The organism is Halobacterium sp. MBLA0001 (assembly GCF_049705385.1).
GTDB classification, from domain to species: domain Archaea; phylum Halobacteriota; class Halobacteria; order Halobacteriales; family Halobacteriaceae; genus Halobacterium; species Halobacterium salinarum.
The window spans coordinates 1000673-1109648 of record NZ_JBNAMQ010000007.1 but is presented as its reverse complement, the minus strand read 5'-3'; the positions used below and the strand labels follow the sequence as shown (position 1 = coordinate 1109648).

Annotated in this window: 113 protein-coding genes and 1 pseudogene (2 of these 114 cut by a window edge); 60 read left to right on the top strand and 54 right to left on the bottom strand. The window is 69.4% G+C overall.

Features of this window, described 5'->3' with window-relative positions:
• On the bottom strand, positions 1–102 hold the start of the coding sequence (gene gfcR / locus ACOZ32_RS06945) for a transcriptional regulator GfcR (protein ID WP_205251498.1). It extends 537 nt beyond the left edge of the window; only the first 102 of its 639 coding nucleotides appear in the window; it begins with the start codon at positions 100–102; its stop codon lies off the left edge, out of view.
• A complete protein-coding gene (locus ACOZ32_RS06940; protein WP_010902286.1) occupies positions 99–1169 on the bottom strand; it encodes a glucose 1-dehydrogenase in 1071 nt (356 codons plus the stop codon). The genes gfcR and ACOZ32_RS06940 overlap by 4 nt, the downstream gene beginning before the upstream one ends.
• 87 nt (positions 1170–1256) lie before the next feature.
• Between ACOZ32_RS06940 and ACOZ32_RS06935 the strand changes: the two genes are divergently transcribed.
• Genes ACOZ32_RS06935 through ACOZ32_RS06925 form a run of 3 tightly spaced genes read left to right on the top strand, consistent with a single transcriptional unit; the run spans position 1257 to position 4704 of the window.
• Positions 1257–2465: an HAD family hydrolase gene (locus ACOZ32_RS06935; protein ID WP_285271493.1), complete on the top strand. Its 1209-nt coding sequence runs from the start codon at positions 1257–1259 to the stop codon at positions 2463–2465.
• Between the two features lie 48 nt (positions 2466–2513).
• Positions 2514–3428, top strand: a complete 915-nt coding sequence (locus tag ACOZ32_RS06930; protein WP_205251496.1) for a dihydrodipicolinate synthase family protein — start codon at positions 2514–2516, stop codon at positions 3426–3428.
• Positions 3429–3465: 37 nt separating this feature from the next.
• On the top strand, positions 3466–4704 hold the full coding sequence (locus tag ACOZ32_RS06925; RefSeq protein WP_424335102.1) for a mandelate racemase/muconate lactonizing enzyme family protein: 1239 nt from the start codon (positions 3466–3468) through the stop codon (positions 4702–4704).
• Positions 4705–4726: 22 nt separating this feature from the next.
• Here the strand turns inward: ACOZ32_RS06925 and ACOZ32_RS06920 are convergent, their stop codons facing one another.
• Positions 4727–5362 carry a rubrerythrin family protein gene (locus ACOZ32_RS06920; protein ID WP_424335101.1) on the bottom strand — a complete coding sequence of 212 codons (636 nt, stop codon included), beginning with the start codon at positions 5360–5362 and terminating at the stop codon, positions 4727–4729.
• Between the two features lie 59 nt (positions 5363–5421).
• Between ACOZ32_RS06920 and ACOZ32_RS06915 the strand changes: the two genes are divergently transcribed.
• Positions 5422–6552, top strand: a complete 1131-nt coding sequence (locus tag ACOZ32_RS06915) for an MBL fold metallo-hydrolase (protein WP_424335100.1) — start codon at positions 5422–5424, stop codon at positions 6550–6552.
• A gap of 2 nt (positions 6553–6554) precedes the next feature.
• Here ACOZ32_RS06915 and ACOZ32_RS06910 read toward each other — a convergent pair whose 3' ends face one another.
• On the bottom strand, positions 6555–6884 hold the full coding sequence (locus tag ACOZ32_RS06910; RefSeq protein WP_205251493.1) for a 2Fe-2S iron-sulfur cluster-binding protein: 330 nt from the start codon (positions 6882–6884) through the stop codon (positions 6555–6557).
• Positions 6885–6989: 105 nt separating this feature from the next.
• On the opposite strand from ACOZ32_RS06910, the gene ACOZ32_RS06905 reads away from it, so the two are divergent.
• Positions 6990–8360 carry a geranylgeranyl reductase family protein gene (locus tag ACOZ32_RS06905; protein ID WP_010902279.1) on the top strand — a complete coding sequence of 457 codons (1371 nt, stop codon included), beginning with the start codon at positions 6990–6992 and terminating at the stop codon, positions 8358–8360.
• 9 nt (positions 8361–8369) lie between these two features.
• Here the strand turns inward: ACOZ32_RS06905 and ACOZ32_RS06900 are convergent, their stop codons facing one another.
• Complete coding sequence (locus tag ACOZ32_RS06900) at positions 8370–9650, bottom strand: amidohydrolase (RefSeq protein WP_424335099.1); 1281 nt, start codon at positions 9648–9650, stop codon at positions 8370–8372.
• Positions 9651–9746: 96 nt separating this feature from the next.
• Between ACOZ32_RS06900 and ACOZ32_RS06895 the strand changes: the two genes are divergently transcribed.
• Positions 9747–11312 carry a Na+/H+ antiporter NhaC family protein gene (locus ACOZ32_RS06895; protein WP_010902277.1) on the top strand — a complete coding sequence of 522 codons (1566 nt, stop codon included), beginning with the start codon at positions 9747–9749 and terminating at the stop codon, positions 11310–11312.
• A complete protein-coding gene (locus ACOZ32_RS06890; RefSeq protein WP_010902276.1) occupies positions 11309–11575 on the top strand; it encodes a DUF7513 family protein in 267 nt (88 codons plus the stop codon). The genes ACOZ32_RS06895 and ACOZ32_RS06890 overlap by 4 nt, the downstream gene beginning before the upstream one ends.
• A gap of 94 nt (positions 11576–11669) precedes the next feature.
• Here ACOZ32_RS06890 and ACOZ32_RS06885 read toward each other — a convergent pair whose 3' ends face one another.
• Entirely contained in the window at positions 11670–12005 is a 336-nt protein-coding gene (locus ACOZ32_RS06885) for an uS10/mL48 family ribosomal protein (protein WP_205251491.1), read from the bottom strand.
• Positions 12006–12128: 123 nt separating this feature from the next.
• Between ACOZ32_RS06885 and ACOZ32_RS06880 the strand changes: the two genes are divergently transcribed.
• Both ACOZ32_RS06880 and ACOZ32_RS06875 read left to right on the top strand, forming a co-directional pair.
• On the top strand, positions 12129–12557 hold the full coding sequence (locus ACOZ32_RS06880) for a bis(5'-nucleosyl)-tetraphosphatase (RefSeq protein ID WP_010902274.1): 429 nt from the start codon (positions 12129–12131) through the stop codon (positions 12555–12557).
• A gap of 102 nt (positions 12558–12659) precedes the next feature.
• The gene (locus tag ACOZ32_RS06875) at positions 12660–13685 is read left to right on the top strand and encodes a DUF5787 family protein (protein WP_205251490.1); all 1026 of its coding nucleotides are present in this window, start codon (positions 12660–12662) and stop codon (positions 13683–13685) included.
• A 6-nt stretch (positions 13686–13691) separates the two neighbouring features.
• On the opposite strand, the gene ACOZ32_RS06870 is transcribed toward ACOZ32_RS06875, so the two are convergent.
• Positions 13692–14177 (bottom strand): DUF5797 family protein, encoded by a 486-nt coding sequence (locus ACOZ32_RS06870; RefSeq protein WP_205251489.1) that lies wholly within the window; start codon positions 14175–14177, stop codon positions 13692–13694.
• A gap of 83 nt (positions 14178–14260) precedes the next feature.
• Between ACOZ32_RS06870 and ACOZ32_RS06865 the strand changes: the two genes are divergently transcribed.
• Positions 14261–15031: an enoyl-CoA hydratase/isomerase family protein gene (locus tag ACOZ32_RS06865; protein ID WP_010902271.1), complete on the top strand. Its 771-nt coding sequence runs from the start codon at positions 14261–14263 to the stop codon at positions 15029–15031.
• Here the strand turns inward: ACOZ32_RS06865 and ACOZ32_RS06860 are convergent, their stop codons facing one another.
• Positions 15032–16294, bottom strand: a complete 1263-nt coding sequence (locus tag ACOZ32_RS06860; RefSeq protein ID WP_010902270.1) for an MFS transporter — start codon at positions 16292–16294, stop codon at positions 15032–15034.
• A 111-nt stretch (positions 16295–16405) separates the two neighbouring features.
• On the opposite strand from ACOZ32_RS06860, the gene ACOZ32_RS06855 reads away from it, so the two are divergent.
• Entirely contained in the window at positions 16406–16720 is a 315-nt protein-coding gene (locus tag ACOZ32_RS06855; protein ID WP_205251488.1) for a transcription factor S, read from the top strand.
• Between the two features lie 129 nt (positions 16721–16849).
• Here ACOZ32_RS06855 and ACOZ32_RS06850 read toward each other — a convergent pair whose 3' ends face one another.
• The gene (locus tag ACOZ32_RS06850) at positions 16850–17569 is read right to left on the bottom strand and encodes a methyltransferase domain-containing protein (RefSeq protein ID WP_173362408.1); all 720 of its coding nucleotides are present in this window, start codon (positions 17567–17569) and stop codon (positions 16850–16852) included.
• Positions 17566–17958, bottom strand: coding sequence for a nascent polypeptide-associated complex protein (locus tag ACOZ32_RS06845; protein ID WP_424335098.1), 393 nt, complete (start codon positions 17956–17958; stop codon positions 17566–17568). The genes ACOZ32_RS06850 and ACOZ32_RS06845 overlap by 4 nt, the downstream gene beginning before the upstream one ends.
• Positions 17959–18074: 116 nt before the next feature.
• On the opposite strand from ACOZ32_RS06845, the gene ACOZ32_RS06840 reads away from it, so the two are divergent.
• Positions 18075–19418: a cytochrome P450 gene (locus ACOZ32_RS06840; protein ID WP_205251486.1), complete on the top strand. Its 1344-nt coding sequence runs from the start codon at positions 18075–18077 to the stop codon at positions 19416–19418.
• A 7-nt stretch (positions 19419–19425) separates the two neighbouring features.
• Here the strand turns inward: ACOZ32_RS06840 and ACOZ32_RS06835 are convergent, their stop codons facing one another.
• A complete protein-coding gene (locus ACOZ32_RS06835) occupies positions 19426–19905 on the bottom strand; it encodes a PUA domain-containing protein (RefSeq protein WP_205251485.1) in 480 nt (159 codons plus the stop codon).
• A gap of 83 nt (positions 19906–19988) precedes the next feature.
• On the opposite strand from ACOZ32_RS06835, the gene ACOZ32_RS06830 reads away from it, so the two are divergent.
• Positions 19989–20177 carry a hypothetical protein gene (locus ACOZ32_RS06830; protein WP_010902264.1) on the top strand — a complete coding sequence of 63 codons (189 nt, stop codon included), beginning with the start codon at positions 19989–19991 and terminating at the stop codon, positions 20175–20177.
• Here the strand turns inward: ACOZ32_RS06830 and ACOZ32_RS06825 are convergent, their stop codons facing one another.
• The 3 genes from ACOZ32_RS06825 to purB all read right to left on the bottom strand — a co-directional run bounded on the left by ACOZ32_RS06825 (position 20178) and on the right by purB (position 22794).
• Positions 20178–20675 (bottom strand): NYN domain-containing protein, encoded by a 498-nt coding sequence (locus tag ACOZ32_RS06825; protein ID WP_010902263.1) that lies wholly within the window; start codon positions 20673–20675, stop codon positions 20178–20180.
• 36 nt (positions 20676–20711) lie between these two features.
• Positions 20712–21353 (bottom strand): metallophosphoesterase family protein, encoded by a 642-nt coding sequence (locus tag ACOZ32_RS06820; protein WP_010902262.1) that lies wholly within the window; start codon positions 21351–21353, stop codon positions 20712–20714.
• Between the two features lie 64 nt (positions 21354–21417).
• The gene (purB, locus tag ACOZ32_RS06815; RefSeq protein ID WP_205251484.1) at positions 21418–22794 is read right to left on the bottom strand and encodes an adenylosuccinate lyase; all 1377 of its coding nucleotides are present in this window, start codon (positions 22792–22794) and stop codon (positions 21418–21420) included.
• A gap of 169 nt (positions 22795–22963) precedes the next feature.
• Here purB and ACOZ32_RS06810 point away from each other — a divergent pair, with 169 nt between their 5' ends.
• Positions 22964–24580 (top strand): formyltransferase family protein, encoded by a 1617-nt coding sequence (locus tag ACOZ32_RS06810; RefSeq protein WP_205252439.1) that lies wholly within the window; start codon positions 22964–22966, stop codon positions 24578–24580.
• Positions 24581–24628: 48 nt separating this feature from the next.
• Positions 24629–27076 (top strand): dihydropteroate synthase, encoded by a 2448-nt coding sequence (gene folP, locus ACOZ32_RS06805; RefSeq protein WP_205251482.1) that lies wholly within the window; start codon positions 24629–24631, stop codon positions 27074–27076.
• 21 nt (positions 27077–27097) lie between these two features.
• Here the strand turns inward: folP and ACOZ32_RS06800 are convergent, their stop codons facing one another.
• Positions 27098–28165 (bottom strand): glycosyltransferase family 4 protein, encoded by a 1068-nt coding sequence (locus ACOZ32_RS06800; protein ID WP_205251481.1) that lies wholly within the window; start codon positions 28163–28165, stop codon positions 27098–27100.
• A gap of 102 nt (positions 28166–28267) precedes the next feature.
• Between ACOZ32_RS06800 and ACOZ32_RS06795 the strand changes: the two genes are divergently transcribed.
• The 3 genes from ACOZ32_RS06795 to ACOZ32_RS06785 all read left to right on the top strand — a co-directional run bounded on the left by ACOZ32_RS06795 (position 28268) and on the right by ACOZ32_RS06785 (position 32217).
• Positions 28268–30064 (top strand): S9 family peptidase, encoded by a 1797-nt coding sequence (locus ACOZ32_RS06795; RefSeq protein WP_205251480.1) that lies wholly within the window; start codon positions 28268–28270, stop codon positions 30062–30064.
• A 5-nt stretch (positions 30065–30069) separates the two neighbouring features.
• The gene (locus tag ACOZ32_RS06790; RefSeq protein WP_235157745.1) at positions 30070–31167 is read left to right on the top strand and encodes a M48 family metalloprotease; all 1098 of its coding nucleotides are present in this window, start codon (positions 30070–30072) and stop codon (positions 31165–31167) included.
• Between the two features lie 81 nt (positions 31168–31248).
• A complete protein-coding gene (locus ACOZ32_RS06785; protein WP_205251478.1) occupies positions 31249–32217 on the top strand; it encodes a lysylphosphatidylglycerol synthase domain-containing protein in 969 nt (322 codons plus the stop codon).
• On the opposite strand, the gene ACOZ32_RS06780 is transcribed toward ACOZ32_RS06785, so the two are convergent.
• From ACOZ32_RS06780 to proS, 4 genes are all read right to left on the bottom strand, one after another.
• Entirely contained in the window at positions 32210–33268 is a 1059-nt protein-coding gene (locus tag ACOZ32_RS06780) for an NAD(P)-dependent glycerol-1-phosphate dehydrogenase (protein WP_424335097.1), read from the bottom strand. The two genes, ACOZ32_RS06785 and ACOZ32_RS06780, sit on opposite strands and share 8 nt — an antisense overlap.
• A gap of 158 nt (positions 33269–33426) precedes the next feature.
• On the bottom strand, positions 33427–34416 hold the full coding sequence (locus tag ACOZ32_RS06775; protein WP_010902253.1) for an SDR family oxidoreductase: 990 nt from the start codon (positions 34414–34416) through the stop codon (positions 33427–33429).
• 35 nt (positions 34417–34451) lie between these two features.
• Complete coding sequence (locus tag ACOZ32_RS06770; RefSeq protein ID WP_424335096.1) at positions 34452–34982, bottom strand: hypothetical protein; 531 nt, start codon at positions 34980–34982, stop codon at positions 34452–34454.
• An 82-nt stretch (positions 34983–35064) separates the two neighbouring features.
• Positions 35065–36570, bottom strand: coding sequence for a proline--tRNA ligase (gene proS, locus ACOZ32_RS06765; RefSeq protein ID WP_424335095.1), 1506 nt, complete (start codon positions 36568–36570; stop codon positions 35065–35067).
• A gap of 121 nt (positions 36571–36691) precedes the next feature.
• Between proS and ACOZ32_RS06760 the strand changes: the two genes are divergently transcribed.
• The 3 genes from ACOZ32_RS06760 to ACOZ32_RS06750 all read left to right on the top strand — a co-directional run bounded on the left by ACOZ32_RS06760 (position 36692) and on the right by ACOZ32_RS06750 (position 39676).
• Positions 36692–36844: a hypothetical protein gene (locus tag ACOZ32_RS06760; protein WP_010902250.1), complete on the top strand. Its 153-nt coding sequence runs from the start codon at positions 36692–36694 to the stop codon at positions 36842–36844.
• 317 nt (positions 36845–37161) lie between these two features.
• Complete coding sequence (locus ACOZ32_RS06755) at positions 37162–39087, top strand: beta-CASP ribonuclease aCPSF1 (protein WP_205251474.1); 1926 nt, start codon at positions 37162–37164, stop codon at positions 39085–39087.
• 91 nt (positions 39088–39178) lie between these two features.
• The gene (locus ACOZ32_RS06750; RefSeq protein WP_229373392.1) at positions 39179–39676 is read left to right on the top strand and encodes a DUF7332 family protein; all 498 of its coding nucleotides are present in this window, start codon (positions 39179–39181) and stop codon (positions 39674–39676) included.
• A gap of 1 nt (position 39677) precedes the next feature.
• On the opposite strand, the gene ACOZ32_RS06745 is transcribed toward ACOZ32_RS06750, so the two are convergent.
• On the bottom strand, positions 39678–40475 hold the full coding sequence (locus ACOZ32_RS06745) for an endonuclease III domain-containing protein (RefSeq protein ID WP_424335094.1): 798 nt from the start codon (positions 40473–40475) through the stop codon (positions 39678–39680).
• A 57-nt stretch (positions 40476–40532) separates the two neighbouring features.
• The gene (locus ACOZ32_RS06740) at positions 40533–40946 is read right to left on the bottom strand and encodes a DUF371 domain-containing protein (RefSeq protein ID WP_205251472.1); all 414 of its coding nucleotides are present in this window, start codon (positions 40944–40946) and stop codon (positions 40533–40535) included.
• A 274-nt stretch (positions 40947–41220) separates the two neighbouring features.
• Here ACOZ32_RS06740 and ACOZ32_RS06735 point away from each other — a divergent pair, with 274 nt between their 5' ends.
• The 3 genes from ACOZ32_RS06735 (at position 41221) to ACOZ32_RS06725 (ending at position 44114) form a co-directional block, all read left to right on the top strand.
• Positions 41221–42123: a coiled-coil protein gene (locus ACOZ32_RS06735; RefSeq protein ID WP_010902245.1), complete on the top strand. Its 903-nt coding sequence runs from the start codon at positions 41221–41223 to the stop codon at positions 42121–42123.
• Positions 42124–42196: 73 nt separating this feature from the next.
• Positions 42197–43345 carry a DUF373 family protein gene (locus tag ACOZ32_RS06730; protein WP_205252431.1) on the top strand — a complete coding sequence of 383 codons (1149 nt, stop codon included), beginning with the start codon at positions 42197–42199 and terminating at the stop codon, positions 43343–43345.
• Positions 43346–43391: 46 nt separating this feature from the next.
• Positions 43392–44114: a diphthine--ammonia ligase gene (locus ACOZ32_RS06725; RefSeq protein WP_424335093.1), complete on the top strand. Its 723-nt coding sequence runs from the start codon at positions 43392–43394 to the stop codon at positions 44112–44114.
• Here ACOZ32_RS06725 and ACOZ32_RS06720 read toward each other — a convergent pair whose 3' ends face one another.
• Positions 44115–45104, bottom strand: a complete 990-nt coding sequence (locus ACOZ32_RS06720) for a sugar phosphate nucleotidyltransferase (RefSeq protein ID WP_424335092.1) — start codon at positions 45102–45104, stop codon at positions 44115–44117.
• A 58-nt stretch (positions 45105–45162) separates the two neighbouring features.
• On the opposite strand from ACOZ32_RS06720, the gene ACOZ32_RS06715 reads away from it, so the two are divergent.
• Positions 45163–45453, top strand: a complete 291-nt coding sequence (locus tag ACOZ32_RS06715) for a transcriptional regulator (RefSeq protein WP_205251468.1) — start codon at positions 45163–45165, stop codon at positions 45451–45453.
• On the opposite strand, the gene ACOZ32_RS06710 is transcribed toward ACOZ32_RS06715, so the two are convergent.
• From ACOZ32_RS06710 to ACOZ32_RS06685, 6 genes are read right to left on the bottom strand one after another with little or no spacing between them, the layout of a single operon-like run.
• Positions 45450–45920 carry a Rieske (2Fe-2S) protein gene (locus tag ACOZ32_RS06710; RefSeq protein WP_010902240.1) on the bottom strand — a complete coding sequence of 157 codons (471 nt, stop codon included), beginning with the start codon at positions 45918–45920 and terminating at the stop codon, positions 45450–45452. The genes ACOZ32_RS06715 and ACOZ32_RS06710 overlap by 4 nt on opposite strands.
• A 45-nt stretch (positions 45921–45965) precedes the next feature.
• The gene (locus ACOZ32_RS06705) at positions 45966–46823 is read right to left on the bottom strand and encodes an aminotransferase class IV (RefSeq protein ID WP_205251467.1); all 858 of its coding nucleotides are present in this window, start codon (positions 46821–46823) and stop codon (positions 45966–45968) included.
• Positions 46808–47383, bottom strand: coding sequence for an anthranilate synthase component II (locus tag ACOZ32_RS06700; protein WP_205251466.1), 576 nt, complete (start codon positions 47381–47383; stop codon positions 46808–46810). Before ACOZ32_RS06700 ends, ACOZ32_RS06705 begins: the two co-directional genes overlap by 16 nt.
• Entirely contained in the window at positions 47380–48846 is a 1467-nt protein-coding gene (gene pabB / locus ACOZ32_RS06695) for an aminodeoxychorismate synthase, component I (RefSeq protein ID WP_205251465.1), read from the bottom strand. Before pabB ends, ACOZ32_RS06700 begins: the two co-directional genes overlap by 4 nt.
• A gap of 14 nt (positions 48847–48860) precedes the next feature.
• Positions 48861–49220: a helix-hairpin-helix domain-containing protein gene (locus ACOZ32_RS06690; RefSeq protein WP_012289149.1), complete on the bottom strand. Its 360-nt coding sequence runs from the start codon at positions 49218–49220 to the stop codon at positions 48861–48863.
• A 26-nt stretch (positions 49221–49246) separates the two neighbouring features.
• Positions 49247–50047: a shikimate dehydrogenase gene (locus tag ACOZ32_RS06685; protein ID WP_205251464.1), complete on the bottom strand. Its 801-nt coding sequence runs from the start codon at positions 50045–50047 to the stop codon at positions 49247–49249.
• Between the two features lie 77 nt (positions 50048–50124).
• Here ACOZ32_RS06685 and ACOZ32_RS06680 point away from each other — a divergent pair, with 77 nt between their 5' ends.
• The 5 genes from ACOZ32_RS06680 to ACOZ32_RS06660 all read left to right on the top strand — a co-directional run bounded on the left by ACOZ32_RS06680 (position 50125) and on the right by ACOZ32_RS06660 (position 54394).
• Positions 50125–51078 (top strand): calcium/sodium antiporter, encoded by a 954-nt coding sequence (locus ACOZ32_RS06680; protein ID WP_205251463.1) that lies wholly within the window; start codon positions 50125–50127, stop codon positions 51076–51078.
• A 60-nt stretch (positions 51079–51138) separates the two neighbouring features.
• Positions 51139–52500 carry a D-aminoacyl-tRNA deacylase gene (locus ACOZ32_RS06675; protein WP_205251462.1) on the top strand — a complete coding sequence of 454 codons (1362 nt, stop codon included), beginning with the start codon at positions 51139–51141 and terminating at the stop codon, positions 52498–52500.
• A gap of 27 nt (positions 52501–52527) precedes the next feature.
• Positions 52528–53718 carry a cell division protein FtsZ gene (gene ftsZ, locus ACOZ32_RS06670; RefSeq protein WP_010902232.1) on the top strand — a complete coding sequence of 397 codons (1191 nt, stop codon included), beginning with the start codon at positions 52528–52530 and terminating at the stop codon, positions 53716–53718.
• 63 nt (positions 53719–53781) lie between these two features.
• On the top strand, positions 53782–53955 hold the full coding sequence (locus ACOZ32_RS06665) for a protein translocase SEC61 complex subunit gamma (RefSeq protein ID WP_205251461.1): 174 nt from the start codon (positions 53782–53784) through the stop codon (positions 53953–53955).
• A 1-nt stretch (position 53956) separates the two neighbouring features.
• On the top strand, positions 53957–54394 hold the full coding sequence (locus tag ACOZ32_RS06660; RefSeq protein WP_010902230.1) for a transcription elongation factor Spt5: 438 nt from the start codon (positions 53957–53959) through the stop codon (positions 54392–54394).
• A 9-nt stretch (positions 54395–54403) separates the two neighbouring features.
• On the opposite strand, the gene ACOZ32_RS06655 is transcribed toward ACOZ32_RS06660, so the two are convergent.
• Both ACOZ32_RS06655 and ACOZ32_RS06650 read right to left on the bottom strand, forming a co-directional pair.
• Positions 54404–54745, bottom strand: a complete 342-nt coding sequence (locus ACOZ32_RS06655) for a DUF7565 family protein (RefSeq protein ID WP_012289147.1) — start codon at positions 54743–54745, stop codon at positions 54404–54406.
• A gap of 103 nt (positions 54746–54848) precedes the next feature.
• Entirely contained in the window at positions 54849–56009 is a 1161-nt protein-coding gene (locus ACOZ32_RS06650) for an acyl-CoA dehydrogenase family protein (protein ID WP_012289146.1), read from the bottom strand.
• Between the two features lie 108 nt (positions 56010–56117).
• On the opposite strand from ACOZ32_RS06650, the gene ACOZ32_RS06645 reads away from it, so the two are divergent.
• The gene (locus ACOZ32_RS06645; protein ID WP_205251459.1) at positions 56118–56873 is read left to right on the top strand and encodes a PHP-associated domain-containing protein; all 756 of its coding nucleotides are present in this window, start codon (positions 56118–56120) and stop codon (positions 56871–56873) included.
• A 1-nt stretch (position 56874) separates the two neighbouring features.
• Here ACOZ32_RS06645 and ACOZ32_RS06640 read toward each other — a convergent pair whose 3' ends face one another.
• From ACOZ32_RS06640 to ACOZ32_RS06630, 3 genes are read right to left on the bottom strand one after another with little or no spacing between them, the layout of a single operon-like run.
• The gene (locus tag ACOZ32_RS06640) at positions 56875–57357 is read right to left on the bottom strand and encodes a metal-dependent hydrolase (protein WP_424335091.1); all 483 of its coding nucleotides are present in this window, start codon (positions 57355–57357) and stop codon (positions 56875–56877) included.
• 21 nt (positions 57358–57378) lie between these two features.
• Positions 57379–57894, bottom strand: coding sequence for a CinA family protein (locus ACOZ32_RS06635; protein WP_285253145.1), 516 nt, complete (start codon positions 57892–57894; stop codon positions 57379–57381).
• 45 nt (positions 57895–57939) lie between these two features.
• Positions 57940–58284, bottom strand: coding sequence for a nuclear transport factor 2 family protein (locus ACOZ32_RS06630; RefSeq protein WP_010902225.1), 345 nt, complete (start codon positions 58282–58284; stop codon positions 57940–57942).
• Positions 58285–58373: 89 nt separating this feature from the next.
• On the opposite strand from ACOZ32_RS06630, the gene ACOZ32_RS06625 reads away from it, so the two are divergent.
• Positions 58374–59417, top strand: coding sequence for an ArsA family ATPase (locus ACOZ32_RS06625; protein ID WP_205251456.1), 1044 nt, complete (start codon positions 58374–58376; stop codon positions 59415–59417).
• Between the two features lie 15 nt (positions 59418–59432).
• Here the strand turns inward: ACOZ32_RS06625 and ACOZ32_RS06620 are convergent, their stop codons facing one another.
• From ACOZ32_RS06620 to ACOZ32_RS06610, 3 genes and pseudogenes are all read right to left on the bottom strand, one after another.
• Positions 59433–60254, bottom strand: a complete 822-nt coding sequence (locus ACOZ32_RS06620) for an SDR family oxidoreductase (protein ID WP_424335090.1) — start codon at positions 60252–60254, stop codon at positions 59433–59435.
• 58 nt (positions 60255–60312) lie between these two features.
• Positions 60313–60492: pseudogene (locus ACOZ32_RS06615) on the bottom strand (endonuclease V); the annotation flags it as partial.
• Between the two features lie 55 nt (positions 60493–60547).
• On the bottom strand, positions 60548–61540 hold the full coding sequence (locus tag ACOZ32_RS06610) for a rhomboid family intramembrane serine protease (protein WP_424335089.1): 993 nt from the start codon (positions 61538–61540) through the stop codon (positions 60548–60550).
• Positions 61541–61634: 94 nt separating this feature from the next.
• On the opposite strand from ACOZ32_RS06610, the gene ACOZ32_RS06605 reads away from it, so the two are divergent.
• Positions 61635–62048 carry a DUF5788 family protein gene (locus tag ACOZ32_RS06605; RefSeq protein WP_012289143.1) on the top strand — a complete coding sequence of 138 codons (414 nt, stop codon included), beginning with the start codon at positions 61635–61637 and terminating at the stop codon, positions 62046–62048.
• 38 nt (positions 62049–62086) lie between these two features.
• Here the strand turns inward: ACOZ32_RS06605 and ACOZ32_RS06600 are convergent, their stop codons facing one another.
• The gene (locus tag ACOZ32_RS06600; protein ID WP_424335088.1) at positions 62087–62989 is read right to left on the bottom strand and encodes a DUF7139 domain-containing protein; all 903 of its coding nucleotides are present in this window, start codon (positions 62987–62989) and stop codon (positions 62087–62089) included.
• Between the two features lie 90 nt (positions 62990–63079).
• Between ACOZ32_RS06600 and ACOZ32_RS06595 the strand changes: the two genes are divergently transcribed.
• On the top strand, positions 63080–63361 hold the full coding sequence (locus tag ACOZ32_RS06595; protein ID WP_012289142.1) for a DUF5789 family protein: 282 nt from the start codon (positions 63080–63082) through the stop codon (positions 63359–63361).
• Between the two features lie 80 nt (positions 63362–63441).
• Positions 63442–65325 carry a chemotaxis signal transducer protein MpcT gene (mpcT, locus tag ACOZ32_RS06590; protein WP_424335087.1) on the top strand — a complete coding sequence of 628 codons (1884 nt, stop codon included), beginning with the start codon at positions 63442–63444 and terminating at the stop codon, positions 65323–65325.
• Between the two features lie 12 nt (positions 65326–65337).
• On the opposite strand, the gene ACOZ32_RS06585 is transcribed toward mpcT, so the two are convergent.
• From ACOZ32_RS06585 to ACOZ32_RS06570, 4 genes are all read right to left on the bottom strand, one after another.
• Positions 65338–66108 carry a CPBP family intramembrane glutamic endopeptidase gene (locus tag ACOZ32_RS06585; protein ID WP_205251452.1) on the bottom strand — a complete coding sequence of 257 codons (771 nt, stop codon included), beginning with the start codon at positions 66106–66108 and terminating at the stop codon, positions 65338–65340.
• 38 nt (positions 66109–66146) lie between these two features.
• Positions 66147–66365 carry a hypothetical protein gene (locus ACOZ32_RS06580; RefSeq protein WP_010902215.1) on the bottom strand — a complete coding sequence of 73 codons (219 nt, stop codon included), beginning with the start codon at positions 66363–66365 and terminating at the stop codon, positions 66147–66149.
• Between the two features lie 33 nt (positions 66366–66398).
• The gene (gene nreA / locus ACOZ32_RS06575; protein ID WP_205252756.1) at positions 66399–67667 is read right to left on the bottom strand and encodes a DNA repair protein NreA; all 1269 of its coding nucleotides are present in this window, start codon (positions 67665–67667) and stop codon (positions 66399–66401) included.
• Between the two features lie 160 nt (positions 67668–67827).
• Positions 67828–70317 carry a DNA topoisomerase I gene (locus ACOZ32_RS06570; RefSeq protein WP_424335086.1) on the bottom strand — a complete coding sequence of 830 codons (2490 nt, stop codon included), beginning with the start codon at positions 70315–70317 and terminating at the stop codon, positions 67828–67830.
• Between the two features lie 222 nt (positions 70318–70539).
• Here ACOZ32_RS06570 and ACOZ32_RS06565 point away from each other — a divergent pair, with 222 nt between their 5' ends.
• Complete coding sequence (locus ACOZ32_RS06565) at positions 70540–70920, top strand: hypothetical protein (RefSeq protein WP_229373391.1); 381 nt, start codon at positions 70540–70542, stop codon at positions 70918–70920.
• A 58-nt stretch (positions 70921–70978) separates the two neighbouring features.
• On the top strand, positions 70979–71371 hold the full coding sequence (locus ACOZ32_RS06560) for a hypothetical protein (RefSeq protein WP_285253148.1): 393 nt from the start codon (positions 70979–70981) through the stop codon (positions 71369–71371).
• A gap of 45 nt (positions 71372–71416) precedes the next feature.
• On the opposite strand, the gene gatB is transcribed toward ACOZ32_RS06560, so the two are convergent.
• On the bottom strand, positions 71417–72904 hold the full coding sequence (gatB, locus tag ACOZ32_RS06555; RefSeq protein WP_205251448.1) for an Asp-tRNA(Asn)/Glu-tRNA(Gln) amidotransferase subunit GatB: 1488 nt from the start codon (positions 72902–72904) through the stop codon (positions 71417–71419).
• Between the two features lie 129 nt (positions 72905–73033).
• Between gatB and ACOZ32_RS06550 the strand changes: the two genes are divergently transcribed.
• From ACOZ32_RS06550 to ACOZ32_RS06540, 3 genes are read left to right on the top strand one after another with little or no spacing between them, the layout of a single operon-like run.
• A complete protein-coding gene (locus tag ACOZ32_RS06550; protein WP_285253149.1) occupies positions 73034–73318 on the top strand; it encodes a DUF7518 family protein in 285 nt (94 codons plus the stop codon).
• A gap of 21 nt (positions 73319–73339) precedes the next feature.
• A complete protein-coding gene (gene smc, locus ACOZ32_RS06545) occupies positions 73340–76912 on the top strand; it encodes a chromosome segregation protein SMC (protein WP_285254624.1) in 3573 nt (1190 codons plus the stop codon).
• Complete coding sequence (locus tag ACOZ32_RS06540; protein WP_285254625.1) at positions 76905–77765, top strand: segregation and condensation protein A; 861 nt, start codon at positions 76905–76907, stop codon at positions 77763–77765. Before smc ends, ACOZ32_RS06540 begins: the two co-directional genes overlap by 8 nt.
• 4 nt (positions 77766–77769) lie before the next feature.
• On the opposite strand, the gene ACOZ32_RS06535 is transcribed toward ACOZ32_RS06540, so the two are convergent.
• The 3 genes from ACOZ32_RS06535 to ACOZ32_RS06525 form a co-directional block, all read right to left on the bottom strand.
• The gene (locus ACOZ32_RS06535) at positions 77770–78471 is read right to left on the bottom strand and encodes a DUF7504 family protein (protein WP_235168140.1); all 702 of its coding nucleotides are present in this window, start codon (positions 78469–78471) and stop codon (positions 77770–77772) included.
• 72 nt (positions 78472–78543) lie between these two features.
• Positions 78544–79398, bottom strand: coding sequence for an S-methyl-5'-thioadenosine phosphorylase (gene mtnP, locus ACOZ32_RS06530; protein ID WP_136361089.1), 855 nt, complete (start codon positions 79396–79398; stop codon positions 78544–78546).
• Between the two features lie 54 nt (positions 79399–79452).
• Entirely contained in the window at positions 79453–80145 is a 693-nt protein-coding gene (locus ACOZ32_RS06525; RefSeq protein WP_010902203.1) for a phosphoribosyltransferase, read from the bottom strand.
• A gap of 278 nt (positions 80146–80423) precedes the next feature.
• On the opposite strand from ACOZ32_RS06525, the gene ACOZ32_RS06520 reads away from it, so the two are divergent.
• Entirely contained in the window at positions 80424–81329 is a 906-nt protein-coding gene (locus ACOZ32_RS06520; protein WP_010902202.1) for a PhzF family phenazine biosynthesis protein, read from the top strand.
• Here ACOZ32_RS06520 and ACOZ32_RS06515 read toward each other — a convergent pair whose 3' ends face one another.
• Positions 81330–81719, bottom strand: coding sequence for a hypothetical protein (locus tag ACOZ32_RS06515; protein WP_010902201.1), 390 nt, complete (start codon positions 81717–81719; stop codon positions 81330–81332). It abuts the gene before it with no gap.
• Positions 81720–81852: 133 nt separating this feature from the next.
• On the opposite strand from ACOZ32_RS06515, the gene ppsA reads away from it, so the two are divergent.
• From ppsA to ACOZ32_RS06470, 9 genes are all read left to right on the top strand, one after another.
• Positions 81853–84117 (top strand): pyruvate, water dikinase, encoded by a 2265-nt coding sequence (gene ppsA, locus ACOZ32_RS06510; RefSeq protein WP_285254626.1) that lies wholly within the window; start codon positions 81853–81855, stop codon positions 84115–84117.
• 39 nt (positions 84118–84156) lie between these two features.
• Positions 84157–85443, top strand: a complete 1287-nt coding sequence (locus tag ACOZ32_RS06505; RefSeq protein WP_285254627.1) for a M48 family metallopeptidase — start codon at positions 84157–84159, stop codon at positions 85441–85443.
• Positions 85444–85468: 25 nt separating this feature from the next.
• Positions 85469–86536 (top strand): tyrosine decarboxylase MfnA, encoded by a 1068-nt coding sequence (mfnA, locus tag ACOZ32_RS06500; RefSeq protein ID WP_205251439.1) that lies wholly within the window; start codon positions 85469–85471, stop codon positions 86534–86536.
• 60 nt (positions 86537–86596) lie between these two features.
• The gene (metG, locus tag ACOZ32_RS06495; protein ID WP_205252416.1) at positions 86597–88666 is read left to right on the top strand and encodes a methionine--tRNA ligase; all 2070 of its coding nucleotides are present in this window, start codon (positions 86597–86599) and stop codon (positions 88664–88666) included.
• 88 nt (positions 88667–88754) lie between these two features.
• Complete coding sequence (pyk, locus tag ACOZ32_RS06490) at positions 88755–90494, top strand: pyruvate kinase (RefSeq protein ID WP_010902196.1); 1740 nt, start codon at positions 88755–88757, stop codon at positions 90492–90494.
• Between the two features lie 37 nt (positions 90495–90531).
• Positions 90532–90708 carry a DUF7312 domain-containing protein gene (locus tag ACOZ32_RS06485; protein ID WP_010902195.1) on the top strand — a complete coding sequence of 59 codons (177 nt, stop codon included), beginning with the start codon at positions 90532–90534 and terminating at the stop codon, positions 90706–90708.
• Between the two features lie 32 nt (positions 90709–90740).
• The gene (locus ACOZ32_RS06480; protein WP_010902194.1) at positions 90741–91250 is read left to right on the top strand and encodes an NfeD family protein; all 510 of its coding nucleotides are present in this window, start codon (positions 90741–90743) and stop codon (positions 91248–91250) included.
• A 39-nt stretch (positions 91251–91289) separates the two neighbouring features.
• Complete coding sequence (locus tag ACOZ32_RS06475) at positions 91290–92468, top strand: SPFH domain-containing protein (protein WP_285254628.1); 1179 nt, start codon at positions 91290–91292, stop codon at positions 92466–92468.
• Positions 92469–92523: 55 nt separating this feature from the next.
• Positions 92524–93135, top strand: a complete 612-nt coding sequence (locus ACOZ32_RS06470; protein ID WP_285254629.1) for a winged helix-turn-helix transcriptional regulator — start codon at positions 92524–92526, stop codon at positions 93133–93135.
• A 9-nt stretch (positions 93136–93144) separates the two neighbouring features.
• Here the strand turns inward: ACOZ32_RS06470 and ACOZ32_RS06465 are convergent, their stop codons facing one another.
• Positions 93145–93387, bottom strand: a complete 243-nt coding sequence (locus ACOZ32_RS06465; protein ID WP_010902191.1) for a DUF7123 family protein — start codon at positions 93385–93387, stop codon at positions 93145–93147.
• Between the two features lie 203 nt (positions 93388–93590).
• Here ACOZ32_RS06465 and ACOZ32_RS06460 point away from each other — a divergent pair, with 203 nt between their 5' ends.
• A complete protein-coding gene (locus ACOZ32_RS06460; protein ID WP_285254630.1) occupies positions 93591–95435 on the top strand; it encodes a flippase-like domain-containing protein in 1845 nt (614 codons plus the stop codon).
• A gap of 1 nt (position 95436) precedes the next feature.
• Here ACOZ32_RS06460 and ACOZ32_RS06455 read toward each other — a convergent pair whose 3' ends face one another.
• Positions 95437–96150 (bottom strand): cobalamin-binding protein, encoded by a 714-nt coding sequence (locus tag ACOZ32_RS06455; protein WP_424335085.1) that lies wholly within the window; start codon positions 96148–96150, stop codon positions 95437–95439.
• Positions 96151–96440: 290 nt separating this feature from the next.
• On the opposite strand from ACOZ32_RS06455, the gene ACOZ32_RS06450 reads away from it, so the two are divergent.
• Genes ACOZ32_RS06450 through ACOZ32_RS06440 form a run of 3 tightly spaced genes read left to right on the top strand, consistent with a single transcriptional unit; the run spans position 96441 to position 98599 of the window.
• A complete protein-coding gene (locus tag ACOZ32_RS06450) occupies positions 96441–97400 on the top strand; it encodes a transcription initiation factor IIB (RefSeq protein ID WP_010902188.1) in 960 nt (319 codons plus the stop codon).
• Positions 97401–97460: 60 nt separating this feature from the next.
• Complete coding sequence (locus ACOZ32_RS06445; RefSeq protein ID WP_012289139.1) at positions 97461–98141, top strand: type I 3-dehydroquinate dehydratase; 681 nt, start codon at positions 97461–97463, stop codon at positions 98139–98141.
• Between the two features lie 47 nt (positions 98142–98188).
• A complete protein-coding gene (locus ACOZ32_RS06440) occupies positions 98189–98599 on the top strand; it encodes a DUF7575 domain-containing protein (protein ID WP_012289138.1) in 411 nt (136 codons plus the stop codon).
• 6 nt (positions 98600–98605) lie between these two features.
• On the opposite strand, the gene ACOZ32_RS06435 is transcribed toward ACOZ32_RS06440, so the two are convergent.
• Positions 98606–99769 carry a 3-dehydroquinate synthase II gene (locus ACOZ32_RS06435; protein WP_010902185.1) on the bottom strand — a complete coding sequence of 388 codons (1164 nt, stop codon included), beginning with the start codon at positions 99767–99769 and terminating at the stop codon, positions 98606–98608.
• Positions 99770–99871: 102 nt separating this feature from the next.
• On the opposite strand from ACOZ32_RS06435, the gene ACOZ32_RS06430 reads away from it, so the two are divergent.
• Positions 99872–100177, top strand: coding sequence for a hypothetical protein (locus ACOZ32_RS06430; protein ID WP_012289137.1), 306 nt, complete (start codon positions 99872–99874; stop codon positions 100175–100177).
• Here the strand turns inward: ACOZ32_RS06430 and ACOZ32_RS06425 are convergent.
• The 4 genes from ACOZ32_RS06425 to trpC are packed head-to-tail and all read right to left on the bottom strand — an operon-like array spanning position 100174 to position 103867.
• The gene (locus ACOZ32_RS06425; RefSeq protein WP_285254990.1) at positions 100174–100971 is read right to left on the bottom strand and encodes a 2-amino-3,7-dideoxy-D-threo-hept-6-ulosonate synthase; all 798 of its coding nucleotides are present in this window, start codon (positions 100969–100971) and stop codon (positions 100174–100176) included. The genes ACOZ32_RS06430 and ACOZ32_RS06425 overlap by 4 nt on opposite strands.
• Before the next feature lie 24 nt (positions 100972–100995).
• On the bottom strand, positions 100996–101826 hold the full coding sequence (gene trpA / locus ACOZ32_RS06420) for a tryptophan synthase subunit alpha (protein ID WP_285254991.1): 831 nt from the start codon (positions 101824–101826) through the stop codon (positions 100996–100998).
• The gene (trpB, locus tag ACOZ32_RS06415) at positions 101823–103115 is read right to left on the bottom strand and encodes a tryptophan synthase subunit beta (RefSeq protein WP_010902181.1); all 1293 of its coding nucleotides are present in this window, start codon (positions 103113–103115) and stop codon (positions 101823–101825) included. Before trpB ends, trpA begins: the two co-directional genes overlap by 4 nt.
• Positions 103112–103867, bottom strand: a complete 756-nt coding sequence (trpC, locus tag ACOZ32_RS06410) for an indole-3-glycerol phosphate synthase (RefSeq protein ID WP_235263164.1) — start codon at positions 103865–103867, stop codon at positions 103112–103114. Before trpC ends, trpB begins: the two co-directional genes overlap by 4 nt.
• An 84-nt stretch (positions 103868–103951) precedes the next feature.
• Between trpC and ACOZ32_RS06405 the strand changes: the two genes are divergently transcribed.
• Entirely contained in the window at positions 103952–104404 is a 453-nt protein-coding gene (locus ACOZ32_RS06405) for an MGMT family protein (RefSeq protein WP_285254992.1), read from the top strand.
• 55 nt (positions 104405–104459) lie between these two features.
• On the opposite strand, the gene lonB is transcribed toward ACOZ32_RS06405, so the two are convergent.
• Positions 104460–106568 (bottom strand): ATP-dependent protease LonB, encoded by a 2109-nt coding sequence (lonB, locus tag ACOZ32_RS06400; RefSeq protein ID WP_285254993.1) that lies wholly within the window; start codon positions 106566–106568, stop codon positions 104460–104462.
• Between the two features lie 176 nt (positions 106569–106744).
• Here lonB and ACOZ32_RS06395 point away from each other — a divergent pair, with 176 nt between their 5' ends.
• From ACOZ32_RS06395 to ACOZ32_RS06380, 4 genes are all read left to right on the top strand, one after another.
• Positions 106745–107278: a nicotinamide-nucleotide adenylyltransferase gene (locus ACOZ32_RS06395; RefSeq protein ID WP_205251430.1), complete on the top strand. Its 534-nt coding sequence runs from the start codon at positions 106745–106747 to the stop codon at positions 107276–107278.
• A 50-nt stretch (positions 107279–107328) separates the two neighbouring features.
• Complete coding sequence (locus ACOZ32_RS06390; RefSeq protein WP_424335084.1) at positions 107329–108093, top strand: SAM hydrolase/SAM-dependent halogenase family protein; 765 nt, start codon at positions 107329–107331, stop codon at positions 108091–108093.
• Positions 108094–108107: 14 nt separating this feature from the next.
• Positions 108108–108653 (top strand): trimeric intracellular cation channel family protein, encoded by a 546-nt coding sequence (locus tag ACOZ32_RS06385; RefSeq protein WP_424335259.1) that lies wholly within the window; start codon positions 108108–108110, stop codon positions 108651–108653.
• A 71-nt stretch (positions 108654–108724) separates the two neighbouring features.
• Positions 108725–108976: the start of an amidohydrolase family protein gene (locus ACOZ32_RS06380; protein ID WP_010902174.1), read on the top strand. It continues 567 nt past the right edge of the window; the window shows 252 of its 819 coding nt (coding positions 1–252); its start codon is at positions 108725–108727; the stop codon falls past the right edge of the window.

Genomic DNA, 108976 nt, shown 5'->3' with positions numbered 1-108976 from the left:
GGTTTCCCGGGAGACGTTGAGTTCGTCGGCGATTTCGCCGCGGGAGAGGCCGCGGTCCGCGAGCGCTGCTGCGTCGTCGATGAGGTCGTCGACGTTCTTCATCGGGTGTCGAATTGAACGGCCGTCTTGATGGAGGTTTCGCCGTCCCGGAACGCGTCCGCGAACGCTGCGGTGTCGTGGACGCCGGTGACGATGGCGTCACACAGCCAGTCGGGGAGGGCGGCCAGCGTGTCGGCGGCGGCGCGGAAGTGGCGGGCGTTGGAGTTGACGCTGCCGACCACCGCCTTGTTCTCCAGGACGAGGCTGCGGTGGAGGTCGCTGCCCGGGACTTCGAACGTCCAGCCGGCGGCGGGAACGCCGAGGAGGGCAGCGACGCCGGCGGGGGCGAGCGCGTCGATGGCGTCGAAGGCGTGTTTCGCGTGTCCGGTGGCTTCGTACACCATGTCGACGGGCTGGTGGGCGGCGGGGATGTCGGCGACCGGCGTGGTGCGGGAGTCGATGTAGGTCGCGCCGAGTCGCTCGATGATGTCGATCGTCGGGTCGGGGCGGCTGCGGCGGCCGAGACAGTAGAGCGTCTCGGTGTCGTCGCGGGCGGCGAGGATGGCGAGCGTGAGCAGGCCGAGCGAGCCGTTGCCCAACACGAGCGCGGAGTCCGGCCGCCAGTCGAACGCCGACCGCGAAGCGAGCGCGAGTTCGATCGCTTTCTCGGCGACCGACACCGGTTCCGTGAGGAAGCCGTGGGCGGCAAGCGAGTCGGGGAGCGCGACGAGCGCGTCCGCGGGGCTGGTGAAGTAGTCGGCCATGAACCCGTCGGCGCCGTCGATGCCGCGCTCGACGTACGTGCCGGGGGCCGCCATGTCGGGTTGGCCGCGGTCGAACTGCGGGGTGGGGTCGCCCCGCGGTCGGCGCACGGTCGGCGCGACGAGTTGGCCCGCGGAAAACCGGGTGTCGGTCGGATCCGCGACGACGCCGATGGCTTCGTGGCCGAGCACGAGCTCGTCGGCGTCCTCGGGGAAGCCGCCGTGGGTGCCGGCGATCACTTCGTGGTCGGTGCCGTCGACGCCGACGCGGAGCGTGCGCACGAGCACCGAGCCGGGTGTTGGGTCCGGACGGGGCCGGTCGACCAGCCGTGGTGTGCGGTCGGCCTTCGAGACGACGATTGCGTCCATGGTGGGTGTGTTCTCCGTGGACGAATTAAACGGGTGGGACTGTGGGCGGCGGCGGGGGTTGAAGTGGACCCCAGCCCTCGGTCCGGCATGCAGCTGCACGACCGGTTGTACACGCTCTACGACGAGTTCGACACCGAGAGCCTGCGCGCCCACCAGGAGTTCGTGGACCTCGCGCCGCCAGTCGATTCGCCGGTTGCACTGCAGTACTGGGAGTCAGCAAGCGACGAGCTGGCGGCGCACAAAGACGAGATCAGGGCGGCGTTCCCGGCCCACGACGCGTTCGCCGACGTGGCGGCGCGGGCCACCCGCGACCAGGCGTTCACCGCCCTGGACCTCTACGGCAAGTACGGGCGGGCGGTCAACGTGCTGGTCTTGGACGTCGACGAGACGCTGCGGTCGGCGGGCAGCACGGACAACGAGATCCCGCGGGCCACGCTGCATCTGCTCACGGAGTTCCACGAGGCGGGCGTCCCCATCGTCATCTGCACGGGGCAGACGCTGGAAAACGTCAAGGGGTTTTTGAGCCAGGGGTTGGGCAACGAGCTCGTGCATTCCGGGCGGCTGTCGGTGGTGTACGAGGCCGGGACGGGCGTGTTCACGCCGGGCCACGGCGCGGACACGAAGCGGCTGCTGTACGAGGACCTCGGCGACGACGTGCGGGGCGTGTTCGACGACGTGCGCTCGCGGGTGCACACGGCGGCCCCCGAGGACATCCGGCGGGGGTGTCACCTCCAGGGCAACGAGTTCAACGTCACGCTCAAGCCGAACTACGAGACCGGCAGCGAGCGCGCCCGCGCGCTCATCGACAGCGCGCTCGTGCATCTGTTGGGGTTGCTGGCGGACTGCGTGGGCGCGGACCCGGCGGCCGTGCGGGCGTACTACGCGGACGCCGACCCCGAGATCGCGGCGGTCGTCGCGGCGTCCTCGGCCGCCGTCGGCGACGCCGACGCGCTCGGCGAGGCGGCGGCCGAAACGCTGTCGCGGATCGACGTGGGGTATTACGAGGGGGACGCCGCCGAGATCGCGTCCCGGGAACTGAACAAGGTGGTTGGGGTGCAGGCGGCCCTGGACGTGCTCGGGGTGGCGGATCCGTTCGCGCTCGTGATGGGGGATTCGAAAAGCGACCTGCGGGTGATGGAGCACGTCGACGACCACGACAGCGGCATCGCTGCCGCACCCGAGCACGCCTCGACGCGCGTGCTGGAGCACGTGGCGACGACCGACGAACTCGTCTTCGACGCCGGCGCGGCGGACGAAATCCTCCGGACGGCGTGGGCGCTGGCGCAGTTCGCGTAGCGGGCGTGGCCCGCGGCGCTTATGCTGGTCGCCGCACACCACACACGCATGCCAACGCACGCGCCGGCCCCGGGCAGCGGGGACCCACTGGGACTGCATGGCGTCGTTCCGCCGGTTGTAACCGCCTTCGACGCGGACGAGAGCCTCGACGCCGACACCACCGCCGACCACGCCCGCATGGTCGTGGATGCGGGCGTACATGGGGTGTTCCCGCTGGGGACGAACGGCGAGTTCCCGCTGTTGACCCCGAGTGAGCGCGACCGCGTCGTGACTGCGGTCGTCGACGAGGTCGGGGGCGAGGTGCCGGTCATCGCGGGCGTCGGCGCGCCGTCCACGCGCCAGACGGTCGCCCACGCCGAACACGCCGCGTCGGTCGGTGCCGACGGGGTCGTGGTCGTGACGCCGTTCTACTACCCGCTGGACGGTACGGCCGCCGTCGAACACTACCGGCGGGTGGCGGCGGCCGTCGACTGCCCGGTGTACGTCTACCACATCCCGTCGAAGACGGGCAACGAGCTGTCCCTGGAGACGCTGGCGGCGCTGGCGGAGATCGACGCCCTGGCGGGGGTCAAAGACTCCTCGAAGGACGTGCCGTGGCTGGGGCAGGCCGTCGACGCCCACCCCGAGTTGACGTTCCTGGCGGGCTCGGACTCCCTGCTTGCGCCGGGCTTGGACGTGGGCTGTGCGGGGCTGGTGTCGGCCGTCGCCAACGTCGCCCCGGAGCTGGTGGTGGGGCTGTACGAGGCCTACGACGAGGGCGACCGCGAGCGCGCCAGGGCGCGCCAGTCCACCGTCTACGAGGTGCGGGCAGCGCTCAAGCGCGGCCCCTACATGGCGGGCGTGAAGGCCGCCCTGGGGCTGCGGGGGTTCGACGCCGGGCCGCTGCGGTCGCCGCTGCGCGGGCTGGACGACGACGACCGGGCGGCGCTCGAAGCGGACCTCGCCGACCTGGGGCTGCTGTGAGCAGGAGTTTTACACCGTGGCGGGCGAACGCGCAGCCATGAGCGAGGACTACGCGGACCTCCACGATCCGAACGCGGAGTACACCATGCGCGAGCTGTCCGCCGAGACGATGGGCGCGGACAGCGGTCGGCCCGCACCGCGGGATCTCGAAATCACGGACGTCCAGACCACGATGGTGGACGGGAACTTCCCGTGGACGCTGGTGCGCGTCTACACCGACGCGGGCGTCGTCGGGACAGGGGAAGCCTACTGGGGGGCCGGCGTCCCCGAGCTCATCGAGCGCATGACGCCGTTCGTCGTGGGCGAGAACCCCCTGGACATCGACCGGCTGTTCGAGCACCTCGTCCAGAAGATGAGCGGTGAGGGCTCCGTGGAAGGCGTCACGGTGACCGCGATCTCGGGCATCGAGGTCGCGCTCCACGACCTCGCCGGGAAGGTCCTGGGCGTCCCCGCCTACCAGCTGCTCGGCGGGAAATACCGCGACGAGGTGCGGGTGTACTGTGACTGCCACACGGCGGCGGAGGCCGACCCCGAGGCGTGCGCCGACGAGGCCGAGCGCGTGGTCGACGATCTCGGCTACGACGCCCTCAAGTTCGACCTGGACGTCCCCAGCGGGCTGGAGAAGGACCGCGCGAACCGCCACCTGCGCCCGGGCGAGATCCGGCACAAGGCCGACATCGTGGCGGCGGTCACGGAGCGCGTGAAAGACCGGGCTGACGTTGCCTTCGACTGCCACTGGACGTTCTCCGGCGGGAGCGCCAAGCGCCTCGCGGCGGAGCTTGAGGCGTACGACGTGTGGTGGCTCGAAGACCCGGTACCCCCCGAGAACCTCGACGTCCAGGCGTCCGTAACCGAGTCCACGGCGACGCCCATCGCGGTCGGGGAGAACCGGTATCGCGTGACGGAGGCGCGCCGCCTCATCGAGAACCAGGCCGTCGACATCGTCGCGCCCGACCTCCCGAAGGTCGGTGGGATGCGGGAGACGCGGAAGATCGCGGACGTGGCGAACCAGTATTACGTTCCGGTGGCGATGCACAACGTCGCCTCGCCGGTGGCGACGATGGCGAGCGCGCACGTCGGGGCCGCCATCCCGAACGCGCTGGCCGTCGAGTACCACTCCTACGAACTGGGCTGGTGGAGCGATCTCGTCGCAGAGGACGTCATCGAGGACGGCTCCATCGAGGTGCCCGAACGGCCGGGGCTGGGCATCACCCTGGACATGGACGCCGTCGAGGAACACATGGTCGACGGCGAAACCCTGTTCGACGAGGCGTGACCGCGGCGCGCCGGGACAGCGATCAGCAGACCGACTTGGCGTCGACGCCCATCCCGTTGAGGGCGGCGACGTACTCCTGGTAGGCGGCGTCGACGGCGTCGGCGGCGGCATCGGCGGCGCGCGCCCAGTCGTCGTCGCCGTCGCAACACGACGCCAGCGCGGCGGCGGCGTCGGCGGTGTCGGCGCTGGTGTCGCGTCTGAGGTCACGGAACAGGTCCGCGCGGTCGTGGGCGGCGTCGTTGACGAAAAAGCCCACGAACTGCGCGAGCGTGCGGTCGGCGACCAGCCCGCGGCCGACCACCGCGCCGAGGCGGGTGGTGTCGTCGGGCCGCTCGCGGAGGTAGTCGTGGACCGCGCCCGGGTCGGCCGCCGTGTCGGCGTCGTCGGCGTCGAGCGCCGCCGTGACCCGGTCGTAGTGGTCCCGTTCGGTGGCGGCAAACGAGTCGCAGGCGGCGGCTGCGGCGTCGGTGTCGGCGGCGGCGGCGAGCGCGTCGAAGGTGTCGGCGGCGGCGGCCTCGCTGGCGGCGGCGCGCGCGAGCACCGTCGGCGTGGTGAGGTCCGCGCCCGTGATCGCAACCAGGCGCTTGGATGACCCCAGGCGGTCGAGGGCGGTGCGTGTGCGGTCCGCGACTGCGTCCGGGAAACGCTCGGCGTTCATGGGGTGGGTTGGTCGCCGGTGAACGTGAGCTTTTGCCCCCAGGCGATGTAGGGGCGCGTATGCCTGCACCCACGGTGTCGGTTCGTGATCTCTACAACTGGCTCCAGGCGGACCGCGAGGTAGACGTGCTCGACGTTCGTGACCGCGCGGAGTTCGACGCGTGGTGCGTCGACGGCCCCGGCGTGACGGCGCGACACACTCCCTACATGGAGGTCGTTGCCGCCGGTGTCAGCGGCGACGCAGCGAGCGTGGTTCCGGACGGTCTCAGGGAGCCGGTGGTCGTTGTCTGTGCGGTCGGTGAGGCCAGCGCGGAGGTCGCCGAATCCCTCCGCGCGGAGGGCGTCGACGCCGTGAACCTGGAGGGCGGAATGGACGCCTGGGGGGCGTTCGTCACCAGCCACGACCTCGGCAACGGCGTGGTGCAGTTCGAACGCCCGTCGAGTGGCTGCCTGTCGTACCTGCTCGTGGACGGCGACGCGGCGGCGGTCGTGGATCCGCTGGCGGCGGCCGTCGACGCCTACGTCGAGGCGGCGGCCGCCCGCGACGCGACGATCACACACGCCATCGACTCGCACGTGCACGCCGACCACGTGTCGGGCGTGAGGGGGGTGGCCGATGCGACGGCCGCCGCGCGCGTGCTCCCGGCCGGCGCGACCGAGCGCGGCCTGGCGGTGGACGCCGACGTGCTCGCGACCGACGGGGACGAGATCGCGGTCGGCGACCGCACGCTCGGGGTCACGCACGCCCCCGGACACACGTCCGAACACCTCGTGTTCTCGTGGGGCGACGACCTCCTGACGGGGGACTGCCTGTTCTTGGACGGTGTCGGCCGCCCCGACCTGGAGGACGCCGACGCGGCCCGCGAGCTCGCGGGCCGCCAGTACGACACGCTCGGGGCGCTGACCGCGACCGCGGACGAGCGGCGGGTGATGCCCGGCCACGTCACCCCATCGACGACCCACGACGGACGCGACGGCGGGGTGGTGGGGTCGCTGGCGGCCGTTGCGGCGGAGCTGTCGATGCTGGATCTGGATCGAGCGGCGTTCGTCGATCACGTGACCACCGGGCTGCCGCCGCGGCCCGCGAACGACGAGGCGATCGTGGCGGTGAACCTCGGCGAGACGGCGATCGACGAGGACACCCTGGCGTTGGAGCGGGGGCCGAACAACTGCGCGGTGTCGGGTGACTGAGCTCAGTCGTCGTCGGCGGCGGCCTGGTCGGCGACCGCAGCCTCCTCCTCGATGCTGGGCGGGTACTTCCCGCGGTCGAGTACGAGATCCGTCTGTGGGCGCGCCATACACGTCAGGGCGTACTCGTCGGCTTCCGCGTCGGTGAGGCCGCGGGCGGCCGGCTGGGTGACATCGCCCGATTCGATTTTCGCGGAGCACGCCAGACACATGCCGACCCGACAGGAGTACTCCTGGGCGATGCCCTCCCGCAGACACGCCTTCAGGATCGTTTCGGTGTCCGACACCTCGATGGTTTCGCCGGTGCCGGCGAACTCCACGGTGTACTCGGTCATACGGCCCACGCTTGCAGGAGTGTGGACAAAACGCTTTCCACCCTGCGAGCGCGGGCCGTCGGTGTCGTCATAAAGAGTTTTGCTCGCGGACGGCAACTCGCGAGTATGCCTGCTCACGAGTACGACGTCGTCGTTGTTGGCGCTGGAACCGCTGGCTGCTATGCCGCGGCGACGGTCGCCGACGCGGGCTACGACGTCGTCGTTGTCGAGCGGAAATCGGCGTCGGAAGCCGGGCACATCGCGTGTGGGGACGCCCTCAAGGGCGCGGACAACTTCCCCGATGTGATCCCGAAATCCCAACTCGAACCCGCGTTCACGAACACCGGCGTCGACCACGGCCGGTTCGAGATCCCCCGCGAGGACACCGTCCTCAACATCCCCGTCCCGGGGGAGCTTGCGGTCATCGACCGCCGGGAGTACGGCCGGTGCGTGATCGACGGTGCCGAGCGCACCGGTGTCACGTTCAGCTACGACACCGTCGTGGAGTCGGTCATCCAGGACGACGACGGCCGGGTCACGGGCGTCACTGGCATCCGTGACGGGCGCGGCCACGAGTTCACCGGCGACATCGTGATCGACGCCGCGGGGTCGCTGTCGATCCTCCAGGACAAAGTCGACGTGTCGGGGGCGACCTTCGACACGAACGTCTCGTACTCGCAGTTCTGTTCGGCGTACCGGGAGATCGTGGAGGTGCCCGAGCCCGTCGAGTGGGACGACGCGCTCGTGTTCAAGCCGACGGATCGCGCCGCCGGCTACCTCTGGTATTTCCCGCGCACGGACACGGAGATCAACGCCGGGCTGGGGTTCCAGATGACCGAGGAGCCGATGACGCTGGTCGACGACCTGAAGGCCGACCTCCAGCAGCGCCCCGAGTTCGAGGGGGCTGAAGTCACCGACAAGCTCGGGGCGGCGCTGCCGACGCGGCGGCCCTACGACTCCGCGACGGCACCCGGGTTCATGGCGGTCGGGGACGCCGCGGGTCACGTCAACCCGACGACCGGCGGCGGCATCGCGGGCGCGGCGTACGCCGGCACCTACGCCGGCGAGCGCGCGATCCGCGCCGCCGAAACCGGCGACGTGTCCGAATCGATGCTGTGGGAGTACAACGAGCACGTCATGGACCACTTCGGCGCGCGGTACGCCGCCCTGGACGTCTACAACATCATGTCGACGGCCATCGACGTCGACGACCTGATGGGGCTGTTGGCGGCGCTGCCCGGCCAGAAGCTGGCCGAAGCGCTCTACGACGGCAGCACCCAGTTCGGGCTCAAGCTCAAGCTGGTGACGGCGCTGAAGTCCTTCGGGTACTGGTCGGAGATCATGGATTTCTACCGCGCGAAACAGCAGGCCGACCGGCTGCTCGATCACTACCGGGCGTATCCGAGTTCCCCCGACGGGCTCGCCGACTGGCAGGCCCGCCGCGACGACATCATGCAGTCAGTGTACGACGTGACGGGCGCGGACGCCAAATACTGACAGGGGGCGTCAGGGCCGCGTCTCCGCGACCCGCGTGATCGCGGTGGCGAGCGCGCCGACGCCGATCCGAAGCGACTGCTCGTCGACGTCGAACGTCGGCGTGTGGTGGCCGCCGGGGTGGTCGGTGCCGACACAGACGTAGCACGCCATGCCGCCCGTGTTCTGGACGCGACGCATGAGGTAGGTGGCGTCCTCGCTGCCGCCGAGGGCGTCGCTGTCGAGGACGGAATCAACGCCGGCCCGGTCGGCAGCGACCGCCCCGAAGCAGGCTGCGAGCTCGCGGTCGCTTTCCGCGCTCGGGGCTTGCCCCTCGGTCGCCGTTTCGACGGTGCAGTCGTGCATCTCCGCCGCCGACCGGACGACGCGGTCGGCGTGTGATTTCATGTACTCCATCAGCGCCGTCGTTTCCCCGCGCACCTCCCCCTCCAGGAAGGCGCTGTTGGGGACGATGTTGGGTGCCGTGCCGCCACCGGCGCGGCCCGCGTTCACGCGGGTTGCGCCGCCGTCGTGGCGCGGGATCGCGTGGAGGTTCTGGATCGCCGTCGCCATCGCCTGGATGGCGTTGCGGCCGTCCTCGGGGTGGGAGCCGGCGTGTGCGCCGGCCCCGGTGAAGTCGGCGCGCAGGTGGCTGACCGCGAGGAAGCCGTCGACGCCGGCAACCACCTCCCCGGTGGGGTGATCCAGGCCCAGGTGCACGGCGTACAGATAGTCGACGTCGTCGAGGTGGCCGCTCTCGGCGATTGGTTTGCCGCCGCCGGCGCGCTCCTCGGCGGGCTGGAAGACGACCTTCAGCGTGCCCTGGAAGTCGCTGTCGGCGACCGCCGCGAGCACGCCGACGCCGATGGTGGCGTGGCCGTCGTGGCCGCAGGCGTGCATGCAGCCGTCGTGCTCGGATCGAAACCCCGCGGCCGCGGGGTGGTGGTCGTCAGCCTCGCTTTCCGTGACGTACAGCGCGTCGATGTCCACGCGCAGCCCCACTGTCGGGCCTTCGCCGCGGTCGAGGACCGCGATCGCGCCCGTGTGGCCGCCCGCCATCGAGTCGAGCAGCGCCTCGTCGACGCCCGCGTCCCGGGCGGTTGCCCGCCAGTCGGCGAGCGTGTCGTCGTCCGGCACCGCCATGCGCGCGTCGGACGCCACGGCCTGCGGGCCGACGTGGAGTGTGTCGACGCCGATGTCCTCGCAGGCGTCGACGACGCGAGCGGTCGTCTGGAACTCACACCACGCCGGCTCGGGGATCCCGTGGAGGTCGCGTCGGAGTCGAGTCAGCACCGCAGGATCAGTGTAGTCCATACGGTATGTGGCGTCCGGTGACAGTTTAAATGTGGGAGTCGCTCAGAGGCCCAGTAACATATTTCCCGCTGCCAGGGAATTAGCAACCGTAGCAGAATGAGTACTGACCAGACGGACGGGTTCGATGGGGGAGTGTCTGCGGGGGACGACTCCGAGCCCGAAATCGACTTCTACGGCGGCAAACTGGCGAGCGCGTTCCCGCTCGTCTTCTTTGTTGTATGGGCGATCGTACAGAGCGGCGTGCTCCGAGTCAGCGACACCACAGGACTCGTGGCGGGAATGCTGGTGGCGCTCATCTTCGGCATGTTCCTCGTGAAGGGATCGTGGGCCGGATACGCGAACACGATCTTCGCGGGGATGACCCAGCGGGTCGCGGCCACCGCGATCGTCGCGTGGCTGTGGGCGGGCATGTTCGCCGAAACCATCCAGACGGGACAGTTCGTCTCCGGGCTGGTGTGGGCCGCGGAGGCGGCCGGCATCGGCGGCGCGGTGTTCCCGGCAGCGACGTTCATCCTTGCGGGGCTGCTGGCGACCGGCATCGGCTCCGGGTACGGGACCACCGTCGCGTTCACCGCGCTGTTCTTCCCGGCGGGGGTCGCACTCGGCGCGAACCCCGCGTTGCTGTTCGGGGCGATCCTCTCCGGCGCGGTCTTCGGGGACAACCTCGCGCCGGTCAGCGACACCACCATCGTATCGGCGGTCACGCAGGACGCCGACATCGGCGGTGTGGTGGCGTCCCGATTCAAGTACGCGGGCGTCGCAGCCGTGCTGTCGTTTGCCGCGTACCTGGGTGCCGGCGCGGTGATGGACGGCATCTCGGTTGCGGGCGACGCGAGCGCCATCCTGGGGTCGAACGTCGGGCCCACTGGCCTCCTGCACCTGCTGTCGATGGCCACGGTCATCGGCACCGCCATCGCCGGCCGCCACATCGTCGAAGCGATCTCCTGGGGGATCGTCGTGGCGTTCGTGTTGAACGTCGTGTTCGGGCTGGCGGACGTCTCGGAGATGCTGGTGTTCCGCGCCAGCGACAGCCTCTGGATCGCACGCGAGCTCTCCGTGCTGCCGTTCGTCGAAGCCATCAACACCAGCCCCGAGGGCGTCACCAGCAGCGTCGGTGGCAGCCTGTACGCTGGTGCGCAGGGGTTTTTCCCCCTGATCGTGCTCGTGTTGCTAATCGTGGCCGGCGCACAGATCATGATCCGCGGGGGCGGCTTCCGCGCGATCCAGGACTTCCTGCTTGAGTCGGTGGCGACGACGGTGCGACGCGCCGAACTCACGATGGTGCTTGGCACCGCGTTCGTGAACTCCATGATCACGATCAACACCGCCGCCGAGATCGCGATCGCGCCGTACATCGCGCGCCTCGGCGAACGATTCAACATCAACAGCTACCGGCGTGCGAACATCCTGGACGCGAACACGAGCGCGCTCGGGTACATCTTCCCGTGGTCGGGTGGCGTGCTCGTCGGCTACGCAGCGCTGGCGGACCTGCCCACCAAGTACGACTGGTTCACCCGGGGAATGGTGGTCGACCCCACTGAAGTCGTGCCGTTCGTCTTCCACGGGTGGCTGCTCGTGGGGGTGTTCGTGTTCTCGGCGCTGACTGGCTTCGGCCTGGAGTACATCAGTGACCGCGAGAGCGAGGAGGTGGCGCGCGCATGAGCATCCTCGAGAAGTACCTGGCGGGGTTGACGTTCCGGTCGAACACGCCGCGCTTCGATGCCGGCGACGAACTGGAGCTGTTCGTCACGGGGCGCGCGGACGGCGCGCACGTCGTGCGCGTCGGTGATTCGACACTGCGGTTGGACGGCGCGCCCGCGGACGCGCTCGACACGAAGGTACGACTACGGGTCACGGGCTTCGACACCGACGACCACGTCGGCGAGGCCGACTACCTCGAAACGGTCGGCGAGAGCGCGTTCTAAGCGGCGCGTTTCTTTTTTCGGGCGGCCCGAAGACCGAACGCCGGCCAGCGCTGCCGCTGGTCGAGTGGAACAACGGGAACCAAGGCGGGCGGCCTCAGACGGAGGACCCGAGTGGCTCGATGCGCTCGACTTCGGCCTCAACGTGGACGCTGGCCGGGAAGTCCCGCTCCATGATGTCGCGGGCGAGGTCGTCGTGGCCGTGCAGTTCGACGCGGCGTCGGTAGACCGTGTACTGCCAGTCGTTGGTTTTCTCCGCGGGATCGCCGCCGAGACGGGCGTACAGCGGCACGCGGATCTCGGCCGGAGCGTCGGAGTGTGGGCCCTTGAGTCGAGCGCCTTTTCGTCGACACGTTTCCTTGATGTCGGAGACGACGGCGTCGAGCGCCGTTCGGTCCCCGCTTTCCAGAGAGAGTTTTGTAACGAAGGTCATCGCTGGGGGTGCTACCCCTGAGTGAGGTGACCCACCGTGTTAAACCGTGTGTTTGATCGTGGCGGCGTGCGAGCCACCCCCACTCCGACATTGACTTAACCGCCGCTGCACTACCGGACCGTAATGACGGTCGAAGCGACCAGCGCCGGCGCGATCCTGTTCCGCGACACGCGGGACCGGCGCGAGTACCTCCTCCTGAAGAGCCGTCCCGGGGACTGGGAGTTCCCGAAAGGCGGCGTGGAGGGGGACGAGGAGCTCCAGCAGACGGCGATTCGAGAGGTACAGGAGGAAGCCGGGATCGAGGATTTCCGCCTCGTTGACGGCTTCCGCGACGAGTACGACTACGTGTTCGAGGCCAACGGTGACCGGATCCACAAGACGGTGCATCTGTTCATCGCGAAGTCCTTCGAGGCCAGCGCGGAGCTGTCCAACGAACACTCGGACCTGCAGTGGCGCGACTACGACCAGGCGGTCAACACCATCACCCAAGATGGCCCCCGGGAGATCCTCGAAGACGCCCACGTGTTCATCGACGAGGACGCCGACATCTGACCGCCGCCCGGCGGTCGGCCGACGCACAGTCCGGACAGCGACCAGCCGCGGGGCCGCCGGCGCGCCGAAAGACAGACGCCGGTCCGCGACCGCAGTCCAGCCGTGACAGTCGGCCACGAGTTCGGCTTCGAGCTGCGAGTGTGCGCGTGGGCGGAGGCGTGTTGGCGGCCCGAGCGCGACGGCGCGCCACGGATCGTCGCGCGCCAGCTCGGGACGAAGCGGCGGCGCTGGGACACGATCATCCTGGAGGTCGACCCCGAGGGACTCCGCCGGCGCGCGCAGTTCGGCGCGCAGCGCCTCGACGCCGACCTCCTGCACGTCGTCCGGCACGCGCCGACGGACTGGGCGTTCTACCGGGACGCGCTCCCCACGCCGGAGTATCCGTGGCGGTACGTGCGGGAGGCCGTCCACCGGGCGAGCGACCGCGGCATCCTGGAGACCCGACGGGACGGCAACAAAATCGAGATCCGGCGGGCGATGGCGTACCCGGAGTGGGTGCGCCGGATCGTCGCCATCGAGAACAAGCCGGACCTCGACGCGTCGGCGGCGGACGCGCTGACCACACAGCTCCGGCGGGACGTGGCGCTGGGGCTCGCCGACGAGGTGTGGGTGGCGACGGCCGACGACGCGGCGGGCGGCGTCCAGCGCGCGCTGCTGGCGGACCTCCCGGTGGAGGCCGGGATCCTGGTGTTCGACGACGACTGGACGGCGACGGTGGAGTGGCTGCCCCACGGGCTGGCCACGGCGGCGTCGGGCACGCGGCTCACCAGCCGGCCGGCCGACGGTGCCGACCGGCCGGCCACCGGCTTCGAGTACGTCGATGCCGACTGGAAGGCACACACGCGCCTGGCGATCGCGGAGCGCGCCTTCGAGCGCGGCTGGCGGTCGTACGTCGACACGATGCGGCCGGACTGCCGGCAGTTCCGGCTTGTCGACGGCGCGCACGGCTACGTGCCGGCGTGCGCGGCGAAAGCCCGCGAGCAGTCGGCGGCCGAATGCGGGGGGTCGTGTGCCGACTACGAGCCGGAGCCGCCGGGGTGGCGCCAGCACGGCTGGCCGATCGAGGGCGGGCCTGGGGCGACGGTGCAGGCGGTGCTCGCCGACCGGCGGCAGCGCCGCCGCGAGTGACCGGCGTCAGTCGTCGGCGATGGTGACCTCCTGGCGGGGGACGGCCAGCCGGAAGGTCGGCACGGTTCGGTTCTCCACCTCGATGATGCCTTTGCGCTTGAGCGTCTGGAGCGCGCGCCGCACACCCCCGGCGTCGAGGCCGTCGGCGTCCGCGCCGTGTTCGTCCTGGACGGCGTGGAGCACCGAGACGACGCTCTGGGAGCGGTCCTCGGGGCCGGCGATGACGTCGAACACGAGGCGCTCGGTGTCGGACATGTGGACGGCGGGCGCCTCGTCGGCGTCGTCGTCGCCCACGAGCGTCGACGCTTCGGCGGTCGCGCGGATCATCGAGTCCTCGTCGCGGTAGTAGTACTCCCGCAGGTGGGATTCGAGGTATTGGTGGACGGCGCTGCCGGAGTCCAACCCCCAGCGGTCCTGGAGGTCGCTGTTTTTCGTTGGCTGGAGCGCCACGAGGTCCGCCAGGCGCTCGTGGGCCTCCGCGGAGAGTGTCATGTGGCGTCGTTCGGGCAGCCGGTATATTGGATTTGCGAACCGGACCCCGGAGCCTTTTGCCCGGGGGCCGCGTGCCCACTGTCATGAGCGACACCGTTGCGCTTGCGGTCGACGACGGCGTTGCAACGATCACGATCAGCCGCCCGGACAGCCTGAACGCGTTGAACGTGGCGACGCTGCACGCGCTGCGTGACACCCTCGACACCGCCGAGTCGGAGGGCGCGCGCGCCGTCGTGCTCACCAGCGCCGGCGACGACGCGTTCATCGCGGGCGCGGACATCTCATACATGGTGGAGATGGACACCGCGGAGGCGCAGGCGTACGCCGAACTCGGGCACAGCGTCGCCGACGCCATCGAGTCGTTCCCGGCACCGGTCGTCGCCGCGATCGACGGGTACGCGTTCGGCGGCGGCATGGAGCTGGCGCTGGCCTGCGATCTGCGGGTTGCGAGCGAGGACGCGATCCTCGGGCAGACCGAGATCGACATCGGCATCATCCCCGGCTGGGGGGGCACCCAGCGCCTGCCCCGGATCGTCGGCGACGAGACCGCGCGCCGCATGATCTACTTCGGCGACCGGCTGAGCGCCGCGGACGCCAGCGAGCACGGCCTCGTCGGCGAGGTCGTGCCGGCGGCGGAGATCGACGACCACGTGGCGTCGCTGGCGCGCGATCTCGCCGCCCAACCCGCGGCGGCGATGCGCGCCGCCAAGGACGCCATCAACACCAGCCACGAAACGACCCTGTCGGCGGGCCTGGAGTTCGAGGCGCGGACCTGGGCGGGCCTGTTCGGGAGCCACGACCAACAGGAGGGCATGCAGGCGTTCCTCGAAGACCGCGATCCCGACTTCGAGTAGTCAGTCACCCGTCGATGCCGAGACCGCCGTGGCGTCCGGGACGGTTTCGTACACCTGCGTGTAGACGACGGCTAGCGCGAGCGCCGCCAGCACGCCCCCGATGAGGAACGGTGTCGCGAGGCCGTACGCGGCGAGGAACCCCGACGCCAGCGGCCCGATCGCGGTGCCGAGTCCGAACCCCATCGTGAGCACCGCCAGCGTGCTCCCGGATTCGCCGGCGCCCGCGAGGTCGCCCGCGACCGCAAGCGACGGCGCGAACACCGCCGCGACGGCGATCCCCTGCACGAAGCGCGCGAGGATCATGGTGGCGGGGGTCGGCGCGTAGCCCTGCGCGATCGTGGCGGGGATCAGGATGATGAACCCCGCGATGATGAACGGCCGGCGGCCGTAGGTGTCGCTGGCGGTGCCGATGGGCACCTGGAACATGACGTTGGCGAGCGTGACTGCGCCGAACTCCGCGCCGAACAGGATCGACGACTGGTCGAGTTTGCCGTTGATCTTGGCTTCGAGGGTTGCGAACATCGCGATGCAGATCCCCATGGCGACGGTGGCGATGCCGAGCGCGAACACGGGGTCGAGGACGGCGTCGTCGCCACGCACCGCGATCGAGAGGTCGTCGCCGGCGTCCGCGCCGTCGGTGTCGGGTTCGTCGACGGTGAGCTCGACGAGCACGAAGCTCGTGAGCGCGCCGGCGGCGGCGACGCCGAACGCGGCGTTGAAGCTGAACACTTCGAGCACCACGCCGGCGATGATGGGGCCGAACCCGAACCCGATCAGGCGGAAGGTGTTGAACACGCCGAAGTTGCTGCCGCGGGTCTCGGTGGTGCCGAGTTCGCTGACCAGCGCGACCGTGGCGGGCACCGTGAGCGCCGCGCCGATGCCCTGGAGCGCGCGCAACACCAACAGGAGCCGGTAGTCGGAGACGAACGCGTACGCGCCGGACGCGAGCGCGAGCAACACCAGGCCGCCGAGAATGAACGGCTTTCGAACGCCCGTGCGGTCCGAGAGCCGGCCGGTGAACGGTTGCAGGAAGCTGTTCAGGAAGCCGAACGTCGACAGCACGATCCCGATGAGGAGCGCCGGCGTGACCGTCAGCACGGAGACCCCGGCGACCGACAGCGGCCCGGTCAGCGAGTCGACGGCGACGTATCCTTCGCCGATGTACGCCGGCAGTAAGACGATGAGAAACGAGTTCCCGAGCGCGTCGGCCATGCGTGCGAGTGCGAGCGTGAGCACGCGCCGATCCGTATCCAACAATCCCATTGTGCGTGTACTCGGGTTCCCGGCGTTTGATGCTTCGGGACCGGGCAGGCAGCGTGTCTGGTCGGCGCTGAAACACGACGCTTAACTGACCCGCGGTGCTAGCCGGGGAGCATGGAGTTCTGCGACGACTGCGGCTCGATGATGAAAGCCGACGACGAGCTGTGGGTATGCAGCAGCTGCGGGCACAAGCAACCCAAGGACCCGTCGGCGAGTTTCGTCGTCACCGAAGGCCAGGAGGAGACCGAGGTCGTCGACGTCAGCGACGCCCAGGACCGCGGCCTGCCGACGACGAGCGTCGTCTGCCCGGACTGTGGCAACGACGAAGCCCACTGGTATATGCAGCAGATCCGGTCGGCCGACGAGTCCGAGACGCGGTTTTTCATCTGCACGGAGTGCGAGCACCGCTGGCGCGAAGACGACAACTAGGCGGCCGTTGTGTGGCTAGTTTTTCGACGACGAAACACGCGCCCAACAGCGCCACCGGCCGACCCCACCGCCACCAGGCCGGCTTGACCCCGCGGGATTGGTGGCGTGGGTCAGCGCCCGGAACGACCGCTACGGGTTCCGGGCGAACAACAGGTAGCCGGTGTGACCGACGCCCGCGGTCGACGGGCGGCTTCCGCGGTCGTCGAAGTCCATGCGGCGCTGGATCGTCTCCATGGCGTCGATGTCCACGAGGCCGGCGTCGCGGGCGGCCTGGGTCGTGGCGCGCGCGTTCTCCACGAACGGCGAGTAGACGGCGACCTGGCCGCCGGACACCAGAAGGTCGTCGGCGTGCGCGACAACGTCGGGGGCGTCCTGGGTGTCCAGCGTGAGCACGTCGAACGTGCCGAGCGCGTCGAGGTCCGCGGTGACATCGCCGGCGCGCACCGAGACGGCGTCCGAAACGCCGGCAAGCGACATGTTCTCGCGGGCGACGGCCGCGAAATCGGCGTCCTGCTCGTAGGTCGTGACGTCCGCCCCGGCGCGCCCGAGGTACGCCGCCAGCACGCCCGTTCCCGTGCCGGCGTCGAGCACGCGATCCGCGCCCGAGACGCCCGTGTGGCCCATGACGAGGCCGATGTCCTTGGGCATCATCGGCGCGCCCGTGCGCTCGAAGTGGTTGAACAGGTCGGGGCCGCGAAGCTCCCGGACCGTGAACGGTTCGCCGAGATGCGTCTCGACGGTCTCCCCGGGGGTGGGGTCGTCGGGGGCCTCGATGACGCCGAGGTCCGTGTGCAGCTCCTCGCCGGGGGCAACGAGGAACTCGCGGTCCCCCCGCACCAGCAACATCACTCGTCTACGTGGTCGATGGCGGCCGCTAGATCGCCGTCGGCGGCGTCGAGCGCTTCGCGCGCCTCGTCTTCGGGGACGCCCGCCCGCTGCACGACGATGTCAACGTCGCCCTGCGGGATGGCGTCATCGTCGTCGGTGTCGTCGCTGTCGTCGGCGGGGGCGGCCTCGATGGCGTCGGCGGCGTCGCGCTCGACCGGGTCGCCGAGCACCTGGTAGGTTTCCTGCCCGCGGGCGTCCATCTTCGTCACGTCGGGGTCCGAGAACACGACCTCGGTGCCGTCGTCGAGCGAGATGACGACCTCCGTGGCGTCGAGCTCGTCGACGTCGATGCCCATTTGTTCCATCATCTGCTGCATCTTCCGGGGGTTCATGCCGCCGCCTCCAAACATGGGTAGACGCTCGCGGCGCGGGATCAAAAACCCCACGCAGTTGTCGCGGCCAGCGGGGCTGTGTGTCGGATCGGCTGGGCCGTGTGGCTTTGGTGGTGTAGCCCGAACCCACGGGCGTGAACGACACACCACCCGGGCCACGCGGGGACCCAGTGTTCGGAAGCAGCCGCCAGTACGCCGACGACCCGACGGCGTTTCTGGAGGGCGTCGAGCGCGCCTACGACGGGATCGCGGCCTTCGACATGGGACCCATGGAGACGTACGTGGTGACCGAGCCCGCGCTCGTCGAGCGGCTGCTCGTGAGCGACGCCGCCGAGTTCCGGAAGCCGGAGTTCCAGGCCGACGCCATCGACGACCTGCTCGGGGACGGCCTGCTGTTGAGCGAGGGCGAATCGTGGCGCGAGCAGCGCGGCCGCGCCAATCCGGCGTTCTCGATGGCGCGCGTCGCCGGGTTCGACGCGGACATCGCCGCCCACGCCGCCGACAGGGTCGACGACTGGCCGGTCGGCGACACCGTCGACGTGGAGGCGGCGATGACACACATCACCCTGGACGTGATCCTGGACGTGATGCTTGGCGTGTCGCTGCCCGAGGCGCGCGTGGACGCCATCGGGGACGCCCTGGAGCCGGTGGGCGCGCGTTTCGAGCCGGACCCCGTGCGGTTCGCAGTGCCGGAGTGGCTGCCGATGCCCGACGACCGGGAGTACGCGGCGGCGGTCGCGACGCTTGACGATCTCGTCGACGACATCGTCGCTGCGCGCGAGGGGACCGCCAGCGGGGGCGACGGGGACGATCCCATGGACTTGTTGTCGGTGTTGTTGCGCGCCCGCGACCGCGGCGAGCAGTCCCTGGATCGGCTCCGCGACGAGGTGATGACGACGCTGCTGGCGGGCCACGACACGACCGCGTTGACCCTGACGTACACGTGGTTCCTGCTGTCCGAGCATCCCGACGTGGAGGCACGGCTGCACGCCGAACTGGACGACGCGCTCGACGACGGCGCACAGCCCACCGTCGCGCAGCTCCAGGATCTCGACTACCTTGAGTGGGTGCTCCAGGAGTCGATGCGGCTGTATCCGCCCGTCTACAACGTCTTTCGAACGCCGATCGAGCCGGTCGAGCTGGCCGGCTCGGAGGTGCCGGCCGGCGCGCCCATCATGCTCCCGCAGTGGGCGATCCACCGCTCCCCGGACCACTGGGACGACCCCGAGGCGTTCGACCCCGAACGCTGGCGGCCCGAGCGCCGCGCCGACCGCCCGCGGTTCGCGTACTTCCCGTTCGGCGGCGGCCCGCGTCACTGCATCGGCAAACAGCTGGCGCTGCTGGAAGCGAAACTCATCGTGGCGACCGTCGCCAGCGACTACCGGCTGCGGTACGAGGGCGACACCCCGTTGTCGTTCGTGCCGTCGCTGACGATCCACCCCGAACAGGAGATGCGGATGCGGGTCGAGCCGCGGTAGCCCGCCGTTACGCGTCGGTCGCGGGAACGCCGGCCCGCACCGACACCGCCATCCCGGTCTCGAAGTCCCGCATCGACGCGGCGTCGAGTTCGGCGCGCCCGACCGCGAGCAGGCGGCCGTCCTCGTGCACCACCGCGAGCTCGTCGCCCTGGCGGGCGTCGTCGTCGACATCGGTGACGAACTTCGCGAACACGTTCTTGCCGTCGCGCACGAACGGCTCGCTCTCGTCGCCGACGACGACGCGAGCCCGGGGGTGTGCGAGCGCGTCGATCAGTCGCTGGCCGCCGGCGGGGCCAAGCGTGAGGCGGCCGTCGAGCCCGACGGAGACGAGGCGCGCGCCGTCGTCGCGGTGGATCTGCTGGGGGCGACCGGTGCTGGACCGCTGCACGTGGTGGGGTTTGTCTTCGGGGAACAGCGCCCGCCCGGCCGCCGCCCCATACTGGTAGGCAGCGACGGTGCGAAGCGCCGGAATGCCGGCATCCTGCATGTCTGGGCGTGCGTGGGCCGCGCGTAAAGCGGCTTCGAGACCGAGTGAACGCGTTTATGTGGGCTGGCCTGTAACGAACGCGCATGAACGACACCGCGAAGATCGCCGTTGCGGGCGTGCTGTTGCTCGCAAGCGCCGCGATACTCTTCTGGACGAGCCAGACGCCGACCACGTCGACGGTGGTGCTCGTGGCTGCCGGAACCGGAACGCTTGGGCTCGCGTTGGGCTCGATCCTGATGGGGATGACGGGCACCGACGGCCGGGTCGTGTAGCTACAGCAGGAACGTCTCGGTGCGCTCGCTGAGATCGACAAACGAGTCCGCGGCGTCGACGAGTTCCGTCGCCGCCGACTCTTCGAAAGCCATCACTTCGACGCGAACCCCCTCGTGGCGGAGGTGGCGACACAGCCGGGAGAAGTCACCGTCGCCGGTGCAAAGCACGATGGTGTCGATGTGATCGGCCAGCGACACCGCATCGAGGCTCATGCCGACGTCCCAGTCGGCTTTCTTCGAGCCGTCGCCGAACGTCTTGATGGCCTTGATCTTCGTCTCGAAGCCGATGTCCCGGAGCGCGTCGAAAAACCGGTCTTCGTCCTCGGATTGGGCGCGAATCACGTACGCGATGGCGCGCGTGAGTTCGCGGTCCTGAACGCCTTTGTCCAGCAGGGCAGCGTAGTCGATGTTCTGAGAGTAAACGCTCTGTGCGGAGTGATAGAGGTTCTGTGAGTCAGCGAGTACAGCGACCCGCTGGGCGGGCTGAAGCGGCGGCATGGATCTACCTCGGTGGCGCACGGTCTTGAATGTACGTCAGGCGGGCGGCGTGTCGTGGCGGGTGACGGCGAGCGTGTCGGGGTCGACGACGTAGTACGACTCCCAGGCCGGCTCCAGGCCGACGACGTGGGTGTCGCCGTAGTCGCATTCGGCGTGTTGGTGGTGGTGGCCGACCAGACACAGCGACGGTTGGAGGGCATCCAGGATGTCGTCGATGTGCTGGCAGCCCACGTCGTAGTCCTCCTCGACGGGGAGCCCGTTGGGGGCTTCGTGTGCCACGAAGATGTCGATGTCGTCGAGGTCCATGACCGCCTCGACGTCGCTGCGGACGAAATGCCGGCGGCGGTCGCCGCGCAACACCGCCCGGGGTTTGTCGAACTGGGTCGGCGCGTAGTTCCCGGTGAGGCCGGCGACCCGGCGGCCGTCGACGGTTGCGGCGGTGCTGTTCAGCAGCGTGGCGTTGGCGACGTCGTCGCTCTCGACGCGGCCGTTGCGGAGGGCGTCGATGGCGTCGAAGTCTTCGTTGTTGCCGCCGATGAAATACGTCTGCACCGGGAGGTCGTAGTACATGAGGTCGCCAGCCTGCACGGCGACGGACTCGTTGGCCGCGCGATACGCGGCGAACAGTGCCCGGCGCCGTCCGGGGGTTGTGGCGTGCGCGTCTCCGAGGACCAGCATTCGGACGCCGGTACGGGACACGCGGCAAAAAACCCGCGGAACCGGCGACGCCAACGGCGGCGCGTCAGGCGTCGCGCGCGATGTCGGCGGCGACGCCGACGTAGCGCTCGGGGGTCAACGCGAGCAGTTCGTCGCGGGTGTCGGCGTCGATGTCGAGGCTGGCAAACAGCTCCTGGAAGTCGTCCAGGGAGACGCGTTCGCCCCGCGTGAGTGCTTTCACGCGCTCGTAGGCGTCGTCGTGGCCTTCCCGCCGGAGGATCGTCTGGACGGCCTCCCCGATGATTTCGGGGTTGGCGCGCAGGTCCTCCCGGAGCACCGCCTCGTTGGGGGTGACTGCGTCGAGGCCGTCCCCGAGCTTGCGGTAGGCGAGCAGGCAGTGCGCGAACGCCGCGCCGATGTTGCGTTTCACCGTCGAATCCGAGAGGTCCCGCTGGAGGCGACTGGTGGTGAGCGAGTCACCGAGGAACCCGAGGTCGCTGTTGGCTTTCGCGAGGTTGCCTTCGGCGTTCTCGAAGTCGATGGGGTTGACCTTGTGTGGCATCGTCGAGGAGCCGGTTTCGCCGTCGGCGGCGTCCTGGCCGAGGTAGCGCTGGGAGACGTACAGCCACGCGTCGACCGCGAGGTCTTCGAGGACGCCGTTCGCGCCCGCGACCGCGTCGAACACCGCCGCGAGGTCGTCGCAGGGGTTGACCTGCGTGGTTGGTTCGGCGTACGCCAGCCCCAGGGAGTCCACGAACCGCGCAGCGAACGACCGCCAGTCCACGTCCGGGAACGCCGCGGTGTGGGCCGCCCAGGTGCCGGAGGCACCGGCGAGCTTGCCCGTGAGTCCGTCGACGGCGTCGGTGATGCGGGCGAGCGCGCGCCCGAGTCGGGCGGCGTAGACGGCCATCTCCTTGCCGAACGTCGTCGGGGTGGCGGGCTGGCCGTGGGTGCGCGCGAGCATCGGGAGGTCGGCGTAGTCGTGTGCGAACGACACGAGGTCGTCGCGGAGGCCGCGCAACTCGGGCGTGAGGACGGCGGTGATCGCGCCGTCGACGAGCAGCCGGTACGCGAGGTTGTTGACGTCCTCGCTGGTGAGCCCGAAGTGGATCCAGGAGTGAGCGCGCGCCGGGGCGTGCTCGCGCAGGAAGTACTCGACGGCTTTCACGTCGTGGTTGGTGGCGGCGTGGCCGAGCGCGCCCTCGGTCTCGATGCGCTTGACGAGGTCGGCGTCGGCTGCGTCGAAGGTCTTGTAGGCGTCCCGGAGCGCGGTGCGTTCGTCGCCAACGAGTTCGAGCGGGACGGCGTCGAGGTCCGCGAGCGCGAGCACGTACTCGGCTTCGACTTCGACGCGCGCCCGCATGAGCGCCGCCTCGCTGACGTACGGCGCGAGCGCGTCGGTGCGGCCGCTGTACCGGCCGTCGAGTGGCGACACCGCGTACAGGGCGTGGTCGTCGGTCATGCCACCGACTGGCGGTGCTCGCCGCAAAAGCCTACCGATCCCGCCGACGCACAGGGATGTACATTTCCCGGCAACGGACGCCCGAAACACGCCGTTAGTATGCGAATTCATGGATACTCGGTCGTGTGGAACCACAACGGCTTTGCGGGAGGCGGCGGGTGTAGTCAGTATGTCCACCATCGCTGGTCTGGCCAGCAACCGTGGCCGAAACCTCCTGCATCTCGCCGACCAACAGCCCGGCGGTGCCGACCTCGGCGTCGTCGTGTCGAACCACGCCGACGCGCCCGTACTCGACGCCGCCGCCGACCGCGACATCCCCACCGTGGTCGTCGAGCGCCGCGCCGAGGAGTCGCGGCGGGACCACGAGCGCCGCGTCGTCGCGGCGCTCGACGACTACGACATCGACGTGGTGTGTCTGGACGGCTACATGCGGGTGCTCTCGGAGGTGTTCCTCGACGCGATGCCCACCACGCTGAACGTTCACCCGAGCCTGCTGCCGGCGTTCCCGGGGCGCAACGCCCACGAACAGGTGCTCGACGCCGGCGTGTCGGTCTCGGGGTGTACCGTCCACGTCGTCACGAACGCCGTCGCCGAGGACGGCAGCGTGCGCACCGGGGACGTCGACGGCGGCCCGATCGTGACCCAGGAGTCGGTGCCCGTCTTCGAGGACGACACGGCCGCCACGCTCAAGACGCGTGTGCGACAGGACGCGGAGTTCGAGGCGTACCCGCGGGCGATCCGCCAGTTCGCCGCCGGCGAACTCGACGCCACCACGGACGGCGTTTCGCGCGCCGACAGCGACGACGCAGCCACGTTTCCCGCCCGCCGGCTCACCGGGACGACCCGCGAGGACGTGTTGCGGTACGGCGAGAACCCCCACCAGGACGCCGCCGTCTACCGTGACAACACGCACGCGGCCGCCAGCGTGGTGCACGCCGACCAACTGAACCCGGACGCGAAAGCGCTCTCGTACAACAACTACAACGACGCCGACGCCGCGCTCGCGCTCGTCAGGGAGTTCGACGACGGGCCGGCGGCGGCCGTCATCAAACACACCAACCCCGCTGGCTGCGCGACCGCGGACACGCTGGCCGACGCCTACAGCGACGCGCTGTCCACGGACGCCAAGAGCGCGTTCGGGGGGATCGTCGCGCTCAACCGGGAGTGCGACGCCGAGACCGCAACGCGGGTGGCGGACTCGTTCAAGGAGGTCGTGGTCGCGCCCGGCTACACCGACGACGCCGTGGACGTGCTCACGGCGAAGTCGAACCTCCGAGTGCTCGATGTGGGCACACTCGACGGCACGCCCGCACCCGTTACGGAGACGCCGCTGGTCGGCGGCCGCCTCGTCCAGGAGCGCAACACGTGGGCGCCGACCGCCGACGACCTGGAGGTCGTCACCGAGCGCGAACCCACGGCCGCGGAGGTCGAGACGATGCTGTTCGCGTGGCGCGTGCTCACGCACGTGAAATCCAACGGCATCCTGTTCGCGGCCGGCACCGAGACGGTGGGGCTGGGCGTCGGCCAGGTGTCCCGCGTCGACGCCGTCGAGATCGCGGCCAAAAAGGCCGAGCGCGACGCCGACGGCAAGACCGCCGACGGCGCGGTGATGGCGTCGGACGCGTTCTTCCCGTTCCCGGACGGCATCGCGGCCGCCGCCGAGGCGGGCATCGAGGCCGTGATCCAGCCCGGCGGCTCGAAAAACGACGACCAGGTCATCGAGGCCGCCAACGAGCACGGCATGGCGATGGTGTTCACCGGCCACCGGGCGTTCCGCCACGACTAGGGCGGCGGCTCCGACAGCCTGATACTGGCAGCGTGGCTGGGCTGGTGTATGCGCTACGACGAAGCGGCGAACTTCCTGCTGGACCTCCGGCGGTACGGGCCGAAACCGGGGACCGAGTCGACGGCGGACCTGCTTGCCAGCCTCGGCGACCCACACCAGGACGGCCCCGACTACGTGCAGATCGCGGGGTCCAACGGGAAGGGATCGACCGCACGGTTCACGGAGTCCATCCTCCGGGCGGCCGGCCTGGACGTGGGGCTGTACACGTCGCCGCATTTCGACGACGTGCGCGAGCGGGTGACCGTCAACGGCCGCCGCATGTCGAAGGCGGCGCTGACGACGTTCATCGAGACGATCACGCCGTACGTGACCGAGCGCGCGGCCGACGGGGCCGCGCCGACGTACTTCGAGGTCGTGACCGCGATGGCGCTGTGGCAGTTCAGCCGCGCGGACGTGGACGTGGCGGTGCTTGAGGTCGGGATCGGCGGCCGCCTGGACGCGACCAGTGTGGTGGACCCGTCGGCGAGCGCCGTCACGTCGGTGACCCTCGAACACACCGACGTGCTCGGGGAAACGATCCCCGAGATCGCGCGGGACAAAGCCCACGTCGCGCCGGCGGGCGATACGCCGCTGGTGACCGCGACCACCGACGATGCGCTGGCGGCCGTGCGCGACCACGCGGGTGCCGTCCGCACTGTCGGCGACACCGCGGAGCGCGACGTGACCGCGACCTACGAGGGGCGCACCAACCACACCGAGGCCGCGGTCTCGATCACCGGCGACGACTGGTCGGTGGCCGCCGAGATCCCGCTGCTGGGCGACCACCAGGCCGAGAACGCGGGCGTCGCGGCGGCGCTGGCGCGACAGACGGCGGGCGTCGACGACGACGCCATCGCGCGCGGGCTGCGGAGCGCGCACTGGCCGGGGCGCTTCGAGGTGATGGGGGCCGACCCCGTGGTGGTGTTGGACGGCGCGCACAACCCGGGGGCGTGTGGTGCCGTCGCGGAGACGGTCGCCGAGTTCGACTACGACCGCCTGCTGACCGTGTTCGGCGCGATGCACGACAAGGATCACGGGGCGATGGCGGCCACGCTCCCGACGCCCGACCACGTGTGGGCGTGCGAGCCGGTGCCCGACCGTGCGGAGGACGCCGACGTGCTCGCGGCGGTGTTCGAGGACGCCGGCGCGGGAGCCGTGAGCGTGACGCGGGCCGTGGAGTCGGCGGTCGCGGACGCGATCGCGGAGGCGACCGCGGACGACCTCGTGCTCGTCGCGGGATCGCTGTTCGCGGTCGCGGAAGCCCGGACCCGGTGGACGCGCACGTTCGCGGAGACCGACGTCGACAGCCTCGACGACGCGCGGGACGCGCTTGAGCGCGCGCACGTGACGCCGCCGGGGGTGTGGCGGATGCGCGGGAAGGGCGTCCACCGCGTGGTGAAAACCAGGGTGCAGACGCGGCAGGCCCAGTACCTCAAAGAGGAGCTGTTGAGCCTCGGCGGGGAGTGTTCGGTGTCGGGGCTGAACGCGCAGTCCGGGGCGATGGTTGACGCCGTCATGATGGCGACGATGGCGCAGTTCAAGCGCCTCTGTGAGAAACTCGACGGGCAGCCCTACGGCCTCAGCGAGGTCGGCGCGGACCTCCGGGAGTCGCTGGGCATCCAGGCGGCACCGGCCACGCATGGCTACCCCTGGGAGGGCGAGCGCACCGCCGTGATGGGCATCCTGAACGTCACGCCGGACAGCTTCCACGACGGCGGCGAGTACGGCGCCCTCGAAGACGCGGTCGCGCGCGCCGAGTCGATGGCCGAAAACGGCGTCGACGTCATCGACATCGGCGGGGAGTCCACGCGCCCCGGTGCCGACGCCGTCAGCGTCGCCGACGAACTCGATCGGGTGCTCCCGGTGATCGAGCGGATCAGCGACCTGGACGTGTTGCTGTCGGTGGACACCCGGAAAGCCGAGGTCGCGCGGCAGGCCCTGGAGGCGGGGGCGGACATCCTCAACGACGTGACCGGGTTGGACGACCCCGAGATGCGGTTCGTGGCCGCCGAGTACGACGCGCCGATCGTCGTGATGCATTCGATCGACGCGCCGGTCGACCCCGACAGCGATCCCGACTACGACGACGTGGTCGACGACGTCATCGCGGAGCTCACCGAGCGCGTGCTGCTCGCCGAGAAGGCCGGCGTCCCCCGCGAGCGGATCATCGTCGACCCCGGGCTCGGGTTCGGCAAAAGCGCCGCCGAGGGCTTCGAGTTGCTGGACCGCGCCGACGAGTTCCACGCGCTCGGCGGCCCCGTGCTGGTCGGGCACAGCCACAAGTCGATGTTCGGCGCGGTCGACCGCTACCCGGACGAAGGCGGGTACGCGACCGCGGCCGCGTCGGCGCTGGCGGCCGACCGCGGCGCGGACATCGTGCGCGTCCACGACGTGCCCGAGAACGTCGCCGCCGTCCGGGTCGCCGAGGCAACCCGGACCGGTGCGGACGCGGAGTGACGCGGCGGGCAGCGCCCGCCCTCAGAACAGTCCGGTCGCGGCCTGTGCGTCCGCGTACGCCGTGAGGTAGGTGTCGAGGAACTGCTCGTGGTCGTGCTCGGCGAACGACTCGTCAACGGCCTTGCGTTCGAGGTCGCCCGCCTGCACCAGGCATTCGGTGATCTCCTCGTCGCTGGTCGCGCGGAACCCACGCGGGTACGTCTCGATGAGCTCGTGGGCCGACGACTCGGCGTGGTACTCGACGATCCCGACGCAGCCACACGCCAGCGCCCGCAGCAGGTCGTGCGCGAACGGCGTTTTCTCGGCGGTGTGAACGTAGACGTGAGCGTTTTTGAATATCTCGACGCGCTCGTCGACCGTGCAGTCCCCGACGAAATCAACGCGGTCGGCGATCCGGAGGTCGCGGGCCTGGCGCTCGTAGTCGGCGCGAGCCGGGCCGTCGCCGACGATGGTGCAGTTCCAGTCGTACTCGCGGAACTCCGCGAGCGCGAGGAACAGGGATTCGACGTTGGCGTCGCCGTCGAGGCGGCGGCTGCAGACGATGTCGCCGCCGCCACCGGGGACGGCGTGCCGGATGCGGTCCATGTCGATCCCCGTGGGGAGGACGCGGATCGCGTCGGTGCGCCCGCCGTGCTCGCGAACCGCCGTTTTGACCGTTCGGGACGGCGTCACGACGACCGCGGGCTTGCGGGCGGCGTAGCCGTACGCGCGCCCCGTCAGGCCGCCGTGCGCCTCGGGGGTGTCGTACCAGTCGACGACGAGGGGCGCGCCGGCCAGCAACGCCCCCCAGCGCGCGCCGTAGACGTGGCCGGGCGTTCGGCTGGTCGCGTGCACCACGTCGGGGCCGAGCGTGCGCACCATGCCGGCGGCTTTGGGCGCGAACCACCGCTGGCCGTGGTCGGGCGTCACCGCGTGGTACGTCACCCCGTCGTAGTCGAAGACGTCGGGCTGGCCGTCCCACCACTGCGCACAGCAGACGTGGACGTCGTGGCCGCGGTCGAGCAGGCAGTCCGCGAGCAACGCGAGCCGGTCGAGGTCGTCGCCGTGCTCGTGGTGGGTGGTTGTCTCCGAGACGAACGCCACGCGCATACTCTCGGGGACGAAACACGGCGATAAAAACCGTTCCGTTCGGGGCCGCCAGCGGGCTGCCGGAACCCGAACGGATAACTCGTGGCCCCGAGACGCGTGCGTATGGCATACGACATCGAGCGGTATCTCGACATTCGGGGGGCCGGCGACCCGACGTACGGGCCGACGGGCGAGTTGGCGTTCACACTGGGCACGACCGGGACCGCACAAGTGTGGGCTCTCGGTGCCCCCGGGGCGTGGCCGACACAGCTGACGTTTCACGACGAGCGCGTGCAGTGGGCGTCGTTCTCACCGACCCGCGAGGAGCTCGCCTACGGGATGGACACGGGCGGCGACGAGTTCACGCAACTGCATCGGGTGTCCGGCGACGGCAGCGAGGACGTGCAGTTGACCGCGTTCCCGGACGCGAAACACGACTGGGGTGGCTGGAGCCACGACGGCGACCGGATCGCGTACACCGCCAACCGCCGTGACGCCAGTCGATTCGACGTGTACGTCCAGGGGCGCGACGAGGCGGGTGCCAACGCCGACTGCGTGCGCGTGGGGGACGCGTTCGACCTGCCGTCGGTCGTGGGGTGGAGTCCCAGCGACGACCGCCTGCTGGTCGTCGACACGCACTCGAATTTCGACCAGGACGTTGCCGTGCTGGACGTGGACACGGGCGAGATCACGCGCGCAACCGCGGGGCTCGACGCCGACACGCGGTTCTCATGGGTGGCGTGGGCACCCGACGGCGGCGGCGTCTACGTCACCACCGACCACGACGCCGACACCCGGTATCTGGGGCTGCTCGACCCCGAGACGGGGGCCATCTCGCGGGTGGCTGACGGCGGCGACTGGCCGATCGAGGCGGTCGTCACGGCCCACGACGCCGGCCGGCTGGCGTACGTTCGGAACCGTGACGGGTACAGCGAACTCACCATCGCCGACGCCGCCGGAACCACCCTCACCGAGCAGCCCACCCCGGAACTCCCCGACGGCGTGATCAGGGGGCTTTCCTGGGGGCCGGACGGTGAGACGCTCGCCGTCGTGGTTTCGGCCGCCACCGAGAACCCGAACGTCTTCGTGGTCGATGTCGCCACCGGCGCCGCCACACAGTGGACGAACGCGGCCACGGCCGGCATCCCGAAGTCGACGTTCCGCGAGCCGGAGTTGGTCCGCTACGAGACGTTCGACGGCCGCGAGATCCCGGCGCTGTTCACGCGCCCCGACGGCGACGGCCCGCACCCGGTCATCGTGGACTTCCACGGCGGCCCCGAGGGCCAGCGCCGCCCCTCGTTCCTGTCGCTGCGCCAGTACTTCGTGGACAACGGCTACGCCGTCTTCGAGCCGAACGTGCGCGGGTCGTCGGGCTACGGGGCGACGTACATGAACCTCGACAACGTCCGCAACCGGATGGACGCCGTCGCCGACGGGAAGGCGGGCGTCGAGTGGCTCACCGCCCGCACCGACATCGACGCGGACCGCGTGGTCGCGTACGGCGGCTCCTACGGCGGGTTCATGGTGTTGGCGTCGCTGACCGAATACCCCGAGCTGTGGGCGGCCGGCGTCGACATCGTGGGGATCGCCAACTTCGTGACGTTCCTGGAGAACACCGGCGACTGGCGGCGCGAACACCGCGAGTCGGAGTACGGCAGCCTCGACGCGGACCGCGAGTTCCTCGAATCCATCAGCCCGACGAACAACGCCGACCGGATCCGCGCCCCGTTGCTCGTGTTACACGGCGCCAACGACCCCCGGGTGCCGGTGGGGGAGGCCGAACGCATCGTCGAGCAGGCAAGCGCCCACGTCCCCGTCGAGAAGCACGTCTTCGACGACGAGGGCCACGGGTTCAGCAAGCGTGCGAACAAGCAGGCGGCCTACCGGGCGGTCGTGGACTTCCTCGACGACCACGCATAGCTTTAGTGGTCCGGGAGCGACACACCGACGTGATGCATGCGGTCGTGCTCGGCGTGCTGCCCGGCCTCTCGTACGCCGTTGGCCGCCTGGCGGCGCGCGCCGCCATCCGCCGGCCCGGCCGAGCGGCCGCCACGGCGCGGCTGCGGCGCGCGAACCGCGCCCTCCAGGCGGTCGCTGCGCTGACCGGGCTGGCCGTCGCCATGGAGTCGCTGCTCGCGGACGCCGTCCCCGCAGCCGTCCCCGGTCCCCCGGGAGGTGGCGTGCTCGTCGGCCTCGCGAGCATGGTGGCTGTCGGGGGTGTGGGGCCCGCGCTGGCGGTTCACTTGGGCACCCGGCCGGCGTGGGCGACGATCACACGGACGGCCGTGGACTACCGCCGCACCGTCCGCCGGTATCTCCTCGTCGTGTGCGCGGTGGCGCTGCCGGCGTTCGCGGTGGTTGCCGCGTGGGTCGCAGCCCCGGCGGGCCTCCCGAGGCTCGCCGCGATCCTGGCGGCGGCGGTCGGGATCGCGGCCGTCGGCCCCGTACTCGCCGGGGGGCATCCCGCCGTTGGCACCCCGACCGAGCGCGAGCGAGCGTGCGTGCCGGCATGCGCGCGAGACCTCCGCCTCCGCGTCGTGGATGCGTCGGGCGGCCTCGGCCCGAACGCGGTCGCGACCGGTGTGGTGCCCGGTTTCCGGTGTGTGTTCGTCACGGCGGCGGTGTTCGAGCGCCTCGACGACGGCGCGGCGGCGGCGGTGATCGCCCACGAGGCCGGCCACCACCATCGCGGCCACCTCGGGCTGCGGCTGCTCGCCGTTGTGACGGCGCTGGCACCGCTGCTGTGCGTCGCCAGCAGCGCCGTCGCCGTGGGCGCGGGTGGCGCAGCGGTGGCGTCGGCCGTGCTCCTGGTTGCGGTCGGCCCCGTCATCCGGTGGACGGAGTTCGACGCGGACGCGTACGCTGCCCGGCACGTCACGGCGGTGGCGATGGCGCGCGCGCTGGCGGCGGTCGCACCACGGGACGCCGCGGCGGCGGAGCGCGGGCGGGTGGCCGGCGCGCTCGCGCTTCACCCGTCGGTCAGCGCCCGGCGGCGCCGCCTCAGCGACCACAACGCTCATTGACCGACGGCGTGACCCACGCGTGTGGCTGGTTTCCGTCGCCGCACAGCGTCCCGTTGGCGCCGCGCAGTCGCCAGGTTCGTGGTGGCTGGCAGTGCAGTCGCCGGGCTGCTGTACGCCGTCGGCTGGCGACAGGTGGCCGCGGGCCTGGCGAGCGCCGAGCCGGCGGTCGTCGCGCTCGCCGTGCTGGCGTCGCTTGCGGGAACGGCCGTCAGCGCTGACGGGGTCCGGGTTGCGATGGGCGTGTCCCGGGTTGCTCCCGATCGGCGGCTGGCGTGCCGGGCCGCGGTCGGCGGCATGTTCGTGGGCGCTGTGCTGCCCGCCGGCGGCCTCGGGAAGGCTGCGTTCACTGCGTACGTGGTGGGGCGAAGCGACGCCGCCACCACGGCGCAGGCTGTCGGCGGCGTCACCGGCTGGGAGGTGGCGAAGATGGCTGCGTCGGCGACGGTGGCGGTGGCTGGGGTGGCCGGCGTGCTCGCGGCGGGCGGGGCCGTCGAAACCGCGGGACTGGTGGCCGCCGCGTTCGGCGGCGTGTGTGTGACTGGCGTGGCTGCGGGGGCGCTCGTGGTTCGGCGGCGACGCCTCGTGGTCGGCCTCGCGGTGTGGCTGCTGGCGGGCGTCGCGCGCGTGCTCCCTGGGCGCTGGGAGCCACCCCCGCGGGAGCGCGTCCGCGCCGGGCTGGACGCCGCCCTCGAAAGCGTCGGCGTGCTCGCGCGAACCCCACAGCGGCTCGCCGCCGTGACCGGGGCGGCGCACGCGGCGTGGCTGTGCAGCGCGCTGGCGCTGGTGTTGTGCCTCCACGCGGTGGGGTTGTGGGTGTCGCCGGCGGTGGCGCTGGTGGCGCTCCCGGTTGCGGGGTTCGCGCACGTCGTCCCCGTGCCGGGCGGTCTGGGTCCGGTTGACGCCGCGCTGGGCGGCGTCATCGCGGCACTCACCGGGCACGCGCTGGCGACGTTGGCGTCGGCGCTCGTGTTGTTCCGGGTGGCGACGTACGGCACGCGCGTGGTCGTCGGCGGGGTGGCGCTGTGGCGGCTGCGCGCCGCGCTCAGATGACGCCCGTGCGGCTGGCGGCCTCGCGGGCGGCCACCTCGCTGATGCCGCCCCCGAGGATCGTGTATCGGTCCCGGATCTCGTGGGCGGAGGTGAGTGCCGCCAGTACCTCGTCGTCGGCGACGCCGAGCTCGTCGGCGGTCGTCGGCGCGTCCAGGCTCGCCAGCGCGTCCCGGACCGCCATCCACTGCCCCTCCTGGCCGGAGTGGAGGTACTCCGCGAGGATGGAGCCGACGCCCACCTGGTGGCCGTGGAGGGCTTTCCCGGGCGCGATGCGGTCGAGTTGGTGGCTGAACAGGTGCTCGCTGCCCGACGCGGGCCGCGAGGAGTCCGCGATCGACATCGCGACGCCCGAGGACACCAGTGCCTTCACCACGACCCACGCCGACTCCTCGAGTTCGGGCTTGATGTTGGCGGCGTTGTCCACGAGCATCTCGGCGGTCATCTGGGAGAGCGCGCCGGCGTACTCGCTGTACGGGACGTGCTGGAGGCGGTTGGCCAGCCGCCAGTCTTTGACCGCGGTGTAGTTCGAAATGATGTCCGCACAGCCGGCCGTCGTCAGCTCCCAGGGCGCGTCGGCGATGACGCCGGTGTCAGCGATGACCGCCAGCGGCGGGGCGGCCGACACCGAGTGGCGGGTGTCGCCCTCGGGGACCGACCCCCGACCGGAGACGATGCCGTCGTGGCTCGCCGCCGTCGGCACGCTCACGAACCCGACGTTCAGGTGGTCGCTGGCCAGCTTCGCGATGTCGATCGCTTTCCCGCCGCCGACCCCCACGAGGTAGCCGGGGTCGACGGCCTCGGCCTCACCGAGCACGCGCTCGACGGAGTCAAACGTCGCCTCCTCGACGACCACGACGGCCGGGTCGTCGCCGACGGCTTCGAACTGCGCGACGACGTTCTCCGCGGCCACCGTCTTCGGCGTCGGACTCGTCACCACGAGTGGCCGCCCCGTCAGGTGGGTGTCGCGGACGACCTCCACCGCGTCGTCGAGCACGCCGTGCCCGACGACGACGTTCCGCGGGAGCCGGATCCACGTCGACTTCTCGAACATACCGGGACTCCCTCGGGGACGAGTAAAAACCTACTCGTCGGCGAGCCGGTCGCTCCCCGCGGCGGTCGTCGGGTTTCACGCAGAGGCCAGCGAGGTCGCCGTCGACGGGCGGCAAAAGCGCTCCGGCAGGTTCGTGACTGCGGCTCGTGTGTCGCCCCTCAGACCGTGTCCAGCACGTCCAGCAGCCGGTCTTCCGTTTCGCGGTCGGGGCCGTTGTCGTCACCGGTGCGGCCGTGCTCGCGGTGGGCATCGACCGTGCGCTGCATCGCCTCGGCCGGCGGCGTCGACTCGTAGCCCAGCTCGGCGATCTTGGTGGTGTCGAGCACGTGGGGGGCGTCGCGGTACAGCGGGAACTCACCGGGGCCGAGGTCGACGATGGAGAGTTCGCGGGGACTCGTGTACGAGCGCTCGACGCTCGTGTCGAGGGCGTCCGCGATCAGATCGAGCATGCCGTCGAGGGTGACGGCGTTGCGGTCGCCGACGTTGTACGCCTCGCCCGGCTCGCCGTCCTCGGCGACCAGCCGAAGGCCGCGAGCCACGTCCTCGACGTAGACGCGCTGCCAGAGGTTCGTGCCGTCCCCGGGCACGACGATCTCGTCGCGTTCGGCGACCCGCTCGACCCAGTACGCGAGCCGCTCGGTGTAGTCGTGGGGGCCGTAGACGACCGGCGGGCGCACCGCCATCGCCGGCACCCCGCGGGCGGCGGCCTCGAAGACGATGCGGTCGCCAGCGGCCTTCCGCGCGCCGTAGGTCGCCGACGAGTCGTCGGTGGCCTCCTCGGCAGAACAGGACTCCAATCGGGTTTCGCCCTCGCGTTTGGGCACCTCTTCGGCGGCGTACGCCGCGCCGCTGGAGACGTAGACGTAGGCGTCGACGTCGCCGAAGATGTCGGTCGCGGACTCCACGTCACGGGGCTTGTACGCCACGCAGTCGAAGACGGCATCCGGATCGACCGTCCGCTTGGCGTCGAGGAGGGCGCGGCGCTCGGTGCGGTCGCCCTCGACGCGGGCGACGCGGTCGTCGTCGGCGAACGGGTTGTCATGGGTCCCCCGATTGAACGTCGTCACGTCGTAGTCGTGGGCCAGCAGCTCCGCGACGAGGTGGCGGCCGATGAACCGCGTGCCGCCGATCACAAGTGCCGTGTCCATACGCCGGGGGACGGCGCGGAACCCAAAAGTGGTGGCTATTCGACGGTGAACGGCGCGACCAGGGCGGTCTGCTCGTCGTCGACGTCGACGATGGTCGAGAACGCGTACCGTGATCCCGACGCCAGATCCAGCACGTCGCCGTAGACGGTGTCACCGCTGGTGTCGGGGTCCGCGTCACCGACCCCGACCCGCCAGTGGATGCGGTCGCCCGCGGAGAGCGTCGTCCACGGCTGGATGACGGGGTCCTCTCTGACCGTCTTCCAGCCGCTGTCGGTCTCCCGGTAGACCGTCCAGTCGTGGGGGTTCAGTCCGATCTCGTCGGCGTCGTCGTTGCCCAGCGTGACCGGGACGACGCCGCCCCTGGAGACGGTGGTCTGGTCCTGGGTGAACGTGATCGGGTGGCCGTCGGACGCGCCGGCACACACGACGGTGTCGACGCTGTCGTTGTCGCTGTGCATGGTCGGACAGTCGTCGGTGTCGTCGGAGTCACTCACGCTGTCGGTTCGACCGAGACAGCCCGTTGTTGTAAGCACTGCGGCAGTCGCGAGGAATGCACGTCGTTTCATACGTCGACCATCGTCCCACACGCAATAAACGGTTGCGTGGACTCAAACAGTCGCTGAACACACCCCGGTCGGCGGGGCGGCGTCAGTAGGACTTCGCGAAGTACGCCGTCCGCGTGGCCTCGTCGCCGCAGATCGCACAGTCTTCGCCGTCGTGGTCGGGCTCGGGCACGCGCTCGCCCTCGAACTCGGAGGCCGCGCGCGCCGCGGAGTCCTCGCCCAGCGGCACCATCACGATCTCGGCGGCGATCTGGTCTTTGATCTCGGCCTCACAGTCCTGGTCGCCACACCACGGTGCCTTCACGTAGCCGCCGTGCTGGCCGATGGTGCCCAGGATGTCGGCGCGGTTGTCCGCCTCCCGGACGTTCTCCGCAAGGCGGTCGGCGGCCGCGTCGTAGAGCTTGTCGTAGACCTCGTCGAGGTGGTCGTGGACGCGGTCGGCGATGGCCGCCCGGTCCTCGACGGTGCTTTCCCCGTCGGGCCGGTGGACCACGGTGACCTCGTCGTCCTCGACCTCGTTCGGCCCGATCTCGAAGCGCACGGGCACGCCGTTGAGCTCCCACTCGTTGAACTTGAAGCCGGGGTTGCGGCCGTCGCGGTCGTCGAAGTGCACGCGCACGCCCTGGGCTTCGAGCTCCGCGGCGATCTCGGCACCGTACTGCTCGACGTCGTCTTTCGTGTCCTCCTGCCAGATGGGGACGATGACGACCTGCTTGGGCGCGACCGTCGGCGGCAACACCAGTCCCTGGTCGTCGCTGTGGCTCATGACGAGCGCGCCGATGGCGCGCCAGGACAACCCCCAGGAGGTGGTGTACGCGGTGCGTTCGGCCTCGTCCTCGTCGGCGAACGTGATGTCGAAGGCGTCGGCGAACGACTGCCCGAGGTGGTGGCTGGTGCCGCCCTGCACGGATTTCCCGTCGGGCATCAGCGCCTCGACGGACATGGTGGTGTCCGCGCCGGGGAACTTGTCGTGGTCGGGCTTGCGCCCGCGCAACACCGGGATGCCCAACACGTCCTCGTAGAGGCGGTGGTACTGGTCGAGGCGCAGCGTCGTCTCCGCCCACGCGGCTTCGTCGGTGGCGTGGGCGGTGTGGCCCTCCTGCCAGAGGAACTCCTTGGTGCGGAAGAACGGCTTGGTCTCCGTGGCCTCCCAGCGCACCACGGAGTTCCACTGGTTCACGCGCAGCGGGAGGTCGCGGTGCGAGCGCACCCACTGGGAGAGATACGGCGCGATGATCGATTCCGAGGTGGGACGGACCGCGAGGCGCTGGTCGAGGTCGTCGTGGCCGCCCTGTGTCACCCACGCGACCTCGGGATCGAAGCCCTCCACGATGTCCTTCTCGCGTTCGAGGTAGTCCTCGGGGATGAACATCGGGAAGTAGGCGTTCTCGACGCCGGTGTCCTTGAACCAGCCGTCGAGGTTGTCCTGGATCGCTTCCCAGAGGGCGTAGCCGCGGGGCCGGGTAACGATGAACCCGCCCATCGGCGCGTAGTCCGCCAGCCCCGCCTTCTGGACGACCTCGGCGTACCAGTCGCCGGGGCTGTGTTCCTTGGACTCGGTGATGCCGAGTTCCTGATCGTCGTCGCTCATTGCTGGAACACTCGCCTGACGCGCTCTTAAATCCCGTGAAGCGTCTCCCGCCCGCCAGCATCCATGTGAACAATGCACATCCACCACGAAGACTAAGTAGTATGGTTACGTGCCACACAGTATGGGCGACACGAAACGTGGTCGCGAACGCACTGGCAAAAAGAAGCGCGAACAGCTCCGCAAGCGCGACGTAGAGCGCTCCCTCCAGGCCACGAACGAGCCCACGGACCCGCCGGAGTTCCCGGACGGCGAACTCAGCCTCGGCGACCGCTGACCGTCCCCGAAACGGTCGACGGCGCTCCGCGAACGGTCACTTCGTCCCACGCTGAGCGGCTGCGATCCGCCATGTCGGATCGCACACATGGTTTGCCAAGACTTTTATAACCTGACTGTCTACCAGGTTGCAAGCGGGTTCTTCCACATCGTTCCCGCGGCCCGGCCGACGGCCGGCCGGGAACAGCATCTCACTACTGCCAATGATACCGCTGTGGTTGCCACCGTGCCCCCTGGGCCCCGCGCACACCGGCCCACATCGTCGCAGGTCCGTCACGGACGGTGTCACCACACTCGGGAACCCCGTGTTAACCGATTATGAGTACTGTAGACCGTCAACTTGAGGAGTTACAGGACGAAATCGTCAGCGAAATTCCGGCGGACATCTCGGTCACCGATGTCAAATACGAAGGCCCCGAGCTCGTCGTCTACACCCGGGACCCCAAACAGTTCGCACAGGACGGCGACCTCGTTCGCCGGCTGGCGTCCAAGCTCCGGAAGCGCATCACCGTGCGGCCGGATCCGGCGGTGCTCTCCAGCCCGAAGCGCGCCCGCGACCGCGTCCTCGACGTGATCCCCGAGGAGGCCGGCGTCACGAACCTGGATTTCCACGAGGACACCGGCGAGGTGGTCATCGAAGCCGAGAAGCCCGGCATGGTGATCGGCCGCCACGGCTCCACGTTGCGGGAGATCACACAGGAAGCCGGGTGGACTCCGGAGGTCGTGCGCACGCCACCGATCGAGTCCTCGACGGTCTCGAACGTCCGGAACTTCCTCAAACAGGAGCGCGACGAGCGCCGCGACATCCTCGAAACGGTCGGGCGCCAGATCCACCGTGAGGAGATGCAGGACGACGAGTACGTGCGCGTGACGACCCTGGGGTGCTGTCGGGAGGTCGGGCGCGCCAGCTTCGTGCTTTCGACGCCGGAAACGCGGATTCTCGTCGACTGCGGGGACAAACCCGGCAGCGAGGACGAAGTCCCGTATCTGCAGGTCCAGGAGGCGCTGGCGGGCGGCGCGAACACGATCGACGCGGTGATTTTGACCCACGCCCACCTCGACCACTCGGCGTTCATTCCGCTGCTGTTCAAGTACGGCTACGACGGCCCGATCTACTGCACGGAGCCGACCCGGGACCTCATGGGTCTGTTGACCCTGGACTACTTGGACGTGGCCGCGAAGGAGGGGCGGGCACCGCCGTACGACTCCGAGATGGTGCGGGAAGCGATCAAGCACTGCATCCCCCTGGAGTACGGCGATGTCACTGACATCGCGCCGGACGTGAAACTCACGTTCCACAACGCCGGTCACATCCTCGGGTCGGCCGTCTCCCATTTCCACATCGGGGACGGCCTCTACAACGTCGCGTTCTCCGGGGACATTCACTACGACGACACCCGACTGTTCAACGGCGCTGTCAACGACTTCCCGCGCGTGGAGACGCTCGTGATGGAGTCCACGTACGGCGGCCGCAACGACTACCAGACCGACCAGGAGGACTCCGAGCGCAAGCTCAAACGCGTCATCAACGAGACCTACGAGGACGGCGGCAAGGTCCTCATTCCGGCGTTCGCCGTCGGCCGGTCCCAGGAGATGATGCTCGTGCTCGAAGAGGCGATGCGGGAGGGCGAGATCCCCGAGATGCCCATCCACCTCGACGGCATGATCTGGGAGGCCACTGCCATCCACACCACCTATCCCGAGTACCTCCGGGACGACCTCCGGGATCGCATCTTCCACAGCGACTCCAATCCGTTCCTCGCGCCCCAGTTCAACCACATCGACGGCGGCGAGGAGGAACGCCAAGCGGTCGCCGACGACGACCAGTGTATCATCCTCTCGACGTCGGGGATGGTCTCCGGCGGCCCCATCATGTCGTGGCTCGAACACATCGCGCCGGACCCCGATTCGACGCTGACGTTCGTCGGCTACCAGGCCCAGGGCACGCTTGGCCGCCGCATTCAGTCCGGCCGGGACAAGATCCCGATGCCCGACTCTCGGGGCGGCGGCCGCACCGAGCACCTCCAACTCAACATGGGCGTCGAAACCGTCGACGGCTTCTCCGGACACGCCGACCGCCAGGGCCTCGAAGACTTCGTGCGCACGATGAACCCCCGGCCGGAGAAAGTGCTGTGCGTCCACGGCGACGAGTCGTCCACACAGGACCTCTCGTCGGCGCTGTACCACGAGTTCAACATGCGGACGTTCGCGCCGAAGAACCTCGAAACGTTCCGGTTCGTGTAGCCGGCCACAGCCGTGGCGGTGGTCGCGGTGACCTATCAACTGTGATCGGTGTTCCGACAGGTCTATTATCATACCACCGGTATGTGTTGGCGTGAATCGCCCGCCGCTTCGCGCGATCGGAATGGCCATCGTCGTGCTCGTCGCGTTCACCGGCGGTGGTGCCGCCCAGCAGGCGGGCAGCGGCCCGAAAGTCGACGGTGACGGCGGGTACCGGTTCGACGTCGGGGGTGACAGCCCCCACATCACGTTCTGGCTCCACCTCGATCTGTTGACGAACCTCGGTGGTGCCGGTGATCTCGGGTTCAGCGCGGTCGGAACCGCGCTCGACACCCGGGTCATCGTCATCGACCTCCAGTTGCAGTTCGACGGGATCGGGCCCCTGGAGGAGTTCCTCTCTGATCCGTTCTCGCGGTTCTCCGTGAGCGCGGAGTGGGAGCTCAACCTGCCGTTCCTCAGTGCCGGCCCGGCGTCGGACACGGAGTTCAGTTACGAGGGCAACGAAACGATCGCCAACAACACGTCCCTGGAGAACGCGACCATCGGCACCGACACGCTGAGGAACGTCACCCGCAACGCCACCCAGTCCTGAGTTAGTCGGCGTCGGCGGGGTCGACAACCGCGCCGGTGGCGGCGTCGACGCCGACGCGATCGCAGTGTTCGGCCAGCGGGCACGCCGCAGGATCGTCGAGGCAGGCGGGGTCGCGTGCCGTGCAGTACTCCCGGCCGAACTGGATCATTGCGGTGTGTCCGAACCCGCAGGCGGCGTCGGGAACCGCGGCTTCGAGCGCGGCGCGGACGGCCTCGTGGTCGGCGGCCGCGGGCGCGATCCCCATGCGCCGGGCGATCCGGTGGACGTGTGTGTCGACGGGGAACACGCCGGGAGCGCCGCCGGCGAACAGCAACACGCAGTCGGCGGTCTTCGGTCCCACGCCGGTCATGTCCAGGAGCGCCGCCCGGACGGCGTCGGGGTCGCCCTCGCGCACGAACGCGTCGAAGCCCTCCGCGCCGCCGTACTCCTCGCAGACGCGGCCGGCGATCCGGATGATCGTGGCCGACTTCTGGTTGTAGAGGCCCGCCATCGAGATCGTGTCCGCGAGCACGTCTTGGTCGGCATCGGCGAGCGCCGCCGCGAGGTCGTCGGCGGCCGCGCCGTAGCGCTGCATGAGCGCGTCGTGGGCGGGTTGGCTGGCTTTGTCGCTGGTGTTCTGGCTGAGAATCGTGCGCACCAGACACTCGAAGGCGGCCCGGCCGCCGTAGGTTTTCTGCCAGTACAGCTCCCCCAGGCGGTCGACCACGAGCGCTGCCTGCGTCGGGTCCGCGCCGGACGCGAACGTGGTCGGGCGGCTGTCGTCTCCACCGGCGATGTTCTCGGCTGGCTCATCAGCCATACCGAACGCTCGGGGCGAGCCACCCCTAAATCCCGGGTGTTCGGGGCGGCTGTACCGTCAGTCGACGCGCAGCGTGGCGGTGAGCGGCGCGCCGTCGGCGAGCGCAGCGACCAGCTCGCGGTCGACGTCCGCGGCGGCCTTGTCGGCGTCCACGAAGACCGTGCGGTCGTCGACGTACGTGCTGGTGCGGCCGACCATGCTGCGGTCGTTCGTGAAGGTGAGGTCGGGGTGGCCCGAGCCCGTGATTTCGTCGCGGTGGTGGGGCGTATCGAGGACGAGCGTGATGGTGGCGGCGGCGTCCTGGCAGGCGGCGACGAACGCGTCGCTGAACGCCGCTGGCGAGCAGTCAGCGTCGATGCCGAGGATGCAGTCGCCGGCCGGCGTGAGGAAGTCGTCGGTGGTGAGTTCGAGCGTGCTGTCGTGGCGTGCGGTGACGTTGTCGTGGCCGGTGGCACTCACGGAGACATCCATACGCCCGAGCAGCAGCCGAACGCACTTGTGGACGGCGTTCGGGGGCGGGGTCACGGACAGCAGGGGGGTGGCAGGCACAGGGGACAGATTGCGGGGGGCGGACACACGCAAACGTTAAGTGGTATCCCGGAGTACTACTTGTCACCTGAACGCTGCGAGCGTTCGTGTACAGCCCGAGAGAATGACAGGACGTTCTCCTTCCGACCGGAACGGACGACCTCTCGAGCGACTGCTATCGCGAGCGCGCCAGCGGAATGGCATCGAGGTTTGAACAATGGCTGAGGAAGAAACAACCATCGAGGTATCGACCGCCGACGAACTCATTACTGACGACGAACTCCAGAACAAATCCAAGGGCCAGCTCATCAAGAACGCCGGCCAGTTCCGCGACCGGCGCAACGAGCTGAATCAGCTCGCGAGCTCCCGGGCGTCGGAGCGCGACGACCTGAACGCCAAGACCCGAGAGAAGGTCGACGAAGCCCAAGAGCACCGCGAGAAGCGCGACGAGCTCAACGAGCGCGTCCAGGAGCACAAGGAGATCCGCAACGATCTGAACGCGGACGCCAACGAGCTGTTCGACGAGGTCGAGCAGCGCAAAGAGGACCTCGAGCTCGACGAGGGCAAGGACCTCGAACAGCTCAAAGAGGAGATCGAGGAGCTGGAGTTCAAGCAACAGACCGAAGTCCTGTCCACCGAGGACGAGCGCGAACTCATCGAGAAGATCGAGGGGAAGCGCGAGGAGTACCAGGACCGCGAGGAGAAACTCGACCAGTCCGGCGACCTGGAAGGGCTCGTCGAGGAAGCCGAGTCCGTGCGGGCGGAAGCCTCCAAGCACCACGAGAAGGTGACGGAGCTCGCGGACAAGGCCCAAGAGCACCACAACCAGATGATCGAGGCCTATCGGGAGGCCGACGACATCCGGGACGAGGCCGACGAGATGCACGAGGACTTCGTCGAAGCCCAGGAAGCGGCCGACGCCCACCACGAGGCGTTCGTCGAGGTCCAGAAGCGACTGCGTGAACTCGACAAACAGGAAGAAGAAGAGGAGAAAGACAAGCGCGCCCAAGAGCAGGAGGAAGCCCGCGAGGAAGCCGAGGAGATCTACGAGCGGTTCAAGGAGGGCGAGACCCTCGACACCGAGGACCTCCGCAAGCTCCAGAAGTCCGGCCACCTGTAACGGGTTCGCGTGCCGTCGGCCGTGGCAGCCCCGCGAAGTTTTTGTGATGGGGACGTAACCGTCGAACCGAGAGATGCGTACGCTGGTGGTGTGCGTCGACCGGGCCGGTGATATTTCCCGACAGACCGGACTGCGGACGCCGATCGCCGGCTGGGAGGCCGTACAGTCGTTGGTCACGGATATGGGCGTTGCCGATCCGGAGGACGCGAGTGTCAACTGCCTCCTGGAGGCGTTGCGCGTGACGCGGGACTTGCGGGACGGCGCGGACGACGCCGTGGTGGCGGCGGTGTCGGCGACCGGGGACGGGGTGACCGCGGATCGGTCGGTCGCCCAACAGTTCGACAGCCTCGTGGACCGCCACGACCCGGACTCCTGTGTGGTCGTGGTCGACAGCGCGGCCGACGAGCGCGTCGTGCCGATCGTCGAAAGCCGCATTCAGGTCGACGCGGTCGATCGCGTGGTCGTGCGCCAGGCCCGAGACTTGGAGTCGACGTACTACCTCCTGAAGCAGTTCCTCGCCGACGAGGAGCTGCGCCAGACCGTGCTGGTTCCGGTCGGGATCGTGTTGCTCGTGTTCCCCGGGTTGATGATGGTGACGGGCAGCCTCGCGGTTGCAGCGGCCAGCATCACCACCGTGATCGGGTTGTTCTTACTGTACAAGGGCCTGGGGGTCGACGAGTACGTGGCCGCGCTCCCCGGGCAGGCGCGGGACGCGTTGTACTCCGGGCGCGTGTCGATTGTGACGTACGTCGTCGCGGGCGGCCTCGGACTCGTGGGTGTGTTTGCGGGTGCGCTCGGGCTCACGAACCAGGCCGCAGGACTGTCCCGGCTTGTGGCCGCGATGACGTTCACCTACTACAGCATTCCCTGGGTCACGTTGGGCGCGCTCACCGCCAGCGGCGGCCGGCTGTTCGACGAGTACATCCGCAACGACGACGTGCGCACGTCGTTCGTGAACCTGCCGTTCGGCGTGCTTGCGGTTGGTCTCGTGGTTCGCGGGTTCGCGGTGTACTTCATGGAGCGCGCCGGCATCGTGGCCCCGTTGACTGCCCCGAGCGCCGCGCTGGGCGCGCTCTCCGTGCGGGGGTTCCGGGTCTCCCCCGAGCAGCGGCTCGCGGTGTTCGTCGTGTTGGGGGTGTTGGTGAGCGTTGCGGGGATTCGCGTTGCGACGTACGTCTCGGGCGTGACGATCCGCGACGTGGAGCGCTCCGCCGAGCAGTGACGCCGCGAAGAGCAAGTATATCGGGCTGGTGGGACAACGCGTCGGCATGACTGACGGACAATGGGTGGGCCTGTTCTCCGGGGGCAAAGACTCCTCGTGGGCGCTCTACCGGGCGCTTGAAGCCGGCTTGGACGTCGGCCGGCTGGTGACGGTGCATCCGGAGAGCGACTCGTACATGTACCACGTCCCGGCGACGCGGCTCGCGGAGCTCGCCGCCGAGAGCATCGGCATCCCAGTGGTGAACGTGACGCCGGACGCCTTCGAGACGGCGGACGTAGCCGACGCGGGCGCGCAGGGCGACACCGAGCTCGAACCGCTGGAGGACGCCGTGACCGACGTAGCCGATACCCTGGACGGCGGGCTCGCGGGCGTGATCGCGGGGGCCGTCGAGAGCGACTTCCAGACCAGCCGCATGGAGGGAATGTGCGACCGGCTTGGGTGTGAGTTGTACGCGCCCCTCTGGCAGCAGCCGCCCCGGGAGCTGGCTGATGCGATGCTCACAGCGGGGTTCGAGATCCGCATCATTCAGGTGGCGGCCTACGGGCTCGACGAGTCGTGGCTGGGGCGACGCCTCGACCGTGACGCGCTGGCGGAGCTCGCCGCGCTCAACGACGAGTACGGCGTCCACGTGCTCGGCGAGGGCGGCGAGTTCGAAACGCTGGTGACCGACGCCCCGCATATGGACCGCCCGATCAGACTCGATTACGAGACCGTGTGGGCGGGCGACCGCGGGCACATCGAGATCACCGAGGCGTGCCTCGGGCCGTAGCTAGCGGCCGTCCGCGTCGTGCCCGTTCTCGATGGTGGTGTGGGCGCCGATGAGCGCGCCCGAGAAGTCGATGGAGTCCAGGACGGTGTCCTCGTCGATGATGGAGTTACGGACGTCGCAGTCCCGGAGCGTGGCGTCGGGGAAGATGACGCTGTTGGAAACCGTGGAGTTGGTCAGCTCGGCGCCGGGCAACACGTGGACGTTCTCGCCGATGGTGGTGTTGGAGACGGTGGCGTCGTCGGCGACGATGCTGTCGCCGTCGAGCGTCCACGCGACGGCGTCGAGGTACGACTCCGGAGTGCCGATGTCGAACCAGGCGCCTTCGAACGTGAACGCGCGGACGGACTGGCGGTCCTGTAGCCACTCCACGAACCACCCGGGTTCGTCGGGGTTGCCGTCGGCGGCGAGGTACGTGTCGATGTCCGCGACGACCGATTCGGGGTAGGCGTAACACGCGATGGAGACCAGCGTGCTGTTGGGGTCGTCGGGCTTCTCCTGGAAGTTGATGACCTCGTCGCCGTGCAACTCGACCAACCCGTAGGACTGCGCGCGCTCGTAGCTGCCCACGTCGTAGGCGGCGATCGCGGGGTTGTCGGCGTCGTGTTCCTCGAAGAAGTCCACGAACGCGGAAACGTCGAAGGAGATGAGGTTGTCGCCGGCGATCACCACCAGGTCGTCGGTGATGGATTCACGGTCGACGAGCTGCGCGAGCGCCCCCATCACGCCGAACTTCTCGTCCTCGTCGGTGGTGTCTTCGACGGACAGCTGCGGCTTCTCGAAGGAGCGCTCCGCGAGGTGGCTGCGGAACTCGCCGGCGAACCGCTCGTTGGTGGAGACGTAGACGGTGTCGATGCGGTCGTCGGATTCGAGATCCGCGAAGATGCGATCGATGACGGTGGAGTCGCCGACCGGCAGGAACATCTTCGGCCGGTCTTTCGTGATCGGCCAAAGCCGGGTCGCGTATCCGCCGGCGAGCACGACGGCTTTCATACCAACCAGGTCCACACGGTCCGGTAAGTCCTTTTTCATCCGGCGACACTGGCTACGTATGGACGACCGAACGACCCGAGAGCGCGTCCGGGCGGCGCTCCGCGAGCAGCCGGCAACGCCGAGCGAGGTCGCGGCGGCGTTCGACGTGGCGCGCGGAACAGCCCTGACCCACGTCAGGCATATCGCCGAGAGCCTGGACAGCGCCGACGAGGAGTTGCTGGTGCGACCGCCGGCGTGCCGGGACTGTGGCTTCGAGGACTTCGACGACCCCGTGAACGTGCCGTCGCGGTGTCCGGAGTGCAAAAGCGAGTCGATCGCGGAGCCGGCGTTCGTCGTGGAGCCGGCTTAGAACCCGATGCGGGAGCCCGGGGACGTGGACAGGTCCGCGGGGTCGCCGGGGTCGACGCCCTGCATGACAAACTCGTAGTCCGGATCGGTCAACGAGACGGTGCCGTCCTGGACGGTCACGTCGACGGCGGTGAGTGTCGCCCCCTCACACGGGCCGTGTGTGCAGACGCCGGAAGTGGGGTCGAAGGTGGCTGCGTGTTTCCGGCAGACCAGTTCGCCGTCGCGGACTGCGCCCGACCCGGAGTCGAGTGTGACGTCCGTCCAGTGCATGCAGTAGTTCAGCCAGCCCGTGATCGAGCCGTCGGACAGCGCCACGAGGATCGCCTCCTGTTCGTCGCCGCTGTCGCGGTCCCGGACGGTGAACCGGAAGCTGTCGCCGGCCTGGAGGTCCGTCACGGACGCGATCTGTGCGCCGTCGCCGGGGGCCGGCTCAGCGGCGTCCCCACCGTCGGTGTCGCCGTCAACCATTACCAGTGCGTATTGGCGCGGGCTGCTTGAACGCACTGGTGGCCCCTAGTAGTGGCGGCGTTCGATCTCGGCGTTGTACGCGCTGGCGAGGGCGGCCCCGATCCGGCACGTGTCGTACGTGGCGTCGTCGACGCGCGCGATGGGGCGCACCTCCCAGGTGGTGTTCGTGAGGAACGCCTCGTCGGCGTCGTAGAGCCGGGACGGCGTGTACGCGCCCGTGTGCACCGTGAGCCCGTGCTCGGCGGCGAGTTCGGCGACCGCCCACCGCGTGATCCCGGGCAACACGTCGAGATCGCCGCTGGGCGTGTAGAGGGTGCCGTCGGCGACGAAAAAGAGGTTGCTCGCAGCGCCCTCCGTGAGGTGGCCGTCGGGCGTGACGAACAGCGCTTCGTCGGCGTCGGCGGCGATGTCGCGGCGGGCGAGCACGCCGGGCAGGTAGTTGTGGGTTTTCGCGGTGCTGGGGATGGTGGTGTCGCGGTGTTGGGTGATCGTCGTGGTTTCGACGGTGGCGGGCATCGACCAGACCGGGTCGCCGTCGACGCCGCCGCGGGGGAGCGCGTCGACCACCACGACGACGGTCGGATCGGTCGTGTCCCGCGGGGTGAGCCGGCCGTCCTGGACGCCCCGAGTGATCGACAGCCGGACGTAGGCGTCCGCGAGGTCGTTGGCGGCGAGCGTCTCGTGGACGCGCCCCCGCAGCGCCGCCTCCGAGAGGTCGTGGTCGATGCCCAGCGAGTCACAGGTGGCCTGCAGGCGGCGGTAGTGGGCGGTCCAGGCGAACGTCTGGCCGCCGTACGCGCGCATGGTTTCGAACGCTGCGTCGCCGTACTGGAAGCCGCGGTCGCGGACGCTGACGGTTGCGTCGGCGGCGTCCACGAGCGCGCCGTTTACGTGGTATCGCATAGGGAGAGGAAGTTGGTGATGAGGTCGGAGCCGACCGGTGTGAGGATGCTTTCGGGGTGGAACTGTACGCCGACGTGTGGCGCGTCCCGGTGTCGGACCCCCATGAGGACGCCGTCGGTCGTGCGGGCAGTCGGCACCACCGCATCGGGCAGCCCCGATTCCGGGACGGACAGCGAGTGGTACCGGCCGGTGTCGAACGTGTCCGGGAGCCCAGCGAAGACGCCCGTTCCGTCGTGGCGGACCGTCGAGGGTTTGCCGTGGACGACCCGTGGGGCGGCCGTGACCGTGGCACCCGCGGCGGCACACAGCGCCTGGTGGCCCAGGCACACGCCGAGCGTCGGGTACGACAACTCACGGAACACGGGGACGGTGACGCCCGCGTCGGCGGGCGTGCCGGGGCCGGGGGAGACGACGATCCCGTCCGGGTCGAGGTCGCGGACGGCGGCGGTGTCGATGGCGTCGTTCCGCCGGACGACCACGTCGTCGGCGGCCGCGCCGACGTACTGCACGAGGTTGTACACGAACGAGTCGTAGTTGTCGACGACGAGGATGCGGGTCACGAGTTGTCGGGCGTCGTGTCGGCGACGCGCCCGATGCCGCCGGCGTCCCCCAGCGCGGTGACGAGTGCGCGGGCTTTCGCGAGGGTTTCGTCGTATTCGGCTGCGGGCGTGGAGTCGTGGACGATGCCGGCGCCGACGCGCAGGTGGTAGGTGGCGGCGCGTCTGACGAGCGTTCGGATGGTGATGCTGAGCGTGGCGTCACCGTCGAACCCGATGGCGGCGAGGCTGCCCGTGTAGGGGCCCCGGCGGGTGGCTTCGACGGTGTCGATGAGCGCCATTGTACGGGGCTTGGGCGCGCCGGTAATAGTTCCGCCGGGAAAGACCGCGGCGATCGCGTCACGGAGCGAACACGACTCGCGGAGCCGGCCCGTGACTTCACTGACGAGGTGCAACACCTCGCTGTACGCGTCCACGCGCCGGTAGTCCGGGACCGCCACGGAGCCGTACTCGCTGACCTTCCCGAGGTCGTTGCGCTCCAGATCGACCAGCATCGCGTGCTCGGCGCGCTCCTTGTCGTCGGCGCGGAGCGCCGCCCGGGCGGCGTCGTCCTCGGCGGGGGTGGCCCCGCGGGGGCGTGTGCCCGCAATCGGCTCGGTGGTGAGCTCGCGGCCGCGCCGCGCGAGCAGCAGCTCCGGGCTGGCCGACACCAGATCGACGCCCGGGAACTCGACGATCCCCGAGTAGGGCGCGGGGTTGGTGTCCCGGAGCGCCTCGAACACCGCCACCGGGTGGACGGCCGCCGGGGCGTCGAGGCGGTGGCTGACGTTCGCCTGGAAGGTGTCGCCGTCCCGGATGGCGTCCTGGATGCGGCGGACCCGCGCCTCGAACGCCGCGCGGCCGGCCGCGCTCTCGAACGGCGCGGGGGAGTCGGCGGGCGGCGGGCCGACCGCGGGGTCGCCGTCCCGGATGGCTGCCGCAAGCGCCTGCACGCGGTCGCGGCCGGCCTCGAACGCGCCGTCGGGGGTGTACTCGTCGACCGGGACGGCGGCGATCAGGCGGAGGTCGTCCCCAGGCGTGAACGGCTCGCGCCACGCCGCGATCGTGGGGTAGACGCCGAGTTGGAGGCGGGGCAGCCCGCGCGCGTCGGTGGTGGTGTCAGGGATCGCTTCGAGTTCGCGGGCGATGTCGTAGCTGAGCCAGCCGAACAGGCCGCCGGGGTGTGGGACGTCGCAGTCGACCCGAGCGAGGCGCGCGCCGACGGCGGCCTGGACGGTGTCGAGCGCGCCCGCGCCGTCGGCCCGCAGCATCGACGCCGGATCGACGCCGAAGTAGCCCCAGCCGTCGCTGCCGCCGGTGGTCTCGTAGTGGAACGACGGGGCGTCGCCGCGGGCGCGCCGGTACGCCGCGAACGGGTCGGTGACCGGCAGGCGCGCCTCGACTACGGCACGCGTCGGTGCTGTGGCGTCGCCGGCGGCGTCGCGGAACGCCGCGGGGTCGGTCGCAAGCGCCGCCGAGTCAGGCATGCGGTGTCGCCACGTTACTGGTCGCCGACGCGGTCGCGCCAGCGCCGGATGCGTTTCGGGGAGAGATCCGTCGCCGCCGCGATGTCGTCGGTGTCGGCGGCGGCCAGCTCCTGTGGTGTCGTGACGCCGGCGTCCGCGAGGCGGCTGGCGTACGCCGGCCCGATGCCCGTGATGTCGGTGAGATCGCCGGCGGCCGGCTCGGCGTCGGCAGGCTGGCTGTCGTCGGTGGCCTGGGGCGTCGACTCCGCACCTTTGACGGCGCGCTCGGTGGTGGCGTCGGGCTCGTGCTCGACAGTGATGTCGACGCCACTGCCTGGCGGATGGTCGTTGTCAGCAGCCCCGAACAACGACTTGAGTTTCGAGAGCAGACCCATTGGTCGCACATATACCCCCGGCGGACTTAAAGCCGTGCACGGAGGGCGGCGCGCATCGCCGCCACGGGGGCGTCCAGGCCGGTCCAGCGCTCGAACGCCTCGGCACCCTGATAGAGCAGCATCCACGCGCCGTCGATCGTGGTTGCGCCGGCGGCCGCGGCGTCCCGCAGCAGCCGCGTCTCAACCGGCGAGTACACGGCGTCTAGGACGGCGAGATCGTCGTGGAGGGCGTCGGCGGACACCGGCGACGTGTCCGGGTCGTCCATCCCCACCGTGGTGGCGTGGACCAGGACCGTCGCGTCGGCGAGGCTCCGCGGCAGGTCACCGAGGCCGACGGCCGTGCCACCCACGTCGGCGGCGAGTTCGTCGGCGGCCGCCCGTGTTCGGTTGGCGATCCGAACGGTCGCCCCGGCGTCGGCGAGCGCGAACGCGGCGGCGCGGCCGGCACCACCCGCGCCGACGACCACAGCCTGCGTGCCCGACAGCGACACGTCGTGGTGGGCGAACGCGCGCTTCACGCCCGCAACGTCGGTGTTGTACCCGCGGGGCGCGGCCCCGGAGAAGTCGATGGTGTTGACGGCGCCCACCCGGGCGGCCATCGAGTCGGTCGCCACCGCCGACGCGGCCGACTGCTTGAACGGCGCGGTGACGTTCAGCCCCGCCACGCCGAGCGCGCCAGCCCCTCGGATGGCGGCCGCGGCGTCGTCCGGTGCCGGCTCGAAGGTCACGTACCGGGCGTCGAGCCCGCACTCGTCGTAGGCGGCCGCGTGCAGCGGCGGCGACAGCGAATGCCCGACCGGGTTCCCGATCAGTCCGTAGACGTCCATGCGCCGGCTCGTCGCGCCAGCAGCATAACTGGTCGCACACCGAACCGTTTTTTACTCGCTGCCTGGTTTCGATCCGTATGGCCGACTCGCTGCTCGTCAACGGGGGCATCCTCGTTGCCGGCATCCTCCTGTTGTACGTGGGGGCGGAGCTGCTGGTGTCCGCCGCCTCCGCGCTCGCGCTCTCCCACGGCATCAAGGCCGCAACCGTCGGCGTCACCGTCGTGGCGTTCGCGACGACCGCGCCGGAGCTGTTCGTCAGCACGGTCGGCGGCATCACCGCCGGCGACAGCATCGCGCTGGGCAACATCGTGGGGTCGAACATCGCGAACATCGGGCTCGTGTTGGGAACGGCGGCGCTGCTCCGGCCCATGGACGTCGACAAGACGCTGCTGTACCACCACGGGCCGTTCATGCTTGCGGCCGCGCTGGCGCTCGTCGGGCTGTCCCTGGACGGGACGCTTGGCGCCCTCGACGGCGTCGCGTTGCTCGCGCTGTTGGCGGTGTTCACGGCGTACATATACCGCCACGCCCAGCAGGATGACGAGGTGTCGCTGCCCGACGACGTGGACATGGACGACGACGCGACCGCCACCGCCCGCGACTACGTGGTGCTCGTGGGTGCGATCCTGCTGTTGCTCGGTGGCTCCCGCGCGCTCATCACCGGCGGGCGGGGCGTCCTCATGGAGTTCGGGTTCAGCGACCTGTTCATCGGGCTGACGGTCATCGCGTTCGGCACGTCGGTCCCGGAGCTCGCCACGTCGGTCGTGAGCGCGCTGCGCGACGAGGCGGATTTCTCCATCGGGAACGTGGTCGGGTCGAACATCTACAACGTGCTCGCGGTGATCGGGATCGTTGCGATCCTGGTGCCGATCACCGTCACGAAGGGCACGCTGGCCTTCGAGTTGCCGGTGATGCTCGGGTTCACCGTGTTGGCGCTGGGGATGATGGCGGTCGGCGACCGCATCACTCGCGTCGAGGGTGCGGTGTTGATCGGGTCCTACGGCGGGTTCGTCTACTTCCTGGTGCCGTAAGTGCCGGCGGCATGAGCGGCAACCGGGAGGCGTTTTACCGGGGCTGTCGAAGGCGTGTGCGTGATCGGAATCGTTGTGAGTCGCGCCGACGAGGCGTCCACACACATCTGGGCGCAGCTGCGTGAGATCGAGGACTTCGAGCGCATCGGCCCGGACGCGTACCGCGCCGACGGGATCGAAGTTCGGGTGTTCGAGGAGCTCCACACCACCATCGACGACGCCGCCGACGCCTTCGAGGCGGCGGTCGACATGGTCGTGGTGGTGTCCCGGCACAGCGGCGATACCGGCCCGTTGTTGTCCGCACACTACACGGGGAACTTCGGAGCGGCGGAGTACGGCGGCGCGGACCGGTCGGTCGCCCCGGCGTGCCCGAACGCCCACCACGCCGTCGTTGACTCGCTGCGGTCGTACGCGCCCCCGGAGTACGACGTGGCCATGGAATGCACCCACCACGGCCCGACGAGCGTCGGCGCACCGTCGATGTTCGTGGAGCTGGGGAGTTCGCCCGCCGAGTGGCAGGACGACGCGGGGGCGCGTGCGGTCGCACGCGCAGTGCGTGACCTGCGGGGCGTCCCCCCGCATGGCGACCGCGCGGTGGTGGTGTTCGGCGGCGGCCATTACACCCCGCGGGCGACACGGATCCTGGCGGACACCGACTGGCCGGTGGGCCACGTGGCCGCCGATTGGAGCCTCACCGAGCTCGGCCGCCCGGACGCCCACCGCGGGGTCGTCGACGCGATGTTCACTGCCAGCGGTGCGGCGCACGCGCTGGTGGAGGGGGACCGCCCGGAGCTCACGGAGACGATCAGGGACCTCGGGTATACGGTCGTCTCGGAGACGTGGGTGCGGGAGACCGACGGCGTCCCGCTGTCGCGTGTGGCTGCCCTGGAAGAGTCGCTGACGACCGTCGACGACGGGCTGCGCTTCGGCGAGCCGGCGGCCACGCACACCGGCGGCTATCTCGTCGTGGAGCTGCCGGACGCCGTGCTCGACGCCGCCCACGCCGTCGACACCGCGGCGACGGTTGCGGCCGGCCGCAGTCACGCACTCGCCGTCACAACGGTGAACGCAGGGCGCCGCCTGGCCGGATCAGCGGCGTTCCCCGATGCAGACGCCTACGAGGCGTTTGTCGACGACGTGGCGGCGGTGCTCGACGCCGAGTACGCGTCGGTGTCGCGGGCGGACGGCGAGCTGACCGCCACCCGGGAGGTGTTCGATCCGGAGGCCGCGGCGGCCCTCGGTGTGCCCGAAGGCCCGGCGTTCGGGCGGCTCGCAGGCGGGGAGGCGATCGAGCACGACGGGCGGACCATCGCGCCGGCAGCGGTCACCACGACCGAAACCGTGCGCGCCGACGTTGCCCTCCACGAGCGGCCGCGAGAGCGCGTGCGACGCCCGTCCGACGATGAGGGGAAAGGTAATTAAGCCTCACACGCTACCCGTTAGCCAACAATGGACTCGATTGTACAGGACGCCATCGACGAGGCCGAGGAGTCCGAGGACTCGGCTTCGGAGCCGGCCGACGTCGCTGGCGGTGGGGGCGATACGGTCCCGACCGGCACGATGACTGACAACGAACTGGAGGACGTCCTCCAGGAACTGCAGACGAATATTACCGTGGTTGGGTGTGGCGGTGCCGGGTCGAACACGGTCGACCGGATGGCTACGGAGGGGATCCATGGCGCGGACTTGGTTGCGGCGAACACTGACGTCCAGCATCTCGTCGACATCGAGGCCGACACCAAGATCCTGATGGGGCAACAGAAGACCAAAGGCCGGGGTGCTGGGTCGCTGCCACAGGTCGGTGAGGAGGCCGCAATCGAGTCCCAAGGCGAGATCCGCGATTCGATCGCGGGGTCGGATATGGTGTTCGTGACCGCCGGCCTCGGCGGCGGTACGGGAACCGGGTCGGCGCCGGTCGTGGCGAAGGCCGCCCGCGAGCAGGGTGCACTCACGATCGCGATCGTCACCACGCCGTTCACCGCGGAAGGCGAGGTGCGGCGGACGAACGCGGAAGCCGGCTTGGAGCGGCTCCGCGACGTCGCGGACACCGTGATCGTGGTGCCCAACGACCGGCTGCTCGACTCGGTCGGGAAGCTGCCGGTGCGCGAGGCGTTCAAGGTGTCCGACGAGGTGCTGATGCGGTCGGTGAAAGGCATCACGGAGCTCATCACGAAGCCGGGGCTGGTGAACCTGGATTTCGCGGACGTGCGCACCGTCATGGAGAAAGGCGGGGTGGCGATGATCGGGCTTGGCGAGGCCGATTCGGACGCGAAGGCCGCTGATTCGGTGCAGTCGGCGCTGCGGTCGCCGTTGCTCGACGTGGACATCTCCTCGGCGAACTCCGCGCTGGTGAACGTCACGGGCGGCCCGGGCATGAGCATCGAGGAGGCTGAGGGGGTCGTCGAGCAGCTCTACGACCGGATCGACCCGGACGCCCGCATCATCTGGGGAACGAGCATCGACGAGCAGATCCAGGAGGAGATGCGGACGATGGTGGTCGTGACCGGCGTCGATTCACCCCAGATTTACGGCCGAAACGAGGCCGCCGAAGGCGACGGCCCGGCACAGGAGTCGACGCCCGAACCGGAGCCGGAACCCCAAGCGGGCTCGGAGATCGAGGACATCGATTACGTGGAGTGACGCGGGGTCTGTGCCGGCCGCAGCATCAATAGATAAAAAAGTTAGCGTCGTCTGACCCCCTGTATGGACGTTCCCCTAGAGCTTTCGGCATACACCCGGGTGCTCCGGCTGGCGAGCACGCCGTCCTGGGAGGAGTTCTCCCAGATCGCGAAGATCGCCGGCGCAGGCATCCTGCTGATCGGCGCCATCGGGTTCGTTGTGTTCCTCATCATGGGCGGGATCGTATCGGTGATCTGAGATGAGCGTGTTCGCAGTGAAGACCACCGCCAGCCAGGAGCAGACCGTCGCGAGCATGATCGCGAACCGTGAGGAGGACACGATCCACGCCGTGCTCGCGCCCGACGCGCTGACGAGTTACGTGATGGTGGAGGCCGAGGACACGGCCGCCATCGAGCGCACGATGGACGAGATCCCACACGCCCGGAGTCTCGTCCCGGGTGAGTCGGGGATCTCGGAGGTCGAGCATTTCCTCTCGCCGAAACCGGACGTCGAGGGCATCGCCGAGAACGACATCGTCGAGCTCATCGCCGGCCCGTTCAAAGGCGAGAAGGCCCAGGTGCAGCGCATCGACGAGGGCAAAGACCAGGTGACCGTGGAGTTGTACGAGGCGACAGTGCCGATCCCCGTAACCGTCCGGGGCGACCAGATCCGCGTCTTGGACAGCGAAGAGCGGTAGGCCCGGCGGTCACTTCGTGGTGACCGGGTCCGGCTCGGTGGTGTCCAATGCGTTCGCGCGCTCGTCGCTGAGCAGGTCTTTGAGCACCGCCGGATCGAGCGCGTCGTTGACGGCGTCGAGTACCTCCTCGCGTTCGCGCACGGCGGCGGCGTCGCCGTCGTAGTAGCGCACGTACTCGGCGCGCGTGTGTTCTTCGAGCCCGTGCTTGATCGCGAAATACCCCTCCGGGATGGTTTCGTCGCAGACCTCACACGTGTGGGCGTCGTGGTCGGTGACCTGGTGGGCGAGTAGTCCCTCGACGGTCCCGAACGTCGACCCGCAGCCAGCGATCGCGCACTTCCACCCAGACATGCACGGTACTAGCCTGAGTGCTCGCATAAACGTTGTGACAACGGGCTGAAAACGAGCACGCAACGCCACCACGTGGTGGATGCCGGCGTTGTGTGGGTGTTGGTTACTGGTCGCCGGACTGCCGGTAGACGAGGTTGCGCTGGATCTCGTTTGCGCCCTCGTAAATGACAGGGATGCGAACGTCACGGTAGACGCGGGCGATGCGGCGGTCGGTGAAATTCGACCGGCCGCCGTGGAACTGCATCCCCTGTTCGGCGTTGGCGGTTGCGACCTCGGTGGCTTTGGTTTTCGCCATCGCCGCCCACAGCCCCGGTTCGTCGTGGGCGGCCACCTTCTCTGCGGCCCGGTAGGCGAGCGCGCGCGCGGACTCGAACTCGATGCGCATGTCCGCGAGGCTGTGCTGGACGGACTGGAAATCCGAGACGGTGCGCCCGAAGCCCGCGCGGTCGTGAACGAAGTCCCAGGCCTCCTCGAAGGCGGCGGCCGCAAGTCCCAGCCCGTGGCCGGCGACGACAACCCGGCCGTGGTTGAAGAAGTCGGTCAACATCATGAACCCGCCGCCCTCGGTGCCGATGAGGTTGGCCTCCGGAACGCGGCAGTCGTCAAGCACGATGTGCGCCTGCTTGGAGGCGCGCATGCCCATCTTCTCGGGGATGTGTTCGGCCTCGTAGCCGTCGGTGTCGGTCGGCACGGCGAACAGCGAGTAGTTCATGTACCGGTCGTCGGTGTCGCCGGTTTTGGCGTACACCGTCACCCAGTCGGCCTCGACGCCGTTGCCGATCCAGTACTTCTCGCCGTTGAGCACGTACTCGTCGCCGTCCCGCTCGGCGGTCGTCTGCATGCCGGCGAGGTTCGAGCCGACCTCCGGCTCGGAGACCGCCAGCCCGGTGAGCTGGTCGTTGTTCGCGACGGGCGTGAGCAGCCGGTCTTTCTGCGCGGGGGTGCCGTACTCCTCGACGAGCTCCGCCCCGAAGCTCGCGAGCTGGAGGGTCAACGCGATGCCGGCGTCCGCGCGGAAGAACTCCTCGGCGATGGCCAGCATCTGCGTGAGATCCAACCCCCGGCCGCCGTAGTCCTCGCCGATGTCCTGGGCGACCAGCCCGGCGTCCATGGCGGCCTCTAGGACCTCCCAGGGGTACTCGCCGGACGCGTAGTACTCCTCGGCGTGGGGCGCGATGTGCTCGGCGGCGAACGCACGCGCGTCCTGTTTCACGGCACGGGCGTGCTCCGGGACGACATCATCGGACAGCAACTCGACGTCCATACGCCGCGGTTGGACTGCAGCCGGATAAGTTCGATAAAACCCCTGACATCGGGCAACGCGTTCACCGCGACCGAAAGCGGCTAACACCGCGCACGCAAACGAGTGTGCGTGCCGACGACTCGGGTTGACTTGCACGTGAAAGTGTTGAACGACACGGTGATTCGGCGCGCGAAAGCCGCGGACATCGACGTGCTCGTGTACGCACCGCATTTCACCCGCCTGCCAACCATTCGTGAGCGCGCGGCCGCGTACAGCGACGACGACATCCTGGTGGTGCCTGCCCGCGAGGTGTTCACCGGGTCGTACCGGGACCGCAAACACGTGCTCGCGATCGGCCTCGAGGAGTGCGTGCCGGATTACATCACACTCGATGGGGCGTTGACCGAGCTGGCGCGCCAGGACGCGGCGGTGCTCGCGCCACACCCCGGGTTTCTGACCGTGAGTCTGACGCCGGCGGACATCGAAGCCTACCGCGACCGGATCGACGCCGTGGAGACGTACAACCCGAAACACGCCCCGCACAACAACCGCCGTGCGCGCCGGCTGGCCGACACACACGGGATGCCGGCGTTCGGGTCGTCGTACGCCCACCTGGCGGGCACCGTCGGGGAAGTGTGGACGACCATCGACACGACGATCACGTCCGGCTCGGAGCTGACGGCTGCGCTCCGTGATGGGGTGTCGCGCACCGTCGACCACGACACGGGACTGAGTCATTACCGCCAGCGGATCGCGGAGAAGCTCCACCTCGGGTACGAGAACACCTGGGAGAAACTCGACCGAGTGGTGCTGTCGGGCATGGAGCGAACCCACCCCCGGCAGGTGGCCTACGACGGCCGCTTCGACGACGTGGCGGTGTACTGAACTAGAACAGCCCGGGGATCGCGTTCAGCGGCACGGTCGTGGGGACCACGCGGATCAGGACCGCGATCACGCCGACTTCCAGGACCGTGATGAGCACGGTGGCCGTGCTCGCCCACTTCGAGGACGTGGTGACGCCGACCGGGAGTCCGTACTCCGCGCTCGACAGCGGGTAGAACAGCGCGATGCCGCGCTTGCTCCCGACGACGTCCAGGACGTAGTGGCTGGCGACCCCGACCCAGACCCACGTGAGGTTCCCGGTAAAAAACGGGAACGCGTACAGCACGGCGAGCACGGGCAGGTTGTGGAGCGTTTTGCGGTGTTTCCCGAAGTCGGTGTCGACGTCCGGGAACAGCGTCCCGAGCACGACCGGAATGAGCGTCGCGGCGATCGTTTCGAGCGTGCGAACGCTGCCGTCCGGGTGGATCACGAACCCGAGGCCGACGGCGAGCAGGATCCCGTTCAGCACGTGGTCGCCCTTGTTCACACCGCGGCCGACGCACGGGGGTCACGTCACCTTTTCGAGTTCCGCTGCGAGCACGGTCAGTGCGGCGCGCGCGATCCGCGTTTTGATCGCGCGGCGGTCGCCGTCGAACTCGCGGCGCACGACCGTCGTCGCCGAGGTCGCAGTCCCCCAGTCGCCGGCGTACCCGACCCCGATGTAGGCGGTGCCGACGGGCTTCTCGGGGGTGCCGCCGTCGGGGCCCGCGATCCCGGTCGTGGCGACCCCCCAGGTCGTGCCGGCTTGGTCGCGGACGCCGCGGGCCATCTGGCGGGCGACCGGTTCGCTGACGGCCCCGTGTTCGTCGAGGTGCTCGCGGGACACGCCGTGGTCGAGTTTCGCGTCGTAGGAGTACGTGACGTAGCTGCGGTCGAAGTACGCGCTGGCCCCGGGTACGTCCGTCAACAGCGACCCGATGAGGCCGCCCGTACACGACTCCGCGGTCGCGACAGTGTGGCCGGCGTCCCGGAGTGCGTCGCCGAGTGATTGCTCGGTCGGCGGATCGGGGTCGGAGTCGTCCATGACAGCCTGTTCCCAGGGTACGAGCAAGAAGCTACCGCTGCCGGCCTACACGGTGTCACGGTCGGTGTACGTGTGGCGCTCCGTGATCGCGCCGTCCCGGATGACGTGGAAGTCGGCAAACCCGAACTCGACGGGGTCGCCGGCCTGCTCGCCGGTGAACGTGCCACGAACGGCCACGGTATCGCCGTCGACGGTGAGCGTGTGGACGGTGTGCGTGCCGGTGAGCGCGCGCTCGGTCCGGTAGAACTGTCCCAGGTCGTCGGTACCGACGATGGTGGGGGTGCCGGGGCGCTCGTAGACGATATCGTCGCTGAACAGCGCCAGGACAGCGCTGATGTCGCCTTCGTCGACGGCGTCGTAGTACGCGGTCACGAGGTCGGAGCGGTCCATGCGCCACCAATGCACAGGGACCACTGTAACAGTACGTGTCGGGCGGCCGCGACCAATGGATTGACCCCCGTGGGGCGTCGACTACCGGCATGGACGAAATCGAGGTCGAGGCGGTGGACTCGCTCGACCCGGGTATCACGGTCGACACCGCCGAATACGTGCTGTACGGTGGGAAAGGTGGCGTCGGGAAGACGACCATGGCGGCGGCGACGGCGGTGGCGTCGGCCAGCGACGGCACGAACACGCTCGTGGTCTCGACGGACCCCGCACACTCGCTGTCGGACACCTTGGAGGCCGAGATCCCGAGCCGGCCACACCGCATCCGCGAGAACGTGCCGCTGTGGGCGGTGGAGATCGACCCGGACGACGCCCTCGACCGGACCGGCATGTTCGGCCAGGACGGCGCGCTCTCGGGGACCCTGGAGACGATGCTCGGCGGTGACGCCGGCGCGCCGGGCGGCGGTGACGGGAGCGCGGCGATGATGCCCGGTGCCGACGAGGCCGCGGCGATGCAGTTGCTGCTGGAGTACCTCGACGACGACCGCTTCGATCGGGTGGTCGTCGACACCGCGCCGACCGGGCACACGCTCCGGCTGCTCGAGCTCCCGGAGGTGATGGACTCGATGGTCGGCCAACTGATGCAGGTCCGCGAACGACTGGGCGGCATGATGGACGGGCTCACGGGCATGTTCGGCGGTGACGACGACGCGTCCGCCGAGCAGACGATGGGCGACCTCGACGCGGTCAAGGAGCGCGTCGAACAGCTGCGGGCAGTGTTGACGGACCCACAGCGCACCGACTTCCGGGTGGTGCTCGTGCCCGAGGAGCTCTCGGTGGCGGAGTCGAACCGCCTCATCACGCGCCTCGACGAGTACGGCGTGCCCGTGAACACGGTGGTTGTGAACCGCGTGATGGAGCCGCTTGCCGACGTCGCCGACGTGCCCGCGGACGCGTTCGTCGCCCCGAACCACGAGGACTGTGCGTTCTGCGCGCGCCGCTGGGACGTCCAACAACAGGCGCTGGCCGACGCCCAGGACATCTTCCGGGGGCACACGGTGAAACGCGTGCCGCTGCTCGCGGAGGAGGTGTGCGGAGAGCGTCCGCTGCGCGTCGTCGCTGCCTGTCTGGCGTGATCGGACGACGACGGGCTACGTGAGAACGCGCAACAGAACCCGGTAGCCGGCGTCGAGCAGGCGGTCCGGGAGGAACCGCGCCAGCACGCCGACGCGACCGGCCTGCGCGACCGGATACCGGGCCGCCGGGTTCGGGCTGACGGCCGCCGTGGCGATCACGTCGGCGACGCGCTCGGGAGACACGGCCCCGACGCCGTTGACCGCGCTGGCGTCCTCGAACCACGAGTAGATGCGCTCGTAGCCACCGCTGCGGTCGAGGGCGTCGAGTTCGGCGTCGGCGCGGTCCTGAAACCCGGTGTCGACCGGGCCGGGCTCGACCACGGCGACGTCGATGCCGTGCTCGGCGACCTCGCCCCGGAGCGCGTCGCTCAGCCCCTCCAGGGCGAACTTCGAGCCGTTGTACGCGCCCATGCCCGGCGTGGCCACGCGCCCGGAGACGCTGGAGATGTTCACGATGGTACCCTCCCCGCGCTCCCGCATGTGGGGAAGCGCGGCCCGGACCAGCCGGTGGGGCCCGTAGACGTTCACGTCGAACTGCCGGTGGAGCTTCCGGGGCGGAACGTCCTCCAGCGGGCCGAGCTGTGCGAACCCGGCGTTGTTCACCAGGCAGTCCAGCCGGCCGTGGTCGTCGACGGCGTCGTCGACGACGGCGCGGCACTGCGCGGGCTTGGTCACGTCCAGCTCGGCGGTTTCACAGCCGGTCTCTTCGGCGAGCGCCACGAGGTCGGCCGTGTCTCGCGCCGTCGCGACGACCCTCCACTCCTCGTCGGTCAGCGACCGTACCGTCGCCGCGCCGACGCCCGACGAACACCCGGTCACGAGTGCGACCTTCTCCATGCGGTGACCCTCGGGGGCCGGGTAATTAACGCTTGAGTAGTCGGCCGGCCACCCGCAGTCACGTCAGGTCAGCAGCGTACTGATCTGCCAGTCGGGTCGGGGCGGGGAGCTTGTATTGGGTGCAGGTAGCTTCGACGAGGTCGGCCGCAGTCCCAGCGCTCACACGGTGGCCGGGGCTAACGTAGAGCGGGTTGATGTGGCGCGTCTCCGGGGTCGGGTACTGGCGGGACGCCATGGCGTCGGTGTCCAACTCGGGGGCCGGACGAAACTCGGGACGAACGACGCGCATGCGGTCAGCGCCGCCGCCCAGGGCCGCCGGGGCCACCCATTCCGCCGCCGGGACCGCCCCCGAACTGCAGTTCGTTGGGGGCGCGTGCGCCCTCACGTTTGAGCTTCGCGCCGTACAGCAGGCCGATGCCGAGTCCGGCCAGGTGCGCGAGCTGCGCCACACCGCCCGCGCCGATGCCACCGGTGCCCGAGACGAAAATGGAGTACGCCGCGAACAGGCCGGTGGCGAGCCACAGCGGCATCGGGATCACGAAGTAGAGGTAGATACGAAGCCCCGGGTTCAACAGGGTGAGCACGCCCATCAGCGCCGCGATCGCCCCGCTCGCGCCGAGCGTCGCGGAGAACGCGTCGCTGATCAGGAGCCGGCCGTTCTGGGAGGCGATGACTGCCGGCCCCGGGTTCGCCAGGAGGCTCGCGCCGACTTGCGCCAGTCCGGCCAGGATGCCGGCACCGAGGAACAACGCGACGAACTTCTTCGACCCGATGCGGTCCTCGACGATGGGGCCGAAGAAGTACAACACGATGCTGTTCAACACGATGTGGGAGAACCCACCGTGGGCGAACACGGACGTCACCCACGTCCAGACGTACTCCGGGTGGGCGGTGTTCAGCGTGAAGAGGTTGTACCACGTCGGGGAACGGTCGGTGATCCCGGCCAGGGGCGCGATGCCGTACTGGATGACGAACGTCACCCACATCACCCCGAGGAACAGGAACGCGGCGTTCCCCCGGAAGTACGCCACCAGCCCGCCGGGCCCGGTGTTGATCGGAATCGCGTCGGCGATACCCCCGCCGCCACCACGGGACTGCTGGGTGGCCTGCCCGTCGACGGTGTCGTCGAAGCCGCTGTCGAAGACGCCGTTGGGGTCGCCCCAGTTCTCGAGGCCGGGGCAGTCGTGGTTCTCCGGCAGGCGGTGGTCAGAGCAGTAAGTGCCGCCACAGAGCCGACACTGGTATGGCATCGGTTCCTGTGTGCCACACCGATCACACGTCGCCATCGACACACCGTAGGCGTGGGCTGTGGTTATGGCTTTGGGTCGGCGCGTTGATAGGAGCCGCGTTGCTTTTGCGGGTCGCAGGGCAACCCACCGTATGCGCGAATCAGAGCGGAAACAACTGCTGGCGCGGATCGACAAGGAGACAGCGACGGTGGGCACCTCGATCCCCGACGAGGTCGAGGTACAGGGAGAGACGATCGAGTTGGCGTCGTTCGTCTTCGACGTGAAACGCCACGACACCATCCCCGACGACCTGGAGACGGAGGTCGAGCACGCGAAACAGTCGCTGCGCCGCGAGCGCAAGCAGCGCCGCGAGCGGATCGAAGACGGCGACATCAGCTACGAGACCGGCGACCGGGAGGCCGACGTGATCATCGGGATCGACAGGGCGTTGCACGCCCTGGAGTCACTGGGGGAGACGAACATCGAGGCCGAGGAGCGCGCCCGGGAGACCGCCGACAAGAAGCGCTGGGTGTCGTTCGTTCAGTCAGCGCTCGGCAACTCCTGAACGGTGTGGCGTTCTCGGGCCGCCCCCACGGGGGGCTGTCAGTCGCTGTTTTGCTCCCACCACTCGCAGGCCTCCATGTCGTCCATGCGCTCGTCGTAGAGGCCACAGTACGGCTGCATGCCGTCCTCCGTGTCGACGTAGTCGAAGTGCGTGCAGTTGCCACAGTATTCGTCCGGCCCCGGGCCGTCACGGGAGTCCGAGCCGTCGAGCGGCGAGGAGATGTCGGTCTCGGTCGCGCCGCCGTCAGAGACCGACGCTCCCCCGGGCGGGGAGGGTTGCGAGCGCTGGGTCGACTGCGCGCTGGGTTTCGGCTCGGAGGCGTTGGCGCGGGTCTCCTGGGCGGGGTCTTCGACGCCGCCGAACACGCCGACCCCGCCGAACCCCTCGGCGTCGAGGGCTTCCCGGGCGGTTTCGACGTCCGTCGTTGGCACCTCGACGGTGCGCGTTTCGCCGTTCTGTTCGACGGTCATGGTCACGGTGCCGCCCGGATCGTTGCGGGTTTTGAACGTCGCGACCGCGGTGAACAGACACCAGAAGGTGGTGATGATGCCGGCCGCGTAGACGACGATGAACGCCAGCGTCTCGGTGCTGGCGGCCCCGGCGTCGTACCACTTGTAGGGGTAGGCGATGCGGAACAGCATCACGCCGAGAACGGTCAGCCCGGAGCCGAGAGCGGCGGCCGCGCGCTGGAGGCGGTTGGCGGGCAACACCGTGAAGATCCCCACGAAGACGGCGGGGATGCCGAGCCCGCCGAGCACGCCCGCGATCTCACGGCTCTCATAGGTTCCGAACCCCCGCGATAACAGGAGTTCGGTCGCGCCCGCGAGGATTCCTCCGGCCACGAGCAGCGCGCCCGCAGCGAACAGTCCCATGCCGAGATACACCCGGCGGGTGCTCGCTTCGCCGCCACGGCTGTCGTACGCTTCCCCGAGGCTCGTCATGCATTCGCCTTGTCGTCGCAAGGTAAAAACACTACGTCAGACGCGGCCGGCTTCGAAAGCTTGAATCCGAGGCCTCCCGAAGCCGCGGACATGAGCGATGACAACGACGAGGACGCACCCGCCGTCGAACTCGGGGAGGGGGCGCGCGTCGCTGGGGCACCGATCGCGCGCGTGGCGTCCCGGCTGACGTGGGCGCTCCAGAAAAGCGAGGTCGTCCGTAAGGAGGGAGACACGGTGGTTCGGACGCCCGACGGTCCCCGGGATCTGGACGCCGTGCTCGAAGACGTATCGACGCCGTATTTCGAGACGCGCCGCGAGTTCGAGCGCGACGTGCGTGCCGCGATGGGTGCCGGCCCGGTGCCGACTGAGTAACGGCACGAGACGGGACGCTGGTTCCCACCCCACGGGAACCACAGGATAACCATTTTGTCGGGGGACATAGACGATTAGGCATGAACATAACACAGGCATACAAGCGCTCGCTGTGGTGGTCGATGGACGTGGTGGGGGCGACCGGCAGCGTCGAGCGGAAGATGCTGACCGCCGTTGGGCTGCAGTTCCTCGCAGCCGGCGGGATGGCGTTCCTGACCGTGTTCACCGCCGGCACCGTGCAACTGATCGGTGTCGGTGGGATGCTCGCGTTGTCCGTCGTGGCGTTCTACAACACCTACCTCATCGCCGAGGCGGACTTCGTGGAGCCCCTGGTTGCCCTGGAGGACGCCGCCGACGACATCGCGGCCGGGGAGTTCGAGCGCGCGGACATCCCGTCCTCGAAGCGCGACGACGAGATCGCGAGTCTGGTCGCGTCCTTCGATGGGATGCAGTCGAACCTCGAAGTGGCCTCCCGGCAGGCCGACGCACTGGCGCGCCAGGCGTTCGACGACCCCGCACTCGACGAGTCGGTGCCGGGGGCGTTCGGGGAGAGCATCACGGAGATGGCCGACAGCCTCGAAGCGTACACCGCAGAACTGGAGGACAAAACCGCCGAGTTGGAACACCAGCAGGCGGAGCTAGAGCGCCAGTCCGAGCAGCTGCGGGCGCTGGTGGATGCGCTGTCGGAGGCGACCGACGCCGCGCGCGCCGGGGACTTGACCGCGACCGTGGACGCGGCCGCGCTGGACGTCACCGACGACCATCGGGCGGCGGTCGAGGATTTCAACCAGTTGCTGGAAACGCTTGCGGACACCATCAGTGACATCCAGTCGTTCTCGGACGCGGTGCTTGCGGTGTCACGGACGACCGACGAGCGCGTCGACGCGGTGGCGGACAGGAGCGCGGCCGTGAGCGAGAGCGTCACCGAGATCGCGGACGGCGCGAACCAGCAGACCAACCAGTTGAACAACATCGCCGCCGAGATGGACACCGTCTCCGCGACCGTCGAGGAGATCGCGGCCAGCGCCAACGACGTGGCGAAGACCGCGCAGGCGGCGGCGGACCGCGGCGAGGACGGCCGCGGCGAGGTCGAGGAGACCATCGAGGCGTTGCGCGCGCTGCGCGAGCAGAGCCAGGCCGTCGCGGAGACCGTCGAGTCACTGGCTGCGGAGGTCGAACGCATCGACGGCATCACGGCGCTCATCGAGGACATCGCCGAGGAGACGAACATGCTGGCGTTGAACGCCTCCATCGAGGCCGCCCGCACTGGCTCCGACGGCGACGGGTTCGCGGTGGTCGCCGACGAGGTCAAGGACCTCGCCGAGGAGACCCGCGAGCAGGCGGCCGACATCTCCGAGATCGTCGATGCCGTGACCGAGAAGGCCGAAGACGCCTCGATCGCCATCGGGGAGGTCGACGCCGAGGTCGAGCGCAAGATCACGAAAGCGGAGGGCGTGTTGCGGGATTTCGAGGCGATCGTCGACGAGGTGGCGAACGTCAACCACGCAGTCCAGGAGATTTCGGACGCCACCGACCAGGGCGCGCAGTCGGTCACTGATGTCGTGGGGATGGTCGAGGAGGTCGCGTCGGTCAGCGAGGAGACGGCCGCCGAGTCGGATACGGTGGCGGACAACGCCGCCGAGCAGACGGACGCCACCGACGAGGTCGCCGGCCAGATGGACGAACTGGCCGAGCAGACCGCGGCGCTGGCGGGGATGCTGGATGACTTCACGGTGCCTGCGGACGCGGGCACGGCCGACCAGTCGGTGGCTGATGACAGCCCGGCTGCACAGCCTCCGGCGGCGGACGACGAGCCGGCTGCCGCCGTTGTTGACCAGCCACAGCCGGCGAGCGACGCCGAGGACGAAGAGGGGGTTCCGGATTCGGGTGGCGAGTCGGTCGCCGTCAGCGACGGCGGCTGGGCGGACGACAGGTCGTCGTTCACCTGGGCGGACAGCCAGTAGCGGCCCCGCCAGTCAGAAGAGGTGGATGAGTTCGGGTGCGTCGACAGTGGTCGAGAGGTAGGTCAGCCCGAACAGAGTGCCGTTGTAGAGGCCGTGTGTGAGTGCGGGGACAGCGAGGTTGCCGGTTTTCTCGTAGAGCACGCCGAAGACGATGCTCGGCACGAACAGGATGGCGATCGTGGCGGCCGCCGCCGGGAGGCCACCGGAGAGCGCAAGGATGTGTATCGGTGCGAACATCATCGACGCCAGCAGGATCGCCGGCCCGGCGCTGAACCGCTCGCGCAGCGAGCCCTGAATGATGCCGCGGAACAGCAGCTCCTCGCCGGGGCCGACGAGCAGGAACTGGCAGACCACGAGGAGGGGGATGATGCCGGGGTTTTGGGCTGCCGTTTCGCCGACGGAGTTCGGCGCCGTCTCGACGGAGAGCGCGGTGAGCACGATGCTGATGATGAACAGACCCGTGAACGACGCCAAGAACCCGCCGAGGGCGTAGCCGATGTCGCGCAGTGACGGCACCGAGACGTTCAGCAGCGACCAGCCGTCACCCCGCCACCGGAGGTACGCCCACGCGACCAGCGGGAACGACAGCCCTTGGAGTGCGATCAGGGAGACGCCGATCTCGACGATCGGGCCGACGTTCCCCGTGGCTGCCGGGGTGAGCCGCATGTATCCGATCAAGAGTGAGACCGCTAGGATCGATCCGAGGGCGATGGCGACGATAGTGAGGAGGACCGCAATCCCGACCGCCCGAAGCTGTGGACGATACGAAGTGGCCGAGGTCATGCACCAGCGTTGGCGGCGGTGCTCAAAAAACCCCAGTGCTACGGCTCCTCGCGATTGCGGCGGTCCTCGCGCAGCGCCGCGACCTCTCCTTCGAGGTGCTCGACGCGGGCTTCGAGGTCGCTGCCCCCACGATCCGAAACGGCGCGGACGACCCAAACGGTGCCGTAGGCGACTGCTGCGATCAGAATCAGGAGGAAGGCCATGACTGCGAGCTCCATGCCACTCGGGACACCACCGATGAACACTGGGGGGACCATGTGGTCAGCGATGGACAGGGAACTAGATAAAGGTTAGGCGAACTCCGAGAGCGCGCTTTGGACGCCGGCAACCATGTCGGACTTGCGGCGGAGGGCGGCCAGCGAGACCGGGAGGTGGTCGCTGATCTCCGCGACCGCGCCGTGGAAGGTCTCGGCCTCGCCCGGCTGGCCGTCGAAGGCGTTGCGGACGCTCTCCCGGACCTGCCAGACGCCGACGGGTGCCCAGTAGTCGTCGCTGACCTCCCGGAGCACCAGTGCCTTCGCCTGCCGGCCGATGTCCGAGAGGTGTTCAAGGACGCCGAGGCGGGCGGCGTAGTACGCGCCCGCCGTCTCGTCGACGTAGCCGGTCCGGCCCTCGTAGCCCTCGCTGGCGGCCGCCATCCAGAGGTCCCCACCCGGATCCGGGTTCCAGATGCTGCCCGGGGCTTTCATCTCCACGAGTTCGTGCTCCCAGCGACCGGGCGCCAGCACCACCCAGTAGCGGTTCCCCATGTACTCGTTGACGTGGACGGTGACCTCATCGACGCTTGGTGCGTCCCGGATCGTTCCGCGGAGGTACTGGCCGACCGTGTCGTCGACGGCCGTGATCGACCACCGCGTGGGGACGAGGCGGCGGTGGTGGCCCTGCCCGAGCGCGCCCACCGAGAGCACGCGGTTGATCTGGTAGACGTCTAACCCCCGCCGGTAGAGGTACGTCATCGCGCCCTCGGCCGCCCAGTCGTCGTCGGCGAGGGTTTTCTCCACGTACCGCGGCACGTGGGGGTTCTCCCCGAGGGCGGCGGATTCGGCGCTTGCGTTCGGCCCCGACGGCGCGTTCGCCGCCGGGCTCGTGTACTCCTCGCGGTCGAACGTCGGGGCGTCCGACAGCCCGATTTCGACGTCCACCGGCCGGTCGGCCATCGCGACTTCGCGCTGCGTGCCGACGAAGCCGTCCCAAACGTCGTCGACGTTCACGTTCGCCGCCCGACGGGAGTTCAGCAGGCCCGTCCGGTACTGGAGGACGTTGTCGATGCCGAGGCCCTGCTGGTACCACTCGCCGCTCGTCGCGAACTCCGCGGGGTCGGCGTCCCCGGCGACCGGCGAGAGGATGCCCGCCGAGACGTCCGGGTACGCCGACCGCCCGACGAACACCGACGGCGCGGTCGCCCCAACGAGGGTGTCGCCCTGCAGCGCCTCGGTGACGCCCTGTTCGACGTCCGCGACGAAGTCCAGGATCTCGTAGGATTTCTCGGCAGCGAGTTGCTGGCGGCGCTGGTGCTCGCTGTCCGGCTGGAGGTCGTCGATGTACTCGTCGAGGTGCACGCCCGACCGTAGTGTGGCCATTCACTTGACCGCGGCGCTACTGGCGGCCCGTTCCGCCGCAACCAGAACACACCCATCACGGGGGCACGTAGGCGGCGATACGACACGCAATCCGTGTCGTATGTCACACGCTTGGCGGCCCGGATCGAGCGGGCGGCTGTCAGTCCGCCTGCGCTTGCCACTCTCGGATCGTGTCGGCACTGACCCCCGAGACCGCGTCGGCGATCCCCTCCGGGTCGGCGTCGGCGAGCGCGCCGACGTCCTCGACCCCGGCCGATTCGAGTTTTGCAGCGGTTTTCGGACCGACGCCGTCCAGTGCTTCGAGTCCCTGCTGGCGCTGGCGGGCCTGGTACTCCTCGTAGTTACAGATGGGGCAGCCGAGCTCCCAGGGGTCGTCGTCCTCGCCGTCGTGGACGACGAGTTCGGGGAGGTCGTGCTCGTCGCAGTACGTCTCCGTGACCTCGATGTCGCCGCGTCGGGGCAGCGGCAGCGAGTACTCGCAGTCCGGGTAGCGGTCGCAGCCGACGAGCCGGCTGCCCGACTGGAGCTGCTTGATGGCGAGTTCGCCGCCGTGGGGTTCGCCGCAGTCCGGACACGGCCCGATGAGTCGGTCCTCGGACTCGTCGGCCGCCTCGGCCGCGCACAGCGGGCAGCCGTGGACGAACGTGTTCCGGCCGGCGAGCATCTTCACGTCGTGGAGGTCGTGATCCTCACAGACGGCGTCCATGACGAGTGGGTCACCGGTCGACGGCAGCGGGAGGGTGAACTGGCACTCCGGGTAGCCATCGCAGCCCACGAAATGCGATCCGGTGCGGGACTGCCGGAGCAACAGCGTGTCGCCACACTCCGGACAGGGGCCGAGTGATTTGTCGGCCTTCAGTGACGTGCGGAGGTGGTCGCCGATCTCAGCCCGGGAAGCGGTGAGTTCGTCGAACACCCGGTCGAGCATCTCCCGGGACTCCGTGGTCACGTCGTCGAGTGTCGTTTCGCCGTCGGCGATGGCGGTCATGTCCGCCTCCAGTTGGCTGGTCATCTCCTCGCTGACCACGACATCGGCGTAGTCCTCGGCGGCCTCCACGACCGCCTCCGCGAGCGTCGTCGGCCGCGGCGGGTCGTTCTCGATGTAGCCGCGGTCGTAGAGCTTCTCGATGGTGTTGTGCCGCGTGGACTTCGTCCCGATGTCCATCGACTCCATCGTCTCGATGAGCCGGCTCTGCCCGTACCGGCGCGGTGGCTGGGTCTGTTTGGCGTCCAGTCGGGCGTCGGTGATGGCGAGCGTGTCGCCCTCCTCGACGGGCGGCACGTGGTTCTCGGAGCTGTCGTAGTACGGGTAGACCGCGTGGTAACCCGCCTCGACGAGGCGTTTCCCGTTGGCCTTCAGGGACTCGCCGTCGGCGTCCGCGGTGACGCGGAGATGCGCCCACTCGGCGGGCGCGGCGACCGTCGCGAAGAACCGCCGCACGACGAGTTCGTAGACCGCCCATTCGTCCTCGGAGAGCTGATTGCGGTCGGGGAAGTCCGTCGTCGGGTGGATCGGCGGGTGGTCGGTGGTCTCCTCGTCGCCGCTGGTCGGCGAGAGGCGGTCCTGGTCGAGCAGCGAATCGGCGTCGTCCCCGAACACCGTCTGCTGGAAGGCTTCCAGCAGGTCGCGCTCGTCGAGGTCGTCGGGGTAGACGGTGTTGTCGGTGCGGGGGTACGTGATGTAGCCCGCGGTGTAGAGGTCCTCGGCGATGCTCATCGCGCGGCCCGCCGAGTAGCCAAGCGAGCCCGCGGCGCGGATGAACTGCGTGGTATTGAACGGCGCGGGCGGATCGTCGGTGCGAGTCCGGCGGGAGACGGAGTCGACGACCGCCTCGCCGGCCTGCCGGAGGGCGTCGAACGCGGCGTCGGCGTCGCCCTCGTTCCAGACGCGCTCGGCCTCGGTGCCGTCCGCGGGGTCCTCGTAGAAGTACTGCGCCTCGAAAGTCGTCTGGTCTTTCCGGAGGTCCGCGAACAGCTCCCAGTAGTCGTCGGGGTCGAACGCCTCGATCTCGCGTTCCTTGTCCACGATGAGCTTCAGCGTGGGCGACTGCACCCGGCCCACGGAGATGAAGTCCTCGCCCATCTGGCCCGCCGACAGCGACAGGAACCGGGTCAGCGACGCCCCCCACATCAGGTCGACGATCTGGCGGGCTTCGCCGGCGGCCGCGAGGTCGAAGTCGATGTCATCGGGGTCCGCGAACGCCGACCGCACCTCGGTGTCCGTGATCGAGGAGAACCGCACGCGGTTGACCGGTGCCTGCTCGTTCACCTCGCGGACGAGCTCGTAGGCCTCCTTCCCGATGAGCTCGCCCTCGCGGTCGTAGTCGGTCGCGATGACCACGTCGTCGGCCTCCCGAGCGAGCCGCTGGAGCGCGTTCACGATGTCCTCCTGGGTCGGGTCTTTCACCACGTCGGCGTGGATCAGTTCCGCGGGCTCGACGTCCCGCCAGTCGTTGTACTCCGGCGGGAAATCAACCCCGACGACGTGGCCGGACAGCCCGATGCAGCGCCGGCCACCCCACTCGTAGACGTTCACGCCCGCGGTCTGTGTCGTCGACGCCCCTCCCTCGGAGAGGATGTCGGCGATGCGCCGCGCGGCGTTGTTCTTCTCTGTGACGATGAGTTCCACGGTGTGCTACCTCCACCCCTGCGGGTGTCGTTGGGGACTGTACGCTGGGACTCCGGGTAAAGATTTCGTACGCGAGAACCGCAGGCAAGCGTCGGGACAAGGCGCGCTCGGGCGTTCGCGATGCCGGGTGGCCGTGGGTGCGCAGGCGAGTGCTCGCGCGGCCGCTCGCAGCGCCTGCGATCGCACGAAAGAACTACCCCCATGGGTTGTCTCACCACGCGTATGAACCGCTACCAGTACGCTCGCGTTCTCGGGCTCGTACTCGCCGTGCTCGGGGCGTGTGTCGTCGCCCTCTCGTACCCGCCGCCGAGCTGGCTCGCCGCAGAAGCCGTGCTTCTCATCGCCGCCGGTGTGCTCATGATACTCTCCGGGACGCCGAGCGCGCTCCGTGACCGCGTCGGTCCCCACCGACTGCTCGGCGCGGGGAACGCCGTACTCGGCGCGTGGCTGGTCGTCTCCAAGCTGGGTGACACCGGAACCGACGCCGAGCTCGCGTACGCCATCGCCGTCGGGCTGGGCGGCGCAAGCCTTGCGTTCGTCGGGCTGGCGTACGTCTTCCGGCCGGGCGACTTCGGCCTCGGGTCGGACGGCTTCCCCGAGTGATGTCGGTCGGGTCCAGAGGCACAGCAGAGTTATCCCGACGCCGGCTGTCGTCGCCACCGTGACGTGGAGCGAAGCGACACCGGTGTTCGGGGCGTTCCTGGTGTGTCTCGGAAGCGGGCTGCTCGCGGTGTCAGCCGTCTCGGGCCACCCAGCCGGACTCACCGAACAGTCGGGGCTGCTCGTCGCGGCCGGCGTCGCGTTCGTCCTCGCTGGCACCCCGGAGAGACGCCCCGAGTTCGTCGACGAACACTGGCTCGCGGGTGCGGGGTACACCACACTCGGCGTGGTCATGCTCATCTCCGGATACACCAAAACCGGGTTTGGAGCCACGCTGGCGGCGGGGACAGGCACCGGCTGGCTGCTCGCTGGCTGCCTCAGTGTCGCCCTCGGAGTCGTCACTGGTGTGCGGCCAGCAGTCGTCGGGTCCGACCGGACGGATGGAGAATCGTAGCCCCCAACGGCGGCGAAGGCGAGCGATGAGGGGCCGCGGCGAGGGTTACGCCTGCGCCAGTTCGTCACGCAGCAGTTCGTTGACCTGGCCGGGGTCGGCGCTGCCGCCGGTCTTCGCCATCACCTGCCCGACGAGGAAGTTCAGGGCGTCGCCCTCGCCGTCGTGGTAGTCCGCGACGGCGTCGGGGTTCTCCGCGATGGCCTCGGCGACGGCGTCCGCGACCGCGTCCCCCGAGGTCTTCCCGAGTCCCTCGGCATCGACGATCTCGTCCGGGGCTCGGTCCTCGTCGAGCATCGTGCGCAGCACGACTTCCTCGGCGTTCTTCGCCGTGATCTCGTCCTCGGCGACGAGCTCGACGAGGCGTTCGAACTCGTCGTCGCGGTCGGCCACGTCGTCCAGCGAGAGGTCGCGGTAGTTGAGCTCGCCCAGAACGTTGTCCGCGACCCACGTCGCGGCGAGGGCGGCGTCGTACTCGTCGGCGAGTTCCTCGAAGAGGTCCGCGACGGCTTTCCGGGAGGTGAGCTTCGACGCCGTCTCGTCGCCGACCCCGTACTCGGTCCGGAAGCGCTCGCGGCGCGCGTCCGGCAGCTCCGGGATCGGGATCTCGTCTTTCCAGTCAGAGACCTCCAGGGGCGGGATGTCGGCCTCCCGGAAGTACCGGTAATCTTTCTCTTCCTCCTTGGAGCGCATCGAGACGGTGACGCCGCGGGCCTCGTCCCAGTGGCGGGTCTCCTGGGCGACCGCCATCCCGCGTTCGAGCTGGTTGCGCTGGCGCGTGGTCTCGTAGGCAAGCGCCTTCTGGGCGGCGCGGTGACTGGAGATGTTTTTCACTTCGGTCCGGTTCGCGGCTTCGAGCACGTCGTCGCTGGGACCGCCCTCGCCGGCGAGTTCCGCGCTGTCCACCATCGAGATGTTGGCGTCGACGCGCAGGCTGCCGTCGCGTTCGGCGTCGAAGACGCCGAGATACTCCAGGACCGACGTGAGCTTCGCGAGGAACGACCGGACTTCCTCGGCGGCCCGGAAGTCCGGCCGGGTGACGATCTCCATCAGGGGCGTGCCGGCGCGGTTGTAGTCCACGAGCGTGTAGTCGGCGTCCTCGATGCTGCCGCCGACGTGCTGGAGGCTGCCGGGGTCCTCTTCGAGGTGCGCGCGCTCGATGCCGATGGCGCGCCGTTCGTCGGCGGTGCCGACCTCGAGTTCGCCGTCCTGGCAGATCGGGGCGTCGTACTGCGTGATCTGGAACCCCTTGGGGAGGTCGGGGTAGAAGTAGTTCTTCCGGTGGAAGCGCGTTCGCTCGGGGATGTCGGCGTCGATCGCTTTCCCGAGTTTCACGGCGGCTTCGACGGCCCCCTCGTTCAGTGTCGGGAGCGCCCCCGGAAGCCCGAGGCAGACCGGACAGGTGTGCGTGTTCGGGTCTGCGTCGTCGGTGTCCGTCGAACACCCACAGAAGATCTTGGTGTCCGTCTCCAGTTGCACGTGGACCTCCAGCCCGATGATGGCCGTGAGATCCCGTTCGGCTGCCTGCGCACTCATTACCAACGGATTCTCGGTGCGTCCGCTTAGGAGTAACGAAGCCCCGAACCCACAACCAGTCGAATCTCTAATAGGTGTCTGACGCACGTCCGATACATCCTTTTACGTATCGAGGCCGGTTCCCAGGATATGAGCGACGACGCCACCGACCTCGAAGACCGAGTCGCTGAACTGGAAGCGACCGTGCGCGGCCTCACCGAGGAGCTGGTCGATGCGGGCGAACGCATCCGGGCGCTCGAAGCCGAACTCGACCAGCCACCGTCAACCGACGCGCTCAGGCAGGCCCGCGACCAGTCCGCCATCGAGCCGGCCGACGACCAGCCAGCCGACGAGACGGACGCCGACGACACCGAGGACGACACCACCACCGACGACACCGACGACTCCGGGCTCGACGACATCATCGTCGCTTGAGGCTGGCCGCCCCCTTTGCACATGTACATAGAGGAACTCGTCGTTGAGAACTTCAAGAGCTTCGCAGGGACCACCCGAATCCCGTTCTACGAGGACTTCACGACGATCAGTGGTCCCAACGGCTCCGGGAAGTCGAACATCATCGACGCCATACTGTTCGCGCTTGGGTTGGCCCGCACCACCGGGATGCGCGCCGAAACGCTCACTGATCTCATCTACAACCCCGCTCACGAGGGCGCTGATGGAGCCGCGGGGCCGACGGAGGCCAGCGTCGAAGTCGTGTTGAACAACGACGCGGGCGTGGTCTCCCGGTCGCAGGTGACCACCGCCGCCGGCTCCGAGAACGTCGGCAGCGTGGACACCATCACGATCAAGCGCCGCGTCAAGCGCACCGACGACAGCCACTACTCGTACTACTACCTGAACGACCGGTCGGTGAACCTCGCGGACATCCAAGAGCTGCTCGCGCAGGCGGGGATCGCCCCGGAGGGATACAACGTGGTGATGCAGGGTGACGTCACTGGCATCATCAACATGACCGCCGGCGAGCGCCGCGAGATCATCGACGAGATCGCGGGTGTCGCGGAGTTCGACGCGAAGAAGCGCGACGCGTTCGAGGAGTTGGACGTCGTCGAGGAGCGCATCGGGGAGGCGGAGCTGAAGATCGACGAGAAGCGCGACCGCCTCGACCGCCTCGCCGACGAGCGCGAGACCGCCCTCGAATACCAGGACCTACAGGAGGAAAAACAGGAGTACGAGGGGTACGCCAAGGCCGCCGAGTTGGAGGAGACCCGCGCCGACCTGTCGTCGACGCGGGCGGACATCGACGAACAGGAGCGCGAGTTGGAGGGGCTCACCGCCGAGTTGGACGAGCGCCGCGACACCGTGGGCCGCATCGAAGCGGATTTGGCGGCGTTGAACGCCGAGATCGAGCGCAAGGGTGAGGACGAACAGCTTGCGATCAAGCGCGAGATCGAGGAGATCAAAGGCGAGGTGTCGCGGCTCGAAGACACGGTCGCGGCCTGCGAGGATCGCGTCCAGGACGCGGACGCCGAGCGCCGAGAGGCGGTCGTCGAGATCGACCGCAAACGCGAACGGATCGACGCCCTTGAGACCGACATCAGGGAGGTGAAAGTCCAGAAGGCGTCGGTGACCGCGGAGATCCAGGAGCGCCGCGACGAGCTCGCCGACATCGAAGCCGAGATCGAGTCCGTGGACACCGAGTTCGACGAGCTGAAAGCCGCGCTCGCGGACGAGAAGACCGCCCTGGAGGACGCCAAACGCGAGCGCAACGACCACCAGCGGGAGCAAGACCGACTGCTGGACGAGGCCAAACGCCGCAGCGAGGAGCTGGCCGACGCCGAGGCCGACTTGGAGGACGCCCGGGCCGAGCTCCCCGAGGTGGACGCCACGCTGGACGAGCTCGCGGACGAACTGGAGAAGGCAACGCGGAACCGCGAGCAGATCGTCGACGTGGTCGAGGACCTCAAACAGGAGAAACGCCAGCGCCAAGAGGACCTCGCGGCGGTCGAGGACGAGCTGTCGGCGGCCCAAGAGGAGTACGCGCGCCTGGAGGCGCAGGCCGACCAGTCGGGAGATTCCTCGTACGGGAAGGCGGTGACGACGGTGCTGAACGACGACCGGGACGGCGTGCACGGCACCGTCGGCCAGTTGGGTGGCGTGCGCGAGCAGTACGCGACCGCCTGCGAGACGGCTGCGGGCGGGCGGCTGGCGAACGTGGTGGTGGACGACGACGGCGTCGGGCAGCGCTGCATCGAGTACCTCAAGCAGCGCAACGCCGGCCGCGCGACGTTCCTCCCGATCACCGAGATGCAGCAACGGTCGCTGCCGAGCGCGCCGGCGATGCCCGGCGTGGTGGACTTCGCGTACGACCTCGTGGACTTCGACGAGCGGTACGCGCCGGTGTTCTCGTACGTGTTGGGGAGTACGCTGGTCGTGGAGAACATGGAGACCGCACGCGACCTGATGGGCGAGTTCCGGCTCGTGACGCTGGCGGGCGATCTCGTCGAGAAATCCGGCGCGATGACCGGGGGGAGTCGGTCGGGGTCGCGGTATTCGTTTTCGAAATCCGGGAAGGGGCAACTCGAACGGGTCGCCGAGCGCATCCAGGGTCTCGAAGACGACCGCGAGGACTGCCGCCAGGAGGTCCGCGAGATCGACCAGCGCCTGGATTCGGCGCGGGACCGCCGCCAGGACGCCACCGAGCAGGTGCGGACGATCCAGGCCGACATCGAGGCCGCCGAGGCCGACCGGGAGGCCGCCGTGGAGCGCATCGCGGATCTCGAAACGCGCATCGAGGAGCTGCAGGACGAGCGCGAGGCCGTCGACGCGGAGATGCAGACCGTCGACGCGGAGATCGACGCACAGCAGGAGACGATCGCAGCCATCGAGGCCGAGATCGAGTCGTTGGAGGCGGAGTTGGCGGAGTCGAGGATCCCCGAGCTCACCGCCGAAAAGGAAGACATCGAGGCGACCGTCGCGGACCTAGAGGGTCGTGTCGACGAGCTCGATGGCGAGCTGAACAGCCTCACACTGGAAAAAGAGTACGCCGAGGACGCCGTCGAGGACCTCCAGGCTGACGTGGCCGACGCCGAGAGCCGGAAAGCCGACGAGCAGGCGCGAATCGAGGCGTTGAACGGCGACATCGAGGCCAAGCAGGCGGAGCTCGCTGAGAAGGAGGCGGCGGTTGAGGACCTCGAAGCCGAGCTGGCGGACCTGAAACGCGACCGCGAGGAGCGCAAGGCCGACCTCAGTGAGGCCGAAGACGCCCGCGACGAGCAGGCGGCCGCGGTCGAGGACGCACGACACCGCCTGGAGCGCCTGCAGGCGGCAGCGCAGACGCTCAGCGAGGAGGTCGCGGAGCTGGACGACGCCGTCGGGGAGTACGATCCGGCGGAGATTCCGGACGCCGACGTGGTCGCGGAGAACGTCGAACGCCTCGGCGCGCGCATGGAGGCGTTGGAGCCGGTGAACATGCTCGCGATCGACGAGTACGAGTCGGTCGCCGACACCCTCGATAGCCTGGAGGCGCAGCGAGCGACGCTCACCGAGGAGGCCGACGGGATTCGGGAGCGCATCGCGCGCTACGACGAGCAGAAGAAGTCGACGTTCATGGCGGCGTTCGAGGCGATCAACGACCACTTCCAGCGCATCTTCTCGCGGTTGTCAGCCGGCACCGGCGGGCTCGAACTCGAAACCCCCGACGACCCCTTCGACGGGGGGTTGACGATGAAGGCACAGCCCGGGGACAAACCCGTCCAGCGGTTGGACGCGATGAGCGGCGGCGAGAAGTCGCTGACCGCGCTGGCGTTCATTTTCGCCATCCAGCGCCACACCCCCGCGCCGTTCTACGCGCTGGATGAGGTGGACGCGTTCCTCGACGCGGTGAACGCGGATCGCGTCGGCGAGCTCGTGGACGAGCTTGCGGGCGACGCGCAGTTCGTCGTGGTCAGCCATCGGTCGGCGATGCTCGACCGCTCCGAGCGCGCCATCGGGGTGACGATGCAGGCTGACAACCGCAGCATCGTCACCGGCATCGACCTCTCGGCGCAGGAGGCGGTCACGGATGACTGATCGGGACGCGGTGCCGGTGGCCAGTCCCGGCCACGAGGGGCGGAGTGACGCCGACGGCGATGCGGTCGAGCCGGTGGCGGTGCTGGTGCGGTTGGCCGAGCGCGGCGAGATCGAGCCCTGGGACATCGACATCGTCGCGGTGACCGACAAGTTCCTGGCGGCACTCGACGAGGCTGATCTGCGGACGTCGGGGCGGGCGCTGTTCTACGCCAGCGTGCTGTTGCGGATGAAAAGCGAGGCGATGCTGGACGACGACGACGACGAGGACGCCGACGACGGTGACGACGAGCGCGCGCCCTGGGAGCCGCCGGACGGGGACGACGCACAGCCGGCGTCGGATCCGGTGGCGTCCCTGGAGGCCGAAATGGAGCGGCGACTGGATCGCAAGCAGGCGCGGGGCAGCCCACAGACGCTGGACGAGCTCGTGCGCGAGCTCCGGGAGGCCGAGCGGGGGTCGTGGTGGAAGGAGTCCAGGGAGTACGACACCAGCGACAGCCCACAGGGGTTCCGGCGGGGCGTCAATGAGATGGAGTACCGCAGCGGTGACGCGGGCCGGATGGCTGACGAGCCAACCACCGCGGAGACGCTCGGGAACGCCCACGGGGAGGACATCGAGGCCACGATCACCGACGTCCGGGGGGCGCTCGCCGCGCAGTACGAGGCCGGCCGGGACGAGGTGTTGTACGCCGAGATCGCGGCTGCCGGGCCGTCCCGAGTGGAGACGTTTCTGGCGGTGTTGTTTCTCGCACACCGGGGCGCGGTCACGCTCGCCCAAGACGAGTTGTTCGGCGACCTCTGGGTGCAGGCGACCGAGGAGTTCCCCGCGCAGGCGGCGACAGTGCCGCCGGCGTGAGAGGCTACAGCTGGAACCAGCCGGTCTCCCGGCCGGAGCTGTGGAGGTGCCAGCGCTGGCGGGCGTGTTGGCCGGCCGTCGTTTCGATCTCGACGGTCGCGTCGAACAGCGGCTCGATGGTTCCGAGCACGTCGTCGTCGGCCGACGCCGAGACGTGGACGTGGCCCATGCCGTCGACGCGCCGGATCGCGCCACAGAGCAAGTGTAGGAACCGGAACAGCTCGGTTTCCGCGATGGTGCCGGCGGTGGTGGCGTCGATGTAGGTGTCGAGGCGGTCGAGGCAGACGCGGAGCTCACCCGGGCCGTCGGCGTCCGCAGCCACCCGGTCGATGGCGGCCTTGGTTGTGGTGTAGACGGCCGCCAGATCCAGGTGATCGGGGGCGCGCTCGTACCACTCCGTGGTGGCAGTCGGGCCGGTGGGGGCGGCGCTGGTCGTCGTGGTTGTGCTTCGCGTGTCGGAAGTGGCGTCGACGACGGCGAACGATCCGGGGTCCGTGCGTCGTGGGCGGTGGCGCGTGAGGATCGTCGGAACGTCGACTGCTGTCGAGAGGAAGACGTGGCTGCGGTCGAGCTCGGGAGCGCCGAGCAGGCGCTCGCAGGCGGTGCCGTGGCCGGGCGCGTCACTGGCGACAAGCAGTGTACAGCCGCCGCGTTTCAACTCGGCGAGCTCCGCCGAGAACGCCTGTGCATCCACGTCACCCTGCATATACACTAACGAAGTCGGCTCACGTATTTACATTTTATGTCTACGGATTCGAATCTTAGTGTATTGTGACCGCTATATGTGGTCGCCGAGCAGCGGCGCGACGCGGTCGCGGGTCTCCTCGGGGATGGCCTCCGGGGGCGTGTTGACCGTGCCGTCGAGGCTGTGGCCGCAGTCGCAGTCGCGCTCGTCGGGCAGCGTCTCGATGGCGCGCTCGACGGTCGCCTTGATGGCGTCCTCGTTGGCGGCGGCGTTGGCGAGCACTTCGTCGAGCGTGACTTCGCTGTCCGCTTTCCAGACGTCGTAGTCGGTGACGCCGGCGACCGTCGCGTAACACATCTCCGCCTCCCGCGCGAGCTTCGCCTCGGGGATGGCGGTCATGCCGACGAGGTCCCAGCCCTGGGCCTTGTAGAACTCCGACTCGGCGCGCGTCGAGTACTGGGGGCCTTCGATGCAGACGTACGTGCCGCCCTGCTGGGTGTCGGCGTCGGTGGCGTCGGTGGCGGCGTCGTGGAGGTGCTCGACCATGTGCGGACAGTAGGGGTCCGCGAACGGCTGGTGGACGACAACGCCATCGCCGAAGAACGTCGCGTCGCGGTGGTTCGTCCGGTCGAAGATCTGGTCCGGGATGACCAGCGTCTGGGGGGACAGCTCGTCTCTGAGGCTGCCGACGGCGTTGGACGCGAGGATGCGCTCGACGCCGAGCTGCTTGAACGCGTAGATGTTGGCGCGGTACGGGAGGTTCGTCGGCGACCGCTGGTGGTCGGAGCCGTGGCGCGGCAGGAACGCCACCTCGGTGCCGGTGTCGCCGAACTCGCCGATGGTCACCGGCGCGCTCGGGTCGCCGTACGGCGTCGAAACGGCTGTTTCCCGGACGTCGTTCAGTGGCAGTGCGTCGTAGATGCCGGAACCGCCGATGAAGCCGATCACACCAGGATGTGAGCGGGCCCCACACCTAAACGATGCGGTGGCGGCCGGCGGGCGTCACACGAGCGCCCAGCGGTCGGCGTCGGTGGCGGCGAGCACGTCCCGGCGCACCATCTCGGAGCGGACTTCAGTGAGGCGGTCAGGCTGTGCGATCTCCATCTGGATGCGGTCGACGTCGTGGTAGTCCGCGAGCAGGTCGCGGATGCCGGCCGTGGTGTAGGGGCCGTCGTCGTCGGTGGCCATCACGCCGGCGATGATGTCGATCATGTCCTCGATGAAGTTCCAGGGGTAGACGATCCACGCCCACTCGTCGAGGCGTTCGCCCACGTAGTCGGGCTCGAAGGCGCTGGTCTGCAGCAACTGGAGGGTTGCCGTTCGGACCGCGTTGGCGTCCCGGTCTTGGACGTACTCGTGGGCGTGTTCGATGGAGCCGCCGGTGTCGGCGATGTCGTCGATGATGAGCACGTCCTTGTCTTCGACGGAGCCCTCCGGCATCGGGTACCGGACTTCGGGCTCGGCGGATTTCTCCGCGGTGCCGACGTAGTGCTCCATTTTCAGGCTCGTGAGGTCGTTCAGGCCGAGGAAGTCACAGAGACACCGGCCCGCGAACCAGCCGCCGCGGGCGAGCGCAACGACCACGTCGGGCTCGAAGTCGGCGGCTTTGACCTGGTCGCTGACGTCCCGGCAGAGTCCGTAAATATACTCCCAGTTGGTGATCGTGCAGTTGAAATCGTCCGGGAGGTCACTCATTGCGTGTCGGCACTCGCTCGCGTCGCTACTTAACGGTTTACAGGCCGACCGGGCGAACCCTGTGTCCGGACCGAGCGCGCTCGGGCCCAGGAACGCAGAAGTGGCCTCCACCCGGGAGCGGGCGTATGACGGCACCACGACGGACCGCCTGCGGAGATCAGTCGGCGGCGGTCGTCGCGGCACTCGCAGGCTGGCTGGCTGGATCGGAGTGACGCCGCGGCGGGCTGGGGCGACGCGAGGAGGAAAACAGGCAAGCCCGAGGGCCCCGAATCGGGGCCATGACCGAGACGCGAGCGCTGCTCGTGGACGCGTTCACCGACGACTCGTGTGCGGGCAACGCCGCGGGTGTGGTGCCGGACGCCGGGGGACTGACCGACGACCAGATGCAGGCGATCGCGGCCGAGCTCGGCGCCAGCGAGACGGCGTTTCTGCGGCCGAGCGACGCGGCCGACCGCCGACTCCGGTATTTCACACCGACCACTGAGGTCGACCTCTGTGGGCACGCGACCATCGCGAGTCACGCGCACCTGTACGACGACGGCGCGCTCGCCGCCGGCGAGCACACCCTGGAGACGAACGTCGGCGTGCTCGACATCGAGGTGGCCGAGGACGGGACCGTGTGGATGGCCCAGAACCCGCCGACGGTCCGCGAGGTGGAGCTGTCCTACGAGCGGGTCGCGGAGGCGACCGGGACCGAGGCGGCCGCGCTGCGGGGTGCCAGCGACGACATCCCGCTTGCGGTCGCCGACACCGGGCTGCCGTTCCTGATCGTGCCCATCACGTACCTCTCGGATCTCGGCGACGCCGACCCCGATTTCGATGCCGTCGAGGCGCTCGCCGACGACGTGGGCGCGGCGGGCGTCTACATGTTCTCGTTCGACGCGCTCGACCGGGCGTCGACGGCGCATGGGCGGGCGTGGGTGCCTGGTGTGGGCGTCGATGAGGACCCCGTGACGGGCACCGCGAGCGGGGCGGCGGGCGCGTATCTGGCGCGGTTCGGGGCGTTCGACGGGGACGCGCCGGATGAGATGGTGTTCGAGCAGGGGCATTTCGTGGATCGGCCGGGGCGGGTTCGGGTGCGGGTCGCTGGCGATGCGCCGATGGTCGGCGGGCGTGGCGTGTCGACGCTCGACGGGACGCTGGCGGTGCCGGCCGAGACCGAGGAGGAGATCCTGGAGGCGTAGTCAGTCGTCGTCGCGCTTGAGCTCGCGGAGTTCGCGGTTGGCCGACTGGAGGTCGGTCTGCATGTCCGAGAGGCGGTCGTCGAGCACGCTGACGATGTCGGATTTCACGCGTGCGGTGTCGAGGGTGTCGTCGAGTGCGTCCTCGTGGGCGGCAGTGAGCGTCGTGTACAGCGCCCAGGATGCGCCGAACCGGTAGATGACGACGCCGGCGGCCGCGAGCGCGAGCCCGGGAACGGCGTCAGCGAGGTGGGGGCCGGATGGGAGACCGTGTTCGAACGCGGGCTGTGCGAGGACCCCGCCGTAGCCGATGAGCGCGAGCGCGACGATGCCGAGGATCGTCGTGGCGAGGAAGTATTTGCTTGAGTGTGTGGCGGCGCGTTTCGCGTCCATGCGCGGTCTCACGGAGTGCGCCGGGTAAAACCCATCGAGTAGAAACGACAACTCGGTTCCGAGTACCATATGTCAGTTCTCCAGAGGGGTTCGGAATATTCATAGGGGCATTGCGTGACTGTACAGACGCCACATGGCTGTACGCTGGCTGGAAGACGTACGCGCCGACGACATCGACAGTGTCGGCGGCAAAGGGGCATCACTCGGCGAACTCACGGATGCCGGGCTCCCAGTCCCACCGGGCTTCGTCGTGACCGCCGGCACCTACCGGACGTTCATCGAGGAGGCAGGGATCGACCAGGAGCTGTTCGACGCGGTGGGCGTCGACGCCGAGGACTCCGACGCGCTCGCCGACGCCGCGGCGCACGCGAGCGACCTCATCCTGAACACCGACTTCCCGGCGAGTCTCCGCGAGGACATCCTCTCGTCGTACGACGCCCTCGACGACGGGGCGGCGTTCGTCGCGGTCCGGTCCTCGGCGACCGCCGAGGACCTCCCGGACGCGAGCTTCGCCGGCCAACAGGAGACGTTTCTCAACATCACGCGTGAGGCGCTGCTCGACCACGTGAAACGCTGCTGGGCGAGCCTGTTCACGGAGCGCGCGATCTACTACCGACAGGAACAGGGCTTCGATCACGACCGCGTGAACATCGCCGTCGTCGTCCAGCGCATGGTCGACGCGGAGAAATCCGGGGTGTTGTTCACCAGCCACCCCTCGACGGGCGCACACGAGGCCATCGTCGAGGCCGCCTGGGGGCTCGGCGAAGCGGTCGTCTCCGGGGCGGTGTCGCCGGACAACTACGTCGTCGACCGCGACACGGACACCGTCGAGGAGGCGACGGTCGCCGACAAGAAGGTGATGCACGTCAAGGACGACGACACCGGCGAGACCGTGTCCCGCGACGTGCCCGACCGGAAGCGCACCCAGCGCGTCCTCGACGACGGCGAGATCAGCGACCTGGTCACCATCGGGGAGCGCGTCGAAGCCCACTACGACGCCCCACAGGACGTGGAGTGGGCGATCGTCGACGGCGACGTGTACATGCTGCAGTCCCGGCCGATCACGACCATCGAGGACGACACCGACGGGGCGGTAGCGAACACCGACGGTGGTGGCGGCGACGGCGACGCCGTCGTCACCGGACTGGGCGCGAGCCCGGGTGTCGCGTCGGGGCCGGCACGCGTCGTCACGAGCCTCGACGAGCTCGACAAGATCGGCGAGGGCGACATCATCGCCACCGAGATGACGACCCCCGACATGGTGCCGGCGATGAAGCGGGCGGCGGGCATCGTCACCGACGAGGGCGGGATGACCAGTCACGCCGCCATCGTCTCCCGCGAACTCGGCTGTCCGGCGGTCGTCGGCGCGACGGACGCCACGACCACGCTGTGCGACGATCAGGCGGTCACGCTCGACGGTGACCGTGGCGTCGTCCGCGACGGCCGCGAGGAGACCACCACCGAGCACGACCCCATCGAGGACGCGCGACCGACGACGCCGGTGAAGCCGATGACCGCCACCGAAGTCAAGGTCAACGTCTCCATCCCGGAGGCCGCCGAGCGCGCCGCCGCGACCGGTGCCGACGGGGTCGGGCTGCTCCGCATGGAGCACATGATCCTGTCCACGAACAAGACGCCCAAGCGGTATATCGACGACCACGGCGAGGACGCCTACGTCCAGGAGCTCGTCGACGGCATCCGGGGCGTCGCCGAGGAGTTCTACCCGCGGCCGGTGCGGGTTCGCACGCTCGACGCACCGACCGACGAGTTCCGGCAACTCGAAGGCGGCAACGACGAGCCCCACGAGCACAACCCGATGCTCGGCTACCGCGGGGTTCGGCGCAGCCTCGACCGCCCGGACGTGTTCAAACACGAGCTGTCGGCGTTCCGGCGGCTCTACGAGATGGGGTACGACAACGTGGAAGTGATGTTCCCCCTGGTCAACGACGCCCAGGACGTTGCGCGGGCCCGAGACCTGATGGCGGACGCCGGCATCGACGTCGAGAAGCGATCGTGGGGCGTCATGATCGAGACGCCGGCGGCCGCGCTCGCCATCGAGGAGATCGCACAGGAGGGCGTGGACTTCGCGAGCTTCGGCACGAACGACTTGACCCAGTACACGCTGGCCGTCGACCGCAACAACGGCAGCGTCGCCGACCGGTTCGACGAACTCCACCCGTCGGTGTTGACGCTCATCGAACGCACCATCGACGCCTGCCGCGAGCACGACGTCGCCACCAGCATCTGCGGGCAGGCCGGCTCGAAACCCGAGATGGTGGATTTCCTGGTGGAGACCGGCGTGTCCTCGATCTCCGCGAACATCGACGCCGTTCGCGACGTCCAACACGAGGTCAAGCGCGTCGAGCAGCGACTCCTGCTCGAGTCGGCCCGTGAGTGACCGCCGGAATTAGGGAGGCGCGGAACCGACACTGAGGGGATGCTCGTCCACCACGTCGTCTTCCTCGCGCTCGTCGCCGGGACGACGCTGTTGTTCGCGTCGCTGGCGGCACTGAACGTCCGGTACGCGGAGCGCACAGTCCGCGAGCGCAACGCCTGGCTGGCCACCCATATCGGCGTCGACGACCCCGGGGAGCTGCTGGCGTACCACCGACTCGGGACGGCGGTGAGCCAACTCCGGTCGGTCGTGCTGGCCGGCGCTGTGTTGGGTGTCCTATACACCGGCGCGTTCGGGGCCGCCGTGGCGTTCGTCTACGACACCGTCGGCAGCGACGTGCTGGCCGGCGTCGCGCTGCTCGTGGGGGCGACGGTCGCCATGCAGGTGGCGCGCGTGCCGTTCGACGCCGTCGAGACGTTCGGCGTCGAGTCGGCGTTCGGGTTCAACGAGCAGTCGCCGGCGCTGTTCGCCCGGGACGCGCTGTTGAGCGCCGGGCTGGCGGGCGTGTTCGTCGCAGTGCTTGGCGGGGCCGTCCTGGTGGCTGTGGCGGCGCTCCCCGAGTGGTGGTTCGTCGCCGCGACCGGGATCGTGGGGGTGTTCCTGCTGGCCACGCAGGTGCTGGTGCCCCGGGTGGTGATGCCGTTGTTCTACGACTTCGACCCCGTCGACGAGGGCGGACTGCGGGACGCCATCGAGGACGTCTTCGACCGCGCGGGGTTCGCCTGCGAGCAGGTGTACGTCATGAACGCCTCGTCGCGGTCGGGGCACTCGAACGCGTTTTTCACGGGGTTCGGCGCGACCAAGCGGGTGGTGTTGTTCGACACGCTCATCGACCAGATGGGCGAAACGGAGCTTCAAGCCGTGCTCGCCCACGAGCTCGCCCACTGGAAGAACGGCCACATCTGGCAGACCATCGGGGCGGCCACGCTGCAGGCTGGGGTGGTGTTGTTCGTGGCGTCCCGGCTGCTCGATGCCGGCTGGCTGTACGGCATGTTCGGGGTGCCCGAACAGCCCGCGGCCGGGCTGTTGCTTGCGGGGGTGTGGTTGCAGCCGCTGAGCCGGCTCACCGCGCCGCTACAGAACAAGCTCTGGCTGGCAAACGAGCGGGAGGCCGACGCGTTCGCCGTGGACGTGATGGGGGACGGTGAACCGCTCGCGGACGCCCTGGGGGCGCTCACGAGCCAGAACCTCGGCAACCCGTTCCCGCATCCCTACTACGAGGCGTTCCACTACCAGCACCCGCCGGTGCCCGAGCGCATCCGGTATCTGACCGCGGCCGACAGCGGGGCCGCCGCGGAGCGGTCGGCGTGCCGAGAGCGGAACCGCTAAACGGCTGCTGTCGTTGCATGCGGGTATGACGCGTGGGGAAGCGCGGCGGCCGCCACAGGAGTTCGACCGGGTGCTGTCCTCGATGTGCACGACGCCGCATCCCGCGGCCCGCGAGGCTGCACAGGCGTTTCTGGCGACCAACCCGGGCGACCCGGAGACGTATCCGGCGGTGGCCGAACGCGAGCGCGACGCCGTTGCACTGCTCGGAGAGATCGTGGGGTTGTCGTCGCCACACGGCTACATCGCTGCCGGCGGCACGGAGGCGAACCTCCAGGCCGTCCGGGCCGCGCGCAACCGCGCCGACGCCGACGCCGTGAACGTGGTTGCGCCGGCGAGCGCGCATTTCAGCTTCCAGAAGGCCGCTGACGTGCTCGGCGTGGAGTTGCGGCTCGCGCCCACTGACGGGGATCACCGGGCGGACGTGGCTGCAGTGGCGGACCTCGTGGACGGCGACACCGCCGTGGTGGTCGGGGTGGCCGGAACGACCGAGTACGGGCGGGTGGACCCGATCCCGGCGCTGGCGGACATCGCAGCCGGGGTGGACGCGAACCTCCACGTCGACGCGGCCTGGGGTGGGTTCGTGTTGCCGTTCACCGACCACGACTGGAGCTTCGCCGACGCGCCGGTGGACACGATGGCCATCGACCCACACAAGATGGGGCAGGCACCGGTTCCCGCAGGGGGGTTTCTAGCGCGGGATCCCGAGACGCTGGACGCGCTCGCCATCGAGACGCCGTATTTGGAGTCCGACACCCAGCCGACGCTGGGCGGGACGCGGTCGGGGGCCGGCGTCGCGGGCGCGCTCGCCAGCCTGCGGGCGCTGTGGCCGGACGGCTACCGCGAGCAGTACGAGCGCACGCAGGGCAACGCTGAGTACCTCGCCGCGGAGCTCGCCGCCCGCGGATACGACGTCGTCGACCCCGAGTTGCCGCTGGTCGCTGCCGACATGCCCGACGCCGAGTTCCAGGCGCTGCGCGAAGAGGGGTGGCGGATCTCCCGGACGGCGTCGGACGCGCTGCGCGTGGTCTGTATGCCCCACGTCACGCGGGAGATGCTGGCGGCGTTCCTGGACGACGTCGACGCGCTGGCGTGACCCTGGTGGGCAGTGACGCAATCAGCGGGCTTTAGGCCCGCGGCACGGCAACAGGGACACATGACAGACGAGGACTACCCCACGGACGATCCGGCGGTGGTGACCTGTGGGCTCCCCTATCCGACCGGGGACTTGCACATCGGCCACCTGCGGACGTACGTGAGCGGCGACGCGTTCAGTCGCGCGCTCCGAAAGCTCGGCCAGGAGACGGTGTTCGTCTCGGGGACGGACATGCACGGGACGCCGATCGCCGTCCAGGCCATCGAGGCCGGGGTTGGGCCGCTCGACCTCGGGCTGGAGCGCCACGAGCAGTACGCCGACACGTTCGAGGAGTTCAGCGTCGCGTTCGACACCTACGGCCACACCGACGAGGAGACCAACGTCGAGCTCACCAGGGAGTTCGTGGGGGCGTGGGAGGACAACGACCACGTCTACGAGACGGAGATCCAGGTGGCGTACGACCCCGACGCCGACCAGTGGCTGCCCGACCGGTACGTCGAGGGGACGTGTCCGTACTGCGGGGAGCACGCGCGCGGCGACGAGTGCGACGAGGGCTGCCAGCGCCACCTCGAACCGGGGGAGATCGAGGCACCGGTGAGCACCATCACGGGCAACAGCGCGGAGTACCACGAGCGCGCGCACAAGTTCCTCCGGCTGTCGGACTTCCAGGAGTATCTGGAGGGGTTCATCAACCGGATGGAGGGGACGAACAACGCGAAAAACCAGCCCCGCGAGTGGATCGAGGGCGGGCTGGAGGATTTCTGCATCACGCGGGACCTCGACTGGGGGATCGACTACCCCGGGGAGGGTGGCGACGACCTCGTGTTGTACGTCTGGGTCGACGCCCCCATCGAGTACGTCGCCGCCACGAAGCAGTACTCCGAGCGCGTGGGCACCGAGGAGTTCGACTGGGCGTCCGTCTGGAAGGACGGCGACGGCGAGATCATCCACGTCATCGGCCGCGACATCATCCAGCACCACACCGTGTTCTGGCCGTCGATGCTGGCGGGCGCGGGCTACGCCGAGCCGCGGGCGGTGTGTGCGACCGGGTTCGTGAACATCGACGGGCGGGGGTTGTCGACGTCGAAGAACCGCGCCATCTGGGCGGCGGAGTACCTCGATGCGGGGTTCCATCCGGACCTGCTGCGGTATTACCTGGCGACCGCGAGCGGCTTCGAGCGCGACGTGAACTTCTCCTGGGAAGAGTTCGCGCAGCGCGTGAACACGGAGCTCGCGGACGCCGTGGGGAACTTCGCGTACCGGGCGCTGTTGTTCGCGAACCGGAACTTCGACGGCACCCCCCAGGAGGTCAGCCTCACGGACGACGTCGAGACGGAGATCGCGCAGGCGATGGACGACTACGAGGACGCGCTGAACGAGTACGACCTGCGGACCGCCGGCGAGCGCGCGGTGGCGCTGGCGCGGTTCGGCAACGAGTACATCCAGCACAACGAGCCGTGGAACCTCGACAGCGAGGCGGCCGCGCCGGTGATGCGGGACTGCGTGCAGCTCGTGAAGGCGGTTGCAGTGCTCCTGCAGCCGTTCCTGCCGGAGAAGACCGAGACCCTCTGGGCGCAGCTCGGTGAGGACGGGCGTGTGAGTGACGCGACGATCGCGGACTGCCTGCAGGCGCCGCCCGCGGAGTTCGGGGAGCCCGCGGAGCTGTTCGAGAAGATCGAGGACGACCGGGTCACCGAGCTCGACGAGGCGCTGGCCGCGAAGATCGAAGCTGCTAGTAGCGAGGACGCCGATGGGGAGGGTATGGCCGACGAGACAGCCGACGACGGGATCGAGCTCGAACCGCTTGCCGAGGACGATATCAGCTTCGAGGAGTTCCAGGCGCTGGATCTGCGGGTGGGGGAGGTCGTCGAGGCCGAGGGCATCGAGGGCGCTGACGATCTGGCGCGCCTCGAAGTCGACATCGGCCACGAGGTGCGCCAGATCGTCGCCGGCATCAAGCAGCTCCACGACCTCGACGCGCTGCCGGGGACGCGGGTGGTGGTGGTGGCGAACATGGAGCCGTCGGAGCTGTTCGGCGTGGAGTCCAACGGGATGGTGTTGGCGGCCGGGGAGGACGCCGACCTGCTGACGACCCACGAGGACAGCGAGCCCGGCACGAAGGTGATGTAGGGCGGGCGGCCACCGCCCCGCACGCGAATGGAACTCAGTATCGAGTAAAGAGCGTGGGTTTTTGCCGGGCGGCGGTGTACCGTCGCGTATGAGAAACGCGAAGATCGTCTGTACGCTCGGCCCCGCGACCAACGACGACGCGTCGGTGCGGGCGCTCGCGGACGCCGGCATGACGGTAGCACGGATCAACGCCAGCCACGGCGACGCGGCCGCGCGCCGGGAGCTCATCGAGACCACGCGGGCCGTCGACGCCCAGACCGACAAGCCGCTTGCGGTGATGCTCGACACCCAAGGCCCGGAGGTCAGGACCGCACCGATCGACGACGACGGCACCATCCACATCGAAACCGGCAGCGACGTGGCGTTCGTCGAGGGCGACACCGCGACCCCCGATCGGATCGGGATCTCCACCAGCATCGCGGCCGCCGAACCCGGTGACACGGTGTTGCTCGACGACGGCCGCATCGAGGCCGACGTCGACCGCGTCGCCGGCGACACGGTGCACGCCACCGTGGTGTCCGGCGGGAGCCTCGGCAGCCGGAAGGGCGTCAACGTGCCGGGCGTCGAGCTGGACGTGGACGTCGTCACCGAGAAGGACCGCCGCGATCTGGCGTTGGCCGCCGAGCTGGACGTCGATTACGTGGCGGCGAGCTTCGTCCGGGACGCCGACGACGTGTTGGCCGTCAACCGCGTCCTGGAGTCCCACGGTGCCGACATCCCCATCGTGGCGAAGATCGAGCGGGCGGGTGCCGTGGAGAACCTGGACGGCATCATCGACGCCGCCCAGGGCGTGATGGTGGCGCGCGGCGATCTCGGCGTGGAGTGTCCGATGGAGGACGTGCCGATGATCCAAAAGCGCATCATCGCGCAGTGCCGGGACGCGGGGGTGCCGGTGATCACCGCGACCGAGATGCTGGATTCGATGGTGCACGCCCGGCGTCCGACGCGCGCGGAGGCCAGCGACGTGGCCAACGCGGTCCTGGACGGCACCGACGGCGTGATGTTGTCCGCGGAGACCGCAGTGGGGGACAACCCCACGCGGGTTGTCGAGACGATGGACCGCATCGTGCGGGAGGTCGAAGGCAGCGCGGAGTACAGCGAGCGCCAGGAGCAGGCGGTGCCGACGGCCGACGGGACGGCGAAGACGGACGCGTTGGCGCGGTCGGCGCGGTATCTGGCCCGCGACATCGACGCCAGCGCGGTGGTGGTGGCCTCCGAGTCGGGGTACACCGCCCGGAAGGCCGCGAAGTTCCGGCCCAGCGTCCCGGTGGTCTGTGCGACGCCGTCCCACGACGTGCGCCGGCAGCTCGCGCTCAACTGGGGGGTCCACGCCAACTACGCGGCGGTCGCGGAGGGCGACGCGACGACGGTCGTCGAGCGCGCGGTGCAGGCGGCCGTCGACTCCGGCGTGGTGGCGAGCGGCGACACCGTGGTGGTGCTCGTGGGCATGATGACGGAGCTTGAGGGCGCATCGACGACGAACACACTGAAAGTGCACGTGGCCGCGGAGACGCTCTCGACCGGGCGGGCGGTCGTCGACGGGCGGACGACCGGCCGGACGTACCGTGCCGACAGCGGGGATCTCAGCGACGCCCCGGAGAACGCGGTGGTGCTGTTGGCGCACGGGTTCGACGGCGAGTTCGACGGCGATCTCTCGAAGATCGGGGCGATCGTGAGCGCGGACGCCGGGCTGACCGGGTATCCGGCGGTGATCGCGCGCGAACTCGACGTGCCGATGGTCGGCGATGTCGACGTGGACGCGGTGCCGGCTGGCGATCTGGTGACCGTGGACGGCGAGCGCGGCGTCGTCTACGAGGCCGATCAGTGACCCCGATGCTTTTGGCCGTTGACGGCCAACCCGGGGTATGAGTCAGACGGACGACGACCGCGAGTGGCGGTTCACGCTGAACGAGGTGGGCGAGGACGCCACCACCAGCCCGGAGACGATCGAAGCGGGGTCGCCGGCCGCGGAGAACGTGGCGTTTTTCGTGCTCGGCGTCGCCACGATGGTGGGCGCGATCGGCCTGCTGTTGTTCGGGTAACGGTTTTCACTGCGGTAGCCTAACGCACGGGTATGGAGGGCGTGTTCGGTCAGTCGCTGTCGTTCGTGCTCGTGGTGATCGGGGCGGTGTTATGCATCGCCGAGGCGTTGGCACCCGGCGCGCACCTCATCGTGTTGGGCGTGGCGTTGCTCGCCGCCGGGCTGGCCGGGATGTTCGTGTTGTCCGGCGCGACGGCGTTCCAGCTCGCCGGCCTGGTGTTAGTGGTGGGGATGGTGGCGCTGTACGTCTACCGCTACTACGAGATCTACGAGGGCACGGGTAGCGGGCAGACCCAGTCCTCAAGCGACCTGCGCGGAAAGCGCGGGTACGTCGTCGACCCCGTGACTCCGCGTGAGGGGCGCGTCGACCTCGAACACGGCGGCTTCGATTCGTCGTACGCGGCGCGCACGACGACCGGCACGATTCCAGCGGACACCGAGGTCGTGGTGGTGGATCCGGGCGGCGGGAACGTGGTGACCGTCGAGCCGGTCGCTGACGCCGCAGCCGCGGGCAACGACGCCGAAGACGGGGTCCCGGGCTGAGGCGAACACTTATTGTGTAGTCGCCGGACGGTTGAGACGATGTATACAGCACTCAGTGTCGGCACCGCTGGCGCGGCGGCCGCCGACGCGCTCCCGGCAGCGATCTTCGGCGGATCGTTGACGACGGTGGTCGGGCTGTTGTTGCTCGTGTTACTCGCGGTGGTCGTCTACGAGACGGTGCAGATCGTCGACGCCTACGAGAAGCAGGCGCTGACGGTGTTCGGCGAATACCGGGGGTTGCTCGAACCCGGGATCAACGTCATTCCGCCGTTCGTCTCCCGGACGTACACCTTCGACATGCGCACGCAGACGATCGACGTGCCCCGCCAGGAAGCCATCACGCGGGACAACTCCCCGGTGACCGCGGACGCTGTCGTGTACATCCGGGTTCGGGACGCCAAGCGCGCGTTCCTGGAGGTCGACGACTACAAGACCGCCGTGTCGAACCTCGCGCAGACGACGCTGCGGGCGGTGCTGGGTGACATGGAGCTCGACGACACGCTGAACAAGCGCCAGGAGATCAACTCCCGGATCCGCACGGAGCTCGACGAGCCCACCGATGAGTGGGGGATCCGCGTCGAGAGCGTGGAGGTCCGTGAGGTCAACCCGAGCCAGGAGGTCCAGCAGGCCATGGAGCAACAGACCAGCGCGGAGCGTCGCCGCCGCGCGATGATCCTGGAGGCCCAGGGTGAACGGCAGTCCGCCATCGAGAACGCCCAGGGTGACAAGCAGTCGAACATCATCCGGGCGCAGGGGGAAAAGCAGTCCCAGATCCTCGAAGCCCAGGGGGACGCCATCTCGACGGTGCTCCGTGCGAAGTCCGCGGAGTCGATGGGCGAGCGCGCCATCATCGAGAAAGGAATGGAGACCCTGGAGGGGATCGGCGAGGGCGAGTCCAACACGTTCGTGCTCCCCCAGGAGGTCACGAGCCTCGTCGGCCGGTACGGCAAACACCTCGCGGGCAGCGATGTCGGCGACGGTGGCTCCGATCTGGAGAGCATGGCCTTCGACGAGGAGACGCGCGAACTCATCGGCCTGGACAACATCGACGAGATCCTGAACCAGATCACCGAGGAGGCGGACGTCGACCCCGCGGACTTGGAGGAGAAAGCCGAGGCGGTGCAGCGCGGCGAGGACGCGGGACTGCAGGACGCCGGCGAGGTGATCGAGGAGATGGACGCGGAACTCGACGACGGCACCGAGGACACCGGCACGTAGCGCGGCGCTGGCGGTACGGAACACTTTTGTTCACAGCTATCATACAGCGATTTGAATGGGTGTCGACGAGGACAAGCGCGCGACCCTGCGTCGGTTCGCGGCGGTGGGTGCGGCGGGGCCACTGGCGCGACTGGCGGGCGGTGATTCCGACGACGACGGGGCGTCGGGAAGCGACGTCCGGGACGCGATCACGGGCTACCTTGCGAGGACGCCGGGCGCACACTTCTCGAAGCTCCGGGACGATCTCCAACTGGGGACGGGGGAAACCCAACACCACCTGCGGCGGCTGTGTGCGGACGGCGTCGTCGAAAGCGTCCGCGACGGGGAGTACAAGCGGTTCTACCCCGCCGGCCGGTTCTCGGCGTTCGAGCGGCGCGCGCTGGGGTATCTGCGCCGGGAGACCCCGCGCGGGATGATCCGTGAGTTGCTGTCGAACCCTGACGCGTCGGCGGGCGCTGTCGCCGATGCGCTGGACGTGTCACCCGCGACGGTGAGCAAGTACGGCGCCGAGTTAGAGGCGGCGGGCGTGCTTTCGCGGGCGGACGGCTACGAGATCCAGGAGCCGGAGACGCTCGTTGTGTTGCTCGTGCGGTACGCCGACTCCTTCGACGCGGCGACGGTGGCGTTCGCCAGTGAGGCCGCGTCGATGGTCAGCTACGATCCGTAGCGCGCGGAGCTACGCGCTGGCGACTTTCCACGTGGTCGAGGAGGAGTACCCCCACCGCTCCACGTCGAGGTCGTGATCGGCGTCCTCGATGGCGGGCATGTTCGCACCGACTTCTTTCGCCGAGAGATCGAGTTCGTCGCCGATGAGCCGCGATTTGAAGTACGTGCGCTCGTCGGCGTGGTCCTGCAGGTACGAGAGGATGCGGTGCTGTTTCGGGGTGAGTGTCCGGCTCGCCGCCGTGGTCGCGCTCATGAGTGGGTAGACGGTGTGTCGACCCAAGAGGGATTTGGTACGGCTGGTAAAACCCGTCGCCGTCCTGCGATTCTGCGGGGTCCAGTGGGGGCGCACGACCGGGAAAACCGCCGGCGTTGGTAGACACTGGAAAGGACGCGTCCCGGGCTGTGAGCGCGTGGATACAGAAGGTACTTACAGTGAGCTAGCCGACAGTGCTGGCAATGAGCGAGACGGCCGTCGAGGTGAGTGTCGTGCTGCCGGCGTACAACGAGGCCGACACCATCGACGCGACGGTGCACACCACGGTGGAGACGCTCGCCGGGTTTCTGCCCGCGGGCAGCTTCGAGGTCATCGTGGCCGAGGACGGCTGCGACGACGACACGCCGGCGCGTGCCGAGGCGCTGGCCGCCGAGCAGTCCGCGGTGCGACACCTACACAGCGAACAGCGGTTGGGGCGTGGCGGGGCGTTGAACGCCGCGTTCGACGTGGCGGACGGCGACACGCTGGTGTATTTCGATACGGATCTGGCGACGGACATGCGCCACCTCGAAACGCTCGTGGAGCGCGTGCGTACGGGATCGGCCGACGTCGCCACTGGGTCGCGGTGGATGCCCGGCGAGACCGCCGATCGGCCGGCGAAGCGCGGCATCCCCTCCCGGGTGTTCAACGGGGCGGTGCGGACGCTGCTGGGGTCGACGGTTCGGGACCACCAGTGTGGGTTCAAGGCGCTCAGCCGGTCGGCGTTCGAGGCGCTGGTCGACGACGTGGCCGACGAGCATTGGTTCTGGGACACGGAGCTGCTCGTCCGGGCGCAGCGCCAGGGGTTCGACGTCGAGGAGTTCGCCGTCGACTGGACGCCGAAAGGCGACTCGAAAGTCGATCTGGTGCGCGACGTCTTCGGCATGGGGAGCCAGATCCTGCGGTGTTTCTGGGAGTTCTCCGTGCGTCCGTACGCCAACCGGCGGACGGGGTTGGCGGTGGGCAGCCTGCTGTCGGTGGTCGCGTTCGCGTTGATGTTCGTCTACATCGACGTGGAGGCGTTCGTCGACGCGGTGGCGAACGCCGATCCGGTGTTCGTTGCGGCGGGCGCGGTCGTGTACGCGCTGTCGTGGCCGCTGCGGGGGCGTCGCTACGGCGACATCCTGGCGGAGCTCGGCTACCGCGAGGACGTGTGGTTTCTCACGGGCGCGGTGTTCATCAGTCAGACCGGGAACCTCGTGATCCCCGCGCGGGCGGGTGACGCCATCCGCGCCTACGTCGTGAAAGCGCGGCGCAGCGTGCCCTACACCACGGGGTTCGCGTCGTTGGCGGTCGAGCGGGTGTTCGACTTGCTGACGATCACCGTGCTTGCGGGGGGTGTGCTGGTCGCGCTGTCGGCGTTCGCGCCGTCGACGGTGACCGAGTTGGCCGCGACCGCAACCGGAGACAGCCTCACCGGGCCGGCGTCGGCGGCCGTCCAGCAGGCGACCGTGGTGTCGACGGTCGTCGGCGCGATCGCGGTGAGCACGGTCGCCGTGATCGTGTGGTCGGCGCGGACCGACACCAACTACGCGCGCCGCGTGGTGGCGTGGACCAGCGACGACTCCTACGTGGAGCTCGTGGCGAGCGTCGTCGAGCAGTTCGTCGGCGACATCCAGCAGGTCGCGGTGAACGGCCGGGCGTTCGCGTGGATCGGCGTCTCGAGCGTCGTCATCTGGACGATCGACGTGGCGACGGCGTTGCTGGTGTTCGTGGCCTTCGGGCTCGACCTCTCGGCGGTGGGGCTGGTCGCGGTCGGGTTCTTCGCCGTGAGCGTCGGCAACCTCTCGAAGGTGATCCCGGGGCCGCCCGGCGGGGTCGGCGTCTACGAGGCCGCGTTCGCCGCCATCGTGTCGACGCTGTTGCCGGTGTCGTTCGGGACGGCAGTGGGGATCGCCATCGTGGATCACATCGTGAAAAACGTCGTGACCGTGGCGGGCGGCGCGGTGTCCATGATGACGCTGAACGTGTCGCTGACCGAGGCCGTGGACGGGCGTGATGCCGACCTCGGCGCGGACCGGGAGTCGGCGGTGGGCGTCGACGACTGAGTCAGGTGGCGTGGAGCTGGTCGGCGAGCAGTTCGATGCCGTCGATCAGCCGGGGGCTCGGCTGGTTCAGGAGGCTGTCGTCGACGACGTGGACGGCGGCGTCGAGGCCCCAGCGTGTGGCCGGGTCGGCGTCGGTCTGCCGGCCGGCACCACAGATGTGGACCACAACGTGGTCGGGGGCGGCGGCGCGCACAGCCGCGGCGTCGACCTCGTGGGAGCGGGCACCGGCATCGACGAACGGGTACTGCCCGCCGGCCGCGTCGACGGCGTCGGGCACCCAGTTGCCGGCTGCCATCGGCGGGTCCGCCCACTCCTCGCAGTAGACGGTCGGCCCGTCCGCCGGGGTGGCGTCACGGACGCCGGCGAGGCGTCGCCGACAATCGGCGGCGAGCGCGTCGCCGGCGTCGGGCCGCCCGACGGCGTCGCCGATGTCGGCGAACGACGCGAGCACGTCGTCGAGTGTCGCTGGTGCGGTGTGGTGGACGTCGAACCCGCGGCTCCGGAGGGCGTCCCGGATCTCGGCCTGGAGGGCGTCGCTGGTCAGGACGACGTCCGGGTCGAGGTCGACGACGCGGTCGTAGTCGGGGGTCAGCCAGCCCCCGACGGCCGGCGTGTCGGGGGCGTCGCAGTGGGTTGTCGTGCCGACCAGGCGGTCGGACGCGCCCAGTGCGGTGACGACGGCGGTGGCGCTGGGTGCAAGCGAGACGACGCGCATACGTGGGTGTGGCGTGGCGGGCGGAAAACGCTCGTGGTGGCGGTTCCCGGGGCGGCGTGTGATCGGTCAAACGAAACCCTATAATAATAGTTCCTAAACAATACGTTAGTTCCGGCGCGGCGCTGGCGAACAGATCGAGCACCGCCGCGCCCGCATGCGGCTGTGTCTGTCGGCCTAGCGGCCGTGTTGTCTCATCCCGGACCGCGACCGAATACACAACTGTTAAGAGGGAACTGGGTAAATAACTTGGCTACGACTCATCCGGGTTTTTCCGGGGGGCTGTACGCTACATGACAGACGCACGAATGCGTTCCCGAGAGCAGGAGCGCACGGACGAGACGGAATCGGAATCGACGGACGGCTGCCCAGAGTGCGGTGGCCTCGTGGTCAACGACGAGGAGCACGGCGAGTCGGTGTGTGCCGACTGTGGGCTGGTCGTCGAGGAGGACGGCATCGACCGCGGCCCCGAGTGGCGCGCGTTCGACTCCAAGGAGAAAGACGAGAAATCCCGCGTCGGTGCCCCGACCACGAACACGATGCACGACAAGGGGCTGTCGACGAACATCGACTGGCGGGACAAGGACGCCTACGGGAACAGTCTCTCCAGCAACCAGCGCCAGAAGATGCAGCGCCTGCGCAAGTGGAACGAGCGCTTCCGCACCCGGGACGCCAAAGAGCGCAACCTCAAGCAGGCGCTCGGCGAGATCGACCGGATGGCCTCCGCGCTCGGGCTGCCGGACAACGTCCGGGAGACCGCCTCGGTGATCTACCGCCGCGCGCTTGAGGACGACCTGCTGCCCGGGCGCTCCATCGAGGGCGTCGCCACGTCCTGCGTGTACGCCGCCGCGCGCCAGGCCGGCGTTCCCCGCAGCCTCGACGAGATCGCCGACGTGTCCCGCGTCGAGAAGGCCGAGATCGCGCGCACGTACCGCTACGTCGTCCGCGAGCTCGGCCTGGAGGTCGCGCCCGCCGACCCCGAGAGCTACGTGCCGCGGTTCGCAAGCGACCTCGGGCTCAGCGACGAGGCCTCCCATCGCGCCCGCGAGCTCCTGAAGACGGCCAAAGACAAGGGCGTCCACTCCGGCAAGTCGCCGGTCGGGCTCGCGGCCGCGGCGGTGTACGCCGCGGCGCTGCTGACGAACGAGAAGACGACGCAGGCGAAAGTCTCGGAGGTCGCGGACATCTCCGAGGTCACCATCCGCAACCGCTACCACGAGCTGCTGGAGGCCGAAGACACCATTCCGGTGTAGACGTCACACCCCGCTCGGAGGTGTCCCACCTTTTTGCCACTGGCCGCGTGTGAGCCGGGTATGGAGTTCCAGGATTTTCTGCTCGCCGCGTCAACCGGCGATCTCGGCGCCGCGCCAGCGGCCCCCGAACACGTCGACCTCGTCGAGTTCCGCATGGACCTGGCGGCCGACCCGCTGGCGGCCCTCGACGACTACGACGGGGTGTTGCCGGTGTTGGCGACCAACCGCGCCGACTGGGAGGGCGGGGCTGCGGCCGACGGCGGCGACCGGATCGACGCCCTCGCGGAGGCCGCAAGGACCGACTGCGTCGCAGCCGTCGACATCGAGCGCAGTGCGCTCGTGGACGACGACACCGCCGACGGCGCGGAGGCGCTTGCGGCGGCGCGTTCGACGGACACCACAACGGTGGTGTCGGCCCACGACTTCGACGGGACGCCGTCGCTGTCCGCGATGGCGGATCTGCTCGGGGAGGCGTGCTCGCTGGGCGACGTGGGGAAGCTGGCGGTGACCCCCCAGGACCGCGGTGACGCGCTGGACGTGATCCGTGTGACACACGAGTACAGCGCCGCGGGGATGACCGTGGCGACCATGGGCATGGGCGATCTGGGCCGACACACGCGGGCCGTAACCCCGCTGTACGGGTCGAAGCTCGGATACGCGCCGGTTGCCGACGGGGAGACGACCGCGCCCGGGCAGTACGCGCCGGCGGCGCTACAGGCGCTGATCGCCGACCTACAGTAGGTGGCCGCGTTCGGTGGGTTTACCATTGGGGCCGACAGACATCCACTGTGGCTAACAGACGTGGACTGCTGGCTGGTGTGCTGGCGTTCGTCTACCCGGGGCTCGGACACATCTATCTGCGGGCGTGGGTGCGGGCCATCGCGTGGTTCGGGCTGTCGATGGCGGTTGCCGCGCTGGTCATCCCGGATGCCGCATACCAGGCGATCGAGGCGCGTGGGGTACAAGGTGCGATCGACGCGGGCGCGACCATCGGACCGAGAGTGATGGTGAGCCTGCTTGCCGTACGGGTGTTCTGCACGCTTGACGCGTACATCCTGGCGGTCAAGGAGTCGTCGCCGGCGGCGGCGACCGACGACGACGCGGCTGTGTGTCCGGCCTGTGGGAACGAACTCGACGAGGAGCTGGAGTTCTGTCCGTGGTGTACGCAGCGCCTGGAGCGTCCCGGGGAGCTGGACTGACCGCGGTTACTGCTCGATGATGCGCTCGTCGATGGCCTCCCCGAAGTGGCGGCCGCCGTCCTGAAGGAAGACGTGGAGGTCGTCGCCGACGGACAGGTCCGTGACGGCCGTGCGGCCGTTGGGGGTTGCGACCTTGATCGTTTCGGCGTTCTGCAGGAGGGTTTCGATGCGGTCGCCGTCGTCGGTTTCGGCTTCCACGCGGAACATCGGCCGTTTCTCGATTTTCGCGCGCCCGACGACCGCCGAGCGGGTGCGCCCGTCGCCGTCGACGACCTGGACTTCGTCGCCGCTGCCGAGCTCCGCGAGGTATTTGGTGCCGCCGTCGGGCGTCCGCACGTAGGCGTGGACCGCGCCCGCGTTCACGCGGAACGGCCGCGCGGCGACGTACGGCGACTGGGCGGTTTCGGCGTGCACGAAGAACAGCCCGCGGCTCATCGAGCCGACGAGCATCCCCTCGTCGTCGGCCAGCAGGCTGCCCGTGTCCACGCAGACGCGGTCGGCGCTGCCGGCCTCCTCGATGGTGGTGATGGTGGCCGTCGAGAGGGCGAGGTGTTCGCGGTCGGCGGCGTCCCGCACGGACACCGTGCGCCGGATCTCGTCGGGATCGTCGCTGTCGAGGAGGACGGCGTCCGCGCCGATGTCGAGCGTCTCGAAGGCGGTTTCGGCTTCCGCGGCGGATTCGACGCCGGCGACGAGCGTGGTTTCCTCGCCGATGCGCGCGATGAGGTTCTCCAGGGGGATGATCGTCCAGTCGTCGCCGACGACGATGGTGTGGTCGGCGACCTCGGCGGCGGCCTGCGCGAACGGCTCGTACTCCTCGTCGCGGATGCGGACGTACGCCGTGTCGGCGTGCCCGCGGCGGAGCGCCGAGAGGTCGGCGCTCCCCGAGAAGTCAGCGGGGAGATCGACGGTGCCGTCGCCTTCGCCGTCCTTCCCGGCGACGTAGGCGTCGGGGTCGGCGTCGGTGCCTTCGGCGTCCTCGATGACGTTCGCGTCGTCGGTGGAGAACGCGGCGACGTTCACCGAGCCGAGTTCGCGGACGCGGGCGACGTCCGCGCGGTCGACGAGCACCCAGTCGACGCCGGCCTCCAGGCCGGCGGTGATGCGGCGTTTGCGGGTCTCCCAGTCGCCGACTTCGTCGTCGGCTTTCAGCCAAACGGACCGTGTCATTGCCGGGTGGAGGCGGCACGCGGCCTAAAGCGTACCGGAGCGGCTGACGCGTGGCATACCAGAAGCGGGCGATTTATTCGTCGGTGGCGTCGTAGCTGCGGTATGGCAACCCGCGAAGGGGAACAGAGCTTCCTTGCTGATCGGATGCCGCTTCCCGTGGACGCTGCACAGTCGCTGAGCTGGGCGCTTGGCAGCGAGATCGCGGCGGAGAAGCCCGAGTGTGCGCGCCTCGAACACGCCGACTGGAGCTGCTCGGTGACGGTGTTCGAGGCGACACCGAACACCGTGATCGCGCGGTTCCGGACGGCCGTCGGCCGGGAGTCGTTTTTCGGGCTGGCGAGGGCGGACGTCGAGGACGTGCTCGCGCGTGCGCCGGGCGGGTGGCAGGTGACTGACGCCGAGCGTTAGGCGTCGACGACGAGACCGGCCCGGGCGAGCGCCGCTTCGGGGTCGGCGTCGTCGTGGACGACCGCCGAGATGGCGGCGGTCATCGCGCCGGGGGTGGCGTGTTGGAAGACGGTGCGGCCAGTGGAGACGCCGGCCGCGCCGGCGTCCATGGCGTCCCGGATGCCCTGCAGTGTTTCGCGGTCGCCGGCGGGGTCGCCGCCGGCGATGATGACCGGCTTGGCGGTGGCATCAACGACGCGCTGGAAGCTCTCGGTGCTGCCCGAGTAGGCGGTTTTGATGACGTCCGCGCCGACTTCCTCGGCGAGGCGGACGGCGTGGCCGAGGTTCGCGGCGTCGTGTTCGTCGACGCCGGGGCCGCGGGCGTACGCCATCGCGAGCACGGGAACGCCGAGGCGGTCGGCGTCGGCGGCGACGTCCGCGAGCGCGGTGATCTGGTCGGGTTCGTGGTCGCTGCCGACGTTGATGTGGACGGAGACGGCGTCCGCGCCGGCGCGGACCGCGTCTTCGACGGTGCCGGTGCGGCGTTTGTCCGTCTGGTCGGGGCCGAGGGCCGTCGAGGCGTTGAGGTGGACGATGTAGCCGGCGTCGCCCTTGTTGGGGTGGACGCGGGGGGCGATGCCCGGCTGGGTGAGGACGGCGTCGGCGCCGTTGGCTGTGACCTCACGGATGGTGGCTTCGATGTCCACGAGGCCGTCGATCGCGCCGAGGGTGATGCCGTGATCCATCGGGATCGTGAGGAGTCTGTCGTCGGTGCTGATGCGGTTGAGTCGTGCGGTTTTCCCGGCGTCAGTCATTGGTACTGGCTAGCAAACGTTGGGCTATTTGTGTTCCGGTTCCGGCACGCCCCGAGCGGCGCCGGCCTTCAGCTCGGCGGCGAGGTCCCGCAGGCGATCGGCGACCACGCTGGGGGGGTCGTCGTCGGCAACACCGTCGGCGACCGTGTCGACGTACGCGCTCCCCACGATGACGCCGTCAGCACCGCTGGCCGTGATCTCGCGGGCCTGCTCGCCCGAGGAGACGCCGAACCCCACGGCCTTCGGGATGTCCGTGTGCTGGAGGGCGGCGAGCGCGTCCGGCGTCGCCGCGCTGACTTCGTCACGGGCACCCGTCGTGCCGACCCGGCCCTGCACGTAGACGAACCCCGTGGTCAGATCGAGCATGCGCTCGCGGCGGTCGGCGGTGGTCGTCGGCGCAACGACGAACACGAGATCGAGGCCGTGGGCGCGACACGCCTCCCGGAGCGGGCCGGACTCGTCGACGGGCAGATCCGGAACCACGAACCCGGAGACGCCCGCCTCGGCCGCCGCGGAGACGAACGCCGCGGGCCCGGCGCGGTCGCCGTACTGGAACAGGAGGTTGTAGTAGGTCATACAGACAACCGGCACGTCGGCGTCGATGCGCGCCACGAGATCCAGGTAGGCGTCGGGCGTCATGTCGGCATCGAGCGCGCGCTTGATCGCGTTCTGGATGGTCGTCCCCTCCGCGACGGGTTCGCTGAACGGCAGCCCGAGTTCGATCACGTCCGTGCCGCCGTCCACGAGCGCGTCGATGTACTCGGCGGTCGCGGCGGGCGTCGGATCGCCCGCGACCACGTACGACACCAGCGCCGGGCCGTCGTCGAAGGCCGCGGCGAGGTCGCTGCGGGTCACTGCTCGAACACCTCCATGTCCGGCGCGGCGTCGATGTCGTTGGCCGCCGACGCCTCGATGACGGTGTCCAGATCCTTGTCCCCCCGGCCGGAGACGTTCACCACCACGGGACCGTCGCCGTCGTACTGGTCGAGGGCGGCGACCGCGTGGCTCGTTTCGAGGGCGGGGATCACGCCCTCGTCGCGCGACAGCCGGTGGAACGCCGCGAGCGCGGCGTCGTCGTCGACGTTGGTGGGTGTGATGCGGCCGGTGTCGACGAGGTGTGCCAGCTCCGGGCCGACCCCCGCGTAGTCGAGGCCGGCGGACACGGAGTGTGATTCCACGATCTGGCCGGTCTCCGTCTGAAGGAGTTTCGTGCGCGCGCCGTGCAGGACGCCCTCAGTGCCCGTCGAGAGGCTGGCGGAGTTCGGCGCGTACCCCGCGTCGTCGTCGACGCCGAGGCGCGAGCCGCCGGCTTCGACGGCCAGCAGGTCCACGTCGGGGGCCGGCTCGTGTGTGCCCGCCGGAGCCCCCGGCAGGCTGGCGCTCCCGACGAACGCGCCGAACGCACCCATGGTGTTCGAGCCGCCGCCGGCGCACGCGATGACGGCGGCCGGGAGTTCGCCGAGCTGCTCGCGGGACTGCGCGCGCAGCTCCTCGCTGATGATCGCCTGGAAGTCCCGCACCATCGACGGGAACGGGTGTGGGCCGACGACGGAGCCGATGACGTAGTGGGTGTCCGCGACGTTCGTCGCCCAGTCGCGCATCGTCTCGTTGATGGCTTCTTTCAGCGTCCCCGAGCCGACGGTCACCGGGTTCACGTCGGCGTCGTGCAGCCGCATCCGGAAGACGTTGGGGCGCTGGCGGTTCACGTCGGTGCGCCCCATGTAGATCTCGCATGGCATCTCCAGGGCGGCACAGGCCATCGCGGTTGCGGTGCCGTGCTGGCCGGCCCCGGTCTCCGCGACGATGCGGTCTTTGCCCATGTATTTGGCGAGCAACACCTGCCCCAGGGCGTTGTTGAGTTTGTGCGCGCCGCCGTGCAGGAGGTCCTCGCGTTTGAGGTAGACGTCGACGCCGTGGCGCTGGCTGAGCGTCGGGGCGTGGGTCAGCGGCGTGGGCCGCCCGCCGAACGAGCGGATGCGCTGGCGGAAGTCGTCCACGAAGCCGTCCTCGTTGTCCAGGACGTACCGCTCGTAGGCGTCGGTCAGCTCCTCGACTGCGGGCATCAGTACCTCGGGGACGTACTGGCCGCCGTAGTCCCCGAACGTTCCGTCCGTCCGTGTCGTGTCGTCGGTGTTCGTGCTCATGCAGTGACAAGCCTCCGTGTGGTGTCGCGTACCGGGCCGTCCATGATCGCGCTCCCGACGAGCAGTCCGTCCGCGCCCGCCGCCCGCATCGTGCGGGCGTCGGTGGGCGTCGCGATCCCGGATTCGGCGACGAGCGTAACGTCAGCCGGGGCCTCGGGGGCGACGGCACCGAACGTGTCGAGATCAACCGTGAGGGCGGTGAGGTCCCGGTTGTTCACGCCGATGATGTCCGCGCCGGCGTCGACGGCACGCGCCAGCTCCCGGCGGCTGTGGACCTCGACGAGCGCCTGGAAGCCGCGGTCGCGGGCGGCCGCGAGCATGTCGCCGAGGTCGTCGCCGAGGAACCGCGCGATGAGCAACACGGCGTCGGCCGCGACGGCGTCCAGTTGGGGTTCGGTCAACAGGAAGTCCTTGCGCAACACGGGCACGTCGACGGCGTCCCGGATCGCGCGCAGCGCGTCCGTGCTGCCGTCGAAGTGGTGTGGCTCGGTGAGCACGGAGATGGCTGCCGCGCCGCCGGCGACCATCTCGCGGGCGAGCTCTGCGGGGTCGCCGCTGTGTTCGGTGTCGGTGGTCGGGCTGGTGGGTTTCACCTCGGCGATGATCGGCGTGCGGCCGTCGGCGGCCGCGCTGTGGAGGGCGGCGGGCAGCGAGCGCGCCGAGACGGTGCACCGCCGTGCCGGCGGGTCGCGGCGGCGGGCGGCCGCCAGGATCGACTGGACCGGGGACGCCAACGACGAACTGTCGTCCATTGTTGTACATCAATGCATTACTCTGTACATAAAGCTTGCGTCAGCCGGGACGCTCAAGGCCCACACGACCGACCAGCTACGCACATGGGTCCGACCGGAGTCTACGCACGCAGCGTCGACGGCATCGGCACCGTACAACTGGGCATCGCGGGCGACCGCGTCATCAGCGTCTCGTTCCCCACCCACGCGCCCGAGGACGCCGCCGCCACCCACCCGCTGCTTGACCGCATCGCGGACTACGCGGCCGGTAGTGCCGAGGACTTCCGAGACGTCCCCATCGGCCTCACGCTCCCAACCCCCCAGCGCCGCGTGCTCGAAACCATCCGATCGGTCCCCTACGGCGACCGCGCCGACGTGGAACTGGCAGCCCGCATGACCGCCGGCATCGACCACACCACCACGGACGGCCACAACACGGTCAGGACTGCCCTGGAAGCGAACCCGGTCCCGCTGCTGGTCCCCGATCACCGCGTCGAGAACGCGCCGTCGAGTGCGCCCCCACCCGTCGCAGAAACCCTCCGCAACCTCGAACGCTGACCCGCAGGCGGCGCTGCGAACACGCGCTCCGGAAGAAGAGACGCCGCGACCGCGGCTACTGCGGGCTCGGATTGCCGCCCGTGGTGCCGGAGTCGGACGCGCTGTCGAGCGCCTTGCCGGTGATTGACTTGAGGCGGTCGACCAGCGAATCCTTCTCGGGTTCGCCGACCAGCGCCACATCGAGCACTTCGCTGATGTGTGTCACCGGAATGATCTCGATCTCCTCCTCGTACTCGTCCTCGATCATCACGTCGTCCTCGTTGGCCTTCGGGATGATGACCCGCTCGCAGCCGGCCTTGGCGGCGGCCTCGATCTTGTGTGTGACGCCGCCGACCGGCAACACGTCACCGCGGACCGAGAGGCTGCCAGTCATCGCCAGCTCCTGGGCGACGGGGATGTCCTCCAGGGCGCTGATGACGGCGGTGGCGACCGTGATCGACGCCGAATCGCCGTCGACCCCGCCCTCACCGGCCTGCACGAACTGAATGTGCGTGTCCTTCTCGGACATGTTCTCGTCGCTGAACTTCTTGATGATCGCCGAGACGTTCTCGACGGCCTCCTCGGCCATCTCTTTGAGCTGGCCGGTGGCGTAGATGCGGCCCTCCTCCTGGCTCTGTGCGGGCGTGATCTCCGCCATCACCGGCAGCATGATGCCGGAGTCACCACCCATCACCGCGAGCCCGTTGACCCGGCCGACGGCCTCCTCGCTGGTGGTGCCGAGCTCGTAGTCCTTGCGGCGCTGGATGTAGTTGTCCACGAACTGCTGTTCGATGGAGCGCGAGCGCTTCTTGGCTTCGAGGACGTCCGACCGCTGCGTGAGGTCGTGGCCCTCCGAGCGCGCGATGTCGCCAGCAACCCGGACCAGCCCGCCGAGATCGCGCAGCTTCAGCGTGAGGCTGTCCTTGCGGCCGGCGCGGCGCTTGGCCTCCAGGATGAGCTCGCGGATCGCGTCGGGGGCGAAATGCGGGAGGTTCCCGTCCTTCTCGACCTCCTGGGCGACGAACCGCGCGTACTTGCGCCGCATGTCGGGGGTGTCCTCGATGGTGTCGTCCATGTACACCTCGTAGCCGTACCCCTTGATGCGGGAGCGCAGCGCCGGGTGCATGTTCTCCATGGCGTCCATGTTCCCGGCCGCGACCATGATGAAGTCACACGGCACCGCCTCGGTCTGGACCATCGCCCCCGAGGAGCGCTCGCTCTGTCCCGTGATCGAGAACTCGCCCTCCTGGATGGCGGTCATCAGCTTCTGCTGGGACCGCACGTCCAGCGTGTTGATCTCGTCGATGAACAACACGCCCTTGTTGGCTTTCTGGATGGAGCCGGCTTCGACACGCTCGTGGCTCGGCGTCGCCATCCCGCCGGACTGGAAGGGGTCGTGGCGAACGTCGCCGAGCATCGCGCCGGCGTGTGCGCCGGTCGCGTCCTCGAAGGGCGCGACCTGTCTGTCGGCGTTGTTGATGAGGAGCTTCGGCACCATCGCGTCGCTGCCGCGGTTGGTGTACCGGAACAGGAGATAGATGCCGGCTGCCGAGAGCAGCGCCAGCAGCGGGCGCGCCGGCGTCGCGATCAACAGCGCGTAGCCGACCGCGAGCAGGATCATGATCCACATGAGGAACGACCGCATCTGGTTGCGCTTGCGGGCTTCCTCCTTGTGGGCGTCAACGATTTGCTCACCCTTCCCGGCCGGGACGGTCCTGACTTTCGGCTCGTTGGAGTCGTCGGGGTTGTGGTAGACGAGCACGTCCTGCAGGCTCTCTTTCGGGAGCAGCCGGCTCATCGCTTTGGCCAGCAGGGATTTGCCCGTACCCGGCGACCCGATCATCATGACGTGGCGGTGCTGTTTGGCCGCACGCTTGACGATCTCGCGGGCCGCCTCCTGCCCGATGACCTGGTCGACGAGCCGATCCGGAACTGTGATGTCCGACGTGTCGTCGATGCGCAGGCCGCCAAGCAAGTCGTCCTCGGCGTTGTCTTCGTCGATAGACACATCACCCTCAACGCCCACGTCGCTCCCGAGGTTCTCCAGGTCGTCGACCTCCCCAGCGTCGTCCACGCTGTCGGCGGGGTCGTCCTGGAGCCCGTCGGTGTCGTCGTGATCGACGGACGGCTCGGGGTCGTCGGGGTCGTCGTCGGGCGGCGCGTCGTTCGTCGATTCGTTGCTCATAGAAGTTGGTTCGACACGAAAAAACACGGGTGGGCAACTGATATACTTTCTCCCTTGAAACGCCGTCTAATCGGCCGTATTCTCCGCGTTTCGGGGCCATACTACGGGTTCCGCGATTCGTATCGAGGCGAACTCGCCATTCTTATGGTCGCCGACCAGATTCGTCTACGCGAGAGATGACTCGCGGGTTCTATATCGGTCGCTTCCAGCCGTTCCACACCGGCCACCGCCGCGTTATCGAACAGATCGCGACTGAGGTCGACGAGCTGGTGGTGGGGATCGGGAGTGCGGGGGACTCCCACTCGGCCAGAAACCCGTTTACGGCCGGCGAACGGATCATGATGATCACGAAGGCGCTGGTCGAGTTCGACCTCGTGACGTATGCGGTCCCCATCGAGGACCTCGAACGCAACGCCGTCTGGGTGAGCCACGTGCGGTCGATGTGCCCGAAGTTCGAGGTCGCGTACTCGAACAACCCGCTGGTGATTCGGCTGTTCAACGAGGCCGCCGTCGAGGTGCGCCAGCCGCCGATGTACGACCGGGACGTCCTGGAGGGGGCGGAGATCCGTCGCCGGATGGCCGACGGCGACGACTGGGAGAGCCTGGTGCCCGACGCCGTCGCGGATGTCGTCGCGGAGATCGACGGCGTCGAGCGCATCCAGCACGTGGCCGACACCGACGCCAACGGTCACGACTCGGGGCTGCGGTAGCCCGCCCGGGACAACGGGCGTTTTTGTGCACGCCGGACGACACGGAGACCGTGATCACGCTGAGCTCTGACTTCGGCTCGCCGTACCCGGCAGCGATGAAAGGCGTGGTGTTGCAGACGACTGACGCCAGGCTCGTGGACATCGCCCACGACCTCCCCCGCCAGGACGTCCGCGCGGCGGCGTTCTGGCTGCGGGAGGTGGTGCCGTACTTCCCGCCGGCCGTCCACCTGGCGGTCGTCGATCCCGGCGTCGGAACGGACCGCAGCGCCGTCGTGGTGCGGGCGGGAAGCCACGCCATCGTCGCGCCGGACAACGGCGTGGCGGTGCCGGCCGCGCGCCGCATCGCAGGCGACGCCGCCGACATCGACGTGTTCGAGATCGACGTCGAAGACCCCGCGAGCGCGACGTTCCACGGGCGGGACGTGTTCGCGCCGGCGGCCGCCGACATCCACGAGCGTGGCGTCGATACGTTCGACCAGTATCCCGAGTACGAGCCGACGGCCGACTACGAGCGCGTGTCGTTTCCCGCGCCGGCGGTCACCGATGGCGGGGCGGCCGGCATGGTCATCGCCGTGGACGGGTTCGGGAACGCCATCACGAACCTCCCGGGGGAGATCGTCGCCGACCGGGTCGGGGACACCGTCGAGGTCGACGGCGTCGCCACGCCGGTGCGGCGGTCGTACGCCCACACCGACCCCGGGCAACGCCTCCTCACCGTGGGCAGCCACGGGAACGTCGAGTTGGCGGTGAACCGCGGCCGGGGCGACGACGCGTTCGGCGTGAGCGCCGGCGATGAGGTGACGGTGGTGTGGTGACGGCGTTCGGCGTGATGAACGCGGTCGGCCTGGTGGCGTTCGCCACCGTCGGCTCGCTGAAGGCGATCGACGCCGACTTCGACGTGCTCGTCGGGTCGGTGCCGGCGATGTTGCAGTCCACCACCGACGTGGGGTTCGCGCTGGCGGGCGTGGTGGTGGCGGTCGTGGTGGCGCGACGCGTCGGCACCGAGGTGCTTGCCCACCCGGTCGTGGACGTCCCGGACGCCGTCGGGCTGGCGGCGTTCGCGGCGTCGGGCGCGCTGGTCGGCGTCGGGGCGGACGTGTCGCCGTTCGGGGTGGTCGTGCTCGGCACCACCACGGGAGTCGGCGGGGGACTGGTGTCCGACGTGCTGTTGCAGCGCGTGCCGTTCGTGCTCACGGAGGACCTGTACGCGACGTGCGCGATCGCCGGGAGCACCGTGTTGTGGGTCGCCACTGCGTCGGGGCTGGGGGCCACGATCGCGGCGGCGGCGGGCGCGGGGGTCACGCTCGCGGTGCGGCTGCTCGCGATCCGCTTCGAGTGGGCGCTGCCGACGGTCCGGCTCAACGCCCCGGCGTGACGGCGTGGCCCGGCCGGCGGGCGGGCGCGCGCACCGCCAGACCGAAATAGCCAGCCGGCAAGCACTCCAGCATGCTGGAGTTGGAGCACGGGTTCCGGGTCGTGGACTGTCACGCACGGCTCCACGCCGGCCCGGGGCGTCCCAGCCGCGGCCGCACCATCGAGGGGGAGGCCTTCGAGCGCGAGATGCATCAGGCGGGCATCGTGCGCGCCGTGGTGTTCCCCGGCCCGCGGAAGGGCGAGCAGGGGTATCTGCGCGCGAACAACGCCGTCGCCAGGGAGGCGGTCAAGCGCCCGTTCGTGGCGTTCGCGCGCATCGACGGC

Coding starts and splice junctions, on each gene's coding strand:
- ACOZ32_RS06940 (WP_010902286.1), bottom strand. CDS start 1,169: ATGGACGCAATCGTCGTCTCGAAGGCCGACCGCACACCACGGCTGGTC.
- ACOZ32_RS06935 (WP_285271493.1), top strand. CDS start 1,257: ATGCAGCTGCACGACCGGTTGTACACGCTCTACGACGAGTTCGACACC.
- ACOZ32_RS06930 (WP_205251496.1), top strand. CDS start 2,514: ATGCCAACGCACGCGCCGGCCCCGGGCAGCGGGGACCCACTGGGACTG.
- ACOZ32_RS06925 (WP_424335102.1), top strand. CDS start 3,466: ATGAGCGAGGACTACGCGGACCTCCACGATCCGAACGCGGAGTACACC.
- ACOZ32_RS06920 (WP_424335101.1), bottom strand. CDS start 5,362: ATGAACGCCGAGCGTTTCCCGGACGCAGTCGCGGACCGCACACGCACC.
- ACOZ32_RS06915 (WP_424335100.1), top strand. CDS start 5,422: ATGCCTGCACCCACGGTGTCGGTTCGTGATCTCTACAACTGGCTCCAG.
- ACOZ32_RS06910 (WP_205251493.1), bottom strand. CDS start 6,884: ATGACCGAGTACACCGTGGAGTTCGCCGGCACCGGCGAAACCATCGAG.
- ACOZ32_RS06905 (WP_010902279.1), top strand. CDS start 6,990: ATGCCTGCTCACGAGTACGACGTCGTCGTTGTTGGCGCTGGAACCGCT.
- ACOZ32_RS06900 (WP_424335099.1), bottom strand. CDS start 9,650: ATGGACTACACTGATCCTGCGGTGCTGACTCGACTCCGACGCGACCTC.
- ACOZ32_RS06895 (WP_010902277.1), top strand. CDS start 9,747: ATGAGTACTGACCAGACGGACGGGTTCGATGGGGGAGTGTCTGCGGGG.
- ACOZ32_RS06890 (WP_010902276.1), top strand. CDS start 11,309: ATGAGCATCCTCGAGAAGTACCTGGCGGGGTTGACGTTCCGGTCGAAC.
- ACOZ32_RS06885 (WP_205251491.1), bottom strand. CDS start 12,005: ATGACCTTCGTTACAAAACTCTCTCTGGAAAGCGGGGACCGAACGGCG.
- ACOZ32_RS06880 (WP_010902274.1), top strand. CDS start 12,129: ATGACGGTCGAAGCGACCAGCGCCGGCGCGATCCTGTTCCGCGACACG.
- ACOZ32_RS06870 (WP_205251489.1), bottom strand. CDS start 14,177: ATGACACTCTCCGCGGAGGCCCACGAGCGCCTGGCGGACCTCGTGGCG.
- ACOZ32_RS06865 (WP_010902271.1), top strand. CDS start 14,261: ATGAGCGACACCGTTGCGCTTGCGGTCGACGACGGCGTTGCAACGATC.
- ACOZ32_RS06860 (WP_010902270.1), bottom strand. CDS start 16,294: ATGGGATTGTTGGATACGGATCGGCGCGTGCTCACGCTCGCACTCGCA.
- ACOZ32_RS06855 (WP_205251488.1), top strand. CDS start 16,406: ATGGAGTTCTGCGACGACTGCGGCTCGATGATGAAAGCCGACGACGAG.
- ACOZ32_RS06845 (WP_424335098.1), bottom strand. CDS start 17,958: ATGTTTGGAGGCGGCGGCATGAACCCCCGGAAGATGCAGCAGATGATG.
- ACOZ32_RS06835 (WP_205251485.1), bottom strand. CDS start 19,905: ATGCAGGATGCCGGCATTCCGGCGCTTCGCACCGTCGCTGCCTACCAG.
- ACOZ32_RS06830 (WP_010902264.1), top strand. CDS start 19,989: ATGAACGACACCGCGAAGATCGCCGTTGCGGGCGTGCTGTTGCTCGCA.
- ACOZ32_RS06825 (WP_010902263.1), bottom strand. CDS start 20,675: ATGCCGCCGCTTCAGCCCGCCCAGCGGGTCGCTGTACTCGCTGACTCA.
- ACOZ32_RS06820 (WP_010902262.1), bottom strand. CDS start 21,353: ATGCTGGTCCTCGGAGACGCGCACGCCACAACCCCCGGACGGCGCCGG.
- purB (WP_205251484.1), bottom strand. CDS start 22,794: ATGACCGACGACCACGCCCTGTACGCGGTGTCGCCACTCGACGGCCGG.
- ACOZ32_RS06810 (WP_205252439.1), top strand. CDS start 22,964: ATGTCCACCATCGCTGGTCTGGCCAGCAACCGTGGCCGAAACCTCCTG.
- folP (WP_205251482.1), top strand. CDS start 24,629: ATGCGCTACGACGAAGCGGCGAACTTCCTGCTGGACCTCCGGCGGTAC.
- ACOZ32_RS06800 (WP_205251481.1), bottom strand. CDS start 28,165: ATGCGCGTGGCGTTCGTCTCGGAGACAACCACCCACCACGAGCACGGC.
- ACOZ32_RS06795 (WP_205251480.1), top strand. CDS start 28,268: ATGGCATACGACATCGAGCGGTATCTCGACATTCGGGGGGCCGGCGAC.
- ACOZ32_RS06780 (WP_424335097.1), bottom strand. CDS start 33,268: ATGTTCGAGAAGTCGACGTGGATCCGGCTCCCGCGGAACGTCGTCGTC.
- ACOZ32_RS06775 (WP_010902253.1), bottom strand. CDS start 34,416: ATGGACACGGCACTTGTGATCGGCGGCACGCGGTTCATCGGCCGCCAC.
- ACOZ32_RS06770 (WP_424335096.1), bottom strand. CDS start 34,982: ATGAAACGACGTGCATTCCTCGCGACTGCCGCAGTGCTTACAACAACG.
- proS (WP_424335095.1), bottom strand. CDS start 36,570: ATGAGCGACGACGATCAGGAACTCGGCATCACCGAGTCCAAGGAACAC.
- ACOZ32_RS06760 (WP_010902250.1), top strand. CDS start 36,692: ATGGGCGACACGAAACGTGGTCGCGAACGCACTGGCAAAAAGAAGCGC.
- ACOZ32_RS06755 (WP_205251474.1), top strand. CDS start 37,162: ATGAGTACTGTAGACCGTCAACTTGAGGAGTTACAGGACGAAATCGTC.
- ACOZ32_RS06745 (WP_424335094.1), bottom strand. CDS start 40,475: ATGGCTGATGAGCCAGCCGAGAACATCGCCGGTGGAGACGACAGCCGC.
- ACOZ32_RS06740 (WP_205251472.1), bottom strand. CDS start 40,946: ATGGATGTCTCCGTGAGTGCCACCGGCCACGACAACGTCACCGCACGC.
- ACOZ32_RS06735 (WP_010902245.1), top strand. CDS start 41,221: ATGGCTGAGGAAGAAACAACCATCGAGGTATCGACCGCCGACGAACTC.
- ACOZ32_RS06730 (WP_205252431.1), top strand. CDS start 42,197: ATGCGTACGCTGGTGGTGTGCGTCGACCGGGCCGGTGATATTTCCCGA.
- ACOZ32_RS06725 (WP_424335093.1), top strand. CDS start 43,392: ATGACTGACGGACAATGGGTGGGCCTGTTCTCCGGGGGCAAAGACTCC.
- ACOZ32_RS06720 (WP_424335092.1), bottom strand. CDS start 45,104: ATGAAAGCCGTCGTGCTCGCCGGCGGATACGCGACCCGGCTTTGGCCG.
- ACOZ32_RS06715 (WP_205251468.1), top strand. CDS start 45,163: ATGGACGACCGAACGACCCGAGAGCGCGTCCGGGCGGCGCTCCGCGAG.
- ACOZ32_RS06710 (WP_010902240.1), bottom strand. CDS start 45,920: ATGGTTGACGGCGACACCGACGGTGGGGACGCCGCTGAGCCGGCCCCC.
- ACOZ32_RS06705 (WP_205251467.1), bottom strand. CDS start 46,823: ATGCGATACCACGTAAACGGCGCGCTCGTGGACGCCGCCGACGCAACC.
- pabB (WP_205251465.1), bottom strand. CDS start 48,846: ATGCCTGACTCGGCGGCGCTTGCGACCGACCCCGCGGCGTTCCGCGAC.
- ACOZ32_RS06690 (WP_012289149.1), bottom strand. CDS start 49,220: ATGGGTCTGCTCTCGAAACTCAAGTCGTTGTTCGGGGCTGCTGACAAC.
- ACOZ32_RS06685 (WP_205251464.1), bottom strand. CDS start 50,047: ATGGACGTCTACGGACTGATCGGGAACCCGGTCGGGCATTCGCTGTCG.
- ACOZ32_RS06680 (WP_205251463.1), top strand. CDS start 50,125: ATGGCCGACTCGCTGCTCGTCAACGGGGGCATCCTCGTTGCCGGCATC.
- ftsZ (WP_010902232.1), top strand. CDS start 52,528: ATGGACTCGATTGTACAGGACGCCATCGACGAGGCCGAGGAGTCCGAG.
- ACOZ32_RS06665 (WP_205251461.1), top strand. CDS start 53,782: ATGGACGTTCCCCTAGAGCTTTCGGCATACACCCGGGTGCTCCGGCTG.
- ACOZ32_RS06660 (WP_010902230.1), top strand. CDS start 53,957: ATGAGCGTGTTCGCAGTGAAGACCACCGCCAGCCAGGAGCAGACCGTC.
- ACOZ32_RS06655 (WP_012289147.1), bottom strand. CDS start 54,745: ATGTCTGGGTGGAAGTGCGCGATCGCTGGCTGCGGGTCGACGTTCGGG.
- ACOZ32_RS06650 (WP_012289146.1), bottom strand. CDS start 56,009: ATGGACGTCGAGTTGCTGTCCGATGATGTCGTCCCGGAGCACGCCCGT.
- ACOZ32_RS06635 (WP_285253145.1), bottom strand. CDS start 57,894: ATGGACGACTCCGACCCCGATCCGCCGACCGAGCAATCACTCGGCGAC.
- ACOZ32_RS06630 (WP_010902225.1), bottom strand. CDS start 58,284: ATGGACCGCTCCGACCTCGTGACCGCGTACTACGACGCCGTCGACGAA.
- ACOZ32_RS06625 (WP_205251456.1), top strand. CDS start 58,374: ATGGACGAAATCGAGGTCGAGGCGGTGGACTCGCTCGACCCGGGTATC.
- ACOZ32_RS06620 (WP_424335090.1), bottom strand. CDS start 60,254: ATGGAGAAGGTCGCACTCGTGACCGGGTGTTCGTCGGGCGTCGGCGCG.
- ACOZ32_RS06610 (WP_424335089.1), bottom strand. CDS start 61,540: ATGGCGACGTGTGATCGGTGTGGCACACAGGAACCGATGCCATACCAG.
- ACOZ32_RS06605 (WP_012289143.1), top strand. CDS start 61,635: ATGCGCGAATCAGAGCGGAAACAACTGCTGGCGCGGATCGACAAGGAG.
- ACOZ32_RS06600 (WP_424335088.1), bottom strand. CDS start 62,989: ATGACGAGCCTCGGGGAAGCGTACGACAGCCGTGGCGGCGAAGCGAGC.
- ACOZ32_RS06595 (WP_012289142.1), top strand. CDS start 63,080: ATGAGCGATGACAACGACGAGGACGCACCCGCCGTCGAACTCGGGGAG.
- mpcT (WP_424335087.1), top strand. CDS start 63,442: ATGAACATAACACAGGCATACAAGCGCTCGCTGTGGTGGTCGATGGAC.
- ACOZ32_RS06585 (WP_205251452.1), bottom strand. CDS start 66,108: ATGACCTCGGCCACTTCGTATCGTCCACAGCTTCGGGCGGTCGGGATT.
- ACOZ32_RS06580 (WP_010902215.1), bottom strand. CDS start 66,365: ATGGTCCCCCCAGTGTTCATCGGTGGTGTCCCGAGTGGCATGGAGCTC.
- ACOZ32_RS06565 (WP_229373391.1), top strand. CDS start 70,540: ATGAACCGCTACCAGTACGCTCGCGTTCTCGGGCTCGTACTCGCCGTG.
- gatB (WP_205251448.1), bottom strand. CDS start 72,904: ATGAGTGCGCAGGCAGCCGAACGGGATCTCACGGCCATCATCGGGCTG.
- ACOZ32_RS06550 (WP_285253149.1), top strand. CDS start 73,034: ATGAGCGACGACGCCACCGACCTCGAAGACCGAGTCGCTGAACTGGAA.
- smc (WP_285254624.1), top strand. CDS start 73,340: ATGTACATAGAGGAACTCGTCGTTGAGAACTTCAAGAGCTTCGCAGGG.
- ACOZ32_RS06540 (WP_285254625.1), top strand. CDS start 76,905: ATGACTGATCGGGACGCGGTGCCGGTGGCCAGTCCCGGCCACGAGGGG.
- ACOZ32_RS06535 (WP_235168140.1), bottom strand. CDS start 78,471: ATGCAGGGTGACGTGGATGCACAGGCGTTCTCGGCGGAGCTCGCCGAG.
- ACOZ32_RS06525 (WP_010902203.1), bottom strand. CDS start 80,145: ATGAGTGACCTCCCGGACGATTTCAACTGCACGATCACCAACTGGGAG.
- ACOZ32_RS06520 (WP_010902202.1), top strand. CDS start 80,424: ATGACCGAGACGCGAGCGCTGCTCGTGGACGCGTTCACCGACGACTCG.
- ACOZ32_RS06515 (WP_010902201.1), bottom strand. CDS start 81,719: ATGGACGCGAAACGCGCCGCCACACACTCAAGCAAATACTTCCTCGCC.
- ppsA (WP_285254626.1), top strand. CDS start 81,853: ATGGCTGTACGCTGGCTGGAAGACGTACGCGCCGACGACATCGACAGT.
- ACOZ32_RS06505 (WP_285254627.1), top strand. CDS start 84,157: ATGCTCGTCCACCACGTCGTCTTCCTCGCGCTCGTCGCCGGGACGACG.
- mfnA (WP_205251439.1), top strand. CDS start 85,469: ATGACGCGTGGGGAAGCGCGGCGGCCGCCACAGGAGTTCGACCGGGTG.
- metG (WP_205252416.1), top strand. CDS start 86,597: ATGACAGACGAGGACTACCCCACGGACGATCCGGCGGTGGTGACCTGT.
- pyk (WP_010902196.1), top strand. CDS start 88,755: ATGAGAAACGCGAAGATCGTCTGTACGCTCGGCCCCGCGACCAACGAC.
- ACOZ32_RS06485 (WP_010902195.1), top strand. CDS start 90,532: ATGAGTCAGACGGACGACGACCGCGAGTGGCGGTTCACGCTGAACGAG.
- ACOZ32_RS06480 (WP_010902194.1), top strand. CDS start 90,741: ATGGAGGGCGTGTTCGGTCAGTCGCTGTCGTTCGTGCTCGTGGTGATC.
- ACOZ32_RS06475 (WP_285254628.1), top strand. CDS start 91,290: ATGTATACAGCACTCAGTGTCGGCACCGCTGGCGCGGCGGCCGCCGAC.
- ACOZ32_RS06470 (WP_285254629.1), top strand. CDS start 92,524: ATGGGTGTCGACGAGGACAAGCGCGCGACCCTGCGTCGGTTCGCGGCG.
- ACOZ32_RS06465 (WP_010902191.1), bottom strand. CDS start 93,387: ATGAGCGCGACCACGGCGGCGAGCCGGACACTCACCCCGAAACAGCAC.
- ACOZ32_RS06460 (WP_285254630.1), top strand. CDS start 93,591: ATGAGCGAGACGGCCGTCGAGGTGAGTGTCGTGCTGCCGGCGTACAAC.
- ACOZ32_RS06455 (WP_424335085.1), bottom strand. CDS start 96,150: ATGCGCGTCGTCTCGCTTGCACCCAGCGCCACCGCCGTCGTCACCGCA.
- ACOZ32_RS06450 (WP_010902188.1), top strand. CDS start 96,441: ATGACAGACGCACGAATGCGTTCCCGAGAGCAGGAGCGCACGGACGAG.
- ACOZ32_RS06445 (WP_012289139.1), top strand. CDS start 97,461: ATGGAGTTCCAGGATTTTCTGCTCGCCGCGTCAACCGGCGATCTCGGC.
- ACOZ32_RS06435 (WP_010902185.1), bottom strand. CDS start 99,769: ATGACACGGTCCGTTTGGCTGAAAGCCGACGACGAAGTCGGCGACTGG.
- ACOZ32_RS06430 (WP_012289137.1), top strand. CDS start 99,872: ATGGCAACCCGCGAAGGGGAACAGAGCTTCCTTGCTGATCGGATGCCG.
- ACOZ32_RS06425 (WP_285254990.1), bottom strand. CDS start 100,971: ATGACTGACGCCGGGAAAACCGCACGACTCAACCGCATCAGCACCGAC.
- trpB (WP_010902181.1), bottom strand. CDS start 103,115: ATGAGCACGAACACCGACGACACGACACGGACGGACGGAACGTTCGGG.
- trpC (WP_235263164.1), bottom strand. CDS start 103,867: ATGGACGACAGTTCGTCGTTGGCGTCCCCGGTCCAGTCGATCCTGGCG.
- ACOZ32_RS06405 (WP_285254992.1), top strand. CDS start 103,952: ATGGGTCCGACCGGAGTCTACGCACGCAGCGTCGACGGCATCGGCACC.
- lonB (WP_285254993.1), bottom strand. CDS start 106,568: ATGAGCAACGAATCGACGAACGACGCGCCGCCCGACGACGACCCCGAC.
- ACOZ32_RS06395 (WP_205251430.1), top strand. CDS start 106,745: ATGACTCGCGGGTTCTATATCGGTCGCTTCCAGCCGTTCCACACCGGC.
- ACOZ32_RS06385 (WP_424335259.1), top strand. CDS start 108,108: ATGAACGCGGTCGGCCTGGTGGCGTTCGCCACCGTCGGCTCGCTGAAG.